Raw genomic sequence first — 115,343 nt, forward strand, 5'->3', positions numbered from 1 at the left:
GATTGCGTCGAGCAGTTTCTGGCGTACCGTATTTTGCAGACACAATTTCCCCTTGTTCAGTAATCCGTACTGAACCATCAACAGCACCTGGAGGTTGCGCCAAGATTGCATCATAGGAAGGCCCGCCACCCCGGCCAACGGTACCGCCCCGACCATGAAAAAGCCGAAGACTAATCCCATAGTCCCGGCAGGCGTGAACAATGGATACTTCTCCCCCGTATAAAGCCCAGTTAGCGGCAAAATATCCGCCATCTTTGTTGGAGTCAGAATACCCCAACATCACCTCCTGAATATTACCGCGCTGCTGGACATAATTGCGGTAGAGGGGCAACGACCAGAGCTGACGCAGAATCTCCGAACCACCATGAAGATCATCTATGGTCTCAAACAGCGGAATAATGTCCACGCCACCGCTGGGGTGATCACCGTGGGCCTGAATGAGGCCAACTTCCTTGAGCAACACCATTGGTTCTAGGACATCACTGACTGACTCCGCCATAGAGATGATGCAGTGCGGAATCATTCGACGCCCAAATCGCTGTACTGCCTGAGCTGCTTCCCGGAAAATATCCAGTTCTCGCTGAACGGATTCACTAAACCCGAGGTAGCCATGTGGAATCACCGGTCGAGGGGTACGCAGTTCTTGAAGCAAGAGGTCGATTTTCTCTTCTTCCTGAAGGTCTTGATAACACGGACAAACCTCGGCCGCGTGGAATAGCTCGGTGAGTACTTCCTCATAGCTATCTGAATTTTGTCGCAAATCCATAGAGTATAGGTGAAACCCGAAACTAGCTACGGCAGCTTGTAACTGGGCCAACCTATCCTCAGCGATGATGTCATCATGAGATACCCGCAGGGAGGCATCAATAGTGGTCAGGTCGGCCACAAACTCCTCTGGGCTGCGGTATGGTTCGTGGATTTCATGCCACGTCCCCTCTACTAGTTCCGGGCCTAATAAGGTAGCAATTGTCTGTCGCATCCGTCCTCGCATGCCGTGGATAGCCCGGCGATAGGGTTCATCAACTCGGCTTGGCACCTCATTGTGTCCTTTGGTTGCCAGCGCAATAAGATCAACCGTAACCTCGCTGATCCGATCAGAAATACTTAATTCATGTTCCAGAGCATAAAGTTGGGCCTCATAGTATTTCAACACGGTATGCGCTGCCCGATTAACCGCATAGCGCAAAGTATCCGCAGTGACATAAGGATTCCCGTCGTGGTCACCGCCAATCCAAGAGCCGGGACGTAGAACTGCACGCTCAGGCACGTCCTGTCCATAAGAATCCCGCACGTACTTCATGACATCCGCATTTAGTGCCGGTATTTCCTGAAGAAGAGACAGCGTGTAATAGCGCAATCCCACTTCAATTTCGTCCTCGATACGCGGCCGCGCCACCCTAATCAGCGCGGTTTGCCACAAAATAGTCATGCGACGACGAATATCTCTCTCGATGCTCTCGATCTGCGCCGCAATTCTCGGGCTTGGGGAACCTGTCATGAGCTCATGACGCTGCACCATCAATTCAGAAATATGTTTTTGAGCGTCAAAAACAGTCCTCCGCCGGGTTTCGGTGGGGTGAGCCGTAAGGACCGGGGCTACCTGCGCTCGGCTCAAAACATCCCGCACTTGGTCCGCAGTAATCCCAGCAGCCTTGAACTTCGTCCACGTCGCTTCCAGTGTGGAATCCGGCGCCACTACGCCTTCATCCAGCTGGGCAATCCTCATCCGTTCATCATGAAGATCCTCAACGAGGTTCGACATCAAGGCGAAGGTGCTAAAAGCGCGGATCACTGGGTTGGCGCGTCGCGGATCAATATCCCGAAACATCTCCACCAGGTCGCTCATACTGCGTCGGCCTCGGGCTATATCAAAAGCGAGAGTCCGTGCTGACTCGACAAGGTTGAAGGTATCTTCACCTTCTTGTTCAGCAATGATTGATCCTAGTACTGATCCGAGGTAACGGATATCTTCCGTCACTTGGTCTGGTTTAGCCACAGGTCAACTACCTTTCTCACTGGACGGAGTGGCAATATCGGCATAAAAAGCGCCGGTGGGGGCTTCCCCATCCGGCGTTCTTTCAGTGTGCTGGAATTTTAGGAGAGCGGCCCAGCGGCGTTCGCGGCTAGCTTAGCGAAGGCTTCCCCATCAAGAGAGGCACCACCAACGAGTCCGCCATCAACATCAGGTTGTCCGGCAATATCGGCCACCGTCTCGGCTTTGACTGATCCCCCGTAGAGGATTCGGATTCCCGAAGCGACGTCATCATCTGCAATCTCGGCAATCACTGACCGAATCGCGTGGCATACTTCCTGCGCATCCTCAGCCGAGGCTACCTTTCCAGTTCCGATAGCCCAGACTGGTTCATAGGCGATAACAGTACGAGAAAGCTCCTCAGCGCTGAGTCCAGCCAACGAGGCCCGAGTTTGCTCAGTCACGAAGGAGACATGTTCTCCGCGTTCACGAATCTCCAGAGCTTCTCCTACACAAACAATAGGGCTTATCCCCTGGTCTAGTGCAGCTTTAGCTTTGGCCGCCACAAGCTCATCGGTCTCGTGGTGATATTCTCGCCGCTCTGAATGTCCGACGACCACCCAGGTGCAGCCTAGACGCGCTAGCATATGCGCCGAGACTTCCCCGGTATAGGCGCCCGACTCATGTTGAGACACATCCTGAGCACCATAGGTGATCTGCAGTTTATCTCCCTCAACTAGGGTCTGGACGGAACGGATATCGGTAAAAGGCACGGTCAGTGCCACATCAACTTTGTCGTAATATTCTTTAGGCAAAGTAAAGGCCAGCTTCTGGACTGATTTCATTGCCTCGAGATGATCGAGGTTCATCTTCCAATTGCCAGCAATCAAGGGTTTACGCGCCATGTGGAGTATTCCTTTCCTTAAGCCTGAAGAACGGAAACACCGGGGAGTTCCTTGCCCTCAAGGAATTCCAGGGAAGCACCGCCACCAGTCGAGATATGTGAGAAACCATCTTCATCTAGTCCCAGAGTGCGCACTGACGCAGCTGAGTCCCCACCGCCAACTACGGAGAAACAACCATTGTTCTGGGTGGCATCGATGATCGCTTGAGCTAAACCGCGGGTTCCTTCGGCAAAGGCAGGCATTTCAAATACACCCATGGGACCATTCCAGAACACGGTCTTGGAAGTAGCTAGCACCTCAGCGAAAACCTTCACGGTTTCTGGTCCCACATCCAAAGACATCCATCCCTCAGGGATACCATCGAGGTCAACCACTTTGTTAGCTGCGTTCGCATCAAACTTTTCCGCGGCAATGAGGTCTACGGGCAGCACAATCTTATCCCCGTAGCGTTCCAGAAGATCCTTGCAGGTATCAACCATTTCTTCTTGGAGCAGGGATTGCTGTACGTCATGGCCTTGTGCTTTGAGGAAGGTGTAGCACATACCGCCACCAATAATCAGGTGATCTGCTTTTCCAGCGAGAGCCTCAATGACACCAAGCTTGTCAGATACCTTTGACCCACCCAGAGCCACCACGTAGGGCTTTTCGGGGTTGCTTGCCACGTTCTCTAGAGTAGATACTTCTTTATCCACTAGTTTTCCGGCATAGGCGGGAAGTCGCTTAGCTACGTCGTACACGGAGGTTTGGGCACGGTGAACTACCCCGAAACCATCGGAAACAAACGCTCCTTGATCCGCAGCTAATGCCACCAATTGATCGGCAAACTCGCCACGTTCTGCCTCATCTTTAGAGGTTTCTCGCGGATCAAAGCGCACATTCTCCAGCAACAATACGTCGCCATCATTAAGGCCGTTCGCGCGTTCATGGGCGTCTTCACCAACGACATCGCTGGCCAGAGCAACATACTGTCCTAGTTCTTCACTCAGGGCTTCAGCAACTGGTTTCAGCGAATACTTTGGATTCACTTCTCCCTTGGGCCGTCCCAGGTGCGCCATGACAATCACCTTGGCGCCACCATCAATAAGCGCTTTAAGGGTAGGCAGCGACGCAGTAATCCGGCCGGGATCCGTGATCTCGCCAGCGTCATTAAGCGGAACATTGAAATCGGAACGAACGAGGATGTGACGAGATTCTACGCCTTCATCCAAAAGATCTTGCAGTTTTTTCAGGGCCATAGTATCTGACTCCTCAAATAAAAGTAGATGGTGAACATTCACCTGGATACAAGGCCGCGGCCCCAGGAATACGGTTGTCCCGAACCCTAGAACCGCGGCGTATATTCATCTCAACGATGGATCAAGAAATAGTTGTCTCAATTTAGAGCTTGGAAGCAACCAGCTCGGTCAAGCGCAGCAACTGGCAGGTGTAACCCCACTCGTTGTCATACCAGGAAACGACCTTTACCTGATTACCGATGACCTTGGTCAAACCAGCGTCAAAGATGGAGCCATGAGAATCGGTCACAATGTCGTGGGATACTAATGGATCCTCACTGTAGGCCAGGGTCTCGCCCATCTCACCTGCAGCGGCTTCCTTAATAGCTGCGTTTACCTCTTCGACGGTGACCTCCTTGGAAGCGGTAAAGGTGAGGTCAGTGGCGGAACCGGTGATCACCGGTACGCGCAGTGCGTAGCCGTCGAGCTTACCCTTCAGCTCCGGAAGTACCAGAGCAACAGCCTTTGCGGCACCAGTAGAGGTAGGAACAATGTTGACTGCCGCGGCACGAGCACGACGCAGATCCTTGTGAGGAGCATCATGAAGACGCTGATCACCGGTGTAGGCGTGGACAGTGGTCATCAAACCACGCTCAATACCGAATTTGTCGTTGAGAACCTTAGCCATAGGTGCGAGGCAGTTAGTGGTGCAGGATGCACCGGAGATGACATTGTGGTTCTCCGGATCATAATCCTGGTGGTTAACGTTATAAACGAAGGTTGCATCTTCATTCTTCGCCGGAGCGGAGATGATGACCTTCTTCACGCTGCCGCCTAAGTGAGCCTTTGCAGCCTGGGCATCGGTGAAGAAACCGGTTGATTCGATAACGATGTCAACCTCGTAGGCGCTCCAGTCAAGGTTTGCTGGCTCGCGCTCAGCGGACACAGCAATACGCTTACCACCAACAGTGATGGACTCGTCGTCAAACTCAATATCCTGATCCAATTTGCCCAGGATGGAATCATACTTGAGGAGGGTAGCAAGGGTCTTGTTGTCGGTGAGGTCGTTGACCGCGACAACCTCAAGGTCATCGCTGCGCTGCAGCACGGCCCGGAAGAAGTTGCGGCCGATGCGGCCAAAGCCATTAATACCGACGCGAGTGGTCACAGTAGATCTCCTCTATCTCGGGTTCGTTTATATCTCGGGGAGCTAATCTCCCTCACGCTTTGAAGTGTACCGACCGCAGTGGACTTGTGCATGAGTTTTTCTCTACATAGTCCCAACCATTCAAACTAAAACGGACATGAAACCACAATTTTTATCGTGAATCCCACATTTTCTCCGAAGAAATTCCCCCTATGGGCGTGGATTTTCTAGGAAGTTACCCCCGTAAGAGGGGGTAATATACCCTCCTTGCCGAGTGGGAGTACACCGGAAAATACTTTCCTCAATCCATCAAGTTGAGATGTGAACCTTGACACACTATCCGTCTTATTCTTCAGGAACCGCCGATTGGGTGTCCGGAATCCCCAGTTCTTCCGCCTGACGATCTGCCATAGACAGCAAACGCCGAATGCGACCAGCTACCGCATCCTTGGTCAACTGCGGCTCAGACAAACGCCCCAGCTCTTCCAAGGAGGCTTCTTGATGCTGAATCCGTAAATGACCTGCCTCAGCTAAATGGTCAGGGACCGCATCACCAAGAATTTCTAAGGCGCGACCTACCCGAGCAGCAGCTACTTCAGCCGCCCGTGCTGAGCGTCGAAGGTTCGCATCATCGAAGTTACTTAACCGAGCTTGCGCCCGGGATTCTCGACGACGCTGCTTTTCTTCCCACTTCATCCGAGTAACATGAGCCCCCATTCGGCTGAGCAACGCCCCGATAGCGTCGGACTCTTTGATGGTTACCTTCTCCTGACCTCGGCTTTCACGGGTTTTGGCGCTAATTCCCAACCGCCGTGCACATCCCACCAGCGCTAATGCCGCCTCAGTGCACGGCGCAGCAACCTCCAAATTGCTGCTTCGACCAGGCTCTAACAAAGACCCAGCAGCCAAGAAAGCACCCCGCCACGCGGCCTCAATGTCCATCACCTCTCCGGCAATCACGCGAGTAGGCAGTCCCACAATCGGGTGACCAGCGCGAGTTACTAACCCCAGTTTCCGGACCACATCCGTAGAGCGATCAGTAACCTGAACTACATAGCTCGGTGTTTTTCGCTCTCCAGCGCTAATGGGCAGCCCCTTGACTGTGCACGACACCTCGCATAGCTCTTTGACGTGGCTGACTAGACGCTCAGCGACCACCGGATTGGAAAATTCAGCATGTAATTCCACACGCTGCTCAACTACCTCCACCTGACCAGCAAAGCGGAACATGGCGGCAGCCTCAGCTATCCTGGCGGTTTGATGCGGAGGAGTGACCGCCACTAATTCAGCGACGACTTCCGAAGTTAAGGACACGTTAAAATACCTAAGCTTTCCCGTTAAAGTCAGTTTGAGCGACTATTCTATCGCTGTTCCCATAGGTTTTTTAAGGCGGCGGCCAAGTGAGTGGGATCATGTCGATCCGTGAACCGTCCTCGATCATCTTCTTCTCTCACCCGTTGATAGCTCACTTCTGCGCCCAAGGTGAGCGCCGCCCGGGCGAGGTGATTGCGCTCGCTCTGGGAAGTCACCACGTCTGAGTCAATGAGGATCCGATCCACTTTCAGTTGGGGAGCATGCTGAGCCAACATGTGGATATGCCGCTCAGCGGAAAATCCAGATGTTTCTCCGGCTTCTGGAGTGAGGTTTAAGATGACCACCTTTAAAGCTTCGCTTTCGGAAACCGCCGAAACAACGGAAGGGATAAGTAAGTGCGGAATCACACTGGAAAACCATGAGCCCGGACCCAAGGTCACCATATCGGCGTCGTTAATAGCCGCTAACGCTTCCGCGCAGGCGTTAGGCTGTTCCGGGATGACGCGTACCCTTCTTACCTGCCCCACGGTAGACGCGACGGCCACTTGACCGCGTACCGTACGCATAATTCGGGGATCTTCATCCAAGCCAGAGACATCTGCTTCAATGTCGAGTGGTTCCGTGCACACCGGGAAAACCCGGCCGGCGGATCTGGTTAAGGCAGCTACCGCGTCCAGGGCAGCAAGCTCATCGCCGAGTACCTCATATAGCCCAGCGATAAGGAGGTTACCGACGGCATGTCCGGCTAAAGCTCCGTTACCCCCAAAACGATGCTGCAATACTTCCGACCATAGCTGGCCGTGTTCATCGTGGCTGGCTAAAGCTGCTAAAGCCATCCGCAAATCGCCTGGCGGAATTTGGGATAACTCCCGACGTAGACGCCCTGAGGATCCACCATCATCAGCAACAGTAACGACCGCTGAAATATGGCTGGGTTGACAAGCTCGGGCGGCACACAGAGTTTGGTAGAGGCCGTGGCCTCCACCAAGGCAGGTAATCCGTGCCGGGGCGGAAACAGAATCAAGCATGGTTATTCCTGGATGAAACAGAGATCAGTGACGGGCAATATCCCGGTGAACAACGTTGACGTCGAGACCTTCTACGGTGCGAAGTCTTCGACCTACTTCCTCAGCTACAGCCACTGATCGGTGGTGCCCACCCGTGCAGCCTACAGAGATGGTGATGAAGTTTTTTCCCTCGTGGCGGTATCCCGGTCGCATGGTATTAAACATGGATAACAGGTCCCGAATAAATTCTTCCGCACCGTGCTGCCCAAGAACATAATCAGAAACCGCTTGATCTGTTCCACGATAGCGACGCAGCTCCGGCACCCAATACGGGTTAGGCAGGAATCGTGCATCAACAGTGATATCACTATCTGGTGGTGCGCCGTGTTTGAAACCGAAGGATTGCACGGTGACATGTTGATGTCCACGTTGCATAGTGCTGAAGCTTTGCTCGATGGAACGGCGGAGATCATGGACCGATAAATCTGAGGTGTCGATGACAATATCTGCGCATTCTTTTATCTCAGAGACGGACAGTCGCTCTCGACGCAATCCCTCGTTGAGGGTATCCCCGGCCTGAAGGGGATGAACTCGGCGCACTGAATCAAAACGTTTGATCAACACGTCGTCGCGTGCTTCAAGGAACAGAATGGTCGGCCCTAATCCTCGCGCCCGCAATTCATCAAGGGTCTGAAGCATACTGCCAGGAAACATTCGCGCTCTGACGTCGGTGACAACCGCTACCCGGTCAACTGGGGAATCCTCCCGAGCACACAGTTCCAATAAATCCAAAATGAGTTGCGAAGGAAGATTGTGTGAAACATACCAGCCGTGGTCTTCCATTACTCGGCCCGCACTACTCAACCCAGCTCCCGACATACCAGTAATAAGCACTGGCGGTTGGCTAAAACGAGTATCCCGATGCGGCTGATCCTGCTGGTGCGTCGTCATGGCCTCTATCCTAACCTGAATAAAGGACCTCAGGTTAGGAACTTCCAGCCTTATCGTTTGGGTGCAAACTCCCCCAAATCTTTTCGGCTAAAACCGGCCCAAATCCTTTAACCGCAGCAATCTCCTCGACACTCGCTTTCTTCAACTGCGCTACTGAACCAAAATGCTTGACTAATTCTGTTCTGCGCACCGTTCCTAAACCCGGAACTGAGTCAAGTTGAGAATGGCGCATCCGTTTACTGCGTTGCTGGCGATGATAACTAATAGCAAAACGATGAGCTTCATCACGAAGCTGCTGGAGAAGGTACAGCCCTTGAGATTGTCGAGGCAGAATCACTGGATCCTCCTCCCCCGGTAACCAAATCTCTTCCAGTCTTTTTGCTAATCCAATCAAGGTCACATCAGTAACCCCTAATTCATCAAACACCTCTTGGGCGGCATTAACTTGGGGTTGTCCGCCATCAACGATGAAAAGCTGCGGAGCATAAGCAAAACGGCGATGATCCGTAGACATCTCCTGGACCTTTTCATCGCTAAAGGTTGATTCCTCAAATTCCTCTGCCTCAGGAATAGCGCGCTTATCTCGGTGATAGCGCAAAAACCGTCGCCGCGTCACTTCTGCAATTGAAGCCACGTCATTGGAGTGCCCCTCACCAGCTGCTTCCTTAATTCGATATCGCCGATAATCCGCCTTTTTCGGGATTCCATCTTCAAAAACAACGAGTGAGGCAACGACATCGGTTCCTTGGATGTGGGAAATATCGGTGCATTCGATCCGTAGCGGCGCCGTTTCCATATCTAGTGCTTCTTGAATATCGTTAAGCGCTGCGGATCGCGTGGTCAGATCCCCGATTCGGCGTAATTTGTGCTGCTTAAGCGCATCCTCGGCATTGCGGTGAACAGTATCTGCGAGGGCTCGTTTATCCCCGCGTTGCGGAACCCGCAAATCCACCGCGGAGCCGCGAAGTTCATGGAGCCATAACCGAATATTGTCGGCGTCTTTGGGCAGTTCTGGAACCAGTATTTCCTTCGGAATTACTGAAAGATTCGACGCCATCTCGCGCGATTCCTGGTCTACTCCCCGACGTTCAATCAACTGCTCGTTGTCCTGAGCTTCGAGTCGAGCACGTTCCGCGGCATCACCATAAAACTGAATCAGGAAATCTTGCACGATAGCTGGCAGTGCGGGATCCTGGGCTTGGTCGCCGACCTTCTCTACCACCCAGCCGCGTTGACCTCGAATTCTCCCCCCTCGCACATGGAAGATCTGTACTGCCGCTTCTAATTCATCCTCACAGATCCCAATAATGTCTGCATCCGTTCCATCCCCGAGCACCACAGCTTGCTGTTCCATTACTTTATGGACCGCAGCAAGATCATCTCGTAGACGTGCTGCTTTCTCGAAGTCCAGGGCGCTGGCAGCGTCATTCATCTGCTTTTCTAACGTCCGAACCAGCTGATCGGTGTGCCCGGACATAAAGGACACGAAACCCTCGACGATGGCACGGTGTTCTCTCGCCGTGACTTTACCCACGCACGGAGCAGAGCACTTGTCGATATACCCCAATAGGCAAGGCCGGCCGAGGGAGTTGTGCCGGCGGAAAACACCTTGAGAACAGGTCCGCAGCGGAAACACACGAGTAAGCAGATCGAGGGTTTCTCGAACCGCCCAGACGTGAGAATAGGGGCCGAAATAACGAACTCCTCGGCGCCGGGGGCCACGATAAAAGAAAGCGCGGGGAAATTCCTCGTTGAGCGAGACGGCAAGACTGGGATAGGTTTTATCGTCCCGATATTTGACGTTATAGCGAGGATCAAATTTTTTGATCCAGGTGTATTCCAGCTGGAGCGCTTCTACTTCGCTAGCTACGACGGTCCACTCCACCTTGCTGGCGTGAAAAACCATTTGGCGGGTGCGCGGATGAAGTTGGGTTACATCCTGAAAATAATTGGATAGCCGAGACCGCAGATTTTTGGCTTTGCCAACATAGATAACCCGACCTTCCGGGTCACGAAACTTATATACTCCCGGCTGCGTGGGAATGCTTCCGGGAGCCGGTCGGTAAGTAGCGGGATCAGCCACGGTACTTGGTGATCACTCCTTCGGCAGATATTTTGCCTCAAGGTCACGGAATTCGCGGACAGCTGCCAGTGCCTTTTTCCCGTCAGCAGACTGGATAGCCCACAACGGCACGTATTCGAAATCTGGGAGTTCTAACAAAGCCATCCGGCTACCCTCTGGAAACCTCAATCCGTAGATTACTGACCACGGATAAAAACGAGTGCCGATAATATTGCGGACTTGAACCCCGTCCTCATTAGCGCGGACCCTTGGACGGCTAAAAGCAAGATAGGCCAGAACCGCCAGGACTACACCGACGCCTAAAAACGCCCACTTATCTAGGAAAGTCAGAGCCTCGCCAGTGGTTCCCACATCAACCACCAGGGACATAAACAGGTGGACTGCTAAGACTAGGACCACCAGAATCCATGCCAGTTTCTTCAACGCTGGAGACCGGATATCACATTCCCATGGTTTCGTCGTTGTTAGCGCCGCGTCAGCAGCGGTAAAAACCTGGCGATCAGCATCAGAGATAGTGGGTTTGAGGTGCTGATTCTGGTCAGACATGTCACTCACGGGTTTCTACTCTCACGTTGGTTGATTCTCTTGGCCGGTTTTTCCGCCGAGACTAGTTTACTCACCTCGGATTGATCGCAACAGTACAGCCGTATGCAAGGCCGCGACCATTGCTTCCGTACCTTTATCTTCTACTGCTCCAGGAAGACCTGATCTAGCGACAGCTTGTTCCTCTGTGTTCGTCGTTAGGACCCCATTGCCCACGGGCACTCCAGTATCCAACGCAATCCGAGTCAACCCCTCGGTCACTGAATCACACACGTAGTCAAAATGCGGTGTGCCTCCTCGAATCACACACCCGCAAGCAACCACGGCATCGTGGTGACGAGCAGTTTCTTGCACAACAACGGGTAATTCCAAAGCTCCAATGACGCGATATCCCACTGCCGTGGCACCGCACTCCGCTGCCGTTGCTAGGGCACGCGCGTGGAGTTGGTCGCAAATGTTAGCGTTCCACGAGGAGGTAACCACAGCCACCGTGAGACCGCTAGCATCAACGTGGTGGACGTCGGGCAAACCTTCTTTACTCATGATCCTCCTTTGGGTGGCTTTGATCCCATCGCGCTACTGAGGGCAAGTCATGCCCCATTCGATCACGTTTGGTACGCAAATAACGAATGTTGTCCTCATTGGGTTCTAGTTCAATAGGTACCCGTCCGGCCACATTTACCCCATGTCCGTGGAGTGCCTCGTGTTTATGGGGGTTATTGCTCATTAACCGGATGGTTTTAATACCCAAGTCGCGAACAATTTGAATTGCGGCGGAATACTCCCTCGCATCGGCCGGCAACCCCTGTTCTAGATTGGCGTCGACTGTATCTACTCCTTGGTCTTGGAGTCGATATGCTTTAAGTTTTGCCATGAGTCCAATCCCGCGCCCCTCTTGCCCGCGGAGGTACACTACGACGCCACGTCCACGCTCTTGGATCACACGCATTGATTCGTGAAGCTGTGGGCCGCAATCACAACGGCGTGAACCAAAAACATCTCCGGTGAGACATTCTGAATGAACCCGAACCCATACTTCTTCCCCATCATCGGAGGTCACGTCACCGCAGACCAGGGCAATATGTTCCATCCCAGTGATGGTGTTGCGATACCCCACAGCGCGAAAAACGCCAAATTCAGTAGGCAGCCGAGTTTCGGTTACTCGCTCAACTTGAATTTCGTGTTCTCGACGCCACTGCACCAGCTGCTCGATGGATATCATTTTCAGGTTGTGCCGGTCGGCAAACGCCCTCAGCTCTACGGATCGAGCCATATCAGTGGGATCCGATTCACTGACTATCTCACACAACACCCCGGCCGGACGTAGCCCCGCTGCCCGAGCTAAATCTACGCTAGCTTCGGTGTGCCCTTCGCGCACCAGCACTCCCCCTGGCATTGCTTGAAGCGGAACTATATGCCCTGGCCTGGTGAAATCAGCGCTGCTAAAGGAGGGATCTGCTAGACGTCTAATAGTTTCACACCGTGAGGTTGCTGAAATTCCAGTGGTTCCGGTAGCAGCATCAACAGTCACCGTATAGGCAGTACCCCGAGCGTCCTGGTTCAAAGCCACCATGGGGGGAAGATCAAGACGTTCACAATCCTCGGTAGTCAGTGGAACGCAAATATATCCAGAGGTGTAGCGAACCATAAACGCCACCAACTCCGGGGTAGCTTTTTCCGCCGCAAAGATGAGGTCGCCTTCATTTTCCCGGCCCTCATCATCGACGACGACAACAGCCTTACCGGCTGCTATATCTGCGATAGCATCGGAAACGCTATCCAGAACCACACTGGTGGAATTTTCCTCACTCACCTTGACCACCATAGTCTTTTTCTTCACATGAATGATCCACCGGGGTCATCCCATGCTGCATCAACCGCTCGACGTACTTACCCAGCACGTCGACCTCGACGTTGACGCTTTCTCCCTCATGCAACTGCCCGTGAGTAGTTTCCGCCAAGGTCGTGGGAATAAGCGACACCTCAAACCACCCCTCGCCTACGTGTGACACGGTTAGTGAGGTGCCGTTAAGACAAACTGATCCCTGAGCCACCACATAGCGTGCCACCGACTCTGGTAAGGCAAAACGTAGAACATCCCAATGAGGCGTAGTGGTCCGTTTAAGCAGTACGGCAGTGGTGTCTACATGCCCTTGGACAATATGACCACCTAGCCGATCCCCTAGTCTAAGGGCGGGCTCCAGGTTGACTCGATCACCCACGTGCACATAGCCGAGGCTGCTCACATCCAAGGTCTGCTTCATGCAATCAGCGACAAACCCTTCAGCAGTTTTTTCCGCTACGGTTAAGCACACCCCATTAACCGCAATCGAATCTCCATGCTCTGCCAAAGCGACAATGTCAGGACAGCTAATGTGAAGCTGAATGGCGTCGCCTAATTCCTTGATATCGCTGATAGTCCCGATATGGCTAATGATCCCAGTAAACACCTAACCTCCATTACTTTTTGCGCAACTCCACTAATATATCTTCACCCAAAAGTTGATAGCCGGAACGGTGGAAACAATGGGCTCCTGACAGTGTTGAGGAAAGCGGCTCAGAAATAGTACTAAGGCCATCACCGAGCACTTTCGGGGCGATATACGCCTGAATAGCATCAACATAGCCCAAGCGAAAAAATGCCGTCGCTAAAGTTGGTCCGCCTTCGACCAGGAGATCGCGCACACCGGTATCCCATAGCTGGCTCAGGGCGGTAGGAATATCCGGGTACTGTTCAAAACCTAATCGGTGGAGATGTGGACAATCCTGCGCTGAAAGGCGTCGGTGACCAATAACCACCCGACGCGGCTGATGAGGGTACAGACCCCCGTCTGGGGTTCGCGCCGTCAAAGAAGGATTGTCCGCACGAGCCGTCCCCGTTCCCACCACAATGGCATCCCGACGGCACCGATCCTGGTGGACATGATGCCTGGCTAATTCCCCGGTAATCCATTGACTAGTGCCGTCACAAGCGGCACTAAAACCGTCCAGAGTTTGAGCGAATTTTAGGGTGACGTGAGGACGCCTCAGTTCTTGAGCTAACAGCCACGCGCGCAAGGTTGGTACTTCGCCAGGCAACTGCTGGACTTTCATTCCTTGTTGGGTCAGCCATGCTGCGCCACCGGCTGCCTCAGACGTAGGATCAGCATGAACGTAATACAACTCAGAAATCCCTGCAGCTAATAGGGCGTGACTACACGGCCCAGTGCGGCCATAGTGATTACAGGGTTCGAGAGTTACCACGGCAATACCACCTTGAGCCCGATCCCCGGCTTCGGCTAATGCCATGACCTCGGCATGAGGGCCCCCAGGAGGTTGAGTTGCCCCTACCCCAAGGATGTCGCCGGTGGGACTAAGAATCACCGCGCCTACTGGTGGATTCGGGCTAGTAGTTCCCACTACCTTGTCGGAGGCCTCAACCGCTGTGTTCAGAGCCGCCCGGACTATGTCCTCTTTAGCCATGCTGCCGAGCGCTGTGGGCTAAGTCCCGCAGCCGAGAAACTTCCGCAGCAGGATATTGAGCACCGAAGATAGCAGAGCCGGCGACAAAGGCATCGCAACCAGCAGCCGACGCCTCGGCGATCGTGGAGGCACTGATTCCACCATCAATTTCAATGGTGACATCAAGGTTATTGTCATCAATGACTGCGCGGAGCGTCCGAACTTTTTCTAATTGATCGGGCATGAAAGATTGCCCACCAAAACCCGGCTCTACGGACATCACCAATACTTCATCAAACTGATCAAGGTTGTGAAGATAAGGTTCGATGGGAGTCCCAGGACGCAGGGAGAATCCAGCCCTAATTCCCCGACTGCGAATATCCTTGGCCACGCGTTCTGGATCGCTGACTGCTTCAACGTGGAAGATAATACAATCCGCGCCAGCGTCCACATAGGTGTCAATCCATTGTTCTGGCTTGTCAATCATCAAGTGGACGTCGAGCGTTTTATCGGTGATCTCATTGACGGTTTTCGTGATCCCCGGCCCAAAAGAAAGATTGGGGACAAAATGTCCATCCATGATGTCAACGTGGATCCAGTCAGCATTAGACACGCGCCGGATGTCATCGCCCAATCGACTGAAATCAGCCGCCAAAATGGACGGCGCAATAATGGGTGCAGAACTCATAGTTTGTAAGTGTAGCGGGGTTATTTTTCCCGCCGCAGAAGAGCAAAAAACATGGCGTCGGTGCCGTGGCGATGTGGCCACATCTGCACTGAGAGATGGTCGCCTAGTTGGTGCATTGCTTCCGGCATGAGGGACTGCGCGTTGTCTTCCCGGAGTTCAGGATGTTCACCTAACAGCCAGTCCACCACGCCCCGAGTTTCTCGAAGATCCGGAGAGCAGGTGGAATAGCCGAGTACTCCACCGGGTTTAAGCAACTTCGCCGCGGAATCTACCAGCTGCTTTTGAAGCCTCACTAGGTCCTCAATGTCGGACTCTTGTTTCCTCCATCGTGCTTCCGGTCGTCGACGAAGCGCCCCCAAGCCGGAACACGGCGCGTCCACCAAAATTCGATCAAAGCCGGGGGTTAAGCCGGGATCGCGACCATCTGCGGTATGGACGCTCACCGGCAAATCACGCACAGTCTGACGGATCAGCTGACTACGATGCTCGGAAAGTTCGACGGCGTCTAGGTGTGCTCCGTCAATCCGAGCCAAAGCTCCCATCAGTGCTGCTTTACCGCCAGGCCCGGCGCACAGGTCAAGCCAACGCCCTTGATCGCCGCCAGTGACGGGGGCTGCTACCACGGCTTGGGCTATCAGCTGCGAGCCCTCATCTTGAACCGCGGCCATGCCCTCCCGGACCGGTTCTAGTCGACCTGGATCACCCTGTGGGAGGTAGACCGCATAGGGGGAATACTTTCCTACCTCGCCACCCGAAATCATTGCCAACTCTTCAGCGCTAAGCTCACCTGGGCGAGCTACCAAGTGGGTGATCGGGCGTTGTGAATCTTCTGCCAAAGCTAGGGAAAGCTCCTGAAGACCAAGAACCCGAGAAAAGGAATCGGCAATCCACCTGGGATGGGAATGCTCAAAAGCGATACCTGCTATTTCACCTTCAGGTCGAAGAGTGCTGAGCCACCATGCGGTGTCGTGGCGAGAAATCTCTCGAAGAATGGCGTTAGCAAATCCGCGAACACTAGCTCCACCTACTGACCCAGCCATGGTCACGCTGGTATCAACCGCAGCATGGGCGTCTACTCTGGTGTAGAGCAATTGATACGCACCTAGTCGAACAGCATCGAGCACCCCAGAATCGATCCGTTCTAAAGGACGGGAGGAACAATGTTCGATAATTCGATCTAAGGTGCCTTCCGCCCGGAGAGTCCCGTAGGTGATTTCCGTGGCAAAGGCGGCATCACGCTGATTAAGCCGTTGGTCTCGCAACAGCCTCGGCAACACCAAATTGGCATAGGCACCCTCACCATGAACTTTCCGCAGCACCCGGTAAGCAATTGAGCGTGCGGGATCTACCCCCAGAGAGTTGACGTCTCTTTTCCCTTGTCGCTGGCGAGTTCTTTCTGCCGGACTCCGTCGATCTTTCCTCGTCGACGCAGACGCATGGCGGGATCGAGATCGAAAACCTCCACTCACGAAAACTTCAACTCCTTTGATTCGTGGAGCCCGCGCACCCAATCACGCGCCGGCATCTTCTTTTTCCCCTGGGGTTGGACCATCCCCAGCTGCACCGGCTGGGTTCCGGTACCGACAAAAACATGCTTTTTATTCCACCACACCTGCCCCGGATCCAGAGGAGGAACCCCAGCGGCGTCCAGGGTGTAGTCTGATGACCACGGAATACTCACCGGGGAAATCTTGATCCGCTGTTGCTCGCACATTGTCCACGCCCCAGGCCCTGGAGTAAATGCTCGAATTTTGCGATCAACTCCAAAAGCTGGGTGGTGCCAATCGATAGCAGCGTCCGCAACCGTCAGCTTTGCGGCATAGCTAATGTCTCCACGTTGCGGACTTGGCGATAATTCTCCGCTGGAAATCCCGTCCATCGTGGCTACTAGCAATTCCGCACCGGAATGAGCTAAGCGAGTCAACAGGTCATCGGCAGTATCTGTGGGGGAAATGCGTTCAGTGACAGTTCCGAAAACCGGCCCAGTGTCAAGGCCTTCCTCGATGCGGAAAGTAGAGGCTCCGGTGATCTCGTCGCCGGCGGCAATAGCTGCCTGAACCGGAGCGGCCCCGCGCCATGCAGGAAGTAAAGAAAAATGTAAGTTAACCCACCCGTGCGGGCAGATGGTGAAAAGGTCGGGGGTAATCAGCTGGCCATAGGCCACAACTGGAATACAGTCTGGGGCCAGAGAGTGGAGAGAGTGACGCAAAGACTTCCCGTCCTCGGTATCAGGTTTCAGCGAACTCGGAATAAGAATTTCCAGTCCGTGCTGGGAAGCGAACTCTTTGACCGGTGAAGGGTAGAGTTTCCGTCCCCGGCCTCGTGGCGCATCGGGACGGGTAATGACGCCAACAACCTCATGCTCAGAAGCCATGAGACGTTCCAAAGCTACTACTGCAGGTTCAGGAGTACCAGCAAAAACCAGCCGCACTTAGGATTCCTTTCCACTCATGCCGATCAAGGGTTTCGTTATTGAGCAAACCACGGGGCGACCCGGATTTCTGCCATGGCCCGACGCCGAGCAGCCGGTTCTAAACGTCGCAGGAATAAAATCCCGTCTAGATGGTCACTTTCATGCTGGATACAGCGTGCCATTAATCCGCTGGCTTCCATGCTGATGGGATTACCATCGCGATCTTGACCACTTACCTTCACCTTCTCAAATCGAACGACATCTTCCGTAATGTCGGGGATAGACAAACACCCTTCTGGTCCATCTTGGATGTCCTTGCCGATTGGTTCCCACACGGGATTAACGATGTGACCGCGGCTGCCTCCGTCGTCGGAGCAATCAAAAACAAATACTCGTCGGGTGACCCCCACTTGGTTGGCAGCTAGCCCCACTCCGCCGGCTGCATCCATGGTCTCTAACATGTCATCGATGAGGACACTAAGACCGTGATCAAATTCGGTCACTTCCTCAGCCCGAGTAGTTAAGACCGGATCACCAAATAATCGAATATCACGAATGGTCATGAGGAAGGTTATTCTCCTTAAACTTTTTCTTGTCGGCGCACTCATGCTACCCCCGGGCAGAGTAGAGTAACGAGAATGACATTACCAGCACGCGCTTTTGTTATCGCCGGATCCGAAGCAACCGGAGGAGCCGGCTTTCAAGTAGATCTTAAAACGTTCCAATCCCTCGGCGTCATGGGTATGGGAGCATTAACCTGCATTGTCTCTTTTGATCCGCAGAATCAGTGGGCGCACCGATTCCACCCCATTGAGCCCACCGTTATCGCGGAACAAATTGAAGCAGTCTTGGCCTGCCACAGCCAGGAAGTTTTAGATACCGCGAAAGTGGGGATGCTAGGTACCCCGGACACCATTGATACTGTTGCTCAGGCCTTGACCCAGCGGGAATGGAACCACCTAGTTGTTGATCCGGTGCTTATTTGTAAAGGACAAGAACCTGGCGCCGCCTTAGACACCGATAATGCACTGCGAGAAAAAATCCTTCCCTTGGCAACGGTGATAACACCGAACGTTTTTGAAGCGACGACCCTAGCTGAGATGGATTCCATCGACACCATCGAGGACCTAGAAGAAGCAGCCCGCCGTATTGGAGATAAGGGCGTGCCCTATGTGGTTGCGAAGGGGGGCGTGGAACTCCCCGGCGAAGAAGCTATTGATGTGCTTTGGGATGGACAAAACATTACTCGTTTTAGCCGCCCCAAGGTGGGCAACCAACGAGTCTCTGGGGCCGGATGCACCCTAGCAGCCGCCATCACCGCGGAGTTAGCAAAAGGTGCCACCGTTGCTGAAGCTGTAGATCAGGCCAAAGACTTCGTCACCCTCGGTATTCAACAGCGCCTAGAGTGCAACACACCTTTTGATGTGGTTTGGCAAGGAGCCCGCAACTAGCCGATATGAAGAGGGTCTACTTGGATCCTCAGTGGGCTATCATCTTTCCGCACTGATCGTGCGACCCGTGCAGTTCGCAGCGCTTGGCCCAACTCATTCCGCGGGCCAAGCGGGCAGCGAAGAATGATTCTTTGCGGGTCACCATGCACTGACTTGTCCCATTCCCCCGGTAAGGTCACTCCTGGCGGCAAGTCCACTGGGCCAAGCACCTCAGCACCCTCAGGAAGTTGCACGGTGTCGATAAAGGCGGAAAGACCAGAAGGTAGACCATCAATGGCGGCTAAATGCACGGCCGGGGGGAAATGAGCTTCTCGTCGTTGCTGTAATTCCCGTCGTGCAGCTGCGACGCTATCCCAGGAAAGAAAATCCTGCACCACAATCAGGGAGTTATCAGCAACAACGACAACCTGGCCGCCGTGGGCTGCTGGCTCCACGTGGGATGCAGCCTGGAACCATGTTGCCAGCGTGTCCTCCGTCGCCCTCAGGCTTTGTCGGCCAAGAAGAGACCACGTATCTAAAAGTACTGCCGCCCCATAACGGCCGTGGTCTTCCACCACGGGCTCAGCTCCTGGAGTGGACACCACAACGCTGGCGCGATTGCTTACCTCATTCAGGACACGGTTTCCCCCAGACAGCAGAATGGGAACCCCCGGAAAAGCGAGCCCGAGCTCTTCTACGGTGCGCGACGCCCCCAACACCACCGCTCTCAGGGAAGTAGAGCCACACTCTGCACACCGGTAGTGAGGATCGGGGCGCCCGCACCAGCGACAGGTCGGAACGGCGGTTTCATCGGGTTTTACCATCGGTAATTCCAGTGGACCATTGCAATGCCGACAGCGCGCCGGAGTCCGGCAATGTCCGCAGGCTAATACCGGGATATAGCCTTTTCGTGGAACCTGCACTAGAACTGGGCGATCACGGTCTAAGGCTTGGCGAATGGCCTCAAAAGCTATTTTTGGCAAACGCGCGTGCCGCGCCCTCGGGTCTCGAGCAAGCTCAAAATCAGAATCCCCCACTGCCCGCATCCACGGCGACTTTTGGCGCACGACTTCTCGAGGAGCTACTAGATCATGCGCCCACCCCGCTTCTACTAAAAGCTGGGTTTCGGCAGTGCGAGAGTATCCGGCGATAACCAGGGCACACCCTTCTTGGGCACTTCGAGTACTTAATACTTCACGGGCGTGAGTATAGGGTGCCCGAGGATCGACGAGGCTATCATCACCATCATGGAGGATGACCGCTAATGCCAAATCCTTGACTGGAGCAAAAGCTGCGGAGCGGGTTCCCACTACTAAACGCCCTTGCCCCATTAGGACGGAGAGGAATCTACGATAGCGAGCTTGTGGACCGAGCGCCGCATTCATTACCGTTATCTGCCGAGCAGAAACTAGCTGGCGGAGAGCTGTCTCCATCCGTTCGACATCTCGTTGATCAGGAAGCACCAGCAAAGCTCCGGCACCATCACGCACCACTTTCGCCGCAAGAGCAGCAAGGGGAGCTGCCCAGTCTTCTCCCGGAAGCACTTGCCATGCAGCCCGAGCTGGACGTCGAGCAATAACCGCGTCGACAAAGGATGGGCCGAACTGGTAGCTGGACCACGCCGAAAGATCAGGTTCCGCGCAGTGTCCTAGGTGTTCCCAGGGAGTTGAAAAATCGGAGTTTTCGGCAGCAGCATGACGTGAAGGTACCGCGGAACGAATAATATCGGAGCGAATACCGCCATAGCGATCTGCCAGGGAGTCCACTAGGCGGGCGGTGCGTTCAGGATACACCTGAAACGGCGAGATGACGCGTTCAATAAAACGCAACGAGCCCTGGTGCTCCTTATTCTCACACCGCTCCAGCACGATGCCGTCGATAAGTCGTCCAGAAAAGCGAACTCGGACACGAACCCCTGGCTGAGCATGATCGGAGAGTTTCTCAGGAACCAAATAATCAAAGGGCCGGTCAAGATGTGGCACCCCCAATAACGGCAAAACCCGCGCCACCGGCTGATGAGAAGCAGGTACGCGGGATGAAGCCATGGGGAAGAATTATACACCGGCGGCGCGACGTAGCTCTTCTGCTCGATTGATTTCTTCCCACGGTAGGTCTAGGTCAGTTCGACCAAAATGTCCGTAGGCTGCAGTCTGGGCATAGATAGGGCGCTGGAGGTCTAATTCTCGAATAATTGCGGCAGGGCGAAGATCAAACACCTTATGCAGAGCGTCTTGGATAGCGGTATCGCTGAGACCGTGGTGCGCGGTGCCGAATGTTTCAACATACAGTCCAACCGGGGCTGCTCGACCAATGGCGTAGGCTACCTGTACCTCCGCCTTGTCAGCTAACCCAGCCGCAACAATATTCTTCGCCACCCAACGCATGGCATACGCTGCTGAACGGTCAACTTTACTGGGGTCTTTACCAGAGAATGCCCCGCCACCATGGCGTGCCATCCCCCCATAGGTGTCAACGATGATTTTTCGCCCGGTTAAACCTGCATCTCCCATCGGCCCACCAACAATAAAGGATCCAGAGGGGTTCACCAAAACGGTAACGTCGCTGGTATCAAGCTGCTCATCGAGGTTGCTGGAAGAAAACACCTCACCAATGACATGTTCTTGCAGTTGCTCCTCTAACCATTGTTGATCCACATCGGGGTCATGTTGAGTAGAGATCACCACCGTGTCTACTGCAACCGGGCGGTCGTCGTCGCCATAGGCCAAAGTCACCTGGGTTTTGCCGTCTGGTCGCAGATGCGGGACAATGCCTTGTTTACGAACTTCGGTAAGCCGTCGCGCTAAACGATGCGCTAGCGCTATGGGCAGAGGCATAAATTCCGGGGTTTCATTCGTGGCATATCCAAACATCAAGCCTTGATCGCCTGCACCGGCTTGGTCGTCGGCGTCGCGCTGTCCTCCGCTGCGCACTTCTTGGGACTTGTCGACACCTTCACCAATTTCTGCTGACTGCTCTCCAATAGCCACGTTCACGCCACAGGTCCGGCCATCGAATCCCATATCTGAGGAGTTAAACCCAATTTTCAGAAGGGTGTCCCGAACTAGCTGCGGAATCTCTACGTATCCGGTGGTCCGCACCTCCCCTACCACGTGAACCTGACCGGTAGTCACTAACGTTTCAACCGCCACCCGAGCTTGAGGATCCTGCTCAAGCATGGCATCGAGGATGGTGTCCGAGATCGCATCACAGATCTTATCCGGGTGCCCTTCGGTGACAGATTCACTGGTAAAAAGCCGTAATGCGTCCTTAGCCACTGATAATTCTTCCTTTTCCCATACTCAACAACATGAAATACCCATACCAACATAGACCAAGTTGTCTAATTTTGGCAATGACCCAGTCCGTCAATGGCGTCAAGGATTTGAATTGCCACGGACAACTTACTGCCCTGAGTGATAGTGCGACGCACCGGCGCTGCTGGATCTTCCCCGCGGAGCAATAACACCCCACTGTTGAGGGGCTGCCCGAACACCTTGCCTTCGCCAACCTCATTGCACATCAACAAATCGCACCCCTTGCGGGCTAACTTAGCCACAGCTAGTTCCTCAGCGCTATGGTGTTCATCGCCGGTTTCCGCAGCGAATCCCACAATCACCGCTTCTGGGTTCAGGCTGCCTTGATCCCGCATCTTCACCACATGCCGCAAAATATCTGGGTTCTCGGTCAATGCCAGGGTGCCCAGAGCGGAATCATCTTTCCCCTTTTTCAATTTCATATCTGCTTCGTAGTGCGGCCGATAATCAGCCACAGCGGCAGCCATGATGATGATATCCTGCTGCGGGGCTTGCTCAATAACGGCACTTAGCATGTCGCGGGCGCTGCGTACCGAAGTTATCTTCGCTCCAGCCGGGGTGGGTAAGCGATCCGTGTTCGCTGCGATGATACTCACCTCAGCACCACGTTGTGCGGCGATTTCCGCTAGCGCGAATCCTTGTTGTCCAGAAGAACGATTTCCCAGGTATCGAACTGGATCAAGGTTTTCTTGGGTTCCGCCTGCAGTAATGAGTACCTTTTTCCCAGACCAGGTATGCGGCAAAGTGGATCCGTTAAAAACCTCGCGACTCAAAGAAGCTATTTGTTCTGGCTCTAGTAGTCGTCCAGCGCCGCTGTCTTTTCCGGTGAGACGACCGTGTGCCGGCTCAAGGACGACTATGCCCCGGGAACGGAGTGTCGCAACATTAGCTTGAGTGGCAGGGTTTAACCACATTTCGGTGTGCATGGCTGACGCAACAACGATGGGACAGGTTGCCACTAGGACAGTCGCACTAAGCAAATCATCCGCTCTGCCGCTTGCTATGCGGGCGATCAGATCCGCCGTTGCTGGTGCAATAACGATGCCATCAGCTTCTTGACCAATTCGAACATGTGCTACCTCATCGACGGCATCAAAAACCGTGGTGGAAACAGGTTGGCCTGAGAGAGCCTCAAATGTGGCTGCTCCCACGAAGTTGAGCGCCGCTGAGGTTGGGACAACACGAACCCGGTCCCCGTGTTCGGTGAAGTTGCGTACCAGGTGGCAGGCTTTGTAGGCAGCGATACCGCCTGCTACTCCAACTACGATATTGCGCGAAGTATCAGATTCCATTAGCTTTTAGCCTTCCTGGCATGAAGAAAACCCGCGACCATTCTAATGCACCGGTCGCGGGGATCCTTCTTTAACGTTTCACCGTTTTTACCTTGATTAACCCAAGGATTTAGCGGCCTTCTTCGTGCTCGATCAGACCTGCGTCAATTTCGCGAAGAGCGATGGAAAGCGGTTTTTCGCCGGCCTCCGGGGTTACCAGCGGACCAACGAATTCAAAAACACCCTCATCAGCATCTTGGTAGTAACTATTGATCTGGCGTGCTCGTTTTGCGGCAAAGATCACCAAAGCGTACTTCGAGGATACTTTGTCCAAAAGCTCGTCAATCGGAGGAGAAGTAATGCCGATTGGCGGATCAAAAACGGCCTCGTTCCGCGAAGTATCGTTACTCACCTTGGTCACTGTCACCTTTTCCTGAAGAATTAGCTATTTTCCTTCAGCAGAATATCACTAATAGAGGCGACGGCTTGATTCACGTCGTCATTGACAACTATTTGATCAAACTCGTCGCGTGCAGCTAGTTCATTACGGGCAGTCGCGAGCCGCCGCTCTATGACTTCTGCTGTTTCTGTGCCACGCCCAGTCAGCCGCTGCACCAATTCCTCCCACGAGGGTGGAGCCAGGAAAACAGTGGTGGCCTCGGGCATTAATGATTTAATGGCTCGAGCTCCGACAACGTCCACTTCCACCAGAACCGGCCGCCCTTCCTGGAGGGCTTGATTAACTGGGGCTGCTGGGGTTCCAGAACGTTGTAAGCCGCCATGGATATCAGCCCATTCCAACATTCCACCATTATCAATTTCATGCTGGAATTGATCTAGGCTAACGAAGAAGTAATCAATGCCTTCTTCCTCATGAGGGCGAGGAGCGCGCGTGGTCATCGAGACACTGAAATACAGATCCTCGATATTTTGACGCAGCTGGTGAACTACCGTGGATTTCCCTACCGCAGAGGGGCCAACCAATACCACTAGCTGGCCACGAGATTGCTCACCACTAGTCATCAATTAATCCTCGCTGAAACCAAAGCGGTCCAGCAGAGCACGACGCTGGCGCTCACCCAAACCACGGAGGCGGCGGGTCGGGGCAATTTCCAGCTCCTCCATGATCTCCTTAGCTTTGACCTTGCCTACCTTCGGAAGTGCCTCCAAAAGTGCAGACACCTTGGTCTTGCCGATGATTTCATCGTCCTGAGCCTGAGCCAGAACTTCCTTGAGGTTGGTGCCACCACGCTTGAGCTTTTCCTTCAGCTCAGCACGGGCCTTACGAGCCTCAGCAGCTTTAGCTAGGGCTTCCTTGCGCTGCTCATCAGTCAACTTGGGAAGGGCCACGGGGATTCCTCCGATTCCTATCGTTTCCAAATTACGATCCGGGTGGGCGACGTGATGCCATCGAAAGCACCCAAATCTCTCACAAGTGCATCAACCTAGCACACTCCAGCCAACGCCGGATGGAGGTCCAGTCTAACACCGGTGTAGTTCTCTCTTGCGTGCCCGACACTCTGAAGGCAAGCCTTCAGTGGTTCCGCCGGATTCCAAGAACAAAATACCAGGGTGGCGGGCCAAATGCACATTAAACGCCAGGAAAACTTTCCCTAGCCCGGAAGAAGCTCTCCCTTAAGGCGCTTAGATCTGGTCCACAACGCAAAATACCACGGGAAATGTTGGGAAATGCCAGCTTTTCGACACCGGCGCAAATCCGAGCAACATCATCGTGATCTGCGCCTTGAGCTCCTACACCAGGCAACAAGACAGGGCCGTTGAGACTACCTAAGCTTGGTGGTTGAGTCAGCGTTGCTCCCACGACAACCCCTAGGCTCCCAACGAGGTGACCTGCTTCCGCATTGCGTCGAGCCAAGCCATCGACGATATGTTGCGACACCGAGCACCCAGAGGCGTCGGACCGTTGTTGGATCTCCTTCGCCTCGGGATTTGATGTTGCCGCCAACACAAATATTCCTGCCCCTGCGGTCTGAGCGAGCCGAAAAGCCGGTTCAAGGGAGTCCACCCCTAAAAACGGGCTGAGGGTGAGGGCATCACAGGACAAGGGAGCATCCGGTGCCAACCAGGCCTGGGCATAGCCTTCCATCGTGGAGCCAATGTCCCCGCGTTTCGCGTCGGCAAGGACCAAAGCACCACCAGCTCTCAGACCACGAATAGTTTCTTCCAACACGTGGTAGCCCGCTGAGCCAAAACGCTCATAAAAGGCCACCTGGGGTTTAACAAGAACCGCGTGCTCGGCGAAAGCCTCGACACAAATGTCACTGAATCGACGCAACCCATCCACAGACACGTCCAAACCCCAGTCAGAAAGAAGCTGTTCATGTGGGTCTATTCCAACGCAGAGTCTGCCTCGTTGTGCTGAAAGATCAAGAAGACGTACGCCAAAAGGTGTCACTGTTGCTGCCCCACCATGGTGTGCTCTAGTTCTTGCAAAGCTCGAACCCTTAATCCACCGCGCTGCAGCGCTTCAATGCCTTGGACCGCAGCATTGATCCCTTGCACCGTGGTGACCAAGGGTACTCCGGCACCAACAGCGGCAGCCCGGATCGCATAGCCGTCATTACGGGTCGACGCGGATCCGGCTGGAGTATTCAGAATAAGGTCAATATCACCCTTCTTGATGAGATCCACAATGGATTCTCCCTGGGCTCCAGAGTGGACTTCCTTTTGCTTCAACACGGTTTCGCACTCAATCCCGTTCCGCCGCAGCATCATCGAGGTTCCAGAAGAAGCTAGGATCTTAAACCCTAGTGAGGAAAGGCGCTGAATCGGCAACAGCAGAGTCCGCTTATCGCGGTTGGCCACCGAAACAAAGACTGTTCCTCCCGTGGGAAGCTGCCCAAAAGCCGCAGTCTCAGCTTTGGCATAGGCCGCGCCAAAGTTATCGGCTAGCCCCATCACCTCTCCAGTAGATTTCATTTCAGGGCTTAACAAAGTATCCAACATGGAACCATCGGGTCGACGGAACCTGGTGAACGGTAATACAGCTTCTTTCACTGCAATGGGGGCTTCCAGTGGTAAAGAGCCGCCGTCATAATCAGTAGGCAATAACCCTTCGGCCTTAAGCTCAGCAAAAGTAGCTCCCAACATGATTCGAGCAGCTGCTTTAGCCAAGTGGACGCCGGTGGCCTTGGAGACAAAAGGTACTGTTCGTGACGCCCTGGGATTAGCTTCAATGACATATAAGATGTCATCTTTCAGCGCGTATTGCACATTCATGAGCCCTTGCACACCGATACCTCGCGCCAAGGCTTCAGTGGACCGTCGAACCTTTTCAATGTCTTCTGCACCCAGGGTCATCGGTGGCAAAGCGCACGCCGAGTCACCAGAGTGAATACCCGCTTCTTCAATATGCTCCATCACCCCGGCTAGATATACCTCTGACCCATCACACAATGCATCGACATCAATTTCGATTGCTGAATCAAGGAATCTATCTACCAAAACCGGGTGATCGCTTGAGAGTTCAGTGGCACGATCAATGTAGTCATTCAACGACTTTTCATCGTAAACAATTTCCATGCCGCGTCCACCCAACACATAAGAGGGGCGCACGAGCACCGGATAACCAATGCTGCTGGCGACCTCTCGAGCTTCTGGGAAAGACGTTGCCGTCCCGAAATCCGGGGCGGGAAGATCTGCCCGACGCAAAACCTCCCCAAATTCACCGCGGTCTTCTGCCAGGTTAATTGCCTCCGGAGACGTTCCGACGACAGGAACCCCAGCGTCACGCAATCTTTGCGCCAGACCAAGCGGTGTTTGACCGCCCAACTGGACAATGACGCCAGCTACTGTACCGGATTGACACTCTGCGTGATATACCTCCATGACATCTTCGAAGGTCAACGGCTCAAAATAGAGACGATCAGCGGTGTCATAATCGGTAGAAACAGTCTCCGGGTTGCAATTGACCATGACCGTCTCATACCCCACCCGAGACAACTCCAAAGCCGCATGGACACAGGAATAGTCAAACTCAATACCCTGACCAATTCGGTTAGGACCAGAGCCAAGAATAAGAACTTTTTCCTTATCCGGTTGCGGAGCTACCTCAGATTCCGCGGCTGGGTCAAGTTCATAGGCGGAGTAGTGATAGGGGGTGCGGGCCTCAAACTCAGCCGCACAGGTGTCAACCGTCTTAAATACCGGCCGTATCCCCAATGACCAGCGCAGACGTCGAACCCCATCCTCACCGGCAAATTCCGGCCGCAGCGCTGCAATCTGAGCATCAGAAAGCCCATAGTATTTGGCATGACGCAGCAAATCCGCATTCAGCACCGGAGATTCCTCAAGCACCTTTCGGAACTCCACCAAGCCTTGCAATTCGGAGAGGAACCACGGATCAATGCCGGACGCCTCATGCACCTCAGCGACACTAGCGCCTTTACGCAAGGCCAATTCCACGTCATACATTCGTCCCTGGGTGGGGCGCTGCAAGGCGGCAAGAATGTCGCTGACGTCCCGGTCGTCGTCTTCAACAGTCCAAAAACCAGCGGGTTTTTGCTCCAGGGAGCGCATCACCTTATTGAGGGCAGAGATGTAATTTCGTCCCAGCGACATTGCCTCGCCCACCGATTTCATCGTGGTTGTCAAGGTGTCATCGGCACCCACGAATTTCTCAAAGGCAAAGCGTGGGGCCTTGACCACCACGTAGTCCAAGGTGGGTTCAAAAGCCGCCGGGGTTTCGCCGGTGATGTCATTATCAATTTCGTCAAGCGTATAACCGATGGCAAGTTTGGCGGCAAATTTAGCAATCGGGAAACCCGTAGCTTTAGAAGCCAAAGCCGAGGAACGCGAAACCCGAGGATTCATCTCAATGGTGATGATCCGTCCATCAACGGGATTGATAGCGAACTGGATATTACATCCACCCGCTGCCACCCCGACTTCCCTGATGATGGCAATACCCTGGTCACGCATCGTTTGGAATTCACGGTCCGTCAGCGTCATCGACGGCGCCACGGTTACTGAATCTCCCGTGTGAACCCCAAGAGCATCTACGTTTTCGATGGAGCAGATGACCACCACGTTGTCATCTGCGTCGCGCATAAGCTCTAACTCGAATTCCTTCCACCCCAGGATGGATTCTTCAATCAACACATTAGCTTCGGGGGAAGCGGCCAGGCCGCCACCAGCAATCCGGTCCAGGTCTTCTTGGGTGAACGCTAAGCCGGAACCCAAGCCACCCATCGTGAAGGAGGGGCGAACAACCACCGGTAACCCAAGCTCCGCCACAGTTTCATGAACTTCATCCATGTTGTGACACACCCGGGATCGCGCCGAAGAACCGCCAATTTTCGCAACGATATCTTTGAACATTTGGCGATCTTCACCACGCTGAATGGCGTCGATATCAGCACCGATAAGTTCTACCCCGTATTTCTCCAGGATGCCTCGCCGATCAAGCTGAATAGCAGCATTAAGAGCTGTCTGCCCACCTAAGGTCGCCAGCACCGCATCCACTGGGTAACCTTGAGCTTTTTCTCTTTCGAGAATCGCTTCAATATAGTCGGGCTCAATCGGTTCCACGTAGGTGTGATGGGCAAACTCCGGATCAGTCATGATGGTCGCCGGGTTGGAGTTGACCAGGGTAACTCGTAGACCCTCATCTTTAAGAACTCGGCACGCCTGGGTACCTGAATAGTCAAACTCACACGCTTGACCAATAACGATAGGCCCAGAACCGATAACCAGGACGTGATTAATATCCGTACGCTTTGGCATTTAGTTCTTTGCCTCCTGAGATTCCGGCTGAGCCGTGGACATAAGCTCTACAAACTGATCGAAAAGTGGGTTAGCATCGTGGGGTCCCGCCGATGATTCGGGGTGATATTGGACAGAAAACGCCCTCCCGTTTTTCAGGGCAACTCCCTCGACAACATCGTCATTGAGACAGGTATGAGTAATCACCGCTGGCCCGAACTCAGTGTCGAATTCTTCCCCGCCGGTTCCGGCGAGCGCGAAACCGTGATTTTGAGCAGTGATATAGATTTTCTTGGTGGTGTGGTCAATAACTGGGACGTTAATGCCTCGATGCCCGAACTTCAGCTTATAGGTATCAAGCCCCAAAGCACGACCCAAAATCTGGTTGCCGAAGCAGATTCCGAAGAACGGGATCTGCGAACGAAGCACCTCGCGAACTACCTCAACCATTGTGTCTGCTGTTGCGGGGTCTCCAGGCCCGTTGGAGACAAAAACTCCATCGGGTTGATATTGCTTAATGTCCGACAACGGTGTGTTGGCCGGAACAACAACGGTACGAATCCCTCGTTCTACTAAATAACGTGGGGTGGATGATTTAATGCCCATGTCATAGGCGACGACGGTGAATTTCTGATCCCCTTCGGGTTCGAGAATATAGGGCTGATCAGTTGAGACTTCAGCGGATAAGTCCGCCCCAGCCATATCCGGTTGCCCGTTCACCTTTGCACGAAGATCGTCGATGGGTGCGTGAGCGTCTTTACCGGAAAAAATTCCGGCCTTAATGGATCCGAAGTTACGCAAATGACGAACCAGGGTGCGGGTATCTACTCCGCGGATTCCGATGATGCCTTGGTCTTTCATTTCATCTTCCAAAGACCGGGTGGCCCGCCAGTTGGATACACTGCGAGAAAGATCCCGGATGACGTAACCAGAAACCCAGATTTTCCCCGTATGAGATTCGCTGTCCTCATCATTCCACCCGGTGTTTCCGATCTGCGGAGCGGTGGAGACTACGATCTGTCGATGATATGAGGGATCGGTGAGGGTTTCTTGATATCCAGTCATGGCGGTAGTAAAAACCGCCTCTCCTAAGGTAGTTCCGGTGGCGCCGAAACCGAGGCCACGAAATACTTTGCCATCAGCTAAAACTAGCACTGCTGGCTGATGATCGTCCGGCGCTGGGATGCCACCGGGATGTGCAGTACTTGACGTCACAACGTCACCTTTCGACAATTTTCTTAACTGTAATTTCTACGTATTAATATTGCTTTTCTAAAGCATTAGGCGCGTGGAGCACTAATGGTCCCCTCCTGATAGGTCACCCGACCTCTCAAAATGGTGGCACTCACCTTAGTGTGAAAATCCATTCCTTCATAAGGGTTATTCACGGCTTTGGATTGAGTGTCCTTCCCATAAGAAGTCCAGGAGCAGTCTGGATCAACCAGGCATAGATTTGCCGGTTCTCCCACAGCAAGAGGACGACCGTGCCCTGGTAGCCGGGTAATTTCCGCAGGCTTCTCACTCATCACCTTGGCGACCCAGCGCCAATTAGCCAGCCCTGTGCGAACAAAGTTGTCAGCAATCACCGCCAAGGAAGTTTCCAGCCCCAACATGCCAGGTCGAGCATGATCAAACTCGCAGCATTTTTCCTCAGAACCATGTGGTGCATGATCCGTAGCAACACAATCAATAATTCCGTCTAAGAGTGCCTGACGTAGCGCCTGAACGTCACGATCTTCCCGCAAGGGTGGGTTGACTCGATTAACTCCGTCATAGGTTTCCAGCCGCTTATCCGTTAATAAGAGGTGATGAGGCGTAACTTCCGCAGTTAAGGGAATATTGTGTTCTTTTGCCCATTCAACTAGCTGGACAGTCCCTTCCGTCGACGCATGACAAATATGGGTTCGGCTGCCGTAATCACGTGCCAATAAAGCATCGCGAATAACTATTGATTCTTCCGCCGCACGCGGCCAACCTCGCAATCCTAAACGAGCAGCTACTGCTCCTTCGTGTGCCACGGCTCCCTCGGTAAGACGAGGTTCTTCGCAATGCTGGGCTAATAAGACATCTAAGCCTTTGGCGTATTCTAAAGCCCGGCGCATAACCAGCGGGTTATCCACACACTTGCCGTCATCAGAGAACATTCTCACTCTGGCGTCACTGCGCGCCATCATTCCAAACTCGGTGAGCTCTTTTCCAGCTAATCCTTTAGTAATGGAACCAACGGGGTGGACGTCACAGAGATTAATTCTTTGTCCCTTGGCCCAAATCCCCTCAGCAATAATGGGTTGGTCCACGGTAGGACTGGTATTAGCCATCGTGAAAACAGCAGTAAAGCCACCTACTGCTGCAGCAGCTGAACCTGTGGCAATGGTTTCGGTATCCTCACGCCCTGGCTCACGCAGGTGAACGTGCATATCAACAAGGCCGGGCAGCAACACGTGGCCATCGGCATCAATAATGCGGTCGGCGGAAACTTCTCCGGCATCAAGCTCGACGATTATCCCGTCTTTAATCAGCACATGTTGACCATCACCTTCGCCGTAGGGGCGAGCATTGCGGATCAATAAGATGCCGGGTTCCGACTCAGCCAGCAACCCTGTTTCCGGGTACGTAGTCATGAAAATCCTTCCCCTTCTGCGCTAAAACCCCGGTGACTGCGCGCCGGCGATCAAGGTGAAAAGCACTGCCATACGGACATGAACCCCATTGGAAACCTGCTGCAATACCGCGGTATTCGGCGCATCTGCGACGGAAAAGTTAATTTCCATACCACGCAGCATTGGACCAGGGTGCATGACAAAAGAACCAGACTTCATCCGGGCCGCTCGTTCTTGGCTCAATCCATATAAGGTGGCGTATTCCCGCTGGGAAGGGAAGAAACCACCGTGCATTCTTTCGGCCTGAACTCGCAGCATCATGATGACATCTGCGTCGGAGATTTCAGCATCAAAATCGCTAGTAGTCCGTACCGGCCAGGTTTCTACCCCATAGGGCAACAAGGTGGGAGGAGCAACTAGTACCACCTCAGCTCCGAGGGTGCTTAAAAGATCAACATTTGAGCGAACCACCCGAGAGTGAAGACAATCTCCCACGATGACAATTTTGCGTCCCTGAATATCCCCAAGCTTTTGACGCATAGTGACTGCATCAAGCAAAGCTTGAGTGGGGTGCTGATGGGAACCATCACCCGCGTTAATAATTGCCGGGCTAGATCCGGGGTGGGGATTGGTGGGGTGGTCAGCATCGTTATCAAGCCATTGGGCTAATAATTGCGGCGCTCCGGAATTAGGATGTCGGATAACGATGGCGTCTGCCCCTACGGCAGCCAAGGTAGCACCCGTGTCTTTGAGGGATTCACCTTTCGCTACTGATGAAGAAGAAGCAGAAATATTAATGACATCTGCGCTCATCCATTTACCGGCGGTTTCGAAGGATGACCGTGTTCGGGTGGAGTTTTCGTAGAATAACGTAAAGATGGTCCGACCCCGCAGCGTCGGTAGCTTCTTTACCTCACGTTCCTCAATAGCCTCCCGGAACCGATCCGCTTCATCCATCAGAGCAATAATCTCGTCTCGATTTAGATCCGAGATACTCAACAAATGCTTCATTTAGGCGTTCTCCCCTGGACTCAGTTCCACAGCATCTCGACCGTCAATGGGTTCCAGATACACTGTGATTTTTTCCGCCTGCGCGGTGGGAAGATTCTTCCCCACATAATCTGCGCGGATAGGTAATTGCCGATGTCCTCGGTCAACTAAAACAGCCAGTTGGACGCATTCTGGCCGGCCTATATCCCGCAACGCATCCAAGGCAGCCCGAATGGTACGGCCGGAATATAAAACGTCATCGACAAGGACCACAACTCGGCCCTCAATCCCTCCAGGCGGTATCCGAGTGGGTCGCAACGCACGATGCGGCGTATTGCTCAAATCATCCCGATATAAGGTGATATCTAAAGCCCCCACCGGGATAGTAACCCCGGAAAATTCAGTGATTCGCGCCGCTAGACGTTCTGCTAGAGGCACCCCACCCGATGGAATTCCTAAAAGAACGACGGGCTTAGCATCAGCCTCGTCGAGCGCTGTTTTTTCAATAATCTGGTGCGCGATGCGTGCCACGGTGCGCCCTACATCATCGCTACTCATGAGCTCTGTTGTTGTCGGCGTTCCTTCACTCATCGTGACCTCCTTCCCCGCCTCTCTGTGCGGTCATTAAAGGATGTCGGTAGTGAACCGCCCCCGATCATAGCACTTCTATCCCGATCCCCCGCTGCCGGGTCGCTTAGGTCTCCTCGGGTTTCGCCTCATCCACGGATGGCTGTGGTTCATCTGTGCCGGGGTTGAAGGTCTCTACCCTATCTTCACGCGCAAATTCTGCTCTTAACTCATCAGCGCGACGGGAGATCTCGTCTAATAAGGCATTGATATATGCCGACGCTTTCTGATCAGCATATTGGCTTGCTAGTTCCACTCCTTCAACCACGGCTGTGGGTTTAGGAACCTCGGGATTAAATAATAATTCCCACGTCGATACCCGCATGATTGCCCGATCTACTGCGGGAATTCGGTGCAATTCCCAATCCTCCGCCAGGGCGGCTTCGATGGCATCATCAATCCGATCGATTTCTACCGCCACCCCGGAGACAATGTCGCGGGTGTAATCCGCAATGGGAGCCACCGGGGCATCGGAACGTCGAGCCAACTCGACTCGATCTTCGACAATTGCTACCGGATCAATATCGCGAGCTTCTGCTTCAAAAAGAATATCAACCGCGCGGCGGCGCGCTTTGAAGCGAGCACCGTATATCCGGCCCTTCTTATGAGGTCGCTTCTCCACTGGTGTGCTGCTCACCGCTATTAATTAGAAACTCGGGAGAGGTAGGAACCGTCGCGGGTATCAACTTTCACGACGTTTCCGGTTTCCAAGAACAACGGGACCTGAATTTCAGCCCCAGTTTCCAACGTGGCGGGCTTGGTGCCACCGGTAGAACGATCCCCCTGAAGGCCAGGATCAGTGTGCTCAATTTTCAGATCCACAGAGGTAGGAAGTTCAGCGAATAAGGCTTCTCCCTCATGGAAAGAGACCTGGACGCGCATATTTTCCAGCAAGAAACGAGAAGCTTCACCAAACTTGTCAGCGCTTAGTTCTACCTGCTCATAGGTTTTATCGTCCATGACCACATAGGACGTACCATCGAAATACAAATAGGTCATGTCACGACGATCCACCGTCGCGGTTTCTACCTTGACACCAGCGTTGAAAGTCTTGTCGGTGACTTTGCCAGACACCACATCTTTTAATTTGGTGCGCACGAAAGCGGGGCCCTTGCCCGGCTTCACATGCTGGAACTCCACAATTTGCTGAAGCTTATTATCGATCTTCAGCACCAGGCCGTTTTTAAAATCTGCAGTGGTTGCCACTGAAGTAATCTCCTCAAAAGATCGGGAAACCGGGACAAATATCGGCTTTATACCCTACACCACGGTGAGCTCTTTAGAGACACCGGTAATAATTTCGGGTTGGCTCCGGGTAATGATTAACGTATCTTCAATGCGCACTCCCCCGCGCCCAGGAATATAAATACCTGGTTCGATGGTCAACGTCATCCCGGGGGCAAGTTCACCTTTGCCGACCGTGGATGCCGAGGGGCCTTCATGCACTTCCATGCCTACCCCGTGACCGGTGGAATGAACGAAGTATTCACCATAACCTGCTTGGCTGATGATGTCTCGACACGCTCGATCCACATCAACTAAGGCGGTTCCTGCGGTAGCGGCCGCAATTCCGGCGAGCTGCGCTTGGAGTACCACCTCATAGATTTCCCGGGAAAAATCCGTAGGTTCACACATGATAAAAGTACGGGTGGCATCGGAATTAAAACCATCGGCATAGGCCCCGTAGTCGATAGTCACCAAATCTCCGCGACGTAGTACGCGATCCGTCGCTGTGTGATGTGGCTTGGCTGTATTGGGGCCAGAAGCAACAATGGTGTCAAAACTGGTTCGCTCCGAACCTGCAAGACGCATCCGGTATTCCAAATCCGCAGCAACTTCACGTTCTGTGCGACCAACCGCGAGCTCTCCAGCTGCCAACAGATCCGCCAACGCCGTTGTTGCTAGTTCAGCAATATTTCTTAAACCAGTTAGTTCTATCGGATCTTTAATGAGCCGGATATTTTCAATCAGCCCGCTGACCGGAACTAATTCCACGTCCTCGGCGCACGCTCGCTGCCAAGCCTCCAGCTGCGCCACAGATACGTAATCAGCTTCAAAGCCCACCCGCTTCGGTCCGGAAATATCCTGGATTAGGGCCTGAGCGCTGGGACGGGCGATCGTCGCCGCTATATCCGGAACTTCTTCAGCAATTTGCGTGGTATAACGACCATCGGTTGCTATCCTCACCCGTAAATCTGTGGCCACGGTTAACGCCGCGTTGGACCCTGAAAAACCCGAGAGATATCGGATATGAATGAGATTGGTCACCAGCATCTCATCAATTCGCTGGCTTGCTAGCTGCGCGGCTAAGGTGCGACGTCTAGTTTCATACCGTGTATCAGCTAATGGCATAAGGATCTTTCTCTCGGTCACCCGGCAAAATACTCTAAAGCTAAAAGATACCCGCGTGTGCCCAAGCCTGCGATGACTCCGCGAGCAATGGGGGATAAATAGCTGTGGTGACGAAACTCCTCCCGAGCATGAATATTGGAGATGTGCACCTCGACAAAACCATGCTGCCCGGAATCATTAAGCTCGACGAGGGCATCTCGCAACGCCACCGAGGTATGGGTAAAACCACCCGGGTTGATAATCACAGCCCAGTTGTTATCCGCCGCCTGGTGTACCCAGTCAATAAGCTCTGATTCTGCATTTGACTGTCGACACTCAACATCTAGCCCTAAGGTAGCGGCACGCGTACGGATCTGTGCTTCCACATCAGCGAGGGTTTCTCGTCCGTAAATCTCTGGTTGGCGTCGACCAAGACGATTCAAGTTGGGACCGTTTAAGACTAAAACCTTCATTATTCCTCTACTTCGCAGCGGTTGAGTGTTCTTGAGTTAAGCGCTGATAGGCCGCTTTAAGATCATCATCTGTGGGGCCCTCTAGCCGCGTGAGACGCCCAACCTCTTCAAGCAGAACAAATCGAATCTTTCCCAGTCGGTTCTTCTTATCCCGCTGCATTCCTGCTTTGAGTTCCTCAAAATGTCCAGCCTCATAGGTCGTAGTTAAACCTACGGACTGGATGATCCGGCGGTGCCGTTGCACCAGTGCTTCATCAATCAGCCCGACCCGCTTAGCAAGATACGCGGCAAACATCATCCCAACCGCTACCGCACGTCCATGACGCCACTGAAACTGTTCTCTGAGCTCTACTGCGTGACCAAAAGTATGCCCATAGTTCAGGATTTCCCTCAATCCTGCTTCTTCAAGATCCTCAGCGACAACCTTGGCTTTAACAGCTACCGAACGCCCAATGAGCTCAGGAAGAACACCATGAACATCCAGGCAAGCCTCAGCGTTTTCCTCATAGCGCTGAAGAATCACTGGATCGGCAATAAAACCTGTCTTAATAATTTCTGCGCTGCCGGCGATAATTTCATCCTCCGGCAAAGTAGCCAAACGATCAGTGTCAATAAACACCGAATCTGGCTCATGAAACGCCCCCACCAGATTTTTTCCCGCAGCAGTATTAATTCCCGTTTTACCGCCAACAGCGGCATCCACCATAGCTAATAACGTGGTAGGAACCTGAACAACTTTAATTCCCCGCATCCAACATGCAGCAATAAAGCCCGACAGATCAGTAACCGCTCCGCCACCGAGGCCCACAATGACATCTTTGCGACCAAATTCTAAAACCCCGAGTTGGTCCCAGACTTGTCCAGCGACGTCGAGAGTTTTCCCCGCCTCCGCATCAGGGACCTCGGCACAAAACACCGAAATCCCCTGCTTTTCAATGGTGTCCGCTAATTCTTGAGCAACAGAAGTCAACGGGCCCTGGTGAACAATGAGAGCCTTTTGGGCGCCGGGTAGCTGAGCTATTCGCTGTGCGATACGGTGATGGAGGTTAGCCCCAATGGTTACCTCATAGGGATGCGGTCCTGAGACGGGGATGATCTGGCTCACAATATCAGCTTTCTGTAGTGGTATAACGACTCAAAGATAGAGTCCGCCTAGTCTAATGTGTCGAGGTATCCGAGAATATCGGCCACGACTTGTTGCGGACGACGTTGGTCAGTGCGCACCCGGAAACTAGCCACCTCTTGGTAAAACGGCCGGCGCTGATCATGGAGTTGTTGGTAATGAGCTACCGGGTCAGCGGCAGCTAAGACCGGTCTATTACGGTCCCCTTCGGTGCGGCGAGCACCTTCGGCAGCGCTCACATCCACCCACACCACGTTGTGATGTAAGAGCAGTTTCCTAGTCTCCTCATGGAGAACAGCGCCGCCTCCTAGGGCAAGAATCCCTGGTTGATGAAGAGCGTCAGCAACAACTTCAGCCTCTATCTCTCGGAACTTTTCTTCGCCAAGATCGCTGAAGATATCCCCGCAACTCTTGCCGTATTTTTCTTCGATTAGTTCATCACTATCAACCACCGGAAGATTTAATGCTCTCCCCAGGCGACGCGCAATGGTAGATTTTCCGGCCCCAGGCAAACCTACCAAGACCAGCAAAGGTGAAGTACCTGAATGCTCATTCATCTTTAAACTCCAAGCGATTGTCTACCTGAGCTACATACCCGTCGATATTGCGTCGGATCTCCCTGATACTATCCCCCCCGAATTTTTGTAGCACTGCTCGGGCCAGCACTAACGCCACCATCGACTCAGCGACAACAGCAGCCGCCGGCACCGCGCACACATCTGATCTCTGATGTATTCCGGTAGCCGCAGAACCATCAGACATATCAACAGTTCTCAACGCCCGCGGGACGGTGGAAATCGGTTTCATCGCCGCTCGCACCCGCAACGGTTCTCCATTGGTCATTCCCCCCTCGAGACCACCCGCACGATTGGAAAGACGCTGGATACTGCTCTGGTGATACACCATCTCATCATGGGCCTCGGATCCTCGGCGCCGGGCTTCCTCAAAGCCATCACCGATCTCGACGCCCTTGATGGCTTGAATACTCATAACCGCCTGGGCAAGTTGACCATCCAGACGTTGATCAGCAGAAATATGGCTTCCTAACCCAATCGGAAGACCATGGACAATAACCTCTACTATTCCCCCGAGGGTATCTCCAGCCTTCTTAGCCGCATCGATTTCAGCAATCATGGATTCCTCAGCGTCTGCGGAAAAAGCTCGTACCGGCGATTGGTCAATCTGCTCGAGGTCTGAGGGTTGTGGGTCTGGCCCCTGGTAGGGGGCGCTTCGTCCGATGGAAATAACGTGGGACAAGACCTCAACGCCCAAAACCTGGCGCAGGAAGTTCCGGGCGACCGTTCCGACGGCGACTCGCGCTGCGGTTTCTCGTGCTGAGGAGCGCTCTAAAATGGGGCGGGCTTCCTCATGATCATATTTCATCATTCCGGCAAAATCGGCGTGTCCAGGTCGCGGTCGAGTTAATTTCGCTCCGCGCCCCGACGACATGGCCTTAGCTACGTCCTCATCATCAAGATCAAGCGGATCGGCAGACATGATGGTGGTCCACTTAGGCCACTCGGTGTTTCCAATCATGATGGCCACCGGAGACCCTAAAGTTTCGCCATGGCGAATACCCCCAACAAAAGTGACTTCATCGGCTTCAAATTTCATTCGAGCGCCGCGTCCATAACCCAAGCGACGTCGCGCCAATTGGAAGGCGACATCCTCTCGGGTCACGCTGACCTGCGCTGGAATATTTTCCAAAAGCGCGATGAGAGCTTGGCCGTGGGATTCTCCTGCGGTGGTCCAACGAAGCATGTTTCTTATTCTCTCATTACCTATTCACCAGGTTGTTATAGTACCCCCGATCACTAATCCCAGGATGGTCCCGGCAATCATGGCAGGACCGTGCGGCTGGGCGCGTCGATGCTGTTTTATCAGCGAAAACACGCTGATAGCGTTGCTAAAAAGCATTGCAAGGATCACCCCCAGCACTCCCCCCATACTGGCGATAATCCCCAAACTGAAGGCTAATTTCACATCTCCCCCGCCTAACCCTCCCCGACTCCACACCACGCCGAGGAAGTACACCCCGGACCATACTAGGCCACCGATTATCCAGTGAGGATGATGGCTGAAAATCACCCCCAAGGTCATGATGGCAGCGGCTGGAACGGTCAGGTGGTTGGGTAGGCGCTGACATTTCAGATCCCACCAGATAAGTCTCCAGCCCCATAGCAGCACACCCACACCGGCCACAACACCAAGCACGACATTCATCGGCCTTATCCCCCCCTGTTATGTTCCCCGTTATACCCCTCTTCTTTAGTCCGGAGTTTACCCTAAGACAGGGGCTTGTGGACGTAATGTTCCAAGGCTTGACGCATGGCCTGCCATGGCGCTTGATGTCCGGTAAACTGCTCAAACTGACCATAAGACTGATAGGCCAACATGATATGGCCCCCTACCGTGCGATAACCATTGGCTGCAGCCTGAGCAACCAGAGGGGTTGGCCACGGATCATAGATCACATCCACAACAGGAGCATGAGCTAAATCAGCTTCCAGGCCAGCAATGCTCGACGAAGGAACTGTAGACACCACAACATCGACTTCACCAGCAAGAGTGCGAAGGTCCGCATCATAACCGATGAGTGCAAATTCCGCGCCGCGAGACGTCGCTAGGGGTTCCAACTCGGCTCGCCGATCACTGCGATTCACCACGGTGATTTTTTCAGCACCGCCCTCAGCCAATGTCCACAGCGCAGGGCGTGCAGTTCCACCACCGCCAATTACCAGGCAATGCCCCAGATTGTCATGGTGCTCACCCAGCAACTCAGCCAACACTCCAGCAATGCCATCGCAGTCTGTGTTATCTGCCCGCCACCCCTGGCTAGTGCGCACCAGCGTATTGGCTGACCCTATCTCTTGAGCCCGAGCGGTGGCCTCATCGGCTAATTCTAAGGCCGCAAACTTCCCCGGCATGGTCACTGAAAATCCGACGTAACTGGCATCTGCAGAGTCGACAATCGTGGCCAATTGCTCTGCAGTGCATTCAATGCGGTTATATTCCCAGTCTTCAAGTCCTAAGGCATGATAGCCAGCTTGATGAAGAACAGGCGAAAGGGAATGCTCAATGGGGGAACCAAGCACAGCCACCCGGTGGCGAATATCGGGCTGGGAATGGGAGACCGTATCACTCACCGTGGTTTAGTTCCTTCCCCGTCGACTATCAAGCATTCCAGATTCGATGGCCCGTTGAGTAGCTGCTTGATGCTCCTCAAACGTTTTACTAAAGACGGTGGTGCCATTTGAATCCACCGTGACAAAGAAGAGCCAATCCCCCTGAGCTGGATGCTCCATAGCTTGAATGGCGTGTTCTGAAGGTGCCGCAATAGGGGTTTCCGGCAATCCATCTTTAGCGTAGGTATTCCACGGAGTTTTTCGACTGCGGTCCTGATCAGTAGTTGCCACTTCCTGCTCAGAAAGGTCGTAATTAACAGTGGAGTCAAACTCCAAGCGCATGGGCTTATGGAGACGATTAAGAATAACGCGGGCTACCTTATCAAAATCATTCGCTGGGGCTTCTCTTTCCACCAAAGAGGCCGCGATAATGAGCTGATAGGGGGATAATCCAATATCTCGAGCACGATCCACAATTCCAGTGTCACTGTATTTTTGAGCGGATCTCGTCACCAAGTCACTAAGAATTTCCTTGGCGTTCATATCGGGATTCACCACGTATCGGCCTGGAATAATTAAACCCTCTAGGCGGCGGGGGTCATCGCCACGAGAATTCACCGCGTCGACGGCCCAACTAGGCACTCCCAGTTCAGTGGGATCGGTCTTCGCAGCTACTTCTTCCAATTGCGCTACAGATACACAATTATCTGGGTTTTCGGCACAGGATATCCGGGAAATCTCGGAATAAATCCCTGGTCGACTTTGACCACCAACAACTTTGACATCTCTTAACGTAGCCCCACCGGGGATATCGAGAAACTCCACTTGGTTGTTGGGGTCAGTCAAAGCCTGAACCGCGGCAGTGGCACTCATTTCTTCCTGGAGACGATACAGCCCAGGCTGCACATTTCCGGCGTTCGGGTTTCTTGCCGCTGCTGATTGGAATGCAGAATCGCTTTTCACGATACCTTTTTCCACTAACCCCGGCCCCAGCTGAGAAAGCGTAGATCCTTCTGGTATTTCAACTAACTGAACCATGCCGTTTCCTTCTCCCCGATAGTCGGTGGATGATCCGCCGGTGATTTTTACCCCGATGTAAATGATTGCGAAAATAATCAGGGTCAGTGCCGCAATGAGAACTGCCAGGCCACGCTGACGACGCTTGACATATTTGGGTTCCATTCGCCACCCTCGGGGATTGCGTCGAGCGGTTTTAGTCATGACTTTCTCCCTCTAAACGTTTACGCGCATCCAGCCAAGACTGGAGAATTTCTACCGCTGCGGCTTGATCTATGACTTTGCGGCCTCGACGGGTATTCACCCCACTAGAGCGCAAGGCTTGGGTGGCAATAGCTGTGCTCAGGCGCTCATCAGCTAACCGAACCGGTAGAGGACGATGGACTTCTTGAAGTCGGCGAGCTATCCGCTTGGCAATATCTTTGGCATGCTGCACACTGATAGAGCCGTGGCCGTTGAGGTCACGAGGTAAACCCACAACCACTTCCACTGCGTCATATTCAGCGATAATTTCCACTAGTCGGTCAATATCGGTCCCGTCAACGTTGTCGTCTAACCGGGTGTCACGAGGAACTGTCTCTACGGGCATTGCTAATCGGGCATCTCGATCCGATGCCGCCACACCAATTCGCACAGTGCCGACGTCAATGCCGATGCGTCGGCCGGATCCTGGGTCATCTGCGCCAGGAGTATCCGGGGTCTCTTTCATTATGGAGGTGGGACCTTCCTAGTGGAAAACTGATAAAGAACTGGGTATGTGATCTGAATTGGAGGCAGATCTCTCTATAAAGGTAACGGTTTGGCAACGAAAAAGGGGAATCACACCGCGTGTGTTCCCCTATTTTTCTTAGAAATCAAGGCTTCGAACAGTAATTACTTAAAGTTGTGAAGTTCCTCTATTACCGCACTGAAGCCGGCGTCGAGTCCCCCCGCCTGGGTTCCTGAGCCCTGAGCCATATCAGGTTTGCCGCCACCTCGGCCAGAAATGTATTCGCCGAAAACTTTCACCAAGTCACCGCAGTGTATTCCGCGCTGCGTTGCCGCTTTAGTAGCACCGATCACGAAGGGAACTTTCGCGTTCTCGTCCTCGGCGGCCAGCACAACCACAGCGGCGCCCTCACCACACCGGCCACGAATATCTGCAGCTAGTGTTCGTAGATCACCGGCTTTAGTTCCTGCTGGGAGTTGTTCTGCGATGACTTTGACACCATTGACCACCTGAGCTTGGTCAACAAAGTTGCTGATATTAGAACTCAACTGCTGACGGTGTAACTCCGCAATGTGCTTTTCCGCTGCTTTTAACTTAGCGGTAAGTTGAGCGATTCGCTCAGGTAGCTGATTGCTTGGTGTCTTAAAATGCGCCGCCAGGCCTTCAGCTAAAGCCCGCTCCTTGGATAAATACCGGAAGGAGTCTAATCCGGAAAAGGCTTCAATGCGTCGTACCCCGGAACCTACGGAAGACTCGCCTAACACCGCAACGGGACCAATTTGGGAGGAGTGTCCAACGTGGGTTCCTCCGCACAGTTCTCGTGAAAATGCCCCACCGATTTCCACGACCCGGACAATATCACCATAGTTTTCGCCAAAGAGCGCCATCGCCCCCATGGCTTTAGCTTCTTCCAAGCTAGTCTCAATGGTGTTGACCTGGTAGTCTGCATCAACCACCGCATTGGTAATATCTTCAATCTGCGCTAATTGCTCTGGACTGAGCTGTTCAGTGTAATTGAAGTCAAAGCGTAAATATCCAGGTTTATTCATCGAACCAGCTTGCACTGCGGTTGGCCCAAGCACTTGCCGAAGAGCACCGTGAATTAAGTGAGTCGCCGAGTGCGCTTGACGAGCAGCGTGGCGCCAGGCCTCATCTACCACTGTTTCTACCTGTGCCCCTAGTTCAAGCTGAGCGTTATCCGGGATCCGCGTCTTATGAACCCATACCTTTTTAGCGATCTTCTGAACATCGTTAATGGGAAACTCAATGCCTCCGTAGCGGAAGAACCCTCGATCACCCAGTTGACCACCGGATTCCGCGTACATGGGGCTAAGGTCAACGATGACGTCAACTTCATCTCCTGGGTGGGCCTCGGTAATAGTCTGTCCGTTATGAACCAAACCAACGATGGTGGATTCTGAACTCAAGTTCTCATAACCAACGAACTCGGTTGGGTGCTCATCCACAAACTCCCTAAAGACCGATAGATCTTGATGCCCGTGCTTCTTGGCCTTGTTATCTGCCTTTGCCCGTGCCTTTTGTTCCGCCATCAGTTTCTCAAAGCCCTCGGTATCTACCTCAAGGCCTTGTTCCCGCGCCATTTCTAGAGTCAAGTCAATCGGGAAACCATAGGTGTCATGAAGCGCAAAGGCTCGTTCACCACTAATAGTTTTCCTATCCTGGGCGCGGGTTTCAGCAGCGGCGTGATCAAAAAGTTCGGTTCCTGATTCCAAGGTTTTAAGGAACGCAGTTTCTTCATTGACCGCGGTCTTTAGTATCCGCTCCCGGTTTTTCTTAATCTCGGGGAAAGACGGGGTCATGGTGTCCATGATGGTGCTCATAAACTGTTCCATCGTGGGTCCGGTTGCGCCCAGTAACCGAGCAGAACGAATAATCCGACGCAACAAGCGCCGAAGGATATAGCCACGTCCCTCGTTACCAGGAGTGACCCCGTCAAGGATGAGCATCATGCCCGTGCGGGAGTGATCAGCGATAACACGGAACTTCACATCGCGGTCATGGTCGCTGCCATAATCGGCTCCACTGAGCTCAGCGGCCACATCGATGACCGGGCGTAATAAGTCAGTTTCATAAACATTGTCTACGCCCTGCAAAATACAGGCAACACGTTCAATACCGAGACCCGTGTCAATGTTCTTCTTCGGAAGCGGGCCAAGGATTTCAAAATCACCTTTTCCGCTGCCCTCTCCCCGTTCATTCTGCATAAACACGAGGTTCCAAATCTCCATGTAGCGGTTATCATCCGCTATGGGGCCACCCTCCGCCCCATATTCCGGCCCGCGATCATAGTAGATTTCCGAGCACGGTCCACACGGACCGGGTACTCCCATAGACCAATAGTTGTCTGCCATCCCTAAGCGCTGAATTCTTTCCTTAGGGACTCCAATGTGGTGATGCCAAATGTCGGCCGCTTCATCATCATCCAGGTAGCAGGTCACCCAGAGGCGCTCTGGATCTAACCCATAGCCCCCCTCCTCCAGGGAACCGGTCAACAGACACCAGGCGTAGGTGATGGCGCCTTTCTTAAAGTACTGACCAAAGGAGAAGTTCCCAGCCATCTGAAAGAAGGTATTGTGCCGCGTGGTAATACCTACTTCTTCGATATCTAGAGTGCGCACACACTTTTGGATACTCGTAGCGGTGCCGTTAGGAAATGGTGGAGTTTGCTGCCCCAAGAAGTAGGGTTTGAATGGCACCATCCCTGCATTCACAAAAAGCAGGGTGGGATCATCCAGGATCAGCGATGCGCTAGGGACCTCGGTATGCCCGGATTTGACAAAGTGCGCAGTAAAACGCTCCCTGATCTCATGGGTTTGCACAGCAGTGCTCCTTGGGTTGTATCGACTATAAATGTGGTTTTGTGGAACAGGGCCTTAGCAGCCGTCGGGCTAACACTTTACCCGGCACCACGCACGATGGTGCGCAGCCGGTCAAGAAAGTCGTATATCCGCTTTTCTGCGCCCCGCGGCCGGGGCCGATAATAGCGGGCTTCCTGCAAAATCTCTGGGATATATTGTTGTTTCACGATGCCCGTCGGATCATCATGCGGATAGCGATACCCCACTGCGTTGCCGAGTTTTTTAGCTCCTTCATAATGACCGTCGCGCAGATGCGGAGGAACCGGACCTATCTTTCCCTCACGCACATCCTGCTGGGCTGCGTTCATCGCTTCAATAACAGCATTAGATTTAGGCGCCGTGGCCAGGTGGATTGTTGCTTGAGCCAAGGTCAATCTCGCCTCAGGCATTCCAACTAGTGCTACCGCTTGCGCAGCATTCACAGCTGTGGTGAGCGCGGTGGGATCAGCCAAGCCAATATCTTCGCTGGCGTGGATAATAAGTCGTCGAGCAATAAAACGAGGATCTTCCCCTGCTTCTACCATTCGTGCTAAATAGTGCAGAGCTGCATCAACGTCGGACCCCCGGATTGACTTAATATATGCACTGATCACGTCATAATGTTGGTCTCCGTCTCGGTCATAGCGCACCACAGCCCGGTTGATATTGTCTCGGAGCACCTCAATACTTACTGACTGACCATCATTAACTGCTTCGGCAGCAGCCTCTAAGTACGTTAAAGCTCGACGCGCATCTCCCCCAGCAAGTAACACTAACTGTGTTAAAGCATCCTCATCTATAGAGACTCGCCCGGCTAAACCCTGATCATCCGATATCGCCCGAAGGATCACTTCTCTCAATGCCTCATCTGATAAGGGGCGCAACTGAAGCAGCAAGGATCGCGACAACAAGGGAGCCACGACCGAAAATGAGGGGTTCTCTGTGGTAGCTGCCACCAATAAGACAGTACGATTTTCAACCGCCGCTAAAAGAGCATCCTGTTGCGTTTTAGAAAATCGATGAACCTCATCAATAAATAGGACGGTGCGATGTCCATGGATGAGATCTCGTCGAGCTTGATCAATAACGGCGCGGACCTCTTTGACTCCGGAGCTTAACGCAGAAAGACCAATGAATTTACGCTGCGTTGCGGTGGAGATGAGGGAGGCAATAGTAGTTTTCCCTGTTCCCGGAGGTCCATAAAGAATGACGGACGCCTCCCCGGATCCCTCGATCAACCGGCGCAGTGGCTTGCCTGGCCCTAAAAGATGCTCTTGACCAGCTACATCATCAAGGCAAGTCGGACGCATCCGGGCCGCTAAAGGTGCCCCTGTGGGGGCAGCGAAGATCTCCCTTCCCTGGGCTGTGGATCCTCCCACGTTTCCACCAGGTGCGGGGTGCTCAAATAGCTCTCCCTGTTCAGACATTAGTTCTGCGGAAAATCAGAAATCGGTGTTAAACGTTCAGCGACTTCCGCAGCAAATTCAGCAACGACGGGTAGCCTGCTATCGCTTCCTCGGGCGGCAAAACGCGCTAATGCTTCAAAGGTTTCATGAAGATCCCGACGAACGAGCAGCTCCTCTTCGCTAAAAGGCCCTTGCGTGCTCGGGCGTAACACATCTACTTCTGCCCGATGCTCTTCTGGTAGCTGGTGAGAATAGTCACCATCGCTCCGTGTTTGAGCCAAAGCTACGTTATTTAAGGAGCCAAAATGCATGAGTGAGATGCTAGCAAGCGCCCATCCCACCATCGCTATCACAATGCGCACGTGCAAACGTTGTTCATTGCGCACATTAGGCCAGATGCTCTTGACTTCCTCCACCCACGCATCAATGAAAATATCAGCATCATCATCGCTGATGGGCCGAGAGAAGAGAAATTGCGGAAATCCAGCTACAACGCAGGCTATATCAAAGGTGGCGTCGCGGAAGCCGGCCCATTCGTAGTCAAGAAAATGAGTGCGATGGGCAACAATAATATTGTCGGGCGACAAGTCAAAGGGGGTAAAAGCCCGGTGCTGTCCTCTTAAAAGCCGACGCCTTGCTTGGTCACTAAAATCAATCACTGTTGCGGGGATCTTAATACCGGCGTCTTCGAGCAACTCTAAGCCAGTTCCCAAAGAATATTCCAGGGCGTGATCTCGAGCCTTAGCCAAGGCTGCTGCTTCGGGGTGTTGCCGTAGCATCCGAGCTTGAAGGGTATCAAAATTATCCTCCCGGTCCGCTGTCCCCGCGTGCATCCGGCCAATGGATTGTCCCAAGTTACGCAGAATATTCGCCCGGGCTTCTTCCTCAGTTCTACTCAGAAGTTCAGCGAAGGTATCACCATCTCCCGAATCAGAGATCACGATAATTCTTTGGGGGATGTCATAGGCCACCAATATCGGTCCAGGACGAACATCCTCGGCTAAGGACGTCGTAAATTGATAGGCCACTACTTCCCGCAATAACGCCACGTCATCAAGGGGATCACTGGTTCGAGGGGTGTATTTAATAATGAGGCTGCGGTTCTCTAAAAAAGGAGATTGAGCTACCCGAGCGCGCAACACAATTGCGTTACCCGTGCCTGAAAGAGTTTCGATATCACTGAGTTTTTGGCGTCCACCAAATCTGACCGACAGTAAACGCTCGGCTAAATCAGTAATGTCCTCGGTACTCTTCACAGCTAATCTCCTTGGATACTCACCGGTAGCGGACAGAGGTTAACAGCCTCACAAACTCGCATGGGGAGTTCCGTCAACCGGCTCTCCCCATGAGACTCTAGCGAGTTACTAGCCCGTAGGGAATGGGCACAGTGGAAAACCTATGCCTTTACCCCTGAATGAGACGTAGATTCTTTCTAGTTAGTGACCTTCTTTGCCGGTTTGGCGTCGATTCCTGATTCGCGGCGCTGCTGTGGAGTAATCGGAGCCGGTGCATCCGTCAGCGGATCAACACCACCACCGGACTTAGGGAAGGCAATAACATCACGAATTGAATCTCGATTTGCCAGCAATGAGATTATCCGATCCCAGCCAAAGGCAATGCCGCCGTGGGGCGGGGCGCCAAAGGCAAAGGCATCCAGGAGGAAACCGAACTTCTCTCGAGCTTCGTCCTCATTAATTCCCATCACCTTAAATACGCGCTCTTGAACTTCACGCTGATGGATACGGATTGATCCACCACCGATTTCGTTACCATTACACACAATGTCATAGGCGTAGGAAGTTGCCTCAGCAGGGTTGGTATCGAAAGAATCCAACCATTCTTTCTTCGGCGCCGTAAACGCATGGTGAACTGCAGTCCAGGAGGAATGCCCTAACGCTACATCCCCGGAGGCTTGGGCATCAGCAGTAGGTTCAAATAGCGGAGCATCAACTACCCAGGTGAAAGCCCAATCCCCAGGTTTAATAAGACCTAGTTTTTCAGCGATTTCATTGCGGGCAGCACCCAACAACGCACGTGAGGATTTCACATCACCGGCAGCAAAGAAGATACAGTCACCAGGCTGAGCACCCACGTGCTCAGCAATTCCAGCGCGCTCAGCATCGGTAATGTTTTTTGCTACCGGACCAGTTAATTCCCCATCGTCCTGGACCAAAATATAAGCCAGTCCCTTGGCGCCACGTTGTTTGGCCCACTCTTGCCAAGCATCAAGCTGACGACGCGGCTGGGAGGCCCCACCTTGCATAACAACTGCTCCGACATACTCATTCTGGAATACGCGGAAGGTGGTGTGAGCAAAAAACTCGGTGCATTCGGTGATCTGAATATCGAAGCGGAGATCAGGTTTATCTGTTCCGTATTTCTCCATAGCTTCGGCATAGGTCATCCGTGGAATGGGGGTGGAAATCTCATAGCCAATCAGCTTCCACAACTCCCGAACAATTTCCTCAGCTAAGGCGATAATGTCATCTTGTTCGATAAAGCTCATCTCGATATCGAGCTGAGTAAATTCAGGCTGACGGTCGGCACGGAAATCCTCGTCACGATAACAACGAGCAATTTGGTAGTAGCGTTCCATGCCAGCCACCATGAGCAGCTGTTTAAAAAGCTGAGGGGACTGAGGCAGAGCATAGAATGTTCCCGGCTTTAGTCGAGCTGGTACCAGGAAGTCACGAGCACCTTCTGGCGTGGAGCGGGTGAGAGTCGGAGTTTCAATCTCGGTAAAGTCGTGGGCTTCAAGAACCCGGCGCGCCGCTTGGTTTGCCTTGGAACGCAGCCTTAAGACAGCACCTTGAGAGGGACGTCGCAAATCCAAGTAGCGGTAACGTAGCCGAGTTTCATCTCCTACTTCCCCACCGCTGGTTCCCTCACCGGCATCCACTTGGAAAGGTAGTGCGGCAGAAGGGTTAAGCACCTCTAATTCAGCGATATTGACTTCAATATCACCACTGGACAGGTTCGGATTTTGCGAGCCCTCTGGGCGCTCTTCGACCACGCCCGTCACTTGAAGACAATACTCGCTGCGTAACTCGTGAGCCCGGGCTGCAACCTCGGATTTCCGGAAAACGACCTGTGCAATACCAGACCGGTCCCGCAAATCGATGAAGATTACGCCCCCGTGATCTCGCCGACGTGACACCCAACCCGTCAAGGTAACGGTTTGGCCTGCGTGTTCTTTGCGGAGTTCCCCCGCAAGATGGGTTCGCAACACGGTTGTTGATGTCCTTCCGAGTTCAGAGTTTGAAACCAGCAAGATAAATGTTTCTTTGTGCGGGACTAGTGTACTCGTCCTGCTTAGTGATGTCGGTGTCCGCCCCAGTCTAATAACTATTAAGATTGTCTTTATGACATTCAAGCCTGACGTTCATAAAGAACGCAATATTGCTCGCCGTGGCGGCGGGGGCGGCGGTCGAATTGCCCTCGGTGGCGGATTGGGCACCGTTGTTCTCGTCGGACTCTATTTGCTCATGGGTGGCAACCCCGGGGACTTGGAGGGCCTAATAGGTTCTCAAAATAATTCCACTAATTACTCTGATTCCGCATCGGATGGTTTTGACGAATGCCAAACTGCCGAGGATGCCAATAGCCGCTCCGACTGCCGGGTGGAGTTTACCGCTATGAGTGTGTTTAAAACCTGGGAGGAACAGCTTCCTCGCCAAGCGGGGATTCAATTCCAAGAGCCGGGTCTGGTGATTTTCCAGGATTCCACGCAATCAGGGTGTGGGTTTGCTTCCGGGTCCACCGGCCCCTTTTACTGTCCCGCCGATCATACCGCCTATTTTGACGTATCTTTCTTCAAGCAACTGGAGAAATTTGGCGGCACTGATGCGCCCTTAGCCGAAATGTATATCGTGGCGCATGAGTACGGTCATCATATTCAAAGCTTAGAAAACACCTTAAGCTTAAGTGACTATAACGATCCCGGCGAGAACTCCAATGCGGTGAAAATTGAGTTACAAGCTGATTGTTATGCGGGAATCTGGGCTCATTGGGCGGATAAGGGCGATAACGCCATGTTGGAGAAAATCACCCCTGAGCAAGTGCAATCGGTAATCCGTAATGCCCAGGCGGTAGGAGATGACAATATCCAAAAGCGCTCGGGCGGTCAGGTTCGCCCGGACCAATGGACCCATGGGTCTTCCGATCAGCGAGCTCATGCTTTCTTATCTGGCTATGAAAAAGGCACGATGGCAGCCTGCGATACTTTGGGTCGGAATGTTTATCGCAATGGCTAGCTGCGGCTAGCTATGGGTAGCACGAAAATTCCGGGTACGTAGTGCATACGCCCGGAATTTTTTCATACTCCTTAGACCTTGAGCTCTGGGTGTAAGTCTTTGACTCGAATAAGCCGATGGCGCCAGGCGGCGAAGATACTAACCCCCAGGGACACCATGAGGATCATGCCAATGACCATCCAACCGTGAAGATAGCGGTGGTCTAGGGCCCAATCGCTAGGACCAACGATCATTTGCCGCAACATATTCACCGAGTAGGTCATGGGATCAATGTAGTGGACCACTTGCTGGAACTTTGGTTGGGTTTCTGGCGGATAGAGACCTCCTGACGACACCAATTGGATAGCCATGAGGATGAGGCATAGCACCCGGCCAATAGTTGCCCCGAAAAAGGAATTAATACTGTGGGTGATAGCCATGAAGCAGCTGGATATTCCCAGCATCGTCACATAGAGGCCAATCTCGTGTTGAGGGTCAAGCCCTATTGCATAGCGAAGCACTAAAAACATAGCAGTAACTTGAGCCCACCCAATGAGCATGGCGGGCAGATAGGTAGCTACCACCACTCGAAGATGACCGGCTCGGGAATCAAGGGCTCGACGTTGGAGCGGACGTAGCAGCATGAAACTGACGGTTCCGCCCATGAATAGACCAAGAGAAATAAAGAATGGTGCCAACCCAACTCCGAACAGCGTCATCGAATCCGCCGGTATACCTTCTTTCACGGGAGTAGCAATTGTTGAGGCGTAGTCACCTCGGACATCGTCTCCATAGCGAGGTACTTTTTTCGCTCCGTCGGTGATTTTAAGAGCTAATTCTCCTGAGCCTTCATCTAACTTGACCAGCCCATCTCGCAACTGGGTTGCTCCGACGGTTAGCTGATCTGTAGCTCCCACCAACTTTGATGTCCCATCACTAAGCGTATGGGTACCCACCACCAATTGTTGGGATCCGTCTTTCAAAGTGTGCAAGCCGGTCGCTAATCTTTCAGCACCGTCTACGGCCCGCTCCACTCCACCAAGATATTCGGCGTTGGGGTCTTGAAGTTGCCGGGAAATTTCCCGTGCTCCTGCGCGTAGCTGATTGAGCTGACTCACGATACTGCTATCCGGCCCCAGTCCACTGGTGCGCAACTGTTCTGCTACACCATCTGTTTGCTGAGCTAGATCTGCCGCTCCAGGTAACCCAGAGGCACGCAATGACGTAGAAATAGTAAGGAGTTGGCCAATAAGTTGTTCTTGTTGCTGAGCTACACCGTCACTGAGCCCGACGATGCTATCGACGCCTCCGGAAACTTGCTGGGCTCCGTTCCCTAACGCCTGAGTACCTTCCCGTAAAGAGGCCATTCCCTGAGATAGCTGGTCAGCACCTTTGCTAGCTTGGGCAATACCCTTGTCAAGGGCTTGCGCCCCATCAGCGAGTTTCTTCGCCCCATCATTGAGCGGCACCGCCCCGTCATCATGTAGTTTCTGAGCGCCGTCTTTAAGCTTTTCGCTCCCCTCCCGTGCAGTTACTGTCCCGTCATTAAGTTGCTGGGCGCCTTGACCAGCCTTATCCATGCCCCCGCCAATGGTATTAAAACCAACTAGGAGAGTATCGGTTACCTTTTCCCCCAACGTGGCATCGACAGAATCCACCACCAGGGTGGCCACCTGGTTACCCAGCATCTGCCCTAGGAAACCATTCGCATTATTGAACACTGCGTTAATCGTGGCTGGGTGGGGGTAATCAGTACCGGCTGATACCGCAGCTTCAGAGAAATCTTCAGGAAGCTCTAACGCGAAATAGTAGGTACCGTCGGCAACTCCACGTCGGGCATCCTCAGGATCTGTCTGGATGAAATGTACTCGGTCACTACTATGGACTTTCTCGGCCACCTGTTCACCGGCGTTAAAGGGCTGACCGTCTTTTTCAGCACCCCTATCAGAGTTGACTAGCGCTACGGGGAGACGAGAGAGCCCGCCGACCGGGTCCCAATAGGACCAGACAAATAAACCACCAAAGATCAGTGGCAAAAGGATGATGACAGCTAAACCGATGGGGGGTAATTTCCCGCGGAAAAAGCGTTGCAGTTCAGAACCGATATGAAGAAAAGACATTACTTTTCCTCCTGGGGGGTGCCGGTGGTATTCGGACTTACCCAGATTGTGCGGTCGGTAATGCCCGCATAATCAGGATTAGAACTGTTGACGATGATTGGCACGCGCGTGCTCAAGTTTCTGAGCCGTTCCAGGACTTCATCTCGCACGGTCATGGACTTGACTTGGTCAATATCATCAACAATGAGCAGGCGAGCGTCGGGCCGAGCAAGAAGCGCCAGGGTGATGCGCAACAAGAACCTGTCCCTGGTGCGTAACGAGCCGATTTGTTGATTGAGGTCAATATCTACCTCTAAGAGACGCATAATTTCTGGATAATGGGAGTCCTCGACTGCTGGAGTTGGTCTCCACCAGGAAGTTGCCCACGCTAGCTGCTCACGAACGGCAGTCTTGACCTTGACAACGCGTTCTAAAGAATCAATTTCTGGGACACCGGCCAGAGCTATGTGTTGGGCGCGTTGTCGCGGTGCTGTGACATGCTCCGGCTGCCACAGATGAACGGTGCCGTCATAACACCGCATCCTCCCGGCCAGAACCAAGGACAACGTAGTGGACTGGGATTCTCGATAGGAGTGAATCAAGCTCAGCCCTGAGTCAGCTGGGATGGCAATATCGGGCAATACCCCTGCGCCTAAATCCAAGCTCTCGGTGGTAAGTAACTGGCTAATGGCTGTACTCCTGAAGATGCGGAGGTTTAACTATCACTTTCATGAGTGTATCTTGGACCCCGAGAACAACTTTGTCAACACGCTGATTATCAGGCGGCTATCACCATCACCACAAAGAAGGATTGCTATCAATGCGAGCTGACGCCCGCCGACGCAGGGACGCGATTATTAGCACAGCATGTTCCCTAGCCAGGACCCGTCACGAAGACGCTATCCCCCTCGAAGAAATAGCTCAAGAAGCCGGAGTGGGCATTGCCACTCTCTACCGCAATTTTCCGGACCGCCTCTCCTTACGGCAAGCATGCGCGGAATTTCTCATCCACAAGGCAACTACCTTGCTCGAAGTTGCCGATCACGCGATCACGATTTTGGAAGAGGAACATCAGCACGGAGCACCGAGCGCCTTCTCACTGCACATCGAAAAAATCTGGGATCAGCTGATGTGGGATTTGGTGGAGCTAGGGCTCGGCACCTTAATGCCGATTTTTGCGCCCAATGACATCGCCTCGATGTCCCCGGATATCAGAGAGAAATTTGATCACGTCATTGGGTTACTCGACAACGTCTTGACCCATGTTCACCGCATAGGGCTAATTGATCGTCAATTCGATGGCATCACCATTGTGATTGGGTTATCGACGGCCTCACGCCCCCAGGTTCCCGGGTTGAGCTCCCTTGTCCCTGATTTAGAAAAACAAATGGTCAGAATCTTTTTACGAGGACTGCGACCGGTTAGCTAAACTCCCCTATTTTTGAACCACTGATCAGCATTTTCTCGCTGGAAACACGAACGTCCAGCGATAAGAAGTCAGTTTCACTATTTTCTGGCTGATTTACACTAAACTTGCTTTCCAGTTTATCCGCTACTGGAGGTGTTGCTGTGACGATCAGTGTCATTGACTTATTTAGCGTAGGAATTGGCCCCTCTTCCTCACACACCGTCGGCCCGATGCGCGCGGCCCAGGAGTTTGTTTCACAATTCCCCCACCTTCCCGATACCGTCGACATCACACTGCGCGGTTCCCTGGCTGCCACGGGTAAAGGACATGGCACTGACCGCGCCGTCATTCTCGGTCTTGTGGGCTACCTCCCAGAAACTCTTGAGCCCGACGTCCAGCCCGCTTACGGAGACCTTATTCCGGAAGTCGGGCAAATCAGCGGACCTCTGGGAACATTAAACTATCGCATCACCATTGATGTTGCTGATCTCCCCGAACACCCTAATGGCGTCATTTTCCAGGCATTTGACTCCACCGGCTCTCCCCTGTGCGAACCAACTGATTATTATTCTGTCGGTGGTGGCTTTATTCTCAGCGGTGATCACCTTCGACGAATGAGAGAAGAAGGCGAGGATCTCGGATCCGGGGCCTCAACCACCGGGCATGACCGTAGTCTTCCCTTTCCCTTCCGCACCGCAGCCGAGCTCAAAGAGCACTGCCGTACTACCGGCATGAATTATTCCGGCATCATGGCGCACAATGAATCAACCTTGCATGGCGGACAAGAGGTCGTAGCACATCATCTAGCCATGGTCTGGAACACCATGCAAGAATGCGTCCGCGCGGGGATGAAAACCAGCGGAATCCTTCCAGGAGGTCTCGGGGTAACCCGTCGCGCTCCAGGACTTTTGGAAAAGCTCAAAGCTATCCAGGAATCCCCTCGCGGTGATGCCTTAGGAGCAATGGAGTGGGTCAATCTTTATGCTCTAGCGGTCAATGAAGAAAATGCAGCCGGTGGAAAAGTGGTTACCGCCCCAACCAATGGGGCAGCCGGCATCATTCCCGCCGTCATGCACTACGCCTTAGATTTTCTCGGTGACTTCTCTGCAGCAAAAGCCCAGCAGTTTCTTCTAGCTGCTGGCGCAGTAGGCATCATTATTAAAGAAAACGCGAGTATCTCTGGCGCAGAAGTCGGCTGCCAGGGAGAAGTTGGTTCCGCAGCGGCTATGGCAGCTGCCGGTCTATGCGAAATCCTTGGTGGGTCTGCCTCCCAGGTAGAAAATGCCGCGGAAATTGCTTTGGAACATAACCTCGGCCTGACCTGTGACCCTGTTGGTGGATTAGTGCAAATTCCCTGCATTGAGAGAAATGCCATTGGCGCTGTCAAAGCCATTAACGCTGCCCGGCTTGCGCTGATGGCTGAAGGGATTAACCGCGTCACCTTAGATGAGGTAGTAGAAACTATGGCGCGAACCGGGAAAGACATGCTGTCTAAATATAAGGAAACCGCGGCCGGTGGGCTCGCGGTCACCTTAGGTTTACCCGTTAATCTCACCGAGTGCTAAGTGCACGGTTGAGATATTCTACGACATCGACCAGCGGAATCTGAGATTGAGCATGTTCGCTGAGGTTCCGCAGGGCGATGGTTCCATCAGCGAGCTCTTGGTCTCCTAGGACCAAGGCAAAACGAGCTTGAGCACGATCTGCTCCCTTCATAGCCCCTTTCAATCCCCGGTCACCGTATGCCATATCAGCGCGAATGCCATTAATTCTTAATTGATTGATGACTTCAACCATGCGTCGCTTCGCCGCATCTCCGAGGGCTACCCCATACACATCAACTCTCCGGGAAATGTCCGGAAGTTCTATTCCTTCTACCTCCAGGGCCAATAAAGTCCGATCAATTCCTAAGCCAAAACCAATTCCTGATAAGTCTTGGCCACCGAGCTGGCTCATCAATCCGTCATAACGGCCTCCACCGCCAATTCCTGATTGAGCGCCTAAGCCATCGTGGACAAACTCAAAACAGGTTTTCGTGTAGTAGTCCAGACCACGGACCAAACGTGGGTTCACGGTATAAGAAACATTCATGTCATCGAGTAATCCGGTGACGATCTCAAAATGTTCCCGGCAGGTGTCATTCAAATAGTCCAGCATGAGCGGAGCTTCGGCGGTCATCTCCTGAATTTCTGGACGCTTGTCATCCAAGACACGCAGCGGATTAATCTCTGCCCGCTTGCGGGTTTCTTCATCAAGGGGCAAATCGAAAAGAAATTCTTGAAGCTTGGTACGGTACACCGCTCGGCAGTCTCGGTCTCCGAGGCTGGTGAGTTCTAGCCGGAAACCACTCAGCCCCACGCTACGAAAACAGCGGTCAGCTAAGGCCACGACCTCCGCGTCAAGAGCTGGATCATCCACACCAATAGCTTCAACTCCTACTTGTTGGAGTTGACGGTAGCGACCAGCTTGAGGCCTCTCGTAGCGGAAAAAGGGGCCGGAGTAATTCAATTTGACGGGCAGCTGACCTCGGTCCAGATTATGTTCAATTACTGCTCGCATCACCCCGGCGGTGCCTTCGGGACGAAGAGTAACTGAGCGATCCCCGCGGTCCTGGAAGGTGTACATTTCTTTGGAAACTACATCTGTCGACTCTCCCACGCCACGGGCAAAAAGAGCGGTATCTTCAAAAATTGGGAGTTCAATATGCTGGAAACCCGCCAGGTGCGCTTGACGGGTAAATGCGTCGCGGACAGCTTCAAACTGGGGAGAAGCCGGCGGGACATAGTCTGGTACACCTTTGGGGGCAGATAGGGGTTGGAATTTCTTCTTTTCGCTCACGTTGCCCTACTTTACCGCCCACACCGTGTTCTTAGTTTTTCGCCCACAGCAGTCAGCTACCTCCCAGACAATTGCAGATAGGGATTGGTTTTCCGTTCATGTCGCATTGTGGTTCCCGGGCCGTGTCCCGGCAGAATAGCCAGTTTATCGGCCAGGGGTAGCACTTTTTCTTTCAGGCTTTTTAGCATCATCTGATGATCGCTTCCCGGTAGATCTGTACGCCCAATAGATCCCCGAAACAGAACGTCACCGCTAAAGCACACGTCTTCTCCCCTAAACATCACACAACCTGGAGAGTGACCCGGCGCATGAACAACCGTAAGTGTTAATCCCGCAGCATTGATCTCATCATTATCTCCCATTCCTCGCAGGTCCTTCACCGGTTTCATAGCTGACGTATTAAAAAGAATGGCAGCTTGTTGTGACACTCCACCTTGCAGGTCGGTCAGCATAATGTGATCTGCCGGGTGGAGATATACCGGGACCCCATGGGAAGAACTCAAAGCCTCAGCATCCCTCGTATGGTCAATATGGCCATGAGTCAACAGAATAGATTCTAAAGTCAGCTCTTTATCAGCCAATAAGGCATCAATCTTGGGACGAGCATGTATCCCCGGATCAATCACTACTGCGGTTTTTATGTCGTCGTTAATAATCACATAGCAATTCGTGGCATAGGGTCCAGTAGCAAAGGTGAGTATCTCCATACTGGATAATTTACTCACCTTCGGGATAGGCGTGCTGAATCATCACTGCTCTGCGTGCACGATCTGTGCTTTCTACCAAAGCGCGCTGCAATGCCCTCGGGATGTCAGGGTGGGTCTTTAACCACTGATCTACTTTGGCAACGCCGTCTTGATCTTCAGCTGGATAAAGTCCGCGAACAATAAAATTAGCCATTTCCATGGGGTGAGTCTCCCACCACGTAGAAACGTGATTGAGGTAGTTTTCTACCCCCAATACCCTGGTGCGTTCCTCCGCAGCGGCGGCGCCGGGCATATTCCATGCCGCTAGTCCGGCGCGCAATTCATCATTACTGAGTTCCCCTGGTTCGGTCAGCCGGGATAGTAATTCCTTTCTTCTTCCCGGTTCACAGTAGGTTGCCTGAAGGTGGCGTACTTTCCCATTCAAGGTGTTATCGCGCTGCACTTCTTCAGCTAATTCTGCTTCTCCGAAAACTCCAAGACTACGCAGGGCGCACACAATATCCCACCGCAATTTCGGCCCACGCGCTAAATCCGGTAGAACCGCAGGGTCCAACAGAGCGCGGAGACGGGCTGGAGAATCCTCAGCATCAACCGCTCCCAGGGCACTGATATATCCAGTGAGGAAGATCCGCTGGGAGTCAGAACCTGGAACAGCTTCACTCAGAAGGTCCCGAAGATTTCGCGCCAAGATGCGTCGAACCTTGTCTTGGTGTTCTCTCGCCAGATACTTTTCCACCGCTATCCGGGTATTGTCCACGATCGTGGATAACGTGGTGGCATTTCTTTCCGCCCAGGCGTGAACACTCACCATATTCACATAATGTCGTGGCGCCAGTAGTCCCTGCCGCACCAGGTTCCACAATTGTTGCCACAGAACAGTTCTGGTCAGGTCATCCTCGATGGTCGACAGTGATTGATCTAGAAGAGCCAGATCCTGCGCCCGTGGTTGGGCAAGACAATAGGAATAAGCCTGATCATTGACCACCAAAAGACTCTGCTCAAGCTGCTCAGAATCTAGACCTGTGTCGATCCGAGTCTCACTCCCATTGAGCTCTACATCTACTCGATGCAGTGGTTGAAGAATCCCCTTGTAGTTGTGAAACACGCTGAGGTCTAGGCGGTGTGGCCGCTGTGGGGTGCCGTGATTGTGGATCACCACGCTGCTGCCCTCGCACGTGGTCGTGAGCTGGTCTACCCCGGTGGTTTGCAACCACAGATACACCCATTGTCCCAGGTCTTTACCGCTAGCTTCGCTGAGATGATGAATAAAGTCAGCAAAGGTAGCAGTGCCGTAGGCATGATCTCGGAAGTAGTTCCGGGTAGCTTCCTGGAATACGTCATCTCCCACAAAATGCACCAGCTGCCGGAGCACTGCTGCCCCTTTGGCGTAGGTTATCCCATCAAAGTTTTGTCGAGCGGCATCAACATCGGGGATATCGGCGGCAATGGGGTGAGTGGTAGAAAGCTCATCTTGCTCAATAGCCCACGCTGTTCTAATCCCAGCGAAATTCACCCACGCATCGGTGTGCTGGGTGGTGGCGCAACTAGCAGCTGATCCCATGTATTCTGCGAAAGATTCTTTCAGCCACAGATCATCCCACCACTGAGGGGTGACATAATCCCCAAACCACATGTGGCTCATCTCATGAAGCACAGTATTAGCTCGAGCTGCGCGTTCTGCGTCGGTAGGATCGTCGCGGAAGATGAACTTCTCGGTAAATGTCACTAGACCAGGGTTTTCCATGGCACCGATGTTGTATTCCGGCACCAGGATGCTGTCATAGCGTTGCCAGGGATAAGCAGAGTCAAAAAGGTCACAAAACCAGCTCAATCCGCCGGTGGTCAGCGTCAAGAAGTCTTCGGCGTCCAGGTACTCGCGCATACTGTGGCGGCACCACACCCCCACCTCAATGGTGTTTCCCGAGCGCTGATCATGCCACGTCGTTTGTTCTCCCACATAGGGCCCGGCGGCAAAGGCGGTGAGATAACTAGATAACGGCGGCGTGGAGTCAAAATACGTTCGACGTCTCCCGCGGTCCAGATCCTCCTGACGCAGCGGATTGGCGTTGGCAAAAACTCGCCACGTAGTAGGAGCGCTGATACTTAGCGAGACCCTGGCTTTGAGGTCAGGTTGTTCAAAGCACGGGAATATTCTTCGTGCATCGGAAGGTTCGCAGTGGGAATAAAGATAGGTGTCATCGCCGTCGTGGAACCGGTGTAATCCTTGTCCCGTCCGAGAATAACGAGATAACCCCTGAATTTCGATCTCGTTGACCTGCCCAACCCGTAAATTTTCGAGGTGGATTCGCCCTTCAGAGTGTGCCGCATGGGGGTCTTGGCGTTGTCCATTAATCCACAATTCCGAGAGTTTCCCCAGATAGTCGAGGTGAGTGCTGGAGGCCTCGCTGGAAAACTTCCAGGTGGCATGCACTGGGAAAAAATCATCCCCCTCAGCTGCCCGGTGAAGATCGAGGTGCAGCTGAAGGGAAAGGTCGTGAATATTCTGGGTGCGGTTTTCGCACTCCGCGCGAGAAATGGTGGACTCAGACATGGTTGCCACCATAGTCGTTTTTGCCGAGGCTTAGTTTAGCGCTGCGATTGCTGAATCATAGTCAGGTTCGGTGGTTATTTCATCGACCAACTGGGTGTAGGAAACCTTGCCGGTTTCGTCAATAACGACGACACTGCGCGCTAAGAGACCAGCTAGCGGGGAGCCTTCGAGGACAACTCCAAAATCTTTCCCGAAAGTCGAACGGAATGCGGAGGCTGCTGTGACGTTCTCAATTCCTTCTGCGGCGCAGAATCGAGCAAGAGCAAAAGGCAGGTCTTGGGAAACACACACCACGGTGGTGTTGTCGAGCGCAGCGGCGCGTTCATTAAACTGTCGAACCGACGTCGCACACACCCCGGTATCGACCGAAGGGAAGATATTGAGGATGATCCGTCGCCCCGCTAAATCTGCCGAGCGTACTGCGGAAAGGTCAACGCCAACTAAATCAAATTCGGGAGCCTGGGAACCCACCTCAGGAAGGTTTCCGCTCGTGGATGTTTCTTCTCCTTGAAAATGTGTTTGAGCCATGTGGACTACCATAATCGCTTTCTGCGTGATGCGTCAGACAGACGGTGCCGGGGCAAGGTAAACTAACCGGGGTCGTGGTTAAAACGGACCTAGCCTGGGTACCTCAGGTTTGTTGGGAAGAAAGGGTTTATTGTGAGCAGCAATAAACAGCGCGGTGATGCTGCGCTGAAGAAGCTGGAAAAAGAATTACATGCACGAGACCGTGCTGAAAAATCCGGCCCGGTTAAGGTGGCGGTTCTCGCTCTAGCTGCAATTTTGGTGATTGCTGGCGGAATTTGGTACCTCGCGACTCGAGACTCTGAGGAATCCACCACCGCTTCAGATACGGAAACCTCATCAACTCCTGACACTCCGGATGCCCCGGTACTTAACTTAGCTCGAAGCCAACCGCTTCCAGAAACCGTCAGCTGTGATTACCCCGATGCTGAACAAGCTGCACGAGAGGTTTCTAAACCAGCAACCAAAGATGTTTCTGCCCGCGGAACAGTCAAAGTAAATCTAGATACCAACCAGGGCCCCATCGGGATGGAATTGGACCGCAGTGTCGCCCCTTGTGCGGTCAACGCCATTGAGCATCTTGCCAAAGAAAAATTCTTCGACAACACGGTATGCCATCGTTTAACAACGAGCGGAATTTTCGTTCTCCAGTGCGGGGATCCCACCGGCAAAGGCACGGGCGGTCCTGGTTTCCGCTTCGCTAATGAATATCCCGCCACGGACACGGAGGGGTCTCAGCAAACGGTCACCTACCCGCGCGGAACCATCGCGATGGCTCATTCCCAGCAAAAAGACTCTAATGGTTCCCAGTTCTTTTTGAACTACCAGGACTCCACGCTCCCACCGGACTATACCTACTTTGGGAAAATTGATGACCAAGGTTTAGCCACCCTTGACGCCATTGCTGCACACGGAGTTCAAGGCGGTCAAACTGATGGTGCTCCCAGTGAAGAGGTTCGGATTAAAACTGCGACGGTGAGCTAAACCACGCACGGTGTGACGTCGAATTTCTTTTTATCCCCGCCCTGCTGAGGTATTTCCTCAGCAGGGTGTTGCTATGCGGTGACCCGATAAACGTCAAAAACGCCTTCGGTATTCCTTAAGGTGGTCATGAGCGAACCAAGCTGCTTGGTATCCGACACCGAGAAGGTGAATCTGATAGTCGCAATACGATCATCAGCAGCATGAGAATTCATTGCGGTAACCGGTACTTTCATGTCATTGATGATCCTGGTGAGTTCGAAAAGTAACCCATTGCGATCCAACGCCTCGATTTGCAAAGTAGCGTTAAAAGCCCCGCTTGAATCAGTTAATGCCCAGGAAACTTGGATAATTCGGGCCGGCTCTTCCTGGAGTTTTGCCGCATTGGTGCAATCTGTGCGGTGCACCGACACTCCGCCTCCGCGAGTAACAAAGCCAAAAATTTCATCACCGGGAACCGGTTGACAGCATTTAGCTAATTTAGCCATGACATCAGGGCTGCCCTCCACCAAGATTCCGGTGTCGCTGTGTTGGGCGCGAGCCTTTGAGTCAACTAATTCCGATAGCGGAGTACGATCTACCAGCTCATCTTCGGCTTCTTCTTGATCACCGAAAATCGCCATGAGACGGTTTCCAACATGTTGAGCCGATACTCCCCCGGAGCCAATAGCAGTATAAAGAGAGTCGACGTCAGCATAGTGCAACTCAGTAGCGACGGCTTTCATCGACTGAGCAGTAAATAGCCTGTGCATTGGTAAACCGCTGCGCTGAACTTCTGCAGCTAAAGCATCACGTCCAGCTTCGAGATGTTCTTCGCGACGTTCCCGCGCAAACCACTGCCTAATCTTTGCTTTTGCGCGAGGTGACACCACAAAGTTTTGCCAATCCCGGCTCGGACCAGAATTAGTATCCTTTGAGGTGAAGATCTCTACCCGGTCACCCGATTTCAGTTCCGTTTCCAGCGCCACCAGTTTTCCATTTATTTTTGCCCCAATACAGCGATGCCCTACCTCAGTATGAACCGCGTAGGCAAAATCCACTGGTGTGGAATGCGCCGGCAAGTTCATGACGTCGCCTTTAGGGGTAAAAACAAAGATTTGTTTGGCAGTGAGGTCAAAACGCAGCGAATCTAAAAACTCATTAGGATCAGCTGCTTCCTTTTGCCAATCAAGCAGCTGCCGCATCCACGCCATTTGATCTACTTCAGCTTTATCACCTGAATGAGATCCTTTGGTTTCCTTGTAGCGCCAGTGCGCGGCTATGCCGAACTCCGCGTTATAGTGCATCTCTTGGGTGCGGACCTGCACCTCCAACGGACGCCCCCCAGGAACCATGACAGACGTGTGGAGAGACTGATAAACACCGAATCGAGGCGCAGAAATATAATCTTTAAATCGTCCAGGGAGCGCATTATATAAGGCGTGAACAACCCCAATTGCCGCATAGCAATCATTGACGTTCTCCGTCAAGATTCTAATTCCTACGAGGTCGAAGATTTCATCAAATTCCCGACCTTTCACAATCATTTTTTGGTAAATAGACCAATAATGCTTCGGTCGCCCTTGAACCTCAGCGACAATATTATTTTCTTTTAGCGATGCGGTAACTTGTTCAATAATTTCTGAGAGGTACCGATCCCGAGACGGTGCTCGGTCTGCCACGAGCCGAACAATTTCTTCATACTTTTTGGGATAGAGAATAGCGAAGGACAAATCCTCGAGTTCCCACTTCACATTCGCCATCCCCAAGCGATGAGCTAGCGGAGCAATCACCTCCAGAGTTTGCCGGGCTTTCTTCGCCTGTTTCTCCGGAGGAAGAAAACGCATAGTGCGCATGTTGTGCAAGCGATCAGCAACCTTAATAACCAAAACCCTGGGATCCTGACTCATCGCCACGATCATCTTCCGGATCGTTTCAGCCTCAGCCGCCGCCCCTAGCGCAACCTTATCTAATTTAGTGACACCATCAACCAGACGTGCTACTTCTTCGCCGAACTCTGCCGTGAGTTGTTCCAAAGAATAATCAGTATCCTCTACCGTGTCATGCAAAAGAGCAGCCACCAAGGTGGTGGTATCCATACCTATTTCTGCAGCAATCGTCGCAACCGCTAAAGGATGAGTGATATAGGGGTCTCCCGATTTCCGAAATACGCCTTCATGGAGACGTTCTGCAGTGTTATAGGCGCGTTCCAATAAGGCTGCGTCAGCGCGCGGATGGAATTCCCGATGGATACTTAAAAGCGGATCTAAGACAGGGTTAATTCTGGTCCGAGACCCCGTCAGAGAACGGGCTAACCTGGCGGACATACTGCGCACCCCCACTGAGGAGCGCTGCCGATTCTTATCCAGAGTCATTGAATGCCACGTCCTTTCTCTCGGACTAATCCAAGCCGGTTCCCCTATTGTTCCCTAGGCTGCTCATTAATCACAATGAGGGGTGAGCCTTCGAGTTTTTCCCGCCCGCCAAGACCAGCCACTTCCAGCACCACAACATTGCCAACGACCTCACCGCCGCAATTCTCAATCAGTTGTCGGGCTGCCACTAACGTTCCCCCGGTGGCTAAAACATCATCAACCAGCACTATTTTCTGCCCCTGAAGCGGGATACCCTCAGCCGGAATTTCTAGTGCCGCTGTGCCATATTCCAAGGAATACTCCTGGCTAAAAACAGGCGGCGGCAATTTCCCTTTTTTACGGATCGCTAAAATTCCTAGCCCTAGACGATGAGCTACTGCTGATCCAAGAAGAAATCCCCGGGCATCTAATCCTCCGATCATTTCTGCCCCCATCATGCGGGCAGCGTCCGCTAATTCTTTAATGATGAGATGGAATGCGTCCGCATCTGCTAAAACCGGGGTGAGATCTTCAAATAATACGCCCTCCGTAGGAAAATCCTGGACATAGCGCATCTTTTCAGCAAGCGCATGGCGGGCATCACGGTAGATATTCTTAGCCACGTGATCTCTTCCTCTTTTACTAATCTTTAGTGGAGCACAGTATGTGATTATGGGGTGGCTTTAAGCTGCCACCGGTCCATGTTCCACCCGATCCCAGCAGGTCCGGTGTACACCACCACGTTACCTATTCGATGATCGATAGCGAAGCTGCGGGGTTCAGCAGCTAAGGGAATAGTCACAATATTCTTCCATAACGCCTGCTCAGTTTTAAGAATCTCATTTTGCCGCCCGGGATCCGCGGGCTCAAGGTCTACATTATTTTGGGGATCTACGGGTGACAGGAAAGCATCGACAAATCCTTCTTCGGGATTGCGGGCATCCACCAAATCGGCCAGCGTGGTGTCAGCAGTAGACACATCTTCCACCGTAATTCCCTGCGTTTTGCAGGATTCCCCTAGCGCTTGCACCATTGCTTGATAGCGCTTATTGGGACCGTGATAGGCAAGCCTAATGGTTTTGCCACTGAGATCCGCGTGGTTTTGTACATAGCCCGGTATCTCTGGAGCTATTGCCTGGCTGATCCGAGGATAAAGAGGATCGGGCTGAGATACCACTCGGGTATTCACTGGCGGAACTTGCACCCCGGCATTATCGGACGAGGCTTTCGCGACGGCAGCGTTATCAATACAAGCAGCTAAGGCTCGACGCGCAGTCACCTCAGCAAACACTCCACCACTGGCCAGCGTTAGGGTATCGGTTCTTTCTCCCACCACGCTTTTCTGCTCTAAAGGTTGAGTATTGTCTTGGCCGAGGAAGTCGTCGAGATTCCCGTCGAGCACATCACCAACGATGGCCGCACTGGCGTTGTGAGAGGCTTGCTCACTGTTCCTGGGACGAAAAGTCAAGGAGTCAAGCTTCGGCGGATTTCCGTAGTACTGCGGGTTGGCTTCTACATGGATATCTCCAGAATCAGTGACTGCAGTAATGTGATAAGGACCGAAAGAGACCTGCAGTTCTGGATCAAAATGAGCTACATCAAAACCATGGCGCCAGACTTCAGCAATCGGGGCTAGCGTTGCTTTATCAAAAGACTTCAGAGCTTTCACCGCGGTTGGGGTATCCACATTCGCGCGCTCGACAATTTTGTGGAAAGGCAATACAGTGCCAGGGCCAAAAAATTCCCTCCACCGCTGGCCGTAGCCTTCTTCAAAGTGCACGGTGAATGTTTTAGAGCCCGGTTCGCAGTCTAGGGACTCAGCGTGTTGATACAGCGGCAGGTGCGAACCAAAAAGACTCGGCATCACCGCCGCGATGAAGGCCAAAAGATAGTCCTCGCAGTTTAGTGGTTGACCATCGGAATATACCGCAGCGGGGTTAATGGTGTAGCGAACTTGCAGTTTCGGGCCGGGAATGGCCTCGGCACTGATCACATCAGTGTTGGGAAGGAGCTGTCCGCCGGGGCCAGAAATCATTGCTCCAGGAAAGATTCGGGCAGAAAGAAGTGAGGCATCCGTCGAAACACCTTCCGCGCTGGCCGCGTTGGTGCTCAGGACCGCGCGGTGGGTCAGATAAACCACATCGCTATCGGCGTCGTTACTGATGTTGTCTAAGGCTTGACAAGCACCTAGTCCTAAAGCCAGGAGAGTGCTCAGGATAATAGCCCCCGCCCGAGAGCTAAGTTCACGAACCCACATGCTCTATAACTATGCTTTAAGACCGGTGCGGACGCCAACTTGCCCCTGGGCTTCGGTGAGAACCGCTTGGGCCCCCTATTTTTGCCGCAGGGGTTGGGGCTGACTCATCAGAATGGCTTTCCTCATCATCGCCCTGGTCTTCTTCTGGACTTAGTCCTTGGCGGACGCGCTCTACCGCACGATTATGCGCCTTAATATCTTTTCGTCGATTCTCCAAGGTCACCAAGAGTGGGGTGGCGAGGAAGATAGAGGAGAAAACACCTTCAATAACACCAATTAACTGGATCAGCGCCAGGTCCTTTAAGGTTCCTACCCCAAGTAACCACACCGCAACCACCATCAAAGCCAGGATGGGGAGAGCAGAAATGACCGAGGTGGAGATTGACCTCATCAGGGTTTGGTTCACTGCCAAGTTAACTTGCTCAGCGAAAGTTCGACGGTGAGAATCCAGCAATCCAGCGGTATTTTCTCGAACTTTGTCGAACACGATGACGGTGTCGTAGATCGAGAATGATAAGACGGTGAGCAAACCGATAACCGTGGCGGGTGAAACCTCAAACCCGAACAGGGCGTAAATTCCCGCAATAACAATCGCGTCGACGAGCAAGGCCACCATACCGGCTATGGCCATAGTTCTTTGAAGGCGCAAAGTGATGTAGATGAAAACCAAGACCAAGAATACTGCAACAGCTAACAGCATTCTCTCGGTGATCGTCGACCCCCAGGATTCGGATACCGTGGAGTCACCGATCACATCAGGGCTTGCCTGACCAGCGGCATCTTCTGGGTGGTAGGCGTCGTAGATAGCTTGGCGAGCACTATTGATTTGATCCTCACTCAACCGCTCGCTGTTGATTTCAAGGACACGCGAATCTCCCGCTCCCACAATTTGGGTGAGTTCTGGGGTGACACCCGTGGCGTTGATGAACGTGTCTTGGACTTCGTTGGTAACTAGATTGCCCGCTGGCATAGAGATCCGGGTTCCGCCTTCGAAGTCAATACTCAAGCTGAAACCGCGAATCGCGATGGCAAGCAAGGAGATAACAATACACGTCAACGTGATGATGTACCACAACCGGCTACGTCCAACAACATTCACTCCGCCGGTGCCGGTATATAAGCTTTTCTTCATTATTTCTCCTCTGCTTTCCGCTCGGCAGCAGCGTGCTTAAAAGCTTTAGCCATACCGTTAATTGCCGGACGAGCCCAGAAGGGACGACGAGAAGCCAGGATGATGAGGGGCGCGGTGACTAAGAAAGTCACGGCGATATCAAAAATGGTGGTCAGGCCCAAGGTGAAAGCAAATCCCTTGACTTCACCCACGGCCAAGAAATAAATCGCTACCGAGGCAATCAAGGTCACCATATTGCCGGTAATAATGGTCTTTTGGGCTCGATCCCAGCCTCGCGGCACCCCGGAGCGGAACGTTCTTCCTTCTCTGATTTCGTCTTTGATGCGTTCATAGAAAACGATGAAAGAGTCCGCGGTTGTACCGATACCGATGATCAAACCAGCAATTCCCGATAGGTCCAGCGAGTAACCGATCCACCGGCCTAAAAGCACTAATACCCCGAAGACTAAAAGCCCTGAGGCTCCGAGGCTGAGAAGTGAGAATATCCCGAAAAGTCGGTAATAGGCGAAGACAAAGATCGCAACCAGAATTAATCCCACCACGCCGGCAATCAGCCCGGCCTTTAAGGATGCGACGCCCAACGAAGCTGGAACGGTTTGCACCGTTCCTCCTGCTTCTCCGTCTGGTCCAGCAAAAGACAGAGGCAAAGCACCATAACGGAGATTGTTCGCGAGATCTTGAGCTTGCTGTTGGCTAAATTGCCCAGTAATTGAGGTAGCCGACCCCACTGGGGTAGCTGATCGAATCACCGGGGCGGAAATGATCTGCGAATCTAAAGTAACGGCTACTTGGCGTTGAAGATAATCCTGAGTCAAATTCGCCCATGTCTGGGCCCCAGTATCCCCATTTTCCGAGTTAAAAGTGAAGGTGACTTCCATGCTGCCGGTCTCAGGGTTCATTCCACCGGTGATCGGCCGATTCGTGTTGATATTTGCTCCACTGAGCCTGGCGCCGTCCTTACCTTCTTGGCCCACCAGCAAAGGAGCCGGGTCAAGCAGATAGGGTTGACCAGTATCGGGTTCACACGTAACCAAGGGCAGTGCCGGGTCATCGGTACCGGCGAGAGGATCGGTCGAACCGTCGCATACTAACAAGGCGCGGGCCGCTTCTTGCACCGTCGGATCTGTAGACTGCCGATCTTTGCGCAACATCTCTGTTGTTTTCATGCGTTGTTCCCCGGCCTCAAGAGAATTCTTTGGTTCGGCCGAGGGAGTAGCCGTGATTTTCGGAGCAGTCAGTTTCGGCTTACCTTCTCCCAGTGTCTGATTGACCTGGTCCACATAGGCTTTTGTTTGCTGTTCTGCTTTCTCTGGGCTGATCACCCGCGCCTGTACCCATCGATTAGCCATCTGGTCCAGAGTTTTCGACAAGGCGGCGACATCCGGAGTACTGGGATACGCAACCGGACGGAAAAGCAACTGAGAGGTACGCCCGACGGCGCGCGCTTGGGAGGTATCTTCCCCCGCCACCGTAATGACGAGAGTATTACCATCAATAACTACCTCAGCACCAGACACGCCCATACCGTTGACACGCTGTTCCATGATATTTCGCGCCTGTTGAAGTTGATCTTGGGTAGGTTCACTACCCTGGGGAACCAACGTGATTCTGGTTCCACCTTGCAGATCAATGCCGAGTTTAGCGGCGGCTTTTCGATCCCCAGTAAAGAAAATAAGGCTATAAACAACCAGAACAATCAACACAAAGACACCGAGCAGAATTCGCGCACGGGACCTGCGTCGACCGCTGGATGCACGCGTTGATGCACGGCGTGCTTTCGCAGTAGAAGCGGACAATATTGTCTCCTCGCTTGGTGGCCTGGCGCCACGGAAGTCAGGCTTGGATAGATCCGATCAAACATGGTACGTCATGAGCCTTAAAGAATCCTGCACCGGGCTGAGAGAAGAAAAAGGTCACTTCCACTATGAGCGGAAGTGACCGATGATACAGCTTGCCCTATCCAGGTCAGTTATTTTTCTTTCTCCGGATTGCTTATCGGAAAGGAATCTTCATCCACCTGAGGTTCATCGGCTTCCGGCGCTGCAGTGGCTTCCGGAGTGTGCAAGTTCTCGGCAGTCTCAGCGCGACGGAGAATAGCGACTCGCTCAACCGTAATTTCCACCTTAGGCGCTATTTCCAGCCGCACCTCGGCATCACTAAGCCCCACAATAGTACCGTGAACGCCAGACCCGGTAATAACACGGTCCCCGATTCTTAACTGAGACTGGAAACTTTGAATTTCTTTTCTTTGCCGACTTTGACGACGCATCATCAAAATACTGGGCAGGAAGAAAACAACAAGGAGCAGCAGTAATAAAAAGAGGTTGCTATTCATAGTGCCTCCAGTCTGCCAGAGCAAGGAAAGGTTGACTAATCTTGCTCCTCGCTAAGGTGCATTCCTAATGCATGATCAGGTGGAGTTAGTCCCAGATGGCGCCAGGCAGCAGCAGTAGCTACTCGCCCTCGACCTGTTCGCGCGATCATGCCTGCCCGCACTAAATACGGTTCGCATACCTCTTCGACGGTAGAAGATTCTTCCCCAACCGCCACCGCTAAGGTGTTGACCCCTACGGGTCCCCCACCATGCCCTTTAACAAGAACAGAAAGAACAGCACGGTCAAGACGGTCCAATCCAAGACTATCGACGTCGAATACCTCCAAAGCCCCTTGCGCTGCAGCAAGATCTATGTGCCCGTCACCATGGACTTCTGCATAATCTCGAACACGACGTAATAAGCGGTTAGCAATACGCGGTGTACCCCGAGAGCGAGAGGCAATTTCACACGCCGCATCGGGGTCAATATGTACACCCAAGATCCGAGCAGCTCGATCTACAACTTTCGTCAAATCTGCGACGTCATAAAACTCCATTTGGGCAGTAAAGCCAAAGCGATCTCGAAGCGGGCCTGTGAGCATTCCCGCCCGGGTAGTAGCGCCTACGAGAGTAAAAGGTGGAATATCAAGCGGAATAGACGTAGCACCAGGGCCTTTGCCCACAATCACATCAATACGGAAATCCTCCATAGCCATATACAGCATTTCTTCTGCTGGACGAGCGATACGGTGGATTTCATCAATAAAAAGAACGTCTCCTTCCATAATATTGGACAGCATGGCTGCCAAATCACCAGCTCGCTCCAGTGCCGGGCCCGACGTCATCCGCAAACTCGTTCCCAATTCCTGAGCAATAATCATGGACATCGTGGTTTTCCCTAGCCCGGGAGGACCAGACAACAGCACATGATCAGGAGTGACTCCTCGCCGTCGAGCACCGTTGAGCACCAAACCCAACTGGTCGCGAACTTTCGGCTGCCCAATAAATTCGGCGAGAGACTTAGGCCGCAAACTCAGTTCAGCTTCATGTTCACCCTGCTGTGCCTGGGGATCAACATGTTCCCTGCGTGGCGGTTGCGAAGGAACACTGTATTCCGTTTTTTCAATCCCAGACACTAACGCTTACCTCCCAATAGACTCAGCGCCGCCCGTAAAGCCGTCGACGTGTCGGCCTCAGGGTTAGTACTTAATACCTTATCTGCTGCTTGACCAGCTGTTTTCTCATTAAACCCTAAAGACATCAAGGCCTCAATTACCTGGGCGCTCACAAAGTTGCCCTGGCCGGCCGGCTGCCTAGAATCAGCAGAATCCCCAGAAAGATCGGTGCTGGCCACAGCATGAAAAGGCTTCATTTTATCTTTCAGATCTACGATCATTCGTTCCGCCATTCTCTTGCCCACCCCCGGTACCCGCTGCAGCATACGCGTATCCCCCTGAGTAATAGCGTGAGCAATTTCCTCCGGACCCAGTACAGATTGAACAGCTAATGCAAGCTTTGGCCCCAAACCTGACACCGTTTGCAGGGCATGAAACATTTCTCGGCTAGCAGCATCCAGAAAGCCGAAAAGCTGGATGTCAGATTCCCGGACCACCATGCTGGTGATGACCGTCGTTTCTTCACCCCGCACCAGTGTGCTCAGAGTCTGGGGGGTAGCACTGAAAAAGTAACCCACGCCAGCGCATTCCACCACGGCTCCCTGCAAGGTGATATCGATAACTGTACCGCGGAGTGAAGCAATCACGTTTTCTTTTCCTTATTTTCTCTCTAAAATTATTTCGACTTCGCGGCAGAGGCCGCCACCCGGTGAGCAATAGCTTCTTGACGGGCAATCATGGGGGCGCGCCAGCAATGGCAAATAGCTAGGGCAAAAGCATCGGCGGCATCAGCCGGATGGGGCGGTTCAGCTAGGGCAAGGATCCGCGTTACCATGGCAATCATCTGTTTCTTATCGGCACGACCATTGCCAGAAATTGATTTTTTCACCTCGCTAGGTGTGTATTGATACACCTCTATTCCGCGTTCCGCCGCCGCTAACATCAGCACCCCCACCGCATGAGCGGTGTTCATCACGGTGGAGACGTTTCCGCGCTCAAACACACGTTCAATAGCTACGACGTCTGGATGGTATTCATCCATCCACTGGCTTACGTCATGAGAAAGCTGGCTGAGCCGCTGTGGGAGTGGTGCCCCGACCGGAGTTTTCGCTACCCCCACCACAACTGGTAGAACAGACCGGCCGCGGCCTGCTTGAACTATCGATAGCCCACACCGCGTAAGCCCTGGGTCAATACCCATGACCCGAAGCCCTTCCACAGACATGTTCACCGAGGATCTCCCGCTTTCTTCCCTAACAACACTGCACCACCCGCCCGAATTTAGCACAAATGTTTGAGGAAGTTAAGGAGTACGACTATTCTGCGGACAACTCCGCAAGCACCTCATCGGAAAGATTCATATTGCTATAAACATTCTGAACATCATCAGAATCCTCTAAGGCGTCGATCAATTTGAAAATCCGACGCGCATCGGCAGCCTCTAACGTTACCTCGACGCTAGCTCGATAATCCTGTTCCGCGTCCTCCACTTCAATTCCAGCCTCCTTGAGACCTTCCTTGACAGCTGTGCTATCTGAAGGGACGCACACCACCTCAAATTTCTCGCCCAGGTCATTGACCTCTTCAGCGCCGGCGTCAAGCACAGCGAGAAGAACATCATCCTCACTAAGCTCACCCTTATTCACCAGCACCACGCCTTTTCGACTAAACAGATAAGACACAGCGCCGGATTCCGCCATGCTCCCACCGTTTTTACTCATAGCGGTCCGGACTTCACTAGCGGCGCGGTTGCGATTATCGGTTAAACACTCAATGAGCATGGCCACACCATTCGGCCCATACCCCTCATACATCACAGATTGCCAATCAGCACCGCCAGCTTCTTCCCCAGATCCACGCTTCCGGGCACGCTCGATGTTGTCATTGGGGACCGACGCCTTCTTCGCCTTCTTGATCATGTCATCAAGAGTGGGATTAGCTGCTGGATCACCACCACCGGTCCGTGCTGCTACCTCAATGTTTTTAATCAGCTTGGCAAATTCTTTACCGCGCTTAGCATCATTGGCAGCTTTCTTATGCTTGGTGGTCGCCCACTTTGAATGGCCTGACATGCTTGTCCTTCCTCTTGCTTCCTACCGGTGAGGTAACCCGGAGCGGCGTTTAACCCTTGCGATTATACGCAGCGGGTCTCTTCTCGACAGCACCTAGTGCGCGATAACCTCAGAGGCAACCGAGATTCCCGCTTTCTTGAGGAAATAGCGATGAATATACGTACTCGCTGTCACCTCTGGATGAAAAGACGTAGCTAAAAGATTATCTTGCTCTACAGCCACCATCGCCCCACGATGTGATGGAGGGATCTTCTCATCCTCTGGAACCTGCGCCAAAACCCGCACATTATCTCCGCAACTTACTACTCGTGGTGCCCGGATAAACACCGCCGGCAAGGATTCACCCTCGAAGTCAAGGACGCATTCAAATGAATCAGCCTGCCTGCCGAATGCATTGCGTTGCACCGTGATATCCAATGTGGCAAAGCCACGGGCATCCGGACGGGTATTGAGTACGTCTTTCGCTAAAAGAATCATCCCGGCACAGGTGCCGTACGTAGGTAAACCTGAACGAATTAAATTCCCTAGAGGAACCAGTAAGCCGCCAAGGTCCAGGAGTTTGCAGATTGTCGTAGACTCTCCACCCGGAAGGATTAAAGCTGATAAATCCTCTAGGTGCTCGCGACGTCGAACTAATACTGGTTCCACTCCCAAAGAATTCAGGCTGCGTTGATGTTCAGCGACACCACCTTGAAGAGCTAAAATACCGACGCGCGAACTCACTGGCGTCCTTCCTGTTTGGTAGCGACCGGAACAGGCGTACTTCCGTCACGCAAGGTTCTTGTCAGCCCCTCCTGCGTAACCACAGCAACCAGTTGGCCCGCGGCATCGAAAATTCGACCATGAACCAAGGAACGTCCAGAAGCTGCCGAAGGGCTAAGTTGGTCATACAACAGCCACTCATCGGCTCGGAACGGACGTAAAAACCACATGGCGTGGTCTAATGAGGCCATCTGCACTGGGAAGTCCGGATGTGGGACGGTAGCGCAGTGCAGCAAGGTCATGTCAGACATGTACGCCAAGGTGCACACATGGAAGGTCGGATCATCAGGAAGCTTCTTCTTGGACTTGAACCACACCACCTGCTGGCCCTTGGTGTAGGGGTTATGCGGGTATTGATTTGGTGGGACCACTCGAATATCCCAATCACCCCACTCCCCCAAAAGCGCACGCGAATTCTTCGACAGTTTGGTGTAATCCATGGAGATGTGCTCTGGCGCTGGAACCTCCCGAATTAAATCCGAATGTTCTGGGCCGTGGTCACTGCGTACGTGGAAGCTAGCTTGCATGGAGAAAATTGTTTCCCCATCTTGGATGGCGCTGACTTGGCGGGTAGCGAAACTCCGCCCATCTCGGACTCGGTCCACGAGGAACGTGGTTGGCTGGGAGGATTTCCCCGGCGCAATAAAATACCCGTGGAGGGAATGCACTGATTTATCTTCATCCACTGTACGTACCGCAGCCACCAGGGCCTGGGCTGCTACCTGCCCCCCAAAAGTTCGCGTCAGCTGGGAAGCTACCGCCGGGCCGCGATAGATGTCGCTATCGATACGCTCAAGGTCAAGGATAAATTCAATATCCGCCACGGGATCTTCCTACCTTTCTTTTTTTACCAACCACGCTCAGCAAGACGATGTGAAACAGGGAGATCATCGACGTTGATTCCCACCATGGCTTCACCTAGTCCCCGCGAAACTTTGGCAATGGTAGCTGGATCATCGTAATTCTGCGTAGCTACCACAATGGCACGGGCACGCTTTTCAGGATCTCCAGACTTAAAAATGCCGGAGCCGACAAAAACTCCATCTGCACCTAATTGCATCATCATAGCTGCGTCAGCCGGGGTTGCTATTCCGCCGGCGGTGAACAGCACGACTGGAAGTTTAGCTGTTCGGGCTACCTCCGCTACCAATTCATAAGGGGCTTGAAGTTCTTTAGCGGCCACATATAGCTCATCGGCGGCTAGAGAACTCAAGCGGTTAATCTCAGCTCGAATAGTGCGCATATGAGTGACGGCATTCGACACGTCACCAGTTCCAGCTTCTCCCTTTGAGCGAATCATGGCAGCACCCTCATTGATGCGGCGCAAGGCTTCACCTAAGTTAGTGGCTCCACACACGAAGGGCACCGTGAAATCAAACTTGTCGATGTGGTTACTGTAATCAGCCGGAGTAAGTACCTCAGATTCATCAATGAAATCGACGCCAAGTGATTCCAAAACTTGTGCTTCTACAAAATGACCTATCCGCGCTTTCGCCATGACTGGAATAGACACAGCGTTGATGATTCCTTCGATCATGTCAGGATCAGACATCCTGCTCACCCCGCCTTGGGCGCGGATGTCGGCTGGCACCCGTTCAAGTGCCATGACGGCGGTAGCTCCAGCATCCTCGGCAATTTTCGCTTGCTCCGGAGTCACCACGTCCATAATGACTCCACCTTTGAGCATCTCTGCTAATCCGCGTTTGACTCGTCCCGTTCCAGTGGAACCCTGAGTGCTTTGAAAATCAGTCACTGCTCTCCCTCAGCTCAATTTCGTAGCGGTGATAATAACCACATCATCATAGAGCGTTACCGAGAATGAATCCCCCGAGACTCCCCCCGAACTTTGCCTAATCTAAGAGCGTGTCATCAACAAATTCGAAGTATTCCGGAAGAGGCGCAGTTCCCCCTAGTCTCAAAAACCTCACTAGTGGTCGTGTTCTGAGCTCTCGGGTGCTGCGAACGGCGTCGTTATAGAAGCGGTGGGCTAATTGCAGACGGGCATGGGCATCTACGATTTGCCCCGGTTGTTCGTCCGCAGCAGCAGCGATGATCCGCGAAATTTCAGCTTCTTGGGAAGCACGGTCCATGAACCGTTCCGGAGCTAAGGGGATGGCTTCTGCTTGAGCCGCAGTTCGACGCGCGGCAGGGTATATCGCAGCGGTAACCGCCGCACGTCGATCCAGCGCCGCCTGGAGCTGAGCCCGCGCGGCGTCAGTGCGGATATGCAGCCGATTCAGCCGCTGCGCTGTCATATACGCCCATGCCAAAATCACAGTGATGAGCACCGCAAGGACCACCCACAGCACAGCTCCTACACTCATTTAATCTTCTTCCCTTTCCACCCTCACCTTGGTTCCATCAGCTACGGTCTCATAAACCCTTAAAATTCGGTCTGTAACAGTGCTCCAGTCATACAGTTGCGCCCGCTGTTCTCCAGCGGCAACTAATTGTTCTCGCTGCTCAGGATGATCAATCAGGTCCTGGAGAACACGCGCCAACTCAGTGACGGAACCAGTCGGAAACAATCTACCGGCAGGATGTTCACCGGCAGCATTACACACTGCGGCAAATGCGGGTAGATCACTGGCTACCACGGCGCATCCCGCAGCCATTGCCTCAACCAGGACAATTCCAAAGCTTTCGCCACCCAGGTTGGGCGCCACATAAATATCCGCGCGGCCTAATACCTCAGCTTTCTGCGCATCGCTTACTCGGCCGAGAAAATCCACCCCTGGGAAAGTACGTGGCTTTCCTCCACCCATGACCGTGACAGATACTTCACGGTCTAGGTGCGGAAGTGCAGATAACAAAATATCTAGCCCTTTACGGCTTTCATCAAGGCGACCAAGAAAAGCAATTTCTACTTGAGCATCAGGGTTCGACGCTTTCTTAGCTGATCGATAAACAGCGGTATCCACTCCATTAGGAATGAGTACCGGATCACCGCCTAATTGTTCGACCTGCCAGCGTCGAGCCATTTCTGACACCGCTATGCCGCCCCGAATCTTTTCCAAGTATGGACGCAAAATGGGAACGACAAGGTCTAAAGCTCTGGAGCTCTCAGCCGAAGCATGATAGGTGGCCACAATCGGACCCGTAGCTACTTTCAATGCCGCCATAGAAAAGCTTGGAGAGTTAGGTTCATGAAGGTGGAGAATATCGAAATCGCCCTGGCGGATAAATTCTCTAACTTGTTTAAAAACACCCGGCTTCAGGCCTAGACGGGCAACAGATCCGTTATAGGGGATGGGGATACTTGATCCACCTCGAACCACATAATCTGGGACTGACGTGGCAGCGGAACACGGCCCGATGACCCGGACATCATGTCCCCGCCGGATCAAGATATGAGCTAAGTCAAGAATGTGGGCTTGAACTCCGCCAGGTTCATCAAAACTGTAGGGGCACACAATTCCGATTTTCACCCTTAGCCCCTCCTTTTCTTTCGCCTCTTCTCTTGAACCCGCGCCCTATCCTGGGGCCACAGTGGTTGAAGCACATGCCAATCCTGCGGATGGGCCTGAATATTGCGAGCCATCTCATTGGCTACCTTTTGCATCGTTTCCGCCAAATCGGTCACCGGGATTTCTGGAGAACATTGTAATGCCCACTCGCCTTCTCCCGGATACCATAAGTGCACAACATGGAGGCTAGCCCCTGTTTCCTGGGCCAATTTCACCGGACCGGCTGGCATGGTAGTGTCCTCGCCGAAAAACCGCACCGGCACACCACGATGTCGAATATCTCGTTCTCCAAGAAGACACACGACTCCACCAGATATGAGCTTTTCCCGCAGCTCCGGGAAAGGCGGAGCTCCACCGTGGAGAGGTTTCACCTCAAATCCCAATTGCTCCCGATAGTCAACAAAAGCTTGGAATAAGACCTCAGGTTTGAGTCTCTCAGCCACCGTCGTAAACCGTCCCCAGTGGTTCACCAGGAAAACACCGGCCATATCCCAATTCCCAGAGTGAGGAAGAACCAAAATCACTCCACGCCCCGAGTCAAGGGCATGATCGAGGTACTCCAAGCCATAAAGATTGTGATAAAGACGGGAGATTAGTTCCGGACGAGCGTGGATCTCAGGGAGACGAAAGGCCTCTACCCAATAGCGGGCATAGGAGCGCATGGACTGTTTTACTAAGTCACGGGTGACATTTTCTGGCCCTACTACCCGGCTGAGATTTCTTCTTAGCTGATCCATGCCGGTTCCCTGCCGGCAAAGCCAATCCGCGCAGCGATAGGCCACCGGAAGAACCCACCGCTCCGGCAGACGTCGGATAGTTTTCCAGGCTAAAAGATAACCCGCAGCGCTGAGATCCTCTGCGAAAGACATCCCCTAGTTAGCCTCCGAGGCGCCGGCTGGAGGGGCAGTAGCGTCCTCAGCATGAGGGTCGCGTGAAGCCATAACCAGGCGTTGAATCACTGTCACAATAGAACCAATAGCTAGGAGAATGAGGGCGGTTTCTATAGCCCACGGAACCCCTAAGCCCTCTAACCCAATGCCTACTAATCCAAGAATGAGACGCTCGGGACGTTCCACTAAACCGCCGATCAGGTGTAGACCACCGGCTTCAGCACGTGCCTTCACATACGAGATAACTTGACTCGTAATGAGGACGGTGAAAGCGGCAATCACGATGAATCGTGAGGCATGATCGTGATAAATCAGCCACCAGGTGATCGCCCCAAACAACACTCCGTCTGTAATGCGATCACACGTAGCATCTAGCGTCGCGCCGAAACTTGTACCGCCACCACGTTTTCGCGCCATGGTGCCGTCGACCATGTCAAAGGCGGCAAAAATCCCGGACAGGATTGCGGCGAGGACCAGATGGTCCGACGGGATTAACGTCACCGCAATTACCGCAGTAATTGCGGCTCCCACCACGGTCACAGCGTTAGGAGAGATCCCAAATTTCAACAGGAATCTGGCAATGGGCTCAAGGATCACTGCCATTGGACGACGACCATGAACGCTAAGCATCTTTTTCCTCCTGGGCTAGTTCTTCCCAGGCTTCAGCTAATAGCCGGCGGGTATCTTTCAGAAGTTCAGGAAGCACCTTAACGCCATCAATAATGGTCATGAAGTTTGCGTCACCGGGCCACCGTGGAACCACATGCAGGTGGAGGTGATCGCTCACTGAGCCGCCGGCTGGGCGACCCAAGTTAAGACCAATGTTGATTCCCTTGGGTTGAGATACCCGCTTGAGGACCTTGACTGCTTGTTGCGCAAAGGCCATAAGCTCCGAGCACTCTTCAGCTGTGAGATCCTCCAGGTTGGCTACCTTACGATAAGGGACAACCATGAGATGCCCGGAGTTATAGGGAAATAGGTTAAGCAAGACATAAACCTTCTTCCCTCGGGCAATAATGAGGCCATCCTCGTCACTCAAACGTGGGGCGCGAAGAAAAGGATCTTGCGAATTTTCACCCTTAAGGTCCTCCGCACAGTCTTCACTCCCACCCGACTTTTTGGGTCGGCTGCGGATATAACTCATCCGGTAGGGCGCCCATAACCGTTCCAACCGATCAGGAGTTCCGATCCCAGTATCGATATAGCTCTGAGTGGTTTGTCCTACCGTCTCCTCAGGGTTATTGACGTTACTCACGGTGTCCGAAGTTCTCCTTCGACGGCTGATCATTGCGGTGAGATTTCACCCAATCATTAACCAGCTCTACGGCCTCAGCAACCGGAACCCCATTCACCTGGCTACCATCTAAGAAGCGGAAACTCACCGCTCCCGCAGCAACGTCGCGGGCTCCAGCAAGCACCATAAAAGGAACCTTGTTTTGAGTGTGGGTGCGGATCTTCTTTTGCATCCGGTCATCAGATTCATCAACGTGCCCGCGAATCCCCAGCGCTTGCAATGTCTTAGCAAACTCTTTCAGATGGGGGACACAGTCATCAGCTACCGGTATTCCCACTACCTGCTCCGGGGCTAACCACGCGGGGAAAGCACCGGCATAATGTTCCAACAAGACCCCAAAGAATCGCTCGATGGAACCAAAAAGAGCCCGGTGGATCATAATGGGTTGTTTCTTAGACCCGTCGGGGGCCGTGTATTCCAGATTAAACCGTTCAGGAAGGTTAAAATCCAATTGAACAGTAGACATCTGCCAGGTACGGCCGATAGCATCGCGAGCTTGGACCGAAATCTTGGGGCCATAAAATGCTGCTCCACCTGGATCGGGGACAAGATCCAATCCGGATTTCTCAGCTACGCGCTGCAAAATATCCGTGGACATCTTCCAAATCTCATCACTTCCGACAGATTTCCCTTCGTCGCGAGTAGACAGCTCAAGATAAAAATCATCAAGGCCGTAATCGGAGAGCAACGAAAGAACAAATTCTAAAACCTCGGTGAGTTCTTGTTCTAGTTGTTCCTCCGTGCAATAGATGTGGGCATCATCCTGGGTGAAACCACGCGCCCGAGTCAAACCATGAACGACCCCTGACTTTTCGTAGCGATACACCGTACCGAATTCGAAAAAGCGCAAAGGCAATTCTCGATATGATCGTCCTCTGCTGGAGTAGATCAAGTTGTGCATCGGACAGTTCATGGGTTTGACGTAATAATCTTGGGGCTGCTTGGTGCAGTGTCCCTTGTCGTCGTATTCCCCATCTAACTGCATGGGAGGGAACATTCCCTCCGCATAAAAGTCAAGGTGACCCGATTGCTTGAACAGTTCACCTTTGGTGATGTGCGGCGAATAAACAAAGTTATAACCCGCAGCTTCATGACGACGCCGGGAGTGCTGTTCCATCTCATTGCGGACAATCCCACCCTTGACGTGAAATACCGGCAAACCGGAACCAATAGCATCCGGGAAGCTGAACAAATCAAGTTCAGTGCCTAATCTCCGATGATCGCGCTTCTCGGCCTCTACCAGCATATCCAAGTAGGCATCTTGAGCTTCGATTGATTCCCATGCCGTACCGTAAATCCGCTGCAACCCTGCTTTAGATTGATCACCGCGCCAGTAGGCGGCGGAGGACCGAGTTAACCTAAACGCCGCAATATAACGAGTGGTAGGAACATGTGGTCCACGGCATAAATCAAACCATTCGGTTTCTCCGGTCCGGGGATTGACGTTACGGTAGCCCGTTAATTCCCCCGCTCCCACATCCACCGTGGCGTCCTCATGTTCAGCCACCGCGCCGCGGGACTTATCGACCACCAGCTCTAACTTATAAGGCTCATCGTTAAGCAGATCACTGGCTTGCTCCGGGGAGTCAAAGACGAAGCGCTCAAATCGTTGTCCGGATTTGATGATCTTCTTCATCCGCTTTTCAATCCGCTTTAAATCTTCCGGAGTAAACGGCTCAGCAACATCAAAATCATAGTAAAAGCCATTGTCAATGGCCGGACCGATTCCGAGCTTGGTGCCGGGGAACTCCAGCTGAACGGCCTGGGCCAAGACGTGAGCACAGGAATGACGAATAACCGAACGGCCTTCGTCGGTTGATGCCGCAATAGGTGTCAAAGTTTCGTCAGTTTCCGGAGCGTACGCTAAATCTTTCAGATTGCCTTCAGCATCACGGACACATACGACTGCATCCGGACCCTTATGTGGCAAATCTAATTCCCGCATCGCTACTCCGGCCGGTGTTCCGGCAGGTACATGAAACGGCTCGTAGACACTATGGGCGTCGGTGGCGTTGGCCATAAGTTGCGCGCTCCTTTGCGCTTGAGGGTGGCGGCATACCTGGCCGCTCACCCGCTGACAGGTCTTTTCAGCAGCATTATCACCAAACCGGGCATGCCACAAAAGACATACCCGGTTCGGGAAATGTAGCTGTTCGCCCCTATACTACTCAGGCCTTAACCGACTCCAGCAGTCCGGCTCCCCAGTAACGATCGCCGTCTTTTCCGTCGGCTGAAACACCTGGCGGAATAAAGTACACCGCTGAACCGATATGGGTGATCCACTGATTAAGGCGGTCCCCTTCACTGAGTCGTTGTTGAATGGGGTGGAATTGGTGCAAGGGGTCTTGCTGGAAGCAGATAAATACCAAACCAACGTTGGAGATAATCGCCGCTTTGTCATCTGGCCGCGCCATCGCCTGAACAACTGCGGGATCAGGCGGCAGATTATAGGTATATGGTCGGCGTTTGATGACCTGCTCTGGCTTATTCTGAGGCGCTTTGGCCCTAGCCGCATGGCTCATAGGATCAATGATGGGTAATCCCACGCGATCCGTGGCTTTGGTATCTATCGGATCAAATTCCTCACCACCGGACAGTGGCGCACCACTGTCAAGAGTGCGGCCAATGGCGACCTCACGAGAATTTCGATCTAATAGCTCCCATGTGTCCAAGTTCATAAAAATCCGACGCACAACCATGCACGAACCATTCTTTTGCCAGGTCGGACCGTCGTTGATCCAGACATGTTGTTGCAACTCCTCCGAGGTTCGAGGATTAATTGTGCCGTCCTTTTGGCCAAAAAGATTACGTGGCGTACTACCTTCAGCTAAGGACCCATCCGCATTCATAAAGCCTTGCTGCAACCACGTAACTTTGACGTAATCAATACTGGAACGCAACAGATGACGCACGGCAAAAGCTAAGGTTACTGGGTCATCGCAGCACACTTGCAGAACAATATCGGTTTGTCCCCACCTGTTTTCCAACTTATCGGTGCTATACGCCGGCAGCGGTTTAAGCCATGCTGGTCGTTTTTCTGCGGCCCCGATGACGTCGAAAAACCGCGGACCGTATCCACAAGTGACGGTGAGGTTAGCTGGTGAGCTAGCTAACTCCGGCTCGAGACTACCCAGAGGGTTTTGTCCTTGGGTTAATCGGCGCATGTCCTCAGTCCAGGAACGCATGAGACGCTTCATGTCTTTTAACCCCAGACCAGGTTTGATTTCCAGGCCCAGCAAGTTCAGATGAGCTTGCTCCGGTTCAGCTATCCCCGCTTGATTGACTCCGTCAAAAGGAATCGTTTGTGACGCAAGCTCTCCGCTTGCAGTGTCTGTTGGAGTAGGGCCACGTCCTTCTTCAGCCTGAACGTGGTGAGTATGACTGGCAGTGGCGACGAGAGCTGCACCACCGGCGGCAATTGACACTCCGGTCAAGAAACCTCGGCGGCTTAGCCCTCGAGAATCCCCACTTGGATCGGAACTAGTGGTGTGCGTTCTCATCAGTTCCGTTGGAGTGATCGTTGTGGATGTCACCATAGTCTTCATCACCAGATCCGAAAGTGCGGACTGGCACATTATCGAAGTCTACGGTGCTGCCATCTGACAGGGTAACCTTCAGGTCCACATCGTCTCCAGCTTTGACAGGCTCGGTCAGCTCCATAAACATGAAGTGATTTCCACCGGGCTGCAATTTCAAGTCACCATGAGCCGGAATGATGAATCCACCTTCCTTTTGACGCATTACACCATTGACCACTTCATGTAGCTCAAAGCGGTTCGCTTTAATATCATCGGAGCTCACCGCGACAATATTGATGTCTTTATCGGTGTTGTTGTGAATGGTACCGAAACCAGCAGTCATATTTTTACCTTCGGTGCTGGCTCGTACCACTCCGTCCACCAAACTTAAGGCGTGGTCTGCGTCGGGAGTCTGAGCGCTAGAGCTGGCTGACTCGGCTGCCGAGCTTGCTGCGCTACTTGCTGCACTCGCTGAACTGCTGGTTGAAGCCTGTTCCGAGTTGGTGCAGCCGGCTAAAGAAATGGCCGCTATCGCCATCAAACTCGCAGCGCCCAGGGTGTATTTCTTCATGATCTATCCATTCCTTTCTCAGTGGATTGTGTCAGTTTTTTGTGTGCCGACGACGCATGATACTCACCACGACAACCCCCACCACAGCCAAGCCACCTACTCCGGCGGCAATCCAGGTCAATAAGTTCGAGGAAGAATTATCGTGGGAGGCGTTGGTAGTACCTTGCTCGGCTGAATCAGCAGTCTCATCCTTAGCGGAATCCCCCGGTGCACCGACAGTGAATTCTGTGGAACCCCGAGTGGAGTGCCCGTCAGAGGAGGTGATTTGAAACCCGACGGTGTAGGTACCGGGGCCGGGGTGAACATCTTGAGGAGTTTTGATCGATAACAGCCGGCCATGTAGTTCTGGCTGACCAGAGAAAAGGATTTCTCCAGTCTCAGTATTACTCACGGCAAACATGTTGAAATTTGGTTTCGGTTCTCCAGAAAATGTGAGCTGAATTTCCTGAGGAAACTCCTGGACCATTCCACCTTGCGGGGGTTGGGCTTCGGTCACAACATCATGGGCTGCTGCTATTGGGCTGACGTGCCCTAAAACCGCAATCCCGAGCACCGCAGCGGCAACTCCGGCACGAGTTTGATGAACACCCATGCTCCTCATCCTTGACAGCCACGTCCTTTCATAACCTTGACAAGGTACTGCTGTAATTGTCGGTTCTGCATAGAAAAAAGTTCCCATCGCGCCGGGAATACTCTTTTTAGGGTGCAGCCGCCAATACCTGTAACCCTACTAGGTAGCTTGGGCAAGATTTTCTCCTCCCCTCACCTATGGTGTTTTTCACTAACCCCTCAGAGACTGTGAAAAATGAGGTAAAAGTTATCAATATTAAATTTAAGGCAACTTTTATCCACTTTCGTCTATGGCAGGGTGGTCGAAAGTTACCCTAAACGCCCAAAAAGTCGGGTCGAAAGACCATTGTTTCGGGGTTGCCCCTTCCATACCATGATTCTTGTCGGCGGAAACCTCCGCGGCACGAGGCCTTAACTCCCCATGAGATTTGGTCTCACAACCTCAACGTATCGGAAGGATATTCCACATGGCTGATCATCTTCAGGCTCTTGGTGAGTCCATCGTCGGCATCGTAACCTCTGCCATTTCTGGCGACTGGGGTGCACTCGCAAAGAGCATCATCGGAACCGTTACCGGCTCCCTTGATCTGGGCTCCTCTGTCATCGAAGGGTCCTCTCAGGCCAGCGACACCGCTGGTGCTGGTGCCGATGCTGCAGCTGCCGCCAAGTAAGAGATCTCGAATCGCTTAATCGGGTTCTGTCCCCCGATGGATTCGTGAAAATCGCGGCTGGTGATCTTGGTTGGTGGTCACCAGCCGCGAATTATTATATAGTCATTTACGTTAAGCTAAGTAGACGCTTAATTTAATACCTCTAAAGAGAAAGAATATCTTCCATGACTGATCTTTTGGTGAACTTCGGGTCATCCGTTTTCAATCTGACAACCAATATCCTTACCCAGAACTGGTTAGGTGTTGCGATTAACGCCGTTAAAACTCTGGTCTCCGGTGTGGACTTAGGTTCTGCCGTGATCGATAGCTCATCTGGAGCTGACGCTGCCCATGGCGCAGCTGATGCTGCCAGCAATACCGGCGCTTCCAACTCCCTCAGCAGTTCCTCGGCTGCTAAGTAACCACAACCTGAAAGCACACAATAAGACGTAAGTTCTATCCGGTAACTAGATTTATGATCTAGTTACCGGATCTTTTTCTTTCCTACTCTGGCCCCCATGTACCCCTGGCCAGTGTCCACACCGACTGGCAGTGCTCACAGCGTTGTGAATTGAGAAGCACAAAGAGAAAACGCCTATCTGAACTCATCCAGATAGGCATCCGCGTGGAGGTGGAAACGGGAATCGAACCCGTGTGCACGGTTTTGCAGACCGTTGCCTCACCACTCGGCCATTCCACCGTGGCTTCCCCACTTTATTGACTAGGGTTACCGGAGCGGATGACGAGACTCGAACTCGCGACCCTCACCTTGGCAAGGTGATGCGCTACCAACTGCGCTACATCCGCAACCATGAACAGTTTGCTACTGATCACTGTGCGCGATACTGGGATTGAACCAGTGACCTCTTCCGTGTCAGGGAAGCGCTCTCCCGCTGAGCTAATCGCGCGGAAAGCCTTATCGGCTTTGGAGCGGATGACGAGACTCGAACTCGCGACCCTCACCTTGGCAAGGTGATGCGCTACCAACTGCGCTACATCCGCAATCAGCACTGAAGGAACAAGGATCCCTTGCGGTGCGTTGAACACTTTAATCTTCACGAGGGAGTTTTCCAAATTCCCAGGCAGATTGCATGTTTTCAGTTTCTACCCCACCTCTGAGCGCTTTAGCCAAAAGACAATAATGTAATTATTACCCTCATCATCCACCACCTATCGGTGATCGAAAATACCCACCCTAAGCTGGGGATTACCACCGACATTAAGTTCCATGCTATGTTTCTTAGCGCGTGATTCTCAGCTATCTGCTGCGATGTCACACCGGAATGGTCCTATGGCTCAGTGGAAGAGCGTTCCGTTCACACCGGAAAGGTCGCTGGTTCGATCCCAGCTAGGACCACAATCTTTATTCATCCCTAGCGGCTTTACTCAAGCGCTGGGGATTTTTTATTTACCGTTTCGGAAATAAAGGATGACACCCCGATGCCCCACTCTACCCACCACCCTTCAGCTTTCTGCGTTACTGAACTGTCTCCCCAACACTGCACCTCCTTTTTAGGCCCTTTCGCGCCCGCAGACCAACCCGAGCTACGCATGATTGGAATCATGTCCATGAACGGTTCTGCCACCCTTCACGGCAGCAGCTCTGCAATGGGATCCCCCACTGATCAAGCGATGTTAGCCGCCGTACGCGCCTGGTCTGACGCCATCCTGGTCGGCGCCCAGACTGTTCTTGCTGAGGACTATTCCCCGCTACGCCAGCCCCTCCCCAGCCCCGCCCACGACCACTCGGTCACGTCGCGTCCGCTCCCCCGCTTTGCGGTATTAACGAGATCCCTCAACATTGACCTCACCGCCCGCTTCTTTTCTCAACCCCATGATTCATCACCCATCATCGTGACTGCCGTCCACCCTGCGACAGATACACGTCGTACTTCCCTTATCACGACGTTGCGAAATCGTGGTTTTGAAGTCTGGGAATTACCTGATTTATCCCCCCGCGCGGTCGTTACTATGCTCTATCGCCACGGACTAAAACGGCTATCTCTGGAAGGCGGTCCCTCTATATATGGGCAGTTTCTTGAAGCAGATCTAGTAGATATTCTCCACCTATCCTTAGACCCACATCTTTCCAGCCCCGTGGAGTTGCCTTTTGTTCAGGCGTCAACGCCGATGTCCCGGCGATTCCGCCCTGAAGCCATCGCCGCCGACAAAAACGGTGTGGTCTTTATCCGTTATCGACGGATTCATGAATAGCAACGAATAACTCTCCAGTACGCTAGAACGGGTGACGACCCACGTGATGGATTTTTATCGTAACTGGCAGGCATCATCGACAACCATCGACACCCGCCACGGAAATTCCCTCGGAGAGGAATCTCTGTTTCCTCATCGCCAGCATCGAGTTGTCAATAGTATTCTGTGGCCGCTGGCCATCATCACTATCCTCTACACGGTATTTATCCATTCCCTCAACCGGGCAGTGACCGATGATTTTACAACGGTTTATTCCGCTCTTCGCCGGATGTGGCAAGGGGTTCCGGTTTATAACGAGAATTACGAACACGTCAATCCCCACTATCTCTACAATCCCGGCGCTACCCTCCTCCTCTCCCCATTAGGCGTTCTTACTCACTTTGACATCACCCGCGCTGGGTTTATTCTCCTCAACGCCGTCGCTATCATCCTGGCTTTAATCCTGATTGCCCGCATGGTCAGACTGAGCCTCCGCTCACCGCTTATTCCGCTGCTTCTCTTCGCAGCATTTATCACCGAATCAGTCATCAACACCCTCGGTTTTTCCAATATCAACGGAGTACTGCTCCTTCTCATGGCGGTTTTTCTCCACGCTCTTCTCGCCAACCACCAACTCCGCGCCGGCCTCGCCCTCGGTCTCGCAATCTTAATTAAGCCCCTTTTCGCCCCCCTCCTTTTCCTTTCTTTCGCTCGAGGCCACTGGCTCACCCTCATCAGCGCTCTAGCCACCCCGGTCCTATGCAACCTTATCGCCTGGCCGCTAGTTCCTGGAGCCTCCGATTATCTCCACATTGTCACTCCGTATCTCGCCGAAACCAGAGACTACGCCAATGCATCGCTTCCGGGGTTCGCAGTGTACTTTGGGATGCCTGGATGGATGGAAAAGGCGTGGTTCCTCGTCTTCGCCGCCCTAATCGCCTGGTCAGTCATCATCTTGCTCAGATGGCGAAACATCGCCCCAACCATGTGGGCCTTCAGCACCTCCGGGATTCTACTCACCGGGGTTTTTCTGCTCTCTTCCCTCGGGCAAATGTATTACTCCATGCTTCTCTTCCCGATGATCGCAACGGTATTCCTGCCTCGCAGCCTGATGCACACCTGGCCCATGTGGCTCGGAACTTGCCTCGTCCTAGCACCATGGAGCTGGGAGTCAGATCTCTCAGCTACCTTCACCCGCTGGGCTCCGGTATTCGTCGCCACCGTGGGCTGGTCAGTGATTATTTGCTCTACGGCAGCTACCCTCAGTGTGTGGTGGAGAGAGGAGAAGAAACAACCATGACTGATTTTCAGTTTATGTCCGACGCCCAGTGGCGGAAACGCCTCAGCGCCGAGGAATTCCGAGTGCTTCGTCAGGCTGGCACAGAGCCACCTTTTACCGGGGAATACACCGATACCACAACAACGGGGGTCTATCGTTGTCGGGCCTGTGGCTATGAACTTTTTCGGAGTTCGGAAAAATTCTCTTCCCATTGTGGCTGGCCTTCATTCTTCTCGCCTCTCGCCGGGGATCGAGTTATTGAACGAGCCGACACCTCGCTAGGGATGCTCAGAACAGAGGTGCTCTGCGCCAGGTGTCATTCCCACTTGGGGCATGTATTTACTGGGGAGGGTTATGATACTCCCACAGATATGCGTTATTGCATCAATTCTATTTGTTTAACGCTGGAACCAGCGGAATCAGAAAGTGATGATCCCAAGGACTGACAAAGGATGGTATCAAAAATCCTCGGAGTATTGAGGTAGTACCCCGAGGATGAGGGGGAACTAGGGCAGAATGTCGATGACTTCTGCTACGTCATCTATCCGGCGTCCGGTGAAAAATGGGATTTCTTTACGAACATGTAGGCGGGCCTTGGTGTAACGCATCTTGTGCATCAAGTCGACAATGCGGTCTAGGCTGGGTGCCTCAAAAGCTAGCATCCACTCATAATCACCTAAGGCAAAAGACTCAATGGTGTTTGCCCGTACATCAGCGAAATCTCGAGCTGCTGCCCCGTGCTCGGCCAGAATCTTGCGTCGGTCTTGAGGATCCATGAGATACCAGTCATAAGAACGGACAAAGGGATAAACCGTGATCCAGCGGCCTGGATCCTCACCCATGATAAAGCTCGGAAGATGGGACTTATTGAACTCTGCGGGTCGGTGCATCCCATTGCCAATCCAATTCAGCTCTAGAGCCTGCCCTAGGACGGTATCTCGACGGAAACGAGATAGTGCTTCTTGGAGTTGGGTGAATTCTTCAGCGTGCCACCAAATCATGAGATCAGCTTCAGCGCGGATCCCAGTGAGGTCATAAATGCCCCGAACGGTAACCAGTCCTGCCTCGGATAGCTCCTGGAAGAATTGGCGCGTTTGCTCAATGAGTGCCTCACGCTCACTTCCCAGTGCTCCAGGGATAGCCCGGAACGTCACCCATTGTGAGTACCGTTGCATGGCGTTAAGTTTGTCAAAATCCAGCTTAGCCACGATGTCCAAGCATCCTTTCCTCTTTTTGGCTTCTCAGTTGGGAGGCCGTGTTCTCAGACTCTCTCCATCATAAGTTGGATAGCAACGCTTAGCTACCTTCTGCTACCCCATCCTGAGGTTTTCGGCGCGCCTCCACCGTCGATCCCCTGCTAAGGGTTAGCTTTGGTTGCGTGATCAACCAGGACGCAATCTCTCAGTCCGCTCAGGACACTGATGAGAAAACTGCTATTCCCGCTCGGTTTACTGCCGCCGTGGAATCTATGCACGCTGCTCAACTTCGGCCTGAGGTGACACTAGGAACCATTCGGCCTCCTCAACGACTAGCTCCATTTAGTCATGCGGTGGGTCTAGAAATTGATCCTGAAATCAGTGAAACCCACGGCGATGCTTTTGGTCGTCTGATCTTGCTTCATGACCCGAAAGCCGAGGAAGCGTGGGATGGTTCTATGCGTCTGGTGGCTTATATTCAAGCCGATATGGATGATGAGTTAGCCTCAGACCCGATGCTGCCCGATGTGGCCTGGCAGTGGCTTCAAGAAGGCCTCTCCGAGGCGGGCGCCCAATACTCCAATCTCGGCGGCACTGTCACAGCAACAGCGTCAGTACGGTTCGGAGAGATTGGTGGTCCGCCCCGAAACTACCAGGTAGAAATGCGGGCTTCCTGGACAGCCGCAGGGTCTGAAGAACTACGCACCCATGTGGAGGGTTTTTCCCAGGTGCTCACCCAAGTCGCAGGTCTTCCTCCTGAAGGAGTTCGCAGTCTTCACCGATGAGCTCTACCAGCGAAGAAGCTGATTCTATCCCCCTATTAACGGCTCCTACTCAATCAAACTTTCCGCTATTTCACACCCCTACGGGTTTTCGCCAGGCTGCCTCACTCCTCCAACAAGGCCGTGGCCCTATTGCTGTCGATACTGAACGCGCCTCGGGATACCGCTATGATGATCGCGCTTTTCTCATTCAACTCAAACGCCAAGACAGCGGGATTATTCTGCTTGACCCAGAAGTTCACCGGGATGCGTTCCGCGAGATTCTTTCTCCTGTTTTAAGTCAACAATCCTGGATCATCCATGCCGCACACACTGATCTCCCGTGCTTGGCTTGGCTGGGCTGCCACCCCACCGAATTATTTGATACCGAACTTGCCGGACGACTAGCCGGCTTCTCAAAGGTGAATCTTTCTGATATGTGCGCCACGGTACTGGGGTTCCGATTAGCCAAGGGATACGGCGCGGAAGACTGGTCAACCCGGCCACTACCGAAAGACTGGCTAGTATATGCCGCCCTGGACGTCGAGCCGCTGCTCGACCTCGCTGATGCTATGATGCTGCTTCTTGAGCGCCAGGGACGATGGGAATATGCCCTGGAAGAATGTGAATATGTGCGACGCTCACATGCGCACATTCAGCAACCACCAATGCGATCCTGGTGCGATGAGCGTGGAATCGAGTCCTTAACAACACCGCGTCAACTCGTCATAGCCCAGGCCTTGTGGAAGGAACGAGAACGCCTAGCGAAAACAAGAGACCAGTCGCCGGGGCGAATTTTACGTTCTGCAACATTAATCGACATCGCGCGTCCCATGGCTTCTTCTCCCCAGCAGATGAAGAATATTCGGGGCGTAGGTCGGCAGGCTCCCCGCTGGTGGAAAGTTCAACAAAGGGCCTTATCTACTGATCCCACCACCTGGCCCCAACCGAAGCGATCCAGCCGGCGCGGGGCACCTTCCACAAAATCTTGGCGGCACTACCATCCAGAGAGTTTCGAGGATTTTCTGCATTGTCGCGCCAAGGTGGAAGAAGTGGCTGGCCGGCTTAATATTCCCACCGAGAACCTTCTTAGCCCCACCGTACTGCGGGAACTATTGTGGGAGATACTTCATCATCGCCGGATAAAATCCCCCGAGCAGGCTCGGTCTTTCCTCCATGCTCATGGTGCTCGACGCTGGCAAATCGAACTCTGCCAGCCAGCACTATACACAATCTGTCGGGAATACGGTCCGCGCTAAGTTGTCCAGCAGAAGGAAAACTAGGCCAGATCTTTAATCCAGGCGAGGATGCGTTTTTTCATCCCCGCTGAATCTAATCCCAGATCTGCAAGCATTTCCCCGCGGGAGGCGTGATCTGGATAGATAGCAGGAAATCCGAGAGATCTGCGTGGCACATCAATGCCATGTTCACTGAGAGTTTCACTCACTAGGCTTCCAAATCCCCCGTGGATCATGCCGTCTTCTGCGGTAATGACTAGATCATGAGCACGCGCAAGGTCTACCACCGTATCCGGGATGGGGCATATCCACCGCGGATCAATCACGGTAACCTCGACTCCTTCATGGGCAATGTCGTCTGCGATGTCTGCGAGGTTGACGGAAAAAGTCCCTGTACCGATGAGCAGAACCTTAAGAGCACCCTCATCCTCTCCCGGCGAAGGTATGTGGGCCAGGACATCAACGCCATCTGCATACCGTCGTTGTGCCGGGGTGTCTGCCGGAACAGATCCCTTGGGGAAGCGAACCACGCTGGGGCCCTCCTCAAAAGCAACGGCTTCTCTTAACAGTTCTTTGAGTTGTTGCCCATCACGCGGAGCAGCGATTCTCATCCCCGGAATCACCGAGGTGAGGGAAATATCCCAGATGCCATTATGGCTGGCACCATCGTTGCCCGTGATCCCTGCCCGGTCCAGGACCAACGTCACTGGTTGACGGATCAACCCAACATCCATGATGAGTTGATCAATGGCTCGGTTCAAAAAGGTGGAGTATAGGGCCACCACCGGTTTCATTCCCCCTAGGGCAAGGCCCGCGGCAGAGGTGACCGCATGTTGCTCGGCAATTCCCACATCAAAGAACCGGTCTGGAAAGCGGTCTTTAAATGGCAACAATCCAGTAGGCCCAGCCATCGCAGCAGTGATGGCGATAACGTCCTTGCGTTCTTCTGCAATGGCCACCAACTCATCACTAAAAACTGGGGTCCAGCCTGGTTCAGCAGTCGTTTTTGGTTCCCCAGTCACCGGGTCAATCACCCCAGTGGTGTGCATAAGTTCCGCCGTGTCGGCTTCTGCCGGAGCAAATCCACGCCCCTTTTCGGTGACCACGTGGACAATAATCGGCCCGGAGAAATCATGCGCATACGTTAATGCTTCTTCAACCGCCTCCAAATCATGTCCATCAACCGGACCAACATACTTCATTCCCAGTTCAGGGAACATTTCACCGGGCAAAACGGTCGATTTCACGCCTTCTTTAAAAGCGTGGAGTGCCTCAAAAGTTCGACGTCCAACCCATCCCATATTGTTCAAGGTGTTTTTGCCATGTTCCATGACGCTGTCATAAACCGGCTGCATTCTTAACTGGGCCAAATTCTCCGCAAATCCACCGATCGTCGGAGCGTAACTCCGCCCATTGTCGTTGACCACGATGACTACGTTGCGGTGTTGATCAGCCGCGATATTATTCAGCGCCTCCCAGCACATGCCACCGGTCAAGGCACCGTCGCCCACCACGGCAATAACATTATCTTTGGCACGGCCCTGTAACACCTTGGCTTTACTCAGCCCGTCAGCATAGCTTAAAGCCGCTGAGGCATGAGAGGATTCGGTCCAATCATGCTCGCTTTCAGACCGCGAGGTATATCCGGACAATCCGCCTTTTTGCCTGAGTGACTCAAATTTCTCGGCCCGACCAGTCAGGATTTTGTGGACATAAGATTGGTGACTGGTGTCAAAAATGATGGGTTCTCGGGGAGAATCAAAAACCCGGTGCAAGGCGATACTAAGTTCTACGACCCCGAGATTCGGACCCAAGTGCCCCCCGGTTGCTGCCACGTGCTCGATGAGAAATTCACGAATTTCTTGGGCAAGAGTCTCAAGCTCTGCGGTCGATAACCGTCGCAGATCTTCCGGACAATGAATCCCTGCGAGAACATCCATGTGGCTGCCTCTCAATCCTTTCTTGCCAACAATCGACGTATTCATAAACGTCCACAGCTGAAGTGACACTAATCGGTCTCATCTTACCGGTTAAATTAATTTTCCCTGTCGAATAAACTGAGAATCTCAAAGTGATGTGTTCCTGGAAACGCGTTGACCATTGTCATTCGCCTCATCCGGTATCCATTCTCGGCCCAGGTTTTCATATCGCGCGCAAAGGTCGCAGGATCACAACCAATGTGAATGACCAGTTGTGGTCGTGATGCTGCCACCTTGTTGACCACATCTTTCCCCGCACCCGTTCGAGGCGGATCTAACACCACTACATCTGGTTTCTGCAAGGTGGACACCGCTTTTTCGACTCTAGTGTTGTGGAAAGTCACCTGATAATCAGCCAAACCCGGCTGGGGGCACCTAGCTGAAGGAGAAAGCTCCACGGAATGAATACTTGTGTCACGCCCCAGTACTTCTCCTAAAACCGGTACAAAAAGTCCAACCCCTCCATAGAGGTCCCATGCCACTGGATGCGGACCTCGAATAGCTAAATCCTCTACCTCTTCGAGTAGCCAGGTGTATAACAAACCGGAATAGCACCCGGCAGCGTTCATATGGGCTTGCCAAAATGCCGTCGCAGGAACGTCAAAGGTTTTCGCCATAACCTGTTGTCGCGCTACTCCACTACCTTCCACAACGCGTTCTACTTTTTCTACGCGTCGTCCTCGCGGGGCTTTTCTGGACTCAACAATATGACGTTGCCCCTGGCTATCTAGGGCAATAATAATTTCAGTTCCCGGTTCAAAACGCCTGCCGTCGGGCGCCAAAATATCGCCACACACCTCGTCGCTGATCTGAGCGCAGGAGTAGCCAGTAATGATGTCGGTGGATTTGGGAGCCCGAAAACCCGCTAACCCACTGCCTGCCACTCTCAACCTCACTCTCGTTCGCCACCCATCTTTAGGGGTTAGGTCAATGACCTCAATTGGGGGGCGATGAATACCACGGGCCAACCTTCCCACCTGATCAGCTAAAATTTCTTTCTTCAGCTGAGCTTCTCGAGTGGGATCAAGGTCCCCAAAGTCACAGCAGCCTGCACCAGCAGCAGTTGCTGGGCAGCGTTGCGGCACCCGCATCTCAGAATCTTGGATAACCTCACGGATCTCTGCCCGAGCAAAATTCTTCTTTACTCGAGTGATCTCCGCTTTGAGGACATCTCCGGGATAGGCTCCACGGACAAAAACCACCCGACCATCAAGAAGGGCTATTCCCTCCCCTCCATGGGCCATCCGAGTAATGCTCAGTTCTTTTTCTTGGCCAGGGTGGAGGTCTTGAGGAGTGCTGGGCATTAGGCTTGCCCCTGTTGGTGTTGTTGAGCCCGACGTTGCATCTCTTGCCGTACTTGATCACTGAGTACCTCAGGTAGCACCACAGGTAGTGAATTTCCGGCCAATACGGGATTGTCCCCGCGGTAAACAAAAGTGCGCGCCGCTACCTCTCTGGATAATTCAGCTAGTTCCGCGCTGCTGTGTTCCGGTCCTGCAGCCGTGAAACGCAGCATCCAACGAGGCCCATCAACCCCCAGGAGCCGGATCTGGTTCCCATCTTGTTCGGTGACGACTTCACGACCCCACGGGCCTTGTTCAATACGCGGCTCTAAACCTTGCTCTCGCATACTTTCCCGGATATCCACGGTAGCTTTACGCCATAGCCCTTCAGAGCGAGGAGCGGCAAAAACAGCCGGGGTGATCCGGCCTACTCGGGTAACAATATGAATAGATTGCGGTCCTTGGGGACCGAGTTCAACCTGCACCTGAGAATCTTTTGGCAGCGGAATTTTGATACTGCCTAAATCTAAAACTGCTTCAGAAAAGTCACTAAAATCACAGTCTGCGATATTTACTGAGTCGCCATCAAAGGGTCCGACGTCACCGCTCACCGCATCATGATCCACGTCATGAATACCGGGTTCTTCGGCAGGATCACTGTCGACCGGATTCGCCTCGTCCGGTATCGCCGTGTTTTCTTCTTCCACATTCTTCGCAGCAGCGTTTTTCCGCCTAAACCAACTCATCGGATACACCTTTCTCTACTGTCTCCGCGCTCTTCCTGGGTTATTACTCTGCTTCTCAGGCTATTCCACCCCGGTGGAACCATATCCTCCCGCACCGCGCTCTGTAGCATCTAGTTCACAGACTTCCTCAAAATCACACAATTCAACTTTTTGCACCACCAGCTGAGCAATCCGCATCCCACGTTCTATATGAATATCTTCTGCGACATCATGATTAATCAAACACACCTTTAATTCCCCACGATAATCAGCATCAATTGTCCCTGGGGTATTAACGATAGAAAGTCCGTGTTTAGCAGCTAGCCCCGAACGGGGATGAATAAGTCCCACCGTTCCGAGCGGCAACGCTATGGCAATACCGGTTCCTACCAGGGCACGATGCCCCGGCGGAATGATGACGTCTTCGGAGGACCGAAGATCTACCCCCGCATCGCCCCGGTGCGCTCGTTGAGGTAAGGGTAAGTCAGGATCCAAGCGTTTAATCTGTACCGTCAACGCCGGTGTGTCTCCACTGTGCTCTGTTCTCATGTCTTCCCACCCTACGGTGTCACGGACAAGGATCGGTAGACTAGCTCCCTGTGAATGCCACAGACATGGAAAAAGCAGAAACTTTATACGAGGAAAGGCAGTGGATTCCCTGGTACTGGTGGATTTTCGCTGCGCTGGTGGTTGCTCTCATTAGTGCCCAACTCGGGCATAACCGTTCCCTAGCTTGGTATATTGTCCCGGCTACCCTCTTAGGTGCGCTCATCCTCTGGTGGTTTTTGAGCATATCCTCCACCAGGATTCGGGTTTTCCAAGACCATCAAGGCGGACGGTGGCTTCAAGCAGGTAAGGCCATCCTGCCAGCGTCGGTGGTGTCGCGTTCCCTCGCAGTTCCGGCATCTGCTAAACGAAATGCGATGGGAAGACAACTTGATCCTGCAGCTTTTGTCGTATCACATGGCTGGGTAAAAGAGATGGTAATGTTAGTGCTCGATGACCCCGAGGACCCAACCCCCTATTGGCTGGTGGGGACCAAAAATCCGCGAGCTGTGCTGGAACACTTCCTCCCTGACCAGGCAGATGAAGCTATCAAGCACTTTCCTCAGTAGTGGCTAATCAAGGTTATTAGTCGCAGTCCTGACAGATCATGGAACCATCTGGTTCCACGTGGGAAATCCGGCTCTTATTCTGGACCAGGAAACACTCTGAACAGGTAAATTCATTGGATTGTCGGGGCTTGAGGCTGAGTTTAATTTCCTCATCACCAATATCCCGTGGATCCAACTGCAACGGCTCAACCACTTCGCCGTCGTCGTTGAGAGAAGAGTTTTCAGCTTCATGTGCCCGAAGTCCCTCCAGGGACAGGGTGTCTTCACTGCTCATCGGTTGGCTCCTCCTCACTTATTAATCGTGCTTGGAGGCATACTAGCGAGCCTGATTGAACTTGTCATCTGGCCAGGTAAAAGCCATTTTTTGGGGGTTTCACGGACGCATTGGTGTCATAGCACCAATAGCTTCAAGACGTTCAGAAAAAGCCTGGGCAATGACGGGCGACGCCGCCCAGACCACGTTGCCTTCTCGCCCTGATACCGACAACGGCGGCGTTGTCACCACCGCGCCGGCTTCGGCGGCGATGAGGGAACCAGCAGCATAATCCCAGCAGTTAATGCCATGTTCATAGTAGGCATCCACTCTTCCTTCAGCTAGGGAACAGAAATCTAAAGCGGCAGATCCTTCACGTCGGATATCCCTAATCTCAGGAAGAAGCTGCACCAGTATTTTCACCTGTTCAGCTCTTCGAGTGGCGGTGTATCCAAATCCTGTCGCAACTAAGCTACGCGCCAAGTCCGCGGGTTCGTGGCATCGCAACCTGACTGTCGTCGTGGGTGTGGTCTTATACGCACCACCTTGTTCGATGGCATGATAAACCGCGTCGCTGGTGACATCTACTACAACGCCCGCGATGACCTCTCCATCACACGCAGCAGCAATAGAAACTGCATAGTGAGGAATCCCATAGAGAAAATTCACGGTGCCGTCGATGGGGTCAATAATCCACGATATTCCGCTTCTCGACGGACGCTCCGTACCCTCCTCGCCGATAATCCCATCATGTGGCCTGAGTTTTTCTAGTTCACCACAGATGTATTCCTCAGCCAAGGTATCAACCACCGTCACCGGATCAACGAGGCTTGATTTTGTCTCGGAATGCTGGTGGATATCCCCCAACTCGTCCCGCCGGGTCCGAATTTTTTGAGCCGCACCCCGAGCAATATCCACGGCTATATCCCTCAGTTGTTCTGCTGAATTCTCCATGGCCACCATTGTGCCTCCAAAGATGGGTACTATGCAGGTTATGAGCAATATTAGCTTCGGTATTGACGTCGGTGGCTCGGGGATCAAGGGAGCCAAAGTTGACTTAGCCAACGGTGAATTTATTGGGGACCGTATTAAAATCCTCACTCCCCAACCGGCCACTCCCGACGCAGTAGCCGAAACCGTCGCTGAGGTGTTGCGCCAGGCAGAGTGGGATGGCCCAGTAGGAATCACTCTTCCTTCCGTTATTCGAAACCACACTGCCCGCAGCGCCGCAAATATTGACCCCAGCTGGATTGGCACCGATGTGACGGAACTTTTCCATCGCCATCTTGGGGATCGAAAGGTCAGTGTCTTAAATGATGCCGACGCAGCAGGGCTCGCGGAAGCTGCCTACGGCACCCCGGAAGCGCGGAGCGGCTCCGTGATCTTCCTTACTTTTGGGACGGGAATCGGTTCCGCATTCCTGATGGACGGCAATCTATTTCCTAATAGCGAAATCGGCCATCTGGAAGTAGCTGGAAAAGAGGCGGAGCATCGCGCTTCTTCAGCGGTGAAGGAACGTGAGGGTCTGTCCTGGAAAAAGTGGGCTAAGCAGGTATCTAAGGTTCTGCAGACCTATGAAAAGCTGTTTTCACCCTCGCTGTTTATTGTTGGTGGAGGGATCTCACGAAAGCATGAAAAATGGGTTCCGCTTTTAAGTTGTGACACCCCGGTGATTGCCGCTGAGTTGAAGAACCGAGCGGGCATAGTAGGGGCCGCGATGGCCGCCCATGAAGATATTCAGCCCTAATTCTCAGGAGTCAATCCCCACGGTCGTTGAAGAATCCTCTACAATGGTTCCGCGATCATAACCAAGCAAGTTGACCGAGACGACAACTGTGTGCGTCGAGCACTCTCATCGTGGTGCAAACGGATCTACACTTGCGAGGGTGGGGCCTGATCCAAGAAGGACCCAACAATGAGTATGAGTACAGGCGAAAGGGCGTACGTGGCAGCCACTGAATCTTCCGAACAGGGTCTCGCTCACGACGAGGGCGACGCTGCTGTGTCTTCAGCAAAGTCCGTAGCGAAGAAGACTACTGCCAAGAAAACAGCGCGTAAAGCGGCTCGGAAAACAACGGCACGCAAGCCGCGAGCTACTAAGGCATCGACGCAACCGGTTGACGGCGAATCAGCAGCGGTAGTCGAAGCTGACGCGGGTAGCGCAGAGGCGAAGTCGACGAAGAAAGCGGCGAAAAAAACCGCTAAGAAGACTGCGAAGAAGGCGACGAAGAAGACAGCCCGAAAGTCTACGGCTAAGAAACAGAGTGCGAAGAAATCGACGGCGAAAAAGACCGCGAAGAAGTCTACTGCTAGCGCGAAGAGCGAAGGTAGCGTTAAGTCTGCACGGCCAAAGAAAGTAAGCACTCCTGAGTTGGAGCCTCATGAGTTAGATGAGGAACTCATTGATGATTTTCACGAGGAGGACGATGACCTCCTCGTGGGCGGGTTGGACAATGACGATGATCTCGATGCGGTATCAGACGTCGATGATCTAGACGATCACCCCGATGATGAGGATGAGGAAGATTACACTCCCGCCCTGGGTGAAGACGAAGATTCCGAGGGCGAGGATGACGAAGACGATGATGGATCCTCAGTATGGGATGAGGATGAGTCTGCCGCATTGCGTCAAGCTCGCAAAGATGCTGAACTCACTGCCTCAGCTGACTCGGTCCGCGCTTACCTCAAACAAATCGGTAAAGTTGCGCTTTTGAATGCCGAGCAAGAAGTCTCTTTGGCAAAGCGTATTGAGGCGGGACTTTATGCTAATTACCGGATGGAAGAGATGGAGAAAGCTCTTCAAACCGGAGATAAGAACGCTAAACTCACCCCGATGGTGAAACGAGACCTCCGGGCGATTGCTCGAGACGGTAGAAAAGCTAAGAACCACCTCTTGGAAGCCAACTTAAGGTTGGTGGTCTCTTTAGCTAAGCGCTACACCGGGCGAGGAATGGCATTTTTGGATCTCATCCAAGAAGGTAACCTCGGTCTCATCCGCGCTGTGGAAAAGTTTGACTACACCAAGGGCTATAAGTTCTCCACCTATGCCACGTGGTGGATCCGCCAGGCGATTACCCGTGCCATGGCTGACCAAGCTCGCACCATCCGCATTCCGGTACACATGGTTGAGGTCATCAATAAGCTCGGTCGGATCCAGCGTGAATTGCTCCAAGATCTAGGCCGTGAGCCCACTCCGCTGGAGCTTGCTAAAGAGATGGACATCACTGAGGAAAAGGTACTCGAGATTCAGCAGTACGCTCGGGAGCCGATTTCTCTCGATCAAACCATTGGTGATGAAGGTGACTCTCAACTCGGTGACTTTATTGAAGATTCCGAAGCAGTCATCGCCGTTGACGCGGTTAGCTTCACTCTGCTCCAAGATCAACTGCAAGATGTCTTGCGCACGCTATCTGAGCGCGAAGCTGGTGTGGTGCGACTTCGCTTCGGGTTAACCGATGGGATGCCTCGCACACTCGATGAGATTGGGCAGGTCTACGGGGTAACTCGGGAACGGATTCGACAAATCGAATCCAAAACGATGTCTAAGCTACGTCACCCATCACGCTCTCAAGTTCTCCGGGATTACTTGGACTAATCCCCTAAGGATCAGAAAAATCCCTCTGGCTCTTTCTTCGAGAGTCAGGGGGATTGGTCTAGTTGGCAGAACCCGGGTACGTCAGTGGACGAGGCCCATGCTCAGAAGATGGAACTTCGGCAACGTCCGGAGCAGGCCATACTTCTATCAATCCCTTTCTGCCATAGGACAACCGCCGATGCACAAACTCGAAAGGTCCCGGCTTATCCCATTTTTCTAAGAACCAGGCGATAATCACCGTCAGAATCCAGATTCCTACAGAAATGATCGACGCCTCGCCGGCACCGCTATTCTGCCCCAGGCCAAAGCCATAATTGGACACCACAATGCCGAAGAGAATTGACTGGGAGACATAACCAGTCATTGATCGCTTTCCTAGTGCCACAATCGGCACCAGTGCAGCCGGTAAGGAGGGTTTGCCCTGCGACTCCCGGGTACTGTCCATCCGATCCTGAAGCGGAGCACAGGCCAAAGCGATAGCCGCGATGATGCCTGGACCGGTGATAGGGCCGAGTACTTGGTTCAACATGAACCAGAGGTCCGGAGATAAAGAAATCATCCCGCAACTACTTAGTCCCAGCGGAATTCCGACCCCCAACATCACGGCTACCGTGACTGCAACCAATATCCACAATAGTTTTCGGTAGTGGTTGATGCGATAGATCATTCCTCGTTTCGCCGCAAGATAACCAAGGATCATGGGTCCTCCCAGCATCAGAAATTCCATCCAGAAGCTTGGAAGAGTGATCAGCACCATCGTGCCACCATGGATAAGCTGTTGAAAGTAGCTTGAGGGCGCACTGAAGTCTCCACCGACTATTGCTTCACTTTGCTTTCCTTCTCCCATGATGAACCAGAAAAGCACCAAGCCTAGAATTAGCCAAAGGCCATATAATCCCGCAGCTATCCAGCTAAGGTATTTATCTTTGAGGAGGATAAAGACTGCGAAAAGCATTCCGGCTAGACCATAGAAAAGCATGATGTCGCCGAAGAAAAGAAAGATTGCGTGGATGGCACCGAATAGCGCTAAAAAGCCATAGCGGCGAACAATAACAAGTTGAGCCTTTTTACGCGGATAGCAACGTTTCATCAGGCTCATGACGATCATCCCGATCCCCATGCCAAGCATGGTGCTAAACATGGGTAGGCCACGGACATGGACAAAAATAGTGCCCACAATGATGGAGATTTTGTCGATGAGGCTGTCATGATAAACCCCACCTAGTGTCTTTCTGGTTTCTGCCCCACTTGCCCCCATCCACGCTGTCGTTCCATTTGCGACAGCGATGCCTAAGAGGGTAAAACCTCGGGCGACGTCGGGAAAAAGAAGACGAACGGGATTTGCGGTGTACTGATGCTGTGTACCCATGTCAAAAACCGGGGTATTACCCCCGCTGCTCCTATGAAGCTAGATAGTCCTCTAAGCATTTCTGGAATCCCGGATCATCGGTAGTAATGCCACGGGTCTCGCAGTAATCAGCGCCTTCTTTAGCGGCCTGGAGAGCAAAAAACAGCACTGCCGCCATAACCGCACCCAGGATAATTCCGATAATGGATAAGATGAGTCCGGTCAGGCTCATGCCCCGGCGTTGATTGTGGGGAAGATAATTCTTGCCTTTCTTCATCGCTATGATAGCGACAATCAGTCCGACAATACCGACAATTATGCCGAGCGGTGCGATTAGAAAACCCAGGATTAGTGCCGCAATACCAAGAATCAAGGCAACCAGAGCGGTTCCATTCTTCCCCTGATCCTGAACCCCTTGTCCCTGAGGATAACCGGGTTGATCCGGATAACCCTGCCCTGTGGGGTAAGCCGGCTGTGCAGGGCCTTGTGAAAAACCTTGTTGGGAAGAATCAGAGGGATATTGAGGTGAATTCATACTTACCTTTCATGCGAAACTGATGTAACTCTCAGTAGTTAAGCAGTCTACGCCAGTTCTTCCTCAATATCCATGCCACAACCAGCGACGTTGTCCTACCACTTCCGTAAGTAATTAATCCGATCCCGCAGCTCTTGAGCGGAGCATAAAGCAGTTGGCGGACCGCCGCATTGACGGCGTGCTTCATTGTGAATAGCTCCGTGCGGTCTACCGGTCCTGCTTGCCGTAATTGATACTAAAGCATTGAGTTCTTTTCTTAACTGCGGAATTTCTTGGCTCGCAATTCTGTCCTCATCGCCTGCCTCACTCTTCCTCGGGCTATCGCCAGGCTCAGGTGTAGTCGACGTCCGAGCCTTTGCTTCCATCTCGCGGGCGTCAAGTTGTTCTTCTTGTCGTTTTCGCAACAGTGCTTTCATCTGTTCGGCGTCAAGCAACCCTGGAAGGCCTAAATAATCAGCTTCTTCCTGAGATCCGGTAAAGGTGGCGGTGCCATACGTCGAACCTTCATAGATGAGAGAATCAAGCTCCGCATCTGCACCTATAGACTCATAGCGCTTGGTGTCATCGGGTTCGTTTTCTTCCCTATTGGCCTGCTCAACCAGCTCATCATCCCAGCCCTCTTTTTCTCGGTGCGGTTTACCTAAGACGTGGTCACGGCTGGTCTCCAGCTTGGCAGCCAAATCCAGGAGCACTGGAACCGAAGGCAAAAATACGCTAGCTGTTTCACCGGGCATCCGCGAGCGGACGAACCGGCCAATGGCTTGAGCAAAAAATAAGGGGGTCGACGCCGAGGTGGCATAAACACCGACCGCGAGACGAGGAACATCGACTCCTTCAGAAACCATCCGAACAGCCACCATCCATTCATCGCGGCTCTCGGAAAACTCCTCAATTTTCTTACTCGCGCCCACCTCATCAGAAAGAACGACGGTTACTGGGGTGCTCGATAGTTTCTCTAAAATGCGAGCATAAGCGCGGGCTGTGGTCTTATCGGTAGCAATCACCAACCCCCCGGCATCAGGCATATTTTTTCGAAGCTGAAGAAGTCGGGTATGAGCTGCTTGAAGTACCGCTGGAATCCACTCCCCCTTCGGATCGAGAGCAGTTTTCCATGCCCTGGCCTGCTGTTCCGGGTTAAGGGGCTCACCAAGACGAGCGGCAAACTCTTCGCCAGCACTATCGCGCCAGCGAGCTTCACCGGAGTACGCCAAAAAAATGACGGGACGTACTACTCCGTCTGCTAAAGCATCGCCATAGCCATAGGTGTGATCTGATTGGCTGACTAGGTGCCCTTCGCCATCTTCGACATAGCGAACAAACGGTATGTGAGAATCATCGGAACGAAAAGGAGTTCCGGTGAGAGCTAAGCGAAAATGCACATCCTGATAGGCCTCCCGGATCCCATCACCCCAACTTTTCGCATCACCAGCATGGTGAATCTCATCCAAAATCACCAAAGTACGTTTATGTGTCGCGATGGCTCGATGCTTAAAAGGGTGCATCCCCACCTGAGCGTAGGTGACAACAACACCGTCATAGGCGGAATTAATGGCATCAGTATTCCGAAATTTAGGGTCTAAGGATAATCCCACTCGTGCTGCCGCCTGGGACCATTGCACCTTGAGATGCTCCGTAGGAACAACTACGAAAATCCGATCAACCAATCGACTACGGTAAAGCTCCGTGGCCGCTCTAAGAGCAAAGGTAGTTTTCCCCGCCCCAGGGGTCGCCACCGCCAAGAAATCCTGCGGCTTCGTCGCTAGATATTTCTGAAGGGCCTCGCGCTGCCAAACTCGGAGATCCTCAAAACTCACTTTTTCCGCAGACCTCGATAAATTCGTTCACAATCGGGGCACACCGGCGATCCCGGTTTAGCCTGTTTCCGGACGGGAAATGCTTCCCCACACAAGGCCACCACCATAGTCCCATTCACGGCTGATTCCACGATGCTGTCCTTTTTGACGTAATGAAAGAACTTCGGGGTGTCATCACCGGTACTGGTGTTTTCCCTAGTGTCTGGATGTTCTATCGTTTTTGTTGCCGTGCTACTACTCACAATATTCATCTTGCCCCACCTTTCTTTCGATCAAAGCGCCGGGGTCCGGCAGTGCCTTCCCCTCTCAGAGGTTACTCTGAGGACATGAATGAGGAGACTATCGACGACGTCCCCGAGGAACCCGATCATACTAACGCCACGTCTCGCCAACCTGATCGCCCGGCCTTCCGGTGGGGGATTAGTAAACGTCGGGCCCAACTCATTACCGATGCACGTCGATCACCTCAAGAAGATCTCAAACATCGAGAGCGACTATATGCCTGGATCCAGCTTTCCAGAATCCCCCTCATCATTCTGGCCTTATTAACCTACTGGTGGCTCGGAAATATGTGGCTCAGCGCCTCGCTTTTTCTGATTTCCATCCCCCTTCCATGGATCGCGGTCGTTTTTGCCAACCTTCGAGGTGAACCCCGGGATAAACGCGCACCGAAGGTTTATAAACCGGCATTGGCAAGAGAGCAGCACAATCCACAACTCTCACCTCCTCAACGCCCCTCCTTAGCACCACCGCCAGAGCATTCCGATAATCTTCCGATCATCATTGATCATTCAGAGCCCTCTGATCCGGAAGGACAATCCTAGATGAGCGATCCCACTCAGGCGGATCTTCGTGACGTCGCTGCCCATCTCGCTCCGCTGTGGCAACAACACTCCTACACCTCCCAGGGGCTGGCGGACTATCTAGGGCCCTCGGCCACAGCGGCGTTGTATCGCGGTGAACCTGGAGCTGTGCGTTTTCGATTAGAGGAACGTGCTAACACAACAGGTTCTTCACCCAAGATTGATCCGCTTCATACCTGGATTCGGCTGTTAATTTTGGGTGATTCACTCCCCACCTCAACCCTGCATTCACTTATGTCTCCGGAGTTGTTTCAGCTCTGCACCATCACCGGACTCCTCGTCTATCAACCCGATCACCCGGAACAGTGGCAATGCCCCATCGATATTCGCCCCCACCACCTCTCCGGCCTTAATCACTGGGTTTTCTCTGATCGCGACGCCTCCATGCACCAGCACACCCCCAGCACAGATCATGTGTTAGGAGTCGGCGCTGCCAGTTTGTCACTGCTTAACGCCACCCCAACGACCCCAGTTTCTCGTCTCCTGGATCTAGGCTGCGGATCCGGCATCCAAGCGCTTGGGCAATGGTCCTGTGCCCAAGAAATCATCGCTACTGACATCCACGCCCCGGCACTACGCTATGCCGAAGCAACCTTTGCTTCCGCGCAGGCCCTCCATCCCCGGAGCAAAGAGGTTCAACTCCGACTAGGTCCGTGGTTTGAGCCGGTCCAAGGAGAAACTTTTGACCGCATTGTCGCCAATCCGCCTTTTGTGGTTGGCCCACCCGATATCGGACATGTGTATCGAGACTCCGGGTTAGATCTCGACGGCGCAACTCAATTGGTGATCACCCAATCCTGTCAGCATTTAGCACCGGGCGGGCAAGCTTTCCTCCTCGGTGCTTGGGTTCATCAAGAGAAGCTGCCCTGGCAGCATCGTGTCTCAGCCTGGCTGCCCGATCACGGCTTTAACGCCTGGGTTATTCAGCGCGACAACGTCGACCCCGAATTATATGTAGGCACCTGGCTCAAAGACGAAGGCTTAGATCCTCGCTCTTCCCTCGCCCAATCCCGCTCAGCGCAATGGCTACAGCATTTTTCTCAAGCTGGGGTCAACAGCATTGGGTTCGGAATTATCGCCATCGAACGCCTAGCAGACCATCACCCCAGCGAAGTAGTTGCTGAAGAAATCCCACAACCCCTTCGTGACCCGCTAGGACCGGAAATCGCCGAATACTTCACCCGCACAACATGGTTGCGGGAACATAGCTCCGAGGAGCTTCGCCATAGCCTATTCCAGGTACGCCCCAACGTGGCAAAAGAAGAAATTAGTGTCCGCGATAGGGACACCGGCATGGGCTTTCGGCCGGCAGTCACACGGCTTACTCGAACCGACGGGCCACAGTTTAGCCACGAAATTGATGATGCATTAGCCAGCATTATCTCCGGTCTCCAGCCCGAAGGCATGACCCTATACGAGGTCGCAGAGCTCTACGCGACGGTCCAGGGCTTGGATCTAGAAGAACCGGTAGATGGAAGCTGTTTGCTTGAGCAGGTGGAGACAGCTGTCGTCGATCTTATTCGTCACGGCTTAGTTTTACCGGCTGACCTGGTAAGTGATAGCGATGAAGGAAAGGATCTATGAAAGCGGTATTGACTCGGGTCACCCAAGCCTCGGTGACCGTGGATGGAGAAGTTGTTGGTGCTATTGATTGCCCTGATACGGGTGGGATTTTAGCGCTGGTCGGTGTAGGGCATCATGATTCCGATGACGCCTGGGAAACAATGGTCCGCAAAATTGCTGAGTTGCGAATCCTTGAGGGTGAAAAAAGTGTTGTTGAACTTGGTGCTCCGGTTCTTTTAGTTAGCCAATTTACGTTGATGGGGCGCACCAAGAAGGGGCGACGCCCATCCTGGTCAGACGCCGCCTCTGGGGAGGAGGCCCGGCCGATCATGGTGAAGATCGCCGAGGGACTGCGCAGCCGCGGAATCCCCGTTGAGGAGGGGAAATTTGGGGCGATGATGCAAGTTTCTTCAGTTAATGATGGGCCGTTTACTGTCCTTGTGGAATGCGATTAGCCCCAGTTGGGGGTAACGGAACTATTTACTTTAGACATGCGTTGTTAACGGTAGTTAACGGCGAAACCCTGAGGAGGCGTACATGACGCAAGCGTCCCTGCACGACCATGATGAGGAACTGGACCAGGACAATGATCGCGGCAGTCGACGGGGGCAGACGAACGATAATCCCTCTCAGGATCTCGTTCGCGTTTATCTCAACGGGATCGGAAAAACCGCCCTACTTAGCGCTGAAGATGAGGTGGAGTTAGCGCAGCAAATTGAGGTTGGGCTCTATGCCGAACACCTTCTTAGTGATCCTGAGCGTAAACATACCCGCGCCATGAAGCGGGATTTAAAGGTGCTTGCCCGGCAGGGGAAGAAGGCTCGATCTCATATCTTAGAAGCCAACCTCCGCCTGGTTGTTTCCTTAGCTAAGCGTTATACCGGTCGAGGAATGCCACTTCTGGATCTCATTCAGGAAGGGAACCTGGGGCTGATCCGCGCCATGGAAAAGTTTGACTACTCCAAGGGTTTTAAATTCTCTACCTACGCAACCTGGTGGATTAGGCAGGCGATTACCCGCGGGATGGCGGATCAGTCACGCACGATCCGCCTCCCCGTCCATTTGGTGGAACAAGTTAACAAGCTATCCCGGATCAAGCGGGAGATGTACCAAAATTTGGGTCGAGAAGCGACCAATGAAGAATTGGCGGAAGAATCTGGCATTGAGGAATCCAAAATCGAACTGTTACTGCGGCAGTCTCGTGACCCGGTGAGCTTAGATATGCCGGTGGGTGCGGATGAAGAAGCCCCCTTGGGCGATTTTATTGAAGACGCTGAGGCTACCGACGCTGAAACCGCAGTTGTTGCTTCTCTTCGTCACTCTGACATTCGCTCTGTTCTATCCACTCTGGAAGAAAGAGAACAAGATGTCATTCGCCTTCGCTACGGTTTAGATGACGGAGTTCCCCGAACGTTGGATCAGATTGGGCGTCGCTTCGGATTATCACGCGAACGGGTTCGGCAAATCGAACGCGAAGTGATGAGCAAACTCCGTGATGGAGATCGTGCGGCTCGGCTGCGAGATTACGCACACTAAAATTTTGAGGCTGAGTTGTCGGAATGATGACCAAAATCGGTCAACATTTAAGACAGGTTTATCACCCTCTGGAGAACAAATAAGTGTAGTCTAGCTAATGTCGACTCCACCCATCCAGCCGTGCCTCGTTGCCGGAACTTCTTAAGAAAGGTCACAGACGTGAAGGACTTGGTTGATACCACCGAGATGTATCTGCGCACCGTGTATGAGCTGGAAGAGGAGGGAATTGTTCCACTTCGCGCACGTATCGCAGAGCGGCTTGAACAATCTGGGCCCACTGTCTCGCAAACTGTCGCCCGGATGGAACGCGACGGACTTCTTATTGTCCGTCCGGACCGTAGCCTAGAAATGACCGAGGCGGGCCGTGCTCGAGCCACCGCCGTGATGCGTAAACACCGTCTGGCAGAACGCCTCCTGACTGATATTCTTGGTATGGATATCCACCAGGTTCATGACGAAGCCTGCCGCTGGGAACACGTCATGAGCGATGAAGTTGAGCGTCGACTTATCGAGAGGCTCGACGACCCTACCTACTCCCCTTTCGGAAACCCTATTCCTGGTCTCGAAGAGCTAGGTTACAAGGCTAAAAAAGCCACCAACCCGGGAACGCGTGCAGCGGATATCCCGATTGGCGAAACCTGGAAAGCTCGCCTTTTGCAGATCAACGAGATTCTTCAAAATGAACGGGATCAGTATTCGGAAATGACCGAGGCTGGTGCTGTGATCGGCGCCGAAGTGGAAGTCGCTAATAATTATGGCCACATCGTGCTGTATAAAGGCGGCTCAGAAATTGCGTTGACCGATGACTTGGCTCACGCTATCCGGATCGAGAAGATATAAGAGGTTTCTTTTCTCTCATGAAACTCCTGGTTACTGGCGCTGCCGGCTATGTCGGCAGCGTTTGTGCTGCAGTGCTTTGTGAACACGGCCACGAGGTAGTAGTTATCGACAACCTCAGTACTGGAAACCGTGATGCCATCCCCTCTGGGGCGCGATTTATCCACGGGGATGTCAAAGATCTCGCCGCGTCAGTCCTTGGCGAGGGAGGCTTTGACGGGGTTGTTCACTTTGCCGCCCGATCTCTCGTGGGCGAATCAGTGGAAAAGCCCGAAGAATACTGGCATGGCAATATGGTCACTACCCTGGCTTTGCTCGACGCCATGGTCGCCAATAGAGTCAATAACCTAGTATTTTCTTCTACGGCAGCCACGTATGGGGAACCAGTAACCGTACCTATCACGGAGGATTTTCCTACCTCCCCTACTAATCCCTACGGTGCTACCAAGCTATCGATCGATTACGCCATTTCCTCCTATGCTCACGCCCATGGCATTGGCGCAACAAGTTTAAGATACTTTAATGTTGCCGGCGCCTACGGGATGATTGGTGAAAACCGAGAAATAGAAACCCATCTTATTCCTCTCATCCTTCAGGTTGCCCTGGGGCATCGCGAAAAAATCTTCATTTTTGGCGATGATTGGCCAACCAAAGATGGCACTGCCGTGCGAGACTATATCCATATTCGAGACTTAGCCGACGCCCATCTACTAGCGCTCAACAGCAATATCCCCGGCACTCACCGAATCTTTAACCTAGGCTCCGGTGATGGATATTCCGTGAAAGAAGTCATCGAGATGTGCCGGGAGATCACTGGGCATCCCATTCCCGCGGAAGTAGCACCTCGGCGCGCTGGCGACCCTGCAGTGTTAATAGCTTCCTCGGACAAGATCATCTCCGAACTCGGGTGGTCGCCCAGCCGGACCGATTTGCGAACCATTGTTTCTGATGCCTGGGAGTTCACTCGTCAGCTTCGGGACAAAGCACATTCCGCTCCTCGCTGAAGCGAAAACTCTTAGCCCTTGTTGCCAGCAGCTTCCAGAATATGCTGGTACTGCCCATAGCAGGCCGCTTCTAGTATCAACCGAGCGAGGTTGTGCTCAGGTTCTTCCATCAGAGCTGCAGCAACTGCGGGTTGAATTCTCATACCTAATCCCACTGCAAGGGCTCCCACGGCATAACAGCACAGTGCATTTGCTCGAATGGTTCCTTCAAAGCTACGTGCAACAGCAATCATTATTTTCATGGCTTCTGATCCGCGTTCCACCGCAAAGTTTAAAAACGCGTCGCGCGACATCACGCTGCTCATGAAGCTGGCGCCGTCCACTAACAGGTCACGCCGGCTCATGATATCTTCAGCTGTGAATTGTTGAACGAAATCACCATACTTCCTGATCTGACGGCTATATTTTCGCTTGAGCGCTGAGGCTACTTCAACGTCGACTCCACTCTCAAGGATCTTGACCTTGTTGTAGTAGTGCTCACGAACCTCATTCTGGATTTCGACTAGGTCACCATCATCCCAAAATGGGTTTCCATAATCGAAGAATTGATAGGCCGAGTCTCGATCTAATTCTGGGAGAGTTCCTTCTTTAATCAGAGCTGCCATCGATGGTGCTGCAACAACGCTGCTCATTCTGCCGCTTCCCCATTCGGATGGAGCAATAATCTCGGAAGCCGTCCAAGCTAGCCAAAATGGCTCCTCAGTACAGATCTCCGTAGTCTCGAAACATGCCTCGATTTTGTGGCAGTTTGTTAGTTCCTGCCGCAGATCTGAAAGCTTCTTGCTCGTCTTATTCCGAAGTGCTGCATCTCGGGAAAGGACCAAAGCAATGACCATTTCTACGCTAATCTCATCCAGATGATCCATGATGGATTCACAAGTTTCTCGGCCGTGGTCACTATGAAGTAAGGCGCAGTCAATACGAAGCGTCGGACCTAAAATATAGCCGTCTGGTTTTCGGGGTGAAAAGGCAAGAAACACCACCGAATCATGGGGGTAGAAGCCGAGAATCCCCGGTATGTTTGCGAATAGACCACCTGGAGTAGAAAATCGTGGAGAACTAGTCATGACTGGATAATCTCGAACCATTGACATTATTCACTATTCCTATCAGGGAGATCTGTGGAAAACTTTTCAGCATCTAGAGTTTTCCCCAGATCCACTGACATAGTTTTCTCGAATTCTTCCAGTGCCCATCGTGAGTTAAGATAGTTCCTTACGCGGGAATGAACGTCACGGCTAATATGTTGCACTTGATGTGCTACAAATAGCCAACGGCAGTAATAGCAGAGATGGAGGAAGGTGACTCATGACGGAACCCAATCGCCGCATGTATGAACTGGAGTACCCTTCTCCTAGCGTAAAATCTGAAGGGAATGGGCAAACAACCCTCGTTGTGGCGCTGCAGGGTTATGCCGATGCTGGCCATGCCATCGAATTGGCCTCAGATCATCTCAAGGCTGCTCTCGACAGCCGGCCTCTCGCCCATTTCAACAATGATGAACTCATCGATTACCGCTCTCGCCGTCCAGCCGTGACCATCGAACACAACAACATCACCAATAGCGAAGATTTGACCTTGGATATGCGTGTCCTTCGGGACCCCCAAGGTCATTCATTCCTTCTTCTCAGCGGCCCCGAACCAGATTTACGTTGGGAAGCTTTCACGCAGGCTGTAGCGGATTTAGTTGAGCAGTTCGACGTCACCAACACCATTAGCCTGTACTCAGCGCCGATGACTGTACCTCACACCCGCCCGTTGGTGGTATCTGGCCATGGTAATGCCCCGGAACTGCTACGTCGGATGTTCGGTTTTGATTCTCGATTAATCGTTCCCGGCTCAGCGTCCCTGTATTTGGAACGGGAATTGCACCGACGGGGCCGAAACGTCGCGGGATACACCGCGCAAGTGCCTCACTACCTCTCGGCATCTCCCTACCCGGAGGCTGCCTTAAAGTTGCTTCAAGCTGTTAGCGAGGCCAGCGGTCTGAAATTGCCTCTGGGAAGTTTAGAACGAGATGCCCAAAGAATTGCTGAGCAAGTAAGCGACGGCATTTCCGATAATCAAGAGATTCAGCAAATCGTTGCTGCCCTAGAACAGCAATATGATGAAGAGATCTCACAATATCGAGAAAGCCATCCCCAAGCGATGCTACCCGGAGAGCCTGAGGTCCCCTCCGGGGAACAAATTGGCGAGGAATTTGAACGCTTCCTGGCTGGGTTAGATCAACCTCATCAGGGGTCTGAGGACCATCACCCCCCGCTATTTGAGCTTCCGGAGGAGCCTCCGCATCCGCCAGAAAACCATCCTCACTATTTCCCTGAGGATCTTTTCAAGGCTGATCCTCAAGAAGGTAGGGATCCGAATAATACTACTTTCGAGGATGATCCCGATGGCTCACCCTCCCCTGAGGACGAGGGATATAACGAGGGTCCACACTAAGCCAGTAGGCTAGTCGCTGTGAATCTTTCAGCGATGCTGCCCGACCTCCGTGACGTTCCCGAGTCCTTACTCGACGAATCTATTTTTGATTCCTTTGTATCGTGGACTCGGGATCACGGAATCACCCTTTACCCGGCCCAAGAAGAAGCATCTCTGGGTATTCTCGCCGGCGACAACGTAATCCTAGCGACACCAACTGGTTCCGGGAAGTCGATGGTGGCTAATGCCGCCCATTTTATCGCCCTCGCTCGGGGACAGCGGAGTTTTTATACCGCACCCATCAAAGCATTAGTGAGTGAAAAGTTCTTCTCCCTCTGCGAAACCTTCGGCCCCGAAAACGTGGGGATGATGACCGGCGATGCCACCGTCAATGGACGTGCCCCTATTATTGCGGCCACCGCGGAAGTAGTAGCAAATATCGCCCTTCGCCGAGGTACAGATTCCGGCATTGACCAGGTCATCATGGATGAATTCCACTACTATTCCGATCCAGACCGCGGATGGGCCTGGCAGATTCCACTTCTGGAACTACCTCAAGCGCAATTCCTATTAATGTCAGCTACCTTAGGAGACACTGATGCTCTCTCTGAGGATTTAAGCAAGCGAACGGGTAGAACCACCACCTTAGTTGCCAATTCAGAAAGACCTGTTCCCCTCGAGTTTTCCTACGTCTACACCCCCATCCACGAAACGATCGAAGAATTACTTAAGACGTCCAAAGCACCCATCTATGTCGTGCATTTTTCCCAACGAGAAGCCACCGAACGCGCCCAGGCGCTGACCTCAATGCGCATTATCGACTCCGAAACAAAAGAGAAGATTGCTGCTGAAATCGGTGATTTTCGGTTTAGTTCTACTTTTGGGAAAACGCTTTCCAAGCTCCTTCGTCGCGGAATTGGAATTCATCACGCCGGAATGCTTCCCAAATATCGTCGCCTCGTAGAAAAGCTTTCCCAAACCGGTCTATTAAAAGTCATTTGCGGTACGGACACCCTGGGAGTGGGGATCAATGTCCCTATTCGAACAGTCCTTATGACCGGATTAACGAAGTTCGACGGGCATCGAGATCGCATTCTCAAGTCTCGGGAGTTTCACCAAATCGCCGGACGAGCTGGACGAGCCGGTTTTGATACATGTGGGACTGTCGTGATTCAAGCACCCGAACATGAAATTGAAAACTGGCGTTTGCGGCAGCGAGCCGGCCAGGATCCGAAAAAACTGAAGAAACTCCGGAAAAAAGCAGCGCGGCCAGGTGAAGTTACGTGGACGGAAAAGACCTACGAGCGGTTGACTCAACAAGAACCGGAACCGTTGACGTCGCAATTTAGGGTATCGAATTCGATGCTTCTCAACGTCATCGCTCGGCCTGGGGACGGCTATCAGCATCTTAAACACCTGTTGCGAGAAAACCATGATACTCGGACAAAACAAAATCAAGAGATTTTAACGGCGATTGATCTTTTTCAAGGCCTGGTCAACGCCGGTATTGTCGCTAAGGTCCCCGACGGTCGCGATGATGAGGGACGGATCTATCACCTCACCGAGGATCTCCCCTTGGATTTCGCCTTAAACCAGCCCCTTTCCCCCTTTGCCCTAGCGGCATTGAGTCTCTTAGATCCGGACTCCGATACTTTTACCTTAGACATCATTAGCACTTTTGAAGCTATTCTTGATGACCCTCGTCAAGTCCTTCACGCTCAACAGCGAGCTGAACGCAGTGAAGAATTAGCCGCTCTCAAAGCAGATGGGGTAGATTACACCGAACGCATGTCCATTATCGAGGACGTCACCTACCCCATGCCACTTGCTGATGAGTTGGAGCAGGCCTTCGTGACCTTCGCCGAAGGTCACCCCTGGGTTAAGGAATTCGATATCTCCCCGAAATCAGTCGTCAGAGACATGATTGAGCACGGTATGACTTTCTCTGACCTGATTGCCACGTACGGATTAGGGCGTTCGGAAGGGGTAGTGCTTCGCTATCTCACGGATGCATGGCGCACGCTAAGCCGCTCAGTGCCCGATGAATACTACACCGATCAGCTAGATGATGTTGTTGAGTGGCTAGGTGAAATGATTCGTCAGGTTGACTCCTCACTCGTGGAGGAATGGGCGCAAATGTCTGATCCTGATACTCCGATTACTCCGGAAACCTTGGAGCGAGAACGCGCATTTGGCATCAGTGATCCAGACGCGCTGACTGCTAATCGGCGAGCTTTTGGAATTATGGTGCGAAACTTCATGTTCCGCCTGGTCGAGCTTTTCGCCTTTGAAAAAGAGGAAAGACTCAGCGACATTCTTGATTACCTGGATACTGCTGATAAACCTGACTGGCCAGCAGCCCTCGATGACTATTTTGATAACTACGCTGATCTAGATTTAGGGCCGGACGCCCGCGGTCCGGAATATTTCTCTATCGAAGACCAAACTCTCAGCGCTGGACGGGTCTGGAAGGTTCGTCAAATCATGAAAGACCCCGAAGGCGACAACGCTTTCCAGTTAGTTGCTTATGTTGATCTTGATGAGTCCGATGCTGCGGGTGAGGTTAGACTGTCTCGACTGGAATTAGTGAGCAATTAAGAAAACACAACCGCCACCGGAGGAGTTTCCGGTGGCGGTGAGGTGTGTTCGACGAGCTATGTTGACGTCGAGCTTCTAACTAGCGGGCAGCCTCGATCTGAATGCTCTGAGCAACTGCTTGCACTACGGCAGCAATCTTAATAGCTTCCCAGACCTGTTCTTTGCTGAAACCTTCTTCACGAACAGTGTGAGCGTGGGCCACACAGCAGTGCTCGCAACCGTTGATGGACGACGCAGCCATGGAC

General features: G+C 52.9%; 109 protein-coding genes and 5 tRNA genes (2 of these 114 cut by a window edge). 24 read left to right on the forward strand and 90 right to left on the reverse strand.

All coding sequences use genetic code 11. From position 1 onward, the window contains the following. The 17 genes from ppc to def all read right to left on the reverse strand — a co-directional run. On the reverse strand, positions 1–1,996 hold the 5' portion of the coding sequence (gene ppc, locus GP475_RS06210) for a phosphoenolpyruvate carboxylase (protein ID WP_187973591.1). 770 nt of this gene lie to the left of the window's left edge; 1,996 of the gene's 2,766 nt are visible here — the first part of the coding sequence; it begins with the start codon at positions 1,994–1,996; its stop codon lies beyond the left edge, outside the window. A 98-nt stretch (positions 1,997–2,094) separates the two neighbouring features. Then, positions 2,095–2,877 (reverse strand): triose-phosphate isomerase, encoded by a 783-nt coding sequence (gene tpiA / locus GP475_RS06215; protein ID WP_187973592.1) that lies wholly within the window; start codon positions 2,875–2,877, stop codon positions 2,095–2,097. A gap of 17 nt (positions 2,878–2,894) precedes the next feature. Then, on the reverse strand, positions 2,895–4,112 hold the full coding sequence (locus tag GP475_RS06220; protein WP_187973593.1) for a phosphoglycerate kinase: 1,218 nt from the start codon (positions 4,110–4,112) through the stop codon (positions 2,895–2,897). A gap of 142 nt (positions 4,113–4,254) precedes the next feature. Further along, a complete protein-coding gene (gene gap / locus GP475_RS06225) occupies positions 4,255–5,259 on the reverse strand; it encodes a type I glyceraldehyde-3-phosphate dehydrogenase (protein ID WP_187973594.1) in 1,005 nt (334 codons plus the stop codon). 324 nt (positions 5,260–5,583) lie between these two features. Then, positions 5,584–6,552, reverse strand: a complete 969-nt coding sequence (gene whiA, locus GP475_RS06230; protein WP_187973595.1) for a DNA-binding protein WhiA — start codon at positions 6,550–6,552, stop codon at positions 5,584–5,586. 47 nt (positions 6,553–6,599) lie between these two features. Then, a complete protein-coding gene (locus tag GP475_RS06235; RefSeq protein WP_187973596.1) occupies positions 6,600–7,580 on the reverse strand; it encodes a gluconeogenesis factor YvcK family protein in 981 nt (326 codons plus the stop codon). Positions 7,581–7,604: 24 nt separating this feature from the next. Next, positions 7,605–8,510: an RNase adapter RapZ gene (rapZ, locus tag GP475_RS06240; RefSeq protein WP_187973597.1), complete on the reverse strand. Its 906-nt coding sequence runs from the start codon at positions 8,508–8,510 to the stop codon at positions 7,605–7,607. 34 nt (positions 8,511–8,544) lie between these two features. Continuing rightward, entirely contained in the window at positions 8,545–10,593 is a 2,049-nt protein-coding gene (uvrC, locus tag GP475_RS06245; RefSeq protein WP_187973598.1) for an excinuclease ABC subunit UvrC, read from the reverse strand. A 12-nt stretch (positions 10,594–10,605) separates the two neighbouring features. Further along, positions 10,606–11,139: a PH domain-containing protein gene (locus GP475_RS06250; RefSeq protein ID WP_187973599.1), complete on the reverse strand. Its 534-nt coding sequence runs from the start codon at positions 11,137–11,139 to the stop codon at positions 10,606–10,608. Between the two features lie 66 nt (positions 11,140–11,205). Then, on the reverse strand, positions 11,206–11,679 hold the full coding sequence (gene ribH, locus GP475_RS06255; RefSeq protein WP_187973600.1) for a 6,7-dimethyl-8-ribityllumazine synthase: 474 nt from the start codon (positions 11,677–11,679) through the stop codon (positions 11,206–11,208). Continuing rightward, the gene (locus GP475_RS06260; RefSeq protein ID WP_394367429.1) at positions 11,672–12,949 is read right to left on the reverse strand and encodes a bifunctional 3,4-dihydroxy-2-butanone-4-phosphate synthase/GTP cyclohydrolase II; all 1,278 of its coding nucleotides are present in this window, start codon (positions 12,947–12,949) and stop codon (positions 11,672–11,674) included. Before GP475_RS06260 ends, ribH begins: the two co-directional genes overlap by 8 nt. Continuing rightward, complete coding sequence (locus tag GP475_RS06265) at positions 12,942–13,586, reverse strand: riboflavin synthase (RefSeq protein WP_187973601.1); 645 nt, start codon at positions 13,584–13,586, stop codon at positions 12,942–12,944. The genes GP475_RS06260 and GP475_RS06265 overlap by 8 nt, the downstream gene beginning before the upstream one ends. 10 nt (positions 13,587–13,596) lie before the next feature. Then, the gene (gene ribD / locus GP475_RS06270) at positions 13,597–14,598 is read right to left on the reverse strand and encodes a bifunctional diaminohydroxyphosphoribosylaminopyrimidine deaminase/5-amino-6-(5-phosphoribosylamino)uracil reductase RibD (RefSeq protein ID WP_187973602.1); all 1,002 of its coding nucleotides are present in this window, start codon (positions 14,596–14,598) and stop codon (positions 13,597–13,599) included. Continuing rightward, a complete protein-coding gene (gene rpe / locus GP475_RS06275; protein ID WP_187973603.1) occupies positions 14,591–15,265 on the reverse strand; it encodes a ribulose-phosphate 3-epimerase in 675 nt (224 codons plus the stop codon). Before rpe ends, ribD begins: the two co-directional genes overlap by 8 nt. 20 nt (positions 15,266–15,285) lie before the next feature. After that, on the reverse strand, positions 15,286–16,734 hold the full coding sequence (locus tag GP475_RS06280) for an RsmB/NOP family class I SAM-dependent RNA methyltransferase (RefSeq protein ID WP_187973604.1): 1,449 nt from the start codon (positions 16,732–16,734) through the stop codon (positions 15,286–15,288). Then, positions 16,731–17,696, reverse strand: a complete 966-nt coding sequence (gene fmt / locus GP475_RS06285) for a methionyl-tRNA formyltransferase (protein ID WP_187973605.1) — start codon at positions 17,694–17,696, stop codon at positions 16,731–16,733. Before fmt ends, GP475_RS06280 begins: the two co-directional genes overlap by 4 nt. A gap of 38 nt (positions 17,697–17,734) precedes the next feature. Further along, positions 17,735–18,241 carry a peptide deformylase gene (gene def / locus GP475_RS06290; RefSeq protein WP_187973606.1) on the reverse strand — a complete coding sequence of 169 codons (507 nt, stop codon included), beginning with the start codon at positions 18,239–18,241 and terminating at the stop codon, positions 17,735–17,737. 75 nt (positions 18,242–18,316) lie between these two features. Here def and thiD point away from each other — a divergent pair, with 75 nt between their 5' ends. Then, positions 18,317–19,129, forward strand: coding sequence for a bifunctional hydroxymethylpyrimidine kinase/phosphomethylpyrimidine kinase (gene thiD / locus GP475_RS06295; RefSeq protein ID WP_187973607.1), 813 nt, complete (start codon positions 18,317–18,319; stop codon positions 19,127–19,129). Here the strand turns inward: thiD and GP475_RS06300 are convergent. The 27 genes from GP475_RS06300 to aspS form a co-directional block, all read right to left on the reverse strand. Next, entirely contained in the window at positions 19,126–21,153 is a 2,028-nt protein-coding gene (locus GP475_RS06300) for a primosomal protein N' (RefSeq protein ID WP_187973608.1), read from the reverse strand. The two genes, thiD and GP475_RS06300, sit on opposite strands and share 4 nt — an antisense overlap. 9 nt (positions 21,154–21,162) lie before the next feature. Beyond that, positions 21,163–22,383, reverse strand: coding sequence for a methionine adenosyltransferase (gene metK / locus GP475_RS06305; RefSeq protein WP_187973609.1), 1,221 nt, complete (start codon positions 22,381–22,383; stop codon positions 21,163–21,165). 65 nt (positions 22,384–22,448) lie between these two features. Next, the gene (coaBC, locus tag GP475_RS06310; RefSeq protein ID WP_187973610.1) at positions 22,449–23,714 is read right to left on the reverse strand and encodes a bifunctional phosphopantothenoylcysteine decarboxylase/phosphopantothenate--cysteine ligase CoaBC; all 1,266 of its coding nucleotides are present in this window, start codon (positions 23,712–23,714) and stop codon (positions 22,449–22,451) included. 109 nt (positions 23,715–23,823) lie between these two features. Next, positions 23,824–24,114 (reverse strand): DNA-directed RNA polymerase subunit omega, encoded by a 291-nt coding sequence (gene rpoZ, locus GP475_RS06315; protein ID WP_187975825.1) that lies wholly within the window; start codon positions 24,112–24,114, stop codon positions 23,824–23,826. Between the two features lie 20 nt (positions 24,115–24,134). Next, positions 24,135–24,716 (reverse strand): guanylate kinase, encoded by a 582-nt coding sequence (gmk, locus tag GP475_RS06320; protein ID WP_187973611.1) that lies wholly within the window; start codon positions 24,714–24,716, stop codon positions 24,135–24,137. 3 nt (positions 24,717–24,719) lie between these two features. Continuing rightward, positions 24,720–25,043, reverse strand: coding sequence for an integration host factor, actinobacterial type (gene mihF, locus GP475_RS06325; RefSeq protein WP_187973612.1), 324 nt, complete (start codon positions 25,041–25,043; stop codon positions 24,720–24,722). A gap of 241 nt (positions 25,044–25,284) precedes the next feature. Then, the gene (gene pyrF / locus GP475_RS06330; protein ID WP_187973613.1) at positions 25,285–26,109 is read right to left on the reverse strand and encodes an orotidine-5'-phosphate decarboxylase; all 825 of its coding nucleotides are present in this window, start codon (positions 26,107–26,109) and stop codon (positions 25,285–25,287) included. Then, on the reverse strand, positions 26,106–29,438 hold the full coding sequence (carB, locus tag GP475_RS06335) for a carbamoyl-phosphate synthase large subunit (protein WP_187973614.1): 3,333 nt from the start codon (positions 29,436–29,438) through the stop codon (positions 26,106–26,108). The genes pyrF and carB overlap by 4 nt, the downstream gene beginning before the upstream one ends. Continuing rightward, on the reverse strand, positions 29,439–30,632 hold the full coding sequence (carA, locus tag GP475_RS06340; RefSeq protein ID WP_262485144.1) for a glutamine-hydrolyzing carbamoyl-phosphate synthase small subunit: 1,194 nt from the start codon (positions 30,630–30,632) through the stop codon (positions 29,439–29,441). 65 nt (positions 30,633–30,697) lie between these two features. Then, complete coding sequence (locus GP475_RS06345) at positions 30,698–32,038, reverse strand: dihydroorotase (protein WP_187973615.1); 1,341 nt, start codon at positions 32,036–32,038, stop codon at positions 30,698–30,700. A 21-nt stretch (positions 32,039–32,059) separates the two neighbouring features. Beyond that, complete coding sequence (locus GP475_RS06350; protein WP_187973616.1) at positions 32,060–33,028, reverse strand: aspartate carbamoyltransferase catalytic subunit; 969 nt, start codon at positions 33,026–33,028, stop codon at positions 32,060–32,062. After that, positions 33,029–33,598 carry a bifunctional pyr operon transcriptional regulator/uracil phosphoribosyltransferase PyrR gene (gene pyrR, locus GP475_RS06355; RefSeq protein ID WP_187973617.1) on the reverse strand — a complete coding sequence of 190 codons (570 nt, stop codon included), beginning with the start codon at positions 33,596–33,598 and terminating at the stop codon, positions 33,029–33,031. Between the two features lie 103 nt (positions 33,599–33,701). Then, positions 33,702–34,271 (reverse strand): transcription antitermination factor NusB, encoded by a 570-nt coding sequence (nusB, locus tag GP475_RS06360; RefSeq protein ID WP_262485145.1) that lies wholly within the window; start codon positions 34,269–34,271, stop codon positions 33,702–33,704. A gap of 5 nt (positions 34,272–34,276) precedes the next feature. After that, positions 34,277–34,840, reverse strand: a complete 564-nt coding sequence (gene efp, locus GP475_RS06365) for an elongation factor P (RefSeq protein ID WP_187973618.1) — start codon at positions 34,838–34,840, stop codon at positions 34,277–34,279. Between the two features lie 54 nt (positions 34,841–34,894). Further along, positions 34,895–35,986: an aminopeptidase P family protein gene (locus GP475_RS06370; protein WP_187975828.1), complete on the reverse strand. Its 1,092-nt coding sequence runs from the start codon at positions 35,984–35,986 to the stop codon at positions 34,895–34,897. 17 nt (positions 35,987–36,003) lie between these two features. After that, the gene (gene aroQ / locus GP475_RS06375; protein ID WP_187973619.1) at positions 36,004–36,438 is read right to left on the reverse strand and encodes a type II 3-dehydroquinate dehydratase; all 435 of its coding nucleotides are present in this window, start codon (positions 36,436–36,438) and stop codon (positions 36,004–36,006) included. A 7-nt stretch (positions 36,439–36,445) separates the two neighbouring features. Then, the gene (gene aroB, locus GP475_RS06380) at positions 36,446–37,543 is read right to left on the reverse strand and encodes a 3-dehydroquinate synthase (protein ID WP_187973620.1); all 1,098 of its coding nucleotides are present in this window, start codon (positions 37,541–37,543) and stop codon (positions 36,446–36,448) included. 47 nt (positions 37,544–37,590) lie between these two features. Continuing rightward, positions 37,591–38,118, reverse strand: coding sequence for a shikimate kinase (locus GP475_RS06385; protein ID WP_187973621.1), 528 nt, complete (start codon positions 38,116–38,118; stop codon positions 37,591–37,593). Continuing rightward, complete coding sequence (gene aroC, locus GP475_RS06390) at positions 38,111–39,322, reverse strand: chorismate synthase (RefSeq protein WP_187973622.1); 1,212 nt, start codon at positions 39,320–39,322, stop codon at positions 38,111–38,113. The genes GP475_RS06385 and aroC overlap by 8 nt, the downstream gene beginning before the upstream one ends. Positions 39,323–39,346: 24 nt before the next feature. Then, positions 39,347–39,784, reverse strand: a complete 438-nt coding sequence (locus tag GP475_RS06395; protein WP_187973623.1) for a prepilin peptidase — start codon at positions 39,782–39,784, stop codon at positions 39,347–39,349. 62 nt (positions 39,785–39,846) lie between these two features. Beyond that, positions 39,847–40,707 carry a shikimate dehydrogenase gene (locus GP475_RS06400; protein ID WP_262485146.1) on the reverse strand — a complete coding sequence of 287 codons (861 nt, stop codon included), beginning with the start codon at positions 40,705–40,707 and terminating at the stop codon, positions 39,847–39,849. A 6-nt stretch (positions 40,708–40,713) separates the two neighbouring features. Continuing rightward, positions 40,714–41,907 (reverse strand): endolytic transglycosylase MltG, encoded by a 1,194-nt coding sequence (gene mltG, locus GP475_RS06405; RefSeq protein ID WP_262485147.1) that lies wholly within the window; start codon positions 41,905–41,907, stop codon positions 40,714–40,716. Continuing rightward, the gene (gene ruvX, locus GP475_RS06410; protein WP_187973624.1) at positions 41,900–42,412 is read right to left on the reverse strand and encodes a Holliday junction resolvase RuvX; all 513 of its coding nucleotides are present in this window, start codon (positions 42,410–42,412) and stop codon (positions 41,900–41,902) included. Before ruvX ends, mltG begins: the two co-directional genes overlap by 8 nt. Positions 42,413–42,576: 164 nt before the next feature. Further along, positions 42,577–45,252, reverse strand: a complete 2,676-nt coding sequence (gene alaS / locus GP475_RS06415) for an alanine--tRNA ligase (RefSeq protein WP_187973625.1) — start codon at positions 45,250–45,252, stop codon at positions 42,577–42,579. A gap of 77 nt (positions 45,253–45,329) precedes the next feature. Then, entirely contained in the window at positions 45,330–46,697 is a 1,368-nt protein-coding gene (locus GP475_RS06420) for a replication-associated recombination protein A (protein ID WP_187973626.1), read from the reverse strand. Beyond that, positions 46,697–47,932, reverse strand: coding sequence for a phosphotransferase family protein (locus GP475_RS06425; RefSeq protein ID WP_187973627.1), 1,236 nt, complete (start codon positions 47,930–47,932; stop codon positions 46,697–46,699). The genes GP475_RS06420 and GP475_RS06425 overlap by 1 nt, the downstream gene beginning before the upstream one ends. 176 nt (positions 47,933–48,108) lie before the next feature. Continuing rightward, the gene (aspS, locus tag GP475_RS06430; RefSeq protein WP_187973628.1) at positions 48,109–49,905 is read right to left on the reverse strand and encodes an aspartate--tRNA ligase; all 1,797 of its coding nucleotides are present in this window, start codon (positions 49,903–49,905) and stop codon (positions 48,109–48,111) included. 133 nt (positions 49,906–50,038) lie between these two features. On the opposite strand from aspS, the gene ypfJ reads away from it, so the two are divergent. After that, positions 50,039–50,929 carry a KPN_02809 family neutral zinc metallopeptidase gene (ypfJ, locus tag GP475_RS06435; RefSeq protein ID WP_187973629.1) on the forward strand — a complete coding sequence of 297 codons (891 nt, stop codon included), beginning with the start codon at positions 50,039–50,041 and terminating at the stop codon, positions 50,927–50,929. A 71-nt stretch (positions 50,930–51,000) separates the two neighbouring features. On the opposite strand, the gene GP475_RS06440 is transcribed toward ypfJ, so the two are convergent. Together GP475_RS06440 and GP475_RS06445 are read right to left on the reverse strand one after the other, a co-directional pair. Next, positions 51,001–53,028, reverse strand: a complete 2,028-nt coding sequence (locus tag GP475_RS06440; RefSeq protein ID WP_187973630.1) for a YhgE/Pip family protein — start codon at positions 53,026–53,028, stop codon at positions 51,001–51,003. Next, positions 53,028–53,669 carry an ATP-binding protein gene (locus GP475_RS06445; protein WP_224400406.1) on the reverse strand — a complete coding sequence of 214 codons (642 nt, stop codon included), beginning with the start codon at positions 53,667–53,669 and terminating at the stop codon, positions 53,028–53,030. The genes GP475_RS06440 and GP475_RS06445 overlap by 1 nt, the downstream gene beginning before the upstream one ends. 158 nt (positions 53,670–53,827) lie before the next feature. On the opposite strand from GP475_RS06445, the gene GP475_RS06450 reads away from it, so the two are divergent. Then, positions 53,828–54,436, forward strand: coding sequence for a TetR/AcrR family transcriptional regulator (locus tag GP475_RS06450; protein WP_187973631.1), 609 nt, complete (start codon positions 53,828–53,830; stop codon positions 54,434–54,436). Here GP475_RS06450 and GP475_RS06455 read toward each other — a convergent pair. Further along, complete coding sequence (locus GP475_RS06455; RefSeq protein ID WP_187973632.1) at positions 54,429–54,593, reverse strand: hypothetical protein; 165 nt, start codon at positions 54,591–54,593, stop codon at positions 54,429–54,431. The two genes, GP475_RS06450 and GP475_RS06455, sit on opposite strands and share 8 nt — an antisense overlap. On the opposite strand from GP475_RS06455, the gene GP475_RS06460 reads away from it, so the two are divergent. After that, positions 54,577–55,980, forward strand: coding sequence for an L-serine ammonia-lyase (locus GP475_RS06460; RefSeq protein ID WP_187973633.1), 1,404 nt, complete (start codon positions 54,577–54,579; stop codon positions 55,978–55,980). The two genes, GP475_RS06455 and GP475_RS06460, sit on opposite strands and share 17 nt — an antisense overlap. Here GP475_RS06460 and hisS read toward each other — a convergent pair. Genes hisS through tpx form a run of 4 tightly spaced genes read right to left on the reverse strand, consistent with a single transcriptional unit; the run spans position 55,967 to position 61,039 of the window. After that, entirely contained in the window at positions 55,967–57,253 is a 1,287-nt protein-coding gene (hisS, locus tag GP475_RS06465; protein WP_187973634.1) for a histidine--tRNA ligase, read from the reverse strand. The two genes, GP475_RS06460 and hisS, sit on opposite strands and share 14 nt — an antisense overlap. A 56-nt stretch (positions 57,254–57,309) precedes the next feature. Beyond that, entirely contained in the window at positions 57,310–57,960 is a 651-nt protein-coding gene (locus GP475_RS06470; protein WP_187973635.1) for an MBL fold metallo-hydrolase, read from the reverse strand. Positions 57,961–57,970: 10 nt separating this feature from the next. Beyond that, positions 57,971–60,511 (reverse strand): aminopeptidase N, encoded by a 2,541-nt coding sequence (gene pepN, locus GP475_RS06475; RefSeq protein WP_187973636.1) that lies wholly within the window; start codon positions 60,509–60,511, stop codon positions 57,971–57,973. A gap of 30 nt (positions 60,512–60,541) precedes the next feature. Beyond that, positions 60,542–61,039, reverse strand: a complete 498-nt coding sequence (gene tpx / locus GP475_RS06480) for a thiol peroxidase (protein ID WP_187973637.1) — start codon at positions 61,037–61,039, stop codon at positions 60,542–60,544. Positions 61,040–61,171: 132 nt separating this feature from the next. Here tpx and GP475_RS06485 point away from each other — a divergent pair, with 132 nt between their 5' ends. Then, positions 61,172–62,020: a peptidylprolyl isomerase gene (locus tag GP475_RS06485; RefSeq protein WP_187973638.1), complete on the forward strand. Its 849-nt coding sequence runs from the start codon at positions 61,172–61,174 to the stop codon at positions 62,018–62,020. Positions 62,021–62,091: 71 nt separating this feature from the next. On the opposite strand, the gene GP475_RS06490 is transcribed toward GP475_RS06485, so the two are convergent. The 22 genes from GP475_RS06490 to GP475_RS06595 form a co-directional block, all read right to left on the reverse strand. After that, the gene (locus tag GP475_RS06490; protein ID WP_187973639.1) at positions 62,092–64,371 is read right to left on the reverse strand and encodes a RelA/SpoT family protein; all 2,280 of its coding nucleotides are present in this window, start codon (positions 64,369–64,371) and stop codon (positions 62,092–62,094) included. A 44-nt stretch (positions 64,372–64,415) separates the two neighbouring features. Beyond that, a complete protein-coding gene (locus tag GP475_RS06495; protein WP_187973640.1) occupies positions 64,416–64,973 on the reverse strand; it encodes an adenine phosphoribosyltransferase in 558 nt (185 codons plus the stop codon). A 47-nt stretch (positions 64,974–65,020) separates the two neighbouring features. Further along, positions 65,021–66,607, reverse strand: a complete 1,587-nt coding sequence (locus GP475_RS06500) for an ABC transporter substrate-binding protein (RefSeq protein WP_187973641.1) — start codon at positions 66,605–66,607, stop codon at positions 65,021–65,023. A gap of 16 nt (positions 66,608–66,623) precedes the next feature. Next, the gene (gene secF / locus GP475_RS06505) at positions 66,624–67,739 is read right to left on the reverse strand and encodes a protein translocase subunit SecF (protein WP_187973642.1); all 1,116 of its coding nucleotides are present in this window, start codon (positions 67,737–67,739) and stop codon (positions 66,624–66,626) included. Continuing rightward, positions 67,739–69,535, reverse strand: coding sequence for a protein translocase subunit SecD (gene secD, locus GP475_RS06510; RefSeq protein WP_394367372.1), 1,797 nt, complete (start codon positions 69,533–69,535; stop codon positions 67,739–67,741). The genes secF and secD overlap by 1 nt, the downstream gene beginning before the upstream one ends. Before the next feature lie 173 nt (positions 69,536–69,708). Beyond that, positions 69,709–70,074 carry a preprotein translocase subunit YajC gene (gene yajC / locus GP475_RS06515; protein WP_187973643.1) on the reverse strand — a complete coding sequence of 122 codons (366 nt, stop codon included), beginning with the start codon at positions 70,072–70,074 and terminating at the stop codon, positions 69,709–69,711. A gap of 35 nt (positions 70,075–70,109) precedes the next feature. Continuing rightward, on the reverse strand, positions 70,110–71,189 hold the full coding sequence (ruvB, locus tag GP475_RS06520) for a Holliday junction branch migration DNA helicase RuvB (RefSeq protein WP_187973644.1): 1,080 nt from the start codon (positions 71,187–71,189) through the stop codon (positions 70,110–70,112). Further along, positions 71,189–71,815 (reverse strand): Holliday junction branch migration protein RuvA, encoded by a 627-nt coding sequence (gene ruvA, locus GP475_RS06525; RefSeq protein WP_187973645.1) that lies wholly within the window; start codon positions 71,813–71,815, stop codon positions 71,189–71,191. The genes ruvB and ruvA overlap by 1 nt, the downstream gene beginning before the upstream one ends. A gap of 29 nt (positions 71,816–71,844) precedes the next feature. Next, positions 71,845–72,393 carry a crossover junction endodeoxyribonuclease RuvC gene (gene ruvC, locus GP475_RS06530; protein WP_187973646.1) on the reverse strand — a complete coding sequence of 183 codons (549 nt, stop codon included), beginning with the start codon at positions 72,391–72,393 and terminating at the stop codon, positions 71,845–71,847. A 91-nt stretch (positions 72,394–72,484) separates the two neighbouring features. Further along, positions 72,485–73,240 carry a YebC/PmpR family DNA-binding transcriptional regulator gene (locus GP475_RS06535; protein ID WP_187973647.1) on the reverse strand — a complete coding sequence of 252 codons (756 nt, stop codon included), beginning with the start codon at positions 73,238–73,240 and terminating at the stop codon, positions 72,485–72,487. A gap of 93 nt (positions 73,241–73,333) precedes the next feature. Continuing rightward, a complete protein-coding gene (gene pdxT, locus GP475_RS06540) occupies positions 73,334–73,963 on the reverse strand; it encodes a pyridoxal 5'-phosphate synthase glutaminase subunit PdxT (RefSeq protein WP_187973648.1) in 630 nt (209 codons plus the stop codon). Next, on the reverse strand, positions 73,960–74,826 hold the full coding sequence (locus GP475_RS06545; RefSeq protein WP_187973649.1) for an acyl-CoA thioesterase: 867 nt from the start codon (positions 74,824–74,826) through the stop codon (positions 73,960–73,962). The genes pdxT and GP475_RS06545 overlap by 4 nt, the downstream gene beginning before the upstream one ends. A 23-nt stretch (positions 74,827–74,849) precedes the next feature. Continuing rightward, the gene (gene pdxS / locus GP475_RS06550) at positions 74,850–75,755 is read right to left on the reverse strand and encodes a pyridoxal 5'-phosphate synthase lyase subunit PdxS (protein ID WP_187973650.1); all 906 of its coding nucleotides are present in this window, start codon (positions 75,753–75,755) and stop codon (positions 74,850–74,852) included. Positions 75,756–75,852: 97 nt separating this feature from the next. After that, complete coding sequence (locus tag GP475_RS06555; RefSeq protein WP_187973651.1) at positions 75,853–76,326, reverse strand: hypothetical protein; 474 nt, start codon at positions 76,324–76,326, stop codon at positions 75,853–75,855. After that, positions 76,327–77,430: a glycosyltransferase family 4 protein gene (locus GP475_RS06560; RefSeq protein WP_187973652.1), complete on the reverse strand. Its 1,104-nt coding sequence runs from the start codon at positions 77,428–77,430 to the stop codon at positions 76,327–76,329. It lies immediately after the preceding gene. Positions 77,431–77,432: 2 nt separating this feature from the next. Then, on the reverse strand, positions 77,433–78,338 hold the full coding sequence (locus GP475_RS06565) for a phosphatidylinositol mannoside acyltransferase (RefSeq protein WP_187973653.1): 906 nt from the start codon (positions 78,336–78,338) through the stop codon (positions 77,433–77,435). Between the two features lie 3 nt (positions 78,339–78,341). Further along, complete coding sequence (pgsA, locus tag GP475_RS06570) at positions 78,342–78,989, reverse strand: phosphatidylinositol phosphate synthase (RefSeq protein WP_187973654.1); 648 nt, start codon at positions 78,987–78,989, stop codon at positions 78,342–78,344. Further along, positions 78,982–79,647, reverse strand: a complete 666-nt coding sequence (locus GP475_RS06575; protein ID WP_187973655.1) for an HIT family protein — start codon at positions 79,645–79,647, stop codon at positions 78,982–78,984. The genes pgsA and GP475_RS06575 overlap by 8 nt, the downstream gene beginning before the upstream one ends. After that, positions 79,607–81,673, reverse strand: a complete 2,067-nt coding sequence (gene thrS, locus GP475_RS06580; protein WP_187973656.1) for a threonine--tRNA ligase — start codon at positions 81,671–81,673, stop codon at positions 79,607–79,609. The genes GP475_RS06575 and thrS overlap by 41 nt, the downstream gene beginning before the upstream one ends. A 148-nt stretch (positions 81,674–81,821) precedes the next feature. Continuing rightward, positions 81,822–83,153, reverse strand: a complete 1,332-nt coding sequence (locus GP475_RS06585) for a Dyp-type peroxidase (protein WP_187973657.1) — start codon at positions 83,151–83,153, stop codon at positions 81,822–81,824. Further along, positions 83,134–83,742, reverse strand: coding sequence for a copper chaperone PCu(A)C (locus tag GP475_RS06590; RefSeq protein ID WP_187973658.1), 609 nt, complete (start codon positions 83,740–83,742; stop codon positions 83,134–83,136). The genes GP475_RS06585 and GP475_RS06590 overlap by 20 nt, the downstream gene beginning before the upstream one ends. A 31-nt stretch (positions 83,743–83,773) precedes the next feature. Then, positions 83,774–84,334: a copper resistance CopC family protein gene (locus GP475_RS06595; RefSeq protein ID WP_187973659.1), complete on the reverse strand. Its 561-nt coding sequence runs from the start codon at positions 84,332–84,334 to the stop codon at positions 83,774–83,776. Positions 84,335–84,779: 445 nt separating this feature from the next. Between GP475_RS06595 and GP475_RS06600 the strand changes: the two genes are divergently transcribed. Together GP475_RS06600 and GP475_RS06605 are read left to right on the forward strand one after the other, a co-directional pair. Next, positions 84,780–84,983, forward strand: a complete 204-nt coding sequence (locus GP475_RS06600; RefSeq protein ID WP_187973660.1) for a beta-class phenol-soluble modulin — start codon at positions 84,780–84,782, stop codon at positions 84,981–84,983. 164 nt (positions 84,984–85,147) lie between these two features. Next, a complete protein-coding gene (locus GP475_RS06605) occupies positions 85,148–85,384 on the forward strand; it encodes a hypothetical protein (RefSeq protein ID WP_187973661.1) in 237 nt (78 codons plus the stop codon). A 204-nt stretch (positions 85,385–85,588) separates the two neighbouring features. On the opposite strand, the gene GP475_RS06610 is transcribed toward GP475_RS06605, so the two are convergent. From GP475_RS06610 to GP475_RS06625, 4 genes are all read right to left on the reverse strand, one after another. Beyond that, positions 85,589–85,662 (reverse strand) — tRNA-Cys (locus tag GP475_RS06610). Between the two features lie 34 nt (positions 85,663–85,696). Further along, a tRNA-Gly gene (locus GP475_RS06615) sits at positions 85,697–85,769 on the reverse strand. Between the two features lie 29 nt (positions 85,770–85,798). After that, positions 85,799–85,870 (reverse strand) — tRNA-Val (locus GP475_RS06620). An 18-nt stretch (positions 85,871–85,888) separates the two neighbouring features. Next, a tRNA-Gly gene (locus GP475_RS06625) sits at positions 85,889–85,964 on the reverse strand. Between the two features lie 283 nt (positions 85,965–86,247). On the opposite strand from GP475_RS06625, the gene GP475_RS06630 reads away from it, so the two are divergent. The 4 genes from GP475_RS06630 to msrB all read left to right on the forward strand — a co-directional run bounded on the left by GP475_RS06630 (position 86,248) and on the right by msrB (position 88,880). Continuing rightward, positions 86,248–86,319 (forward strand) — tRNA-Val (locus GP475_RS06630). 83 nt (positions 86,320–86,402) lie between these two features. Continuing rightward, positions 86,403–87,176: a pyrimidine reductase family protein gene (locus tag GP475_RS06635; protein ID WP_187973662.1), complete on the forward strand. Its 774-nt coding sequence runs from the start codon at positions 86,403–86,405 to the stop codon at positions 87,174–87,176. Between the two features lie 31 nt (positions 87,177–87,207). Continuing rightward, entirely contained in the window at positions 87,208–88,455 is a 1,248-nt protein-coding gene (locus tag GP475_RS06640) for a glycosyltransferase family 87 protein (protein ID WP_262485148.1), read from the forward strand. After that, positions 88,452–88,880, forward strand: a complete 429-nt coding sequence (msrB, locus tag GP475_RS06645; protein WP_187973663.1) for a peptide-methionine (R)-S-oxide reductase MsrB — start codon at positions 88,452–88,454, stop codon at positions 88,878–88,880. Before GP475_RS06640 ends, msrB begins: the two co-directional genes overlap by 4 nt. A 60-nt stretch (positions 88,881–88,940) precedes the next feature. Here the strand turns inward: msrB and hemQ are convergent, their stop codons facing one another. Beyond that, positions 88,941–89,645, reverse strand: a complete 705-nt coding sequence (gene hemQ / locus GP475_RS06650; RefSeq protein ID WP_187975833.1) for a hydrogen peroxide-dependent heme synthase — start codon at positions 89,643–89,645, stop codon at positions 88,941–88,943. 167 nt (positions 89,646–89,812) lie between these two features. Between hemQ and GP475_RS06655 the strand changes: the two genes are divergently transcribed. Both GP475_RS06655 and GP475_RS06660 read left to right on the forward strand, forming a co-directional pair. Further along, entirely contained in the window at positions 89,813–90,415 is a 603-nt protein-coding gene (locus GP475_RS06655; protein ID WP_394367373.1) for a DUF3000 domain-containing protein, read from the forward strand. Beyond that, complete coding sequence (locus GP475_RS06660; protein WP_187973664.1) at positions 90,412–91,650, forward strand: HRDC domain-containing protein; 1,239 nt, start codon at positions 90,412–90,414, stop codon at positions 91,648–91,650. The genes GP475_RS06655 and GP475_RS06660 overlap by 4 nt, the downstream gene beginning before the upstream one ends. A 20-nt stretch (positions 91,651–91,670) precedes the next feature. Here the strand turns inward: GP475_RS06660 and dxs are convergent, their stop codons facing one another. From dxs to dut, 4 genes are all read right to left on the reverse strand, one after another. Continuing rightward, the gene (gene dxs / locus GP475_RS06665; protein WP_187973665.1) at positions 91,671–93,569 is read right to left on the reverse strand and encodes a 1-deoxy-D-xylulose-5-phosphate synthase; all 1,899 of its coding nucleotides are present in this window, start codon (positions 93,567–93,569) and stop codon (positions 91,671–91,673) included. Positions 93,570–93,664: 95 nt separating this feature from the next. Beyond that, positions 93,665–94,912: a class I SAM-dependent RNA methyltransferase gene (locus GP475_RS06670; protein ID WP_187973666.1), complete on the reverse strand. Its 1,248-nt coding sequence runs from the start codon at positions 94,910–94,912 to the stop codon at positions 93,665–93,667. Then, positions 94,912–95,637: a DUF3710 domain-containing protein gene (locus tag GP475_RS06675; RefSeq protein WP_187973667.1), complete on the reverse strand. Its 726-nt coding sequence runs from the start codon at positions 95,635–95,637 to the stop codon at positions 94,912–94,914. Before GP475_RS06675 ends, GP475_RS06670 begins: the two co-directional genes overlap by 1 nt. A gap of 60 nt (positions 95,638–95,697) precedes the next feature. Further along, positions 95,698–96,165 (reverse strand): dUTP diphosphatase, encoded by a 468-nt coding sequence (dut, locus tag GP475_RS06680; RefSeq protein ID WP_187973668.1) that lies wholly within the window; start codon positions 96,163–96,165, stop codon positions 95,698–95,700. Between the two features lie 65 nt (positions 96,166–96,230). Here dut and GP475_RS06685 point away from each other — a divergent pair, with 65 nt between their 5' ends. After that, entirely contained in the window at positions 96,231–96,731 is a 501-nt protein-coding gene (locus GP475_RS06685; RefSeq protein WP_187975835.1) for a DUF3093 domain-containing protein, read from the forward strand. A 16-nt stretch (positions 96,732–96,747) separates the two neighbouring features. Here GP475_RS06685 and GP475_RS06690 read toward each other — a convergent pair whose 3' ends face one another. Both GP475_RS06690 and GP475_RS06695 read right to left on the reverse strand, forming a co-directional pair. Next, positions 96,748–97,005: a DUF4193 family protein gene (locus GP475_RS06690; RefSeq protein ID WP_187973669.1), complete on the reverse strand. Its 258-nt coding sequence runs from the start codon at positions 97,003–97,005 to the stop codon at positions 96,748–96,750. Between the two features lie 99 nt (positions 97,006–97,104). Next, complete coding sequence (locus GP475_RS06695; RefSeq protein WP_187973670.1) at positions 97,105–97,947, reverse strand: inositol monophosphatase family protein; 843 nt, start codon at positions 97,945–97,947, stop codon at positions 97,105–97,107. A gap of 31 nt (positions 97,948–97,978) precedes the next feature. Here GP475_RS06695 and ppgK point away from each other — a divergent pair, with 31 nt between their 5' ends. Together ppgK and GP475_RS06705 are read left to right on the forward strand one after the other, a co-directional pair. Then, the gene (gene ppgK / locus GP475_RS06700; protein WP_187973671.1) at positions 97,979–98,731 is read left to right on the forward strand and encodes a polyphosphate--glucose phosphotransferase; all 753 of its coding nucleotides are present in this window, start codon (positions 97,979–97,981) and stop codon (positions 98,729–98,731) included. Between the two features lie 174 nt (positions 98,732–98,905). Continuing rightward, positions 98,906–100,579, forward strand: coding sequence for an RNA polymerase sigma factor (locus GP475_RS06705; RefSeq protein WP_224400426.1), 1,674 nt, complete (start codon positions 98,906–98,908; stop codon positions 100,577–100,579). Positions 100,580–100,637: 58 nt separating this feature from the next. On the opposite strand, the gene GP475_RS06710 is transcribed toward GP475_RS06705, so the two are convergent. The 4 genes from GP475_RS06710 to GP475_RS06725 all read right to left on the reverse strand — a co-directional run bounded on the left by GP475_RS06710 (position 100,638) and on the right by GP475_RS06725 (position 104,527). Then, complete coding sequence (locus GP475_RS06710; RefSeq protein WP_187973673.1) at positions 100,638–101,948, reverse strand: DUF418 domain-containing protein; 1,311 nt, start codon at positions 101,946–101,948, stop codon at positions 100,638–100,640. 31 nt (positions 101,949–101,979) lie between these two features. After that, positions 101,980–102,462, reverse strand: coding sequence for a hypothetical protein (locus GP475_RS06715; protein WP_187973674.1), 483 nt, complete (start codon positions 102,460–102,462; stop codon positions 101,980–101,982). A 95-nt stretch (positions 102,463–102,557) separates the two neighbouring features. Further along, the gene (locus tag GP475_RS06720) at positions 102,558–104,276 is read right to left on the reverse strand and encodes a DEAD/DEAH box helicase (RefSeq protein ID WP_187973675.1); all 1,719 of its coding nucleotides are present in this window, start codon (positions 104,274–104,276) and stop codon (positions 102,558–102,560) included. Then, positions 104,273–104,527 carry a DUF3039 domain-containing protein gene (locus tag GP475_RS06725; protein WP_187973676.1) on the reverse strand — a complete coding sequence of 85 codons (255 nt, stop codon included), beginning with the start codon at positions 104,525–104,527 and terminating at the stop codon, positions 104,273–104,275. Before GP475_RS06725 ends, GP475_RS06720 begins: the two co-directional genes overlap by 4 nt. A gap of 75 nt (positions 104,528–104,602) precedes the next feature. Between GP475_RS06725 and GP475_RS06730 the strand changes: the two genes are divergently transcribed. The 6 genes from GP475_RS06730 (at position 104,603) to galE (ending at position 110,079) form a co-directional block, all read left to right on the forward strand. Beyond that, complete coding sequence (locus GP475_RS06730) at positions 104,603–105,100, forward strand: DUF3099 domain-containing protein (protein ID WP_187973677.1); 498 nt, start codon at positions 104,603–104,605, stop codon at positions 105,098–105,100. Then, positions 105,101–106,723, forward strand: coding sequence for a DUF7782 domain-containing protein (locus tag GP475_RS06735; protein WP_187973678.1), 1,623 nt, complete (start codon positions 105,101–105,103; stop codon positions 106,721–106,723). It abuts the gene before it with no gap. Then, positions 106,720–107,157 (forward strand): D-aminoacyl-tRNA deacylase, encoded by a 438-nt coding sequence (dtd, locus tag GP475_RS06740; protein WP_187973679.1) that lies wholly within the window; start codon positions 106,720–106,722, stop codon positions 107,155–107,157. The genes GP475_RS06735 and dtd overlap by 4 nt, the downstream gene beginning before the upstream one ends. An 82-nt stretch (positions 107,158–107,239) precedes the next feature. Continuing rightward, a complete protein-coding gene (locus GP475_RS06745) occupies positions 107,240–108,238 on the forward strand; it encodes a sigma-70 family RNA polymerase sigma factor (RefSeq protein ID WP_187973680.1) in 999 nt (332 codons plus the stop codon). Between the two features lie 159 nt (positions 108,239–108,397). Continuing rightward, positions 108,398–109,078 (forward strand): metal-dependent transcriptional regulator, encoded by a 681-nt coding sequence (locus GP475_RS06750; RefSeq protein WP_187973681.1) that lies wholly within the window; start codon positions 108,398–108,400, stop codon positions 109,076–109,078. 17 nt (positions 109,079–109,095) lie between these two features. After that, entirely contained in the window at positions 109,096–110,079 is a 984-nt protein-coding gene (galE, locus tag GP475_RS06755; protein WP_187973682.1) for a UDP-glucose 4-epimerase GalE, read from the forward strand. 11 nt (positions 110,080–110,090) lie between these two features. On the opposite strand, the gene GP475_RS06760 is transcribed toward galE, so the two are convergent. Continuing rightward, the gene (locus GP475_RS06760; RefSeq protein WP_187973683.1) at positions 110,091–111,173 is read right to left on the reverse strand and encodes a DUF4192 domain-containing protein; all 1,083 of its coding nucleotides are present in this window, start codon (positions 111,171–111,173) and stop codon (positions 110,091–110,093) included. 214 nt (positions 111,174–111,387) lie between these two features. On the opposite strand from GP475_RS06760, the gene GP475_RS06765 reads away from it, so the two are divergent. Both GP475_RS06765 and GP475_RS06770 read left to right on the forward strand, forming a co-directional pair. Then, on the forward strand, positions 111,388–112,521 hold the full coding sequence (locus GP475_RS06765) for a PAC2 family protein (RefSeq protein ID WP_187973684.1): 1,134 nt from the start codon (positions 111,388–111,390) through the stop codon (positions 112,519–112,521). A 33-nt stretch (positions 112,522–112,554) separates the two neighbouring features. Continuing rightward, positions 112,555–115,098 (forward strand): DEAD/DEAH box helicase, encoded by a 2,544-nt coding sequence (locus GP475_RS06770; RefSeq protein ID WP_187975836.1) that lies wholly within the window; start codon positions 112,555–112,557, stop codon positions 115,096–115,098. A 79-nt stretch (positions 115,099–115,177) separates the two neighbouring features. Here the strand turns inward: GP475_RS06770 and GP475_RS06775 are convergent, their stop codons facing one another. Then, positions 115,178–115,343 carry the end of a carboxymuconolactone decarboxylase family protein gene (locus GP475_RS06775; protein WP_187973685.1) on the reverse strand. 359 nt of this gene lie beyond the right edge of the window, so 166 of the gene's 525 nt are visible here — the last part of the coding sequence; its start codon lies beyond the right edge, outside the window; it ends in the stop codon at positions 115,178–115,180.

The organism is Corynebacterium poyangense, assembly GCF_014522205.1.
GTDB classification, from domain to species: Bacteria; Actinomycetota; Actinomycetes; order Mycobacteriales; family Mycobacteriaceae; genus Corynebacterium; species Corynebacterium poyangense.

Coding starts and splice junctions, on each gene's coding strand:
- tpiA (WP_187973592.1), bottom strand. CDS start 2,877: ATGGCGCGTAAACCCTTGATTGCTGGCAATTGGAAGATGAACCTCGAT.
- GP475_RS06220 (WP_187973593.1), bottom strand. CDS start 4,112: ATGGCCCTGAAAAAACTGCAAGATCTTTTGGATGAAGGCGTAGAATCT.
- GP475_RS06235 (WP_187973596.1), bottom strand. CDS start 7,580: ATGCTTGATTCTGTTTCCGCCCCGGCACGGATTACCTGCCTTGGTGGA.
- rapZ (WP_187973597.1), bottom strand. CDS start 8,510: ATGACGACGCACCAGCAGGATCAGCCGCATCGGGATACTCGTTTTAGC.
- GP475_RS06250 (WP_187973599.1), bottom strand. CDS start 11,139: ATGTCTGACCAGAATCAGCACCTCAAACCCACTATCTCTGATGCTGAT.
- ribH (WP_187973600.1), bottom strand. CDS start 11,679: ATGAGTAAAGAAGGTTTGCCCGACGTCCACCACGTTGATGCTAGCGGT.
- ribD (WP_187973602.1), bottom strand. CDS start 14,598: ATGGCTAAAGAGGACATAGTCCGGGCGGCTCTGAACACAGCGGTTGAG.
- rpe (WP_187973603.1), bottom strand. CDS start 15,265: ATGAGTTCTGCACCCATTATTGCGCCGTCCATTTTGGCGGCTGATTTC.
- def (WP_187973606.1), bottom strand. CDS start 18,241: ATGACCATTCGTGATATTCGATTATTTGGTGATCCGGTCTTAACTACT.
- thiD (WP_187973607.1), top strand. CDS start 18,317: ATGACATTACCAGCACGCGCTTTTGTTATCGCCGGATCCGAAGCAACC.
- GP475_RS06300 (WP_187973608.1), bottom strand. CDS start 21,153: ATGGCTTCATCCCGCGTACCTGCTTCTCATCAGCCGGTGGCGCGGGTT.
- coaBC (WP_187973610.1), bottom strand. CDS start 23,714: ATGGAATCTGATACTTCGCGCAATATCGTAGTTGGAGTAGCAGGCGGT.
- gmk (WP_187973611.1), bottom strand. CDS start 24,716: ATGACTAGTGGTGAGCAATCTCGTGGCCAGCTAGTGGTATTGGTTGGC.
- carB (WP_187973614.1), bottom strand. CDS start 29,438: ATGCCAAAGCGTACGGATATTAATCACGTCCTGGTTATCGGTTCTGGG.
- GP475_RS06345 (WP_187973615.1), bottom strand. CDS start 32,038: ATGACTACGTACCCGGAAACAGGGTTGCTGGCTGAGTCGGAACCCGGC.
- GP475_RS06350 (WP_187973616.1), bottom strand. CDS start 33,028: ATGAAGCATTTGTTGAGTATCTCGGATCTAAATCGAGACGAGATTATT.
- pyrR (WP_187973617.1), bottom strand. CDS start 33,598: ATGAGTGAAGGAACGCCGACAACAACAGAGCTCATGAGTAGCGATGAT.
- GP475_RS06370 (WP_187975828.1), bottom strand. CDS start 35,986: ATGCCATTAGCTGATACACGGTATGAAACTAGACGTCGCACCTTAGCC.
- aroQ (WP_187973619.1), bottom strand. CDS start 36,438: ATGAAGGTTTTAGTCTTAAACGGTCCCAACTTGAATCGTCTTGGTCGA.
- GP475_RS06385 (WP_187973621.1), bottom strand. CDS start 38,118: ATGAATGAGCATTCAGGTACTTCACCTTTGCTGGTCTTGGTAGGTTTG.
- aroC (WP_187973622.1), bottom strand. CDS start 39,322: ATGCTTCGTTGGACCACCGCAGGAGAATCCCACGGCCAAGCTCTCATC.
- GP475_RS06395 (WP_187973623.1), bottom strand. CDS start 39,784: ATGAATGTCGTGCTTGGTGTTGTGGCCGGTGTGGGTGTGCTGCTATGG.
- mltG (WP_262485147.1), bottom strand. CDS start 41,907: ATGACTAAAACCGCTCGACGCAATCCCCGAGGGTGGCGAATGGAACCC.
- ruvX (WP_187973624.1), bottom strand. CDS start 42,412: ATGAAAGAGACCCCGGATACTCCTGGCGCAGATGACCCAGGATCCGGC.
- GP475_RS06420 (WP_187973626.1), bottom strand. CDS start 46,697: ATGTCTGAACAGGGAGAGCTATTTGAGCACCCCGCACCTGGTGGAAAC.
- ypfJ (WP_187973629.1), top strand. CDS start 50,039: ATGACATTCAAGCCTGACGTTCATAAAGAACGCAATATTGCTCGCCGT.
- GP475_RS06440 (WP_187973630.1), bottom strand. CDS start 53,028: ATGTCTTTTCTTCATATCGGTTCTGAACTGCAACGCTTTTTCCGCGGG.
- GP475_RS06450 (WP_187973631.1), top strand. CDS start 53,828: ATGCGAGCTGACGCCCGCCGACGCAGGGACGCGATTATTAGCACAGCA.
- GP475_RS06455 (WP_187973632.1), bottom strand. CDS start 54,593: ATGACACTGATCGTCACAGCAACACCTCCAGTAGCGGATAAACTGGAA.
- GP475_RS06470 (WP_187973635.1), bottom strand. CDS start 57,960: ATGGAGATACTCACCTTTGCTACTGGACCCTATGCCACGAATTGCTAT.
- pepN (WP_187973636.1), bottom strand. CDS start 60,511: ATGTCTGAGTCCACCATTTCTCGCGCGGAGTGCGAAAACCGCACCCAG.
- tpx (WP_187973637.1), bottom strand. CDS start 61,039: ATGGCTCAAACACATTTTCAAGGAGAAGAAACATCCACGAGCGGAAAC.
- GP475_RS06490 (WP_187973639.1), bottom strand. CDS start 64,371: ATGACTCTGGATAAGAATCGGCAGCGCTCCTCAGTGGGGGTGCGCAGT.
- GP475_RS06500 (WP_187973641.1), bottom strand. CDS start 66,607: ATGTGGGTTCGTGAACTTAGCTCTCGGGCGGGGGCTATTATCCTGAGC.
- secF (WP_187973642.1), bottom strand. CDS start 67,739: ATGAAGAAAAGCTTATATACCGGCACCGGCGGAGTGAATGTTGTTGGA.
- yajC (WP_187973643.1), bottom strand. CDS start 70,074: ATGAATAGCAACCTCTTTTTATTACTGCTGCTCCTTGTTGTTTTCTTC.
- ruvC (WP_187973646.1), bottom strand. CDS start 72,393: ATGTCTGTGGAAGGGCTTCGGGTCATGGGTATTGACCCAGGGCTTACG.
- GP475_RS06535 (WP_187973647.1), bottom strand. CDS start 73,240: ATGTCAGGCCATTCAAAGTGGGCGACCACCAAGCATAAGAAAGCTGCC.
- GP475_RS06555 (WP_187973651.1), bottom strand. CDS start 76,326: ATGAGTGTAGGAGCTGTGCTGTGGGTGGTCCTTGCGGTGCTCATCACT.
- GP475_RS06565 (WP_187973653.1), bottom strand. CDS start 78,338: ATGTCTTTCGCAGAGGATCTCAGCGCTGCGGGTTATCTTTTAGCCTGG.
- pgsA (WP_187973654.1), bottom strand. CDS start 78,989: ATGCTTAGCGTTCATGGTCGTCGTCCAATGGCAGTGATCCTTGAGCCC.
- GP475_RS06575 (WP_187973655.1), bottom strand. CDS start 79,647: ATGATCAGCCGTCGAAGGAGAACTTCGGACACCGTGAGTAACGTCAAT.
- thrS (WP_187973656.1), bottom strand. CDS start 81,673: ATGGCCAACGCCACCGACGCCCATAGTGTCTACGAGCCGTTTCATGTA.
- GP475_RS06585 (WP_187973657.1), bottom strand. CDS start 83,153: ATGAGAACGCACACCACTAGTTCCGATCCAAGTGGGGATTCTCGAGGG.
- GP475_RS06590 (WP_187973658.1), bottom strand. CDS start 83,742: ATGAAGAAATACACCCTGGGCGCTGCGAGTTTGATGGCGATAGCGGCC.
- GP475_RS06595 (WP_187973659.1), bottom strand. CDS start 84,334: ATGGGTGTTCATCAAACTCGTGCCGGAGTTGCCGCTGCGGTGCTCGGG.
- GP475_RS06600 (WP_187973660.1), top strand. CDS start 84,780: ATGGCTGATCATCTTCAGGCTCTTGGTGAGTCCATCGTCGGCATCGTA.
- GP475_RS06605 (WP_187973661.1), top strand. CDS start 85,148: ATGACTGATCTTTTGGTGAACTTCGGGTCATCCGTTTTCAATCTGACA.
- GP475_RS06635 (WP_187973662.1), top strand. CDS start 86,403: ATGCCCCACTCTACCCACCACCCTTCAGCTTTCTGCGTTACTGAACTG.
- msrB (WP_187973663.1), top strand. CDS start 88,452: ATGACTGATTTTCAGTTTATGTCCGACGCCCAGTGGCGGAAACGCCTC.
- GP475_RS06660 (WP_187973664.1), top strand. CDS start 90,412: ATGAGCTCTACCAGCGAAGAAGCTGATTCTATCCCCCTATTAACGGCT.
- dxs (WP_187973665.1), bottom strand. CDS start 93,569: ATGGATGTTCTCGCAGGGATTCATTGTCCGGAAGATCTGCGACGGTTA.
- GP475_RS06670 (WP_187973666.1), bottom strand. CDS start 94,912: ATGCCCAGCACTCCTCAAGACCTCCACCCTGGCCAAGAAAAAGAACTG.
- GP475_RS06675 (WP_187973667.1), bottom strand. CDS start 95,637: ATGAGTTGGTTTAGGCGGAAAAACGCTGCTGCGAAGAATGTGGAAGAA.
- dut (WP_187973668.1), bottom strand. CDS start 96,165: ATGAGAACAGAGCACAGTGGAGACACACCGGCGTTGACGGTACAGATT.
- GP475_RS06685 (WP_187975835.1), top strand. CDS start 96,231: ATGGAAAAAGCAGAAACTTTATACGAGGAAAGGCAGTGGATTCCCTGG.
- GP475_RS06690 (WP_187973669.1), bottom strand. CDS start 97,005: ATGAGCAGTGAAGACACCCTGTCCCTGGAGGGACTTCGGGCACATGAA.
- GP475_RS06695 (WP_187973670.1), bottom strand. CDS start 97,947: ATGGTGGCCATGGAGAATTCAGCAGAACAACTGAGGGATATAGCCGTG.
- ppgK (WP_187973671.1), top strand. CDS start 97,979: ATGAGCAATATTAGCTTCGGTATTGACGTCGGTGGCTCGGGGATCAAG.
- GP475_RS06705 (WP_224400426.1), top strand. CDS start 98,906: ATGAGTACAGGCGAAAGGGCGTACGTGGCAGCCACTGAATCTTCCGAA.
- GP475_RS06710 (WP_187973673.1), bottom strand. CDS start 101,948: ATGGGTACACAGCATCAGTACACCGCAAATCCCGTTCGTCTTCTTTTT.
- GP475_RS06715 (WP_187973674.1), bottom strand. CDS start 102,462: ATGAATTCACCTCAATATCCCTCTGATTCTTCCCAACAAGGTTTTTCA.
- GP475_RS06725 (WP_187973676.1), bottom strand. CDS start 104,527: ATGAATATTGTGAGTAGTAGCACGGCAACAAAAACGATAGAACATCCA.
- GP475_RS06730 (WP_187973677.1), top strand. CDS start 104,603: ATGAATGAGGAGACTATCGACGACGTCCCCGAGGAACCCGATCATACT.
- GP475_RS06735 (WP_187973678.1), top strand. CDS start 105,101: ATGAGCGATCCCACTCAGGCGGATCTTCGTGACGTCGCTGCCCATCTC.
- dtd (WP_187973679.1), top strand. CDS start 106,720: ATGAAAGCGGTATTGACTCGGGTCACCCAAGCCTCGGTGACCGTGGAT.
- GP475_RS06745 (WP_187973680.1), top strand. CDS start 107,240: ATGACGCAAGCGTCCCTGCACGACCATGATGAGGAACTGGACCAGGAC.
- galE (WP_187973682.1), top strand. CDS start 109,096: ATGAAACTCCTGGTTACTGGCGCTGCCGGCTATGTCGGCAGCGTTTGT.
- GP475_RS06760 (WP_187973683.1), bottom strand. CDS start 111,173: ATGTCAATGGTTCGAGATTATCCAGTCATGACTAGTTCTCCACGATTT.
- GP475_RS06765 (WP_187973684.1), top strand. CDS start 111,388: ATGACGGAACCCAATCGCCGCATGTATGAACTGGAGTACCCTTCTCCT.
- GP475_RS06770 (WP_187975836.1), top strand. CDS start 112,555: ATGCTGCCCGACCTCCGTGACGTTCCCGAGTCCTTACTCGACGAATCT.